At 49.9% G+C, this 115,343-nt stretch carries 104 protein-coding genes and 1 tRNA gene; 41 read left to right on the top strand and 64 right to left on the bottom strand.

Annotation, left to right across the window (positions count from 1 at the left end):
- Positions 1-138: 138 nt before the first annotated feature.
- Entirely contained in the window at positions 139-528 is a 390-nt protein-coding gene (locus G451_RS0111140) for a PilZ domain-containing protein (protein WP_027184324.1), read from the bottom strand.
- A 109-nt stretch (positions 529-637) separates the two neighbouring features.
- On the opposite strand from G451_RS0111140, the gene G451_RS0111135 reads away from it, so the two are divergent.
- The 3 genes from G451_RS0111135 to G451_RS0111125 all read left to right on the top strand — a co-directional run bounded on the left by G451_RS0111135 (position 638) and on the right by G451_RS0111125 (position 3,289).
- Positions 638-964 carry a hypothetical protein gene (locus G451_RS0111135; RefSeq protein WP_027184323.1) on the top strand — a complete coding sequence of 109 codons (327 nt, stop codon included), beginning with the start codon at positions 638-640 and terminating at the stop codon, positions 962-964.
- Positions 965-1,083: 119 nt separating this feature from the next.
- Positions 1,084-2,367: an adenylosuccinate synthase gene (locus G451_RS0111130; protein ID WP_034641859.1), complete on the top strand. Its 1,284-nt coding sequence runs from the start codon at positions 1,084-1,086 to the stop codon at positions 2,365-2,367.
- Between the two features lies 1 nt (position 2,368).
- A complete protein-coding gene (locus tag G451_RS0111125; protein WP_084448509.1) occupies positions 2,369-3,289 on the top strand; it encodes a hypothetical protein in 921 nt (306 codons plus the stop codon).
- Between the two features lie 74 nt (positions 3,290-3,363).
- Here the strand turns inward: G451_RS0111125 and G451_RS28900 are convergent, their stop codons facing one another.
- The 3 genes from G451_RS28900 to G451_RS28890 form a co-directional block, all read right to left on the bottom strand.
- A complete protein-coding gene (locus tag G451_RS28900; protein WP_051261394.1) occupies positions 3,364-4,026 on the bottom strand; it encodes a class I SAM-dependent methyltransferase in 663 nt (220 codons plus the stop codon).
- Positions 4,027-4,082: 56 nt separating this feature from the next.
- Positions 4,083-7,136 carry a response regulator gene (locus G451_RS32670; RefSeq protein ID WP_084448508.1) on the bottom strand — a complete coding sequence of 1,018 codons (3,054 nt, stop codon included), beginning with the start codon at positions 7,134-7,136 and terminating at the stop codon, positions 4,083-4,085.
- A gap of 125 nt (positions 7,137-7,261) precedes the next feature.
- The gene (locus G451_RS28890; RefSeq protein ID WP_034641788.1) at positions 7,262-7,948 is read right to left on the bottom strand and encodes an HAD family hydrolase; all 687 of its coding nucleotides are present in this window, start codon (positions 7,946-7,948) and stop codon (positions 7,262-7,264) included.
- A gap of 153 nt (positions 7,949-8,101) precedes the next feature.
- Here G451_RS28890 and G451_RS28885 point away from each other — a divergent pair, with 153 nt between their 5' ends.
- Positions 8,102-9,316, top strand: coding sequence for a geranylgeranyl reductase family protein (locus tag G451_RS28885; protein ID WP_051261392.1), 1,215 nt, complete (start codon positions 8,102-8,104; stop codon positions 9,314-9,316).
- 57 nt (positions 9,317-9,373) lie between these two features.
- On the opposite strand, the gene G451_RS0111095 is transcribed toward G451_RS28885, so the two are convergent.
- Together G451_RS0111095 and G451_RS28880 are read right to left on the bottom strand one after the other, a co-directional pair.
- Positions 9,374-10,027, bottom strand: coding sequence for a CBS and ACT domain-containing protein (locus tag G451_RS0111095; RefSeq protein WP_027184319.1), 654 nt, complete (start codon positions 10,025-10,027; stop codon positions 9,374-9,376).
- 19 nt (positions 10,028-10,046) lie between these two features.
- Positions 10,047-10,904 carry a PHP domain-containing protein gene (locus G451_RS28880; RefSeq protein ID WP_034641786.1) on the bottom strand — a complete coding sequence of 286 codons (858 nt, stop codon included), beginning with the start codon at positions 10,902-10,904 and terminating at the stop codon, positions 10,047-10,049.
- Positions 10,905-11,024: 120 nt separating this feature from the next.
- Between G451_RS28880 and G451_RS0111085 the strand changes: the two genes are divergently transcribed.
- The 4 genes from G451_RS0111085 (at position 11,025) to G451_RS0111065 (ending at position 14,276) form a co-directional block, all read left to right on the top strand.
- On the top strand, positions 11,025-11,243 hold the full coding sequence (locus G451_RS0111085; RefSeq protein WP_245587808.1) for a Trm112 family protein: 219 nt from the start codon (positions 11,025-11,027) through the stop codon (positions 11,241-11,243).
- Between the two features lie 264 nt (positions 11,244-11,507).
- Positions 11,508-11,960, top strand: a complete 453-nt coding sequence (locus G451_RS0111075; protein WP_027184316.1) for an Hsp20/alpha crystallin family protein — start codon at positions 11,508-11,510, stop codon at positions 11,958-11,960.
- Positions 11,961-12,066: 106 nt separating this feature from the next.
- Positions 12,067-12,918 carry a zinc metalloprotease HtpX gene (gene htpX, locus G451_RS0111070; RefSeq protein WP_027184315.1) on the top strand — a complete coding sequence of 284 codons (852 nt, stop codon included), beginning with the start codon at positions 12,067-12,069 and terminating at the stop codon, positions 12,916-12,918.
- Between the two features lie 5 nt (positions 12,919-12,923).
- Positions 12,924-14,276, top strand: coding sequence for a trypsin-like peptidase domain-containing protein (locus G451_RS0111065; RefSeq protein WP_027184314.1), 1,353 nt, complete (start codon positions 12,924-12,926; stop codon positions 14,274-14,276).
- A gap of 88 nt (positions 14,277-14,364) precedes the next feature.
- Here the strand turns inward: G451_RS0111065 and G451_RS0111060 are convergent, their stop codons facing one another.
- Complete coding sequence (locus tag G451_RS0111060; RefSeq protein ID WP_027184313.1) at positions 14,365-15,306, bottom strand: glycosyltransferase family 2 protein; 942 nt, start codon at positions 15,304-15,306, stop codon at positions 14,365-14,367.
- A 391-nt stretch (positions 15,307-15,697) separates the two neighbouring features.
- On the opposite strand from G451_RS0111060, the gene G451_RS0111055 reads away from it, so the two are divergent.
- From G451_RS0111055 to G451_RS0111040, 4 genes are all read left to right on the top strand, one after another.
- Positions 15,698-15,886 (top strand): ferredoxin, encoded by a 189-nt coding sequence (locus G451_RS0111055; RefSeq protein WP_027184312.1) that lies wholly within the window; start codon positions 15,698-15,700, stop codon positions 15,884-15,886.
- Between the two features lie 160 nt (positions 15,887-16,046).
- Positions 16,047-16,748 carry a YkgJ family cysteine cluster protein gene (locus G451_RS28875; RefSeq protein WP_051261390.1) on the top strand — a complete coding sequence of 234 codons (702 nt, stop codon included), beginning with the start codon at positions 16,047-16,049 and terminating at the stop codon, positions 16,746-16,748.
- A gap of 6 nt (positions 16,749-16,754) precedes the next feature.
- A complete protein-coding gene (locus G451_RS0111045) occupies positions 16,755-17,129 on the top strand; it encodes a hypothetical protein (protein WP_027184311.1) in 375 nt (124 codons plus the stop codon).
- A 5-nt stretch (positions 17,130-17,134) separates the two neighbouring features.
- The gene (locus G451_RS0111040) at positions 17,135-17,764 is read left to right on the top strand and encodes a tetratricopeptide repeat protein (protein WP_027184310.1); all 630 of its coding nucleotides are present in this window, start codon (positions 17,135-17,137) and stop codon (positions 17,762-17,764) included.
- 178 nt (positions 17,765-17,942) lie between these two features.
- Here G451_RS0111040 and G451_RS0111035 read toward each other — a convergent pair whose 3' ends face one another.
- Complete coding sequence (locus tag G451_RS0111035; protein WP_027184309.1) at positions 17,943-18,215, bottom strand: hypothetical protein; 273 nt, start codon at positions 18,213-18,215, stop codon at positions 17,943-17,945.
- Between the two features lie 166 nt (positions 18,216-18,381).
- Here G451_RS0111035 and G451_RS0111030 point away from each other — a divergent pair, with 166 nt between their 5' ends.
- On the top strand, positions 18,382-18,759 hold the full coding sequence (locus G451_RS0111030; protein ID WP_027184308.1) for a hypothetical protein: 378 nt from the start codon (positions 18,382-18,384) through the stop codon (positions 18,757-18,759).
- A 231-nt stretch (positions 18,760-18,990) separates the two neighbouring features.
- Here the strand turns inward: G451_RS0111030 and G451_RS0111020 are convergent.
- Positions 18,991-19,066: transfer RNA gene (locus G451_RS0111020), tRNA-Asn, on the bottom strand.
- Positions 19,067-19,366: 300 nt separating this feature from the next.
- Here G451_RS0111020 and lysS point away from each other — a divergent pair.
- The 11 genes from lysS to G451_RS0110960 all read left to right on the top strand — a co-directional run bounded on the left by lysS (position 19,367) and on the right by G451_RS0110960 (position 31,265).
- Positions 19,367-20,965: a lysine--tRNA ligase gene (lysS, locus tag G451_RS0111010; protein WP_027184305.1), complete on the top strand. Its 1,599-nt coding sequence runs from the start codon at positions 19,367-19,369 to the stop codon at positions 20,963-20,965.
- Complete coding sequence (locus tag G451_RS0111005; protein ID WP_027184304.1) at positions 20,962-22,191, top strand: lipoprotein-releasing ABC transporter permease subunit; 1,230 nt, start codon at positions 20,962-20,964, stop codon at positions 22,189-22,191. Before lysS ends, G451_RS0111005 begins: the two co-directional genes overlap by 4 nt.
- The gene (locus G451_RS0111000; protein ID WP_027184303.1) at positions 22,184-22,870 is read left to right on the top strand and encodes an ABC transporter ATP-binding protein; all 687 of its coding nucleotides are present in this window, start codon (positions 22,184-22,186) and stop codon (positions 22,868-22,870) included. The genes G451_RS0111005 and G451_RS0111000 overlap by 8 nt, the downstream gene beginning before the upstream one ends.
- Positions 22,857-25,517, top strand: a complete 2,661-nt coding sequence (gene bamA / locus G451_RS0110995; protein ID WP_027184302.1) for an outer membrane protein assembly factor BamA — start codon at positions 22,857-22,859, stop codon at positions 25,515-25,517. The genes G451_RS0111000 and bamA overlap by 14 nt, the downstream gene beginning before the upstream one ends.
- A gap of 98 nt (positions 25,518-25,615) precedes the next feature.
- Positions 25,616-26,116, top strand: a complete 501-nt coding sequence (locus tag G451_RS0110990) for an OmpH/Skp family outer membrane protein (RefSeq protein WP_034641779.1) — start codon at positions 25,616-25,618, stop codon at positions 26,114-26,116.
- A 155-nt stretch (positions 26,117-26,271) separates the two neighbouring features.
- Positions 26,272-26,739, top strand: a complete 468-nt coding sequence (gene fabZ / locus G451_RS0110985; RefSeq protein ID WP_027184300.1) for a 3-hydroxyacyl-ACP dehydratase FabZ — start codon at positions 26,272-26,274, stop codon at positions 26,737-26,739.
- Between the two features lie 402 nt (positions 26,740-27,141).
- The gene (locus G451_RS0110980) at positions 27,142-28,569 is read left to right on the top strand and encodes a sigma-54 interaction domain-containing protein (RefSeq protein ID WP_245587807.1); all 1,428 of its coding nucleotides are present in this window, start codon (positions 27,142-27,144) and stop codon (positions 28,567-28,569) included.
- Between the two features lie 11 nt (positions 28,570-28,580).
- A complete protein-coding gene (locus G451_RS0110975; protein ID WP_027184298.1) occupies positions 28,581-28,943 on the top strand; it encodes a NifB/NifX family molybdenum-iron cluster-binding protein in 363 nt (120 codons plus the stop codon).
- Between the two features lie 159 nt (positions 28,944-29,102).
- Entirely contained in the window at positions 29,103-29,495 is a 393-nt protein-coding gene (locus G451_RS0110970) for a response regulator (RefSeq protein ID WP_027184297.1), read from the top strand.
- A gap of 194 nt (positions 29,496-29,689) precedes the next feature.
- On the top strand, positions 29,690-30,790 hold the full coding sequence (locus tag G451_RS28870) for a sulfite exporter TauE/SafE family protein (RefSeq protein ID WP_084448522.1): 1,101 nt from the start codon (positions 29,690-29,692) through the stop codon (positions 30,788-30,790).
- A gap of 16 nt (positions 30,791-30,806) precedes the next feature.
- Positions 30,807-31,265: a hypothetical protein gene (locus tag G451_RS0110960; protein WP_027184296.1), complete on the top strand. Its 459-nt coding sequence runs from the start codon at positions 30,807-30,809 to the stop codon at positions 31,263-31,265.
- A 104-nt stretch (positions 31,266-31,369) separates the two neighbouring features.
- Here G451_RS0110960 and G451_RS0110955 read toward each other — a convergent pair whose 3' ends face one another.
- Complete coding sequence (locus G451_RS0110955) at positions 31,370-34,267, bottom strand: tetratricopeptide repeat protein (protein WP_027184295.1); 2,898 nt, start codon at positions 34,265-34,267, stop codon at positions 31,370-31,372.
- 147 nt (positions 34,268-34,414) lie between these two features.
- Here G451_RS0110955 and G451_RS0110950 point away from each other — a divergent pair, with 147 nt between their 5' ends.
- Positions 34,415-35,083: a M15 family metallopeptidase gene (locus tag G451_RS0110950; protein ID WP_027184294.1), complete on the top strand. Its 669-nt coding sequence runs from the start codon at positions 34,415-34,417 to the stop codon at positions 35,081-35,083.
- A 23-nt stretch (positions 35,084-35,106) separates the two neighbouring features.
- Here the strand turns inward: G451_RS0110950 and G451_RS28865 are convergent, their stop codons facing one another.
- Together G451_RS28865 and G451_RS0110940 are read right to left on the bottom strand one after the other, a co-directional pair.
- Positions 35,107-35,865 carry a L,D-transpeptidase family protein gene (locus G451_RS28865; RefSeq protein WP_051261387.1) on the bottom strand — a complete coding sequence of 253 codons (759 nt, stop codon included), beginning with the start codon at positions 35,863-35,865 and terminating at the stop codon, positions 35,107-35,109.
- A 3-nt stretch (positions 35,866-35,868) separates the two neighbouring features.
- The gene (locus G451_RS0110940) at positions 35,869-36,093 is read right to left on the bottom strand and encodes a hypothetical protein (protein WP_027184293.1); all 225 of its coding nucleotides are present in this window, start codon (positions 36,091-36,093) and stop codon (positions 35,869-35,871) included.
- A 272-nt stretch (positions 36,094-36,365) separates the two neighbouring features.
- Between G451_RS0110940 and G451_RS0110935 the strand changes: the two genes are divergently transcribed.
- From G451_RS0110935 to G451_RS0110920, 4 genes are all read left to right on the top strand, one after another.
- Positions 36,366-36,647, top strand: coding sequence for a hypothetical protein (locus tag G451_RS0110935; RefSeq protein ID WP_027184292.1), 282 nt, complete (start codon positions 36,366-36,368; stop codon positions 36,645-36,647).
- A 260-nt stretch (positions 36,648-36,907) separates the two neighbouring features.
- Positions 36,908-37,756 carry an amino acid kinase family protein gene (locus tag G451_RS0110930; RefSeq protein ID WP_027184291.1) on the top strand — a complete coding sequence of 283 codons (849 nt, stop codon included), beginning with the start codon at positions 36,908-36,910 and terminating at the stop codon, positions 37,754-37,756.
- Between the two features lie 74 nt (positions 37,757-37,830).
- Positions 37,831-38,160 carry an SMR family transporter gene (locus G451_RS0110925; RefSeq protein WP_027184290.1) on the top strand — a complete coding sequence of 110 codons (330 nt, stop codon included), beginning with the start codon at positions 37,831-37,833 and terminating at the stop codon, positions 38,158-38,160.
- Between the two features lie 22 nt (positions 38,161-38,182).
- Complete coding sequence (locus G451_RS0110920) at positions 38,183-38,743, top strand: dienelactone hydrolase family protein (protein ID WP_027184289.1); 561 nt, start codon at positions 38,183-38,185, stop codon at positions 38,741-38,743.
- A 56-nt stretch (positions 38,744-38,799) separates the two neighbouring features.
- Here G451_RS0110920 and G451_RS0110915 read toward each other — a convergent pair whose 3' ends face one another.
- The gene (locus tag G451_RS0110915; protein WP_027184288.1) at positions 38,800-39,012 is read right to left on the bottom strand and encodes a hypothetical protein; all 213 of its coding nucleotides are present in this window, start codon (positions 39,010-39,012) and stop codon (positions 38,800-38,802) included.
- Between the two features lie 145 nt (positions 39,013-39,157).
- Between G451_RS0110915 and G451_RS0110910 the strand changes: the two genes are divergently transcribed.
- Positions 39,158-39,535 carry a helix-turn-helix transcriptional regulator gene (locus G451_RS0110910; RefSeq protein ID WP_034641776.1) on the top strand — a complete coding sequence of 126 codons (378 nt, stop codon included), beginning with the start codon at positions 39,158-39,160 and terminating at the stop codon, positions 39,533-39,535.
- A 130-nt stretch (positions 39,536-39,665) separates the two neighbouring features.
- On the opposite strand, the gene G451_RS0110905 is transcribed toward G451_RS0110910, so the two are convergent.
- The 4 genes from G451_RS0110905 to G451_RS0110890 form a co-directional block, all read right to left on the bottom strand.
- Entirely contained in the window at positions 39,666-40,301 is a 636-nt protein-coding gene (locus G451_RS0110905) for a LysE family translocator (RefSeq protein WP_027184286.1), read from the bottom strand.
- Between the two features lie 355 nt (positions 40,302-40,656).
- Positions 40,657-41,394 carry a hypothetical protein gene (locus G451_RS0110900; RefSeq protein WP_027184285.1) on the bottom strand — a complete coding sequence of 246 codons (738 nt, stop codon included), beginning with the start codon at positions 41,392-41,394 and terminating at the stop codon, positions 40,657-40,659.
- Positions 41,395-41,504: 110 nt separating this feature from the next.
- Positions 41,505-45,416, bottom strand: coding sequence for an AsmA family protein (locus G451_RS0110895; RefSeq protein WP_027184284.1), 3,912 nt, complete (start codon positions 45,414-45,416; stop codon positions 41,505-41,507).
- 187 nt (positions 45,417-45,603) lie between these two features.
- Positions 45,604-46,149: a LysM peptidoglycan-binding domain-containing protein gene (locus G451_RS0110890; protein WP_027184283.1), complete on the bottom strand. Its 546-nt coding sequence runs from the start codon at positions 46,147-46,149 to the stop codon at positions 45,604-45,606.
- A 361-nt stretch (positions 46,150-46,510) separates the two neighbouring features.
- On the opposite strand from G451_RS0110890, the gene G451_RS0110885 reads away from it, so the two are divergent.
- Complete coding sequence (locus G451_RS0110885) at positions 46,511-46,921, top strand: Ros/MucR family transcriptional regulator (protein ID WP_027184282.1); 411 nt, start codon at positions 46,511-46,513, stop codon at positions 46,919-46,921.
- Between the two features lie 79 nt (positions 46,922-47,000).
- On the opposite strand, the gene G451_RS0110880 is transcribed toward G451_RS0110885, so the two are convergent.
- Positions 47,001-49,628, bottom strand: coding sequence for a cobyric acid synthase (locus tag G451_RS0110880; RefSeq protein ID WP_027184281.1), 2,628 nt, complete (start codon positions 49,626-49,628; stop codon positions 47,001-47,003).
- Between the two features lie 187 nt (positions 49,629-49,815).
- Between G451_RS0110880 and G451_RS0110875 the strand changes: the two genes are divergently transcribed.
- Positions 49,816-51,219, top strand: a complete 1,404-nt coding sequence (locus tag G451_RS0110875) for a tetratricopeptide repeat protein (RefSeq protein ID WP_027184280.1) — start codon at positions 49,816-49,818, stop codon at positions 51,217-51,219.
- Between the two features lie 33 nt (positions 51,220-51,252).
- Here G451_RS0110875 and G451_RS28860 read toward each other — a convergent pair whose 3' ends face one another.
- From G451_RS28860 to mraZ, 16 genes are all read right to left on the bottom strand, one after another.
- Entirely contained in the window at positions 51,253-52,932 is a 1,680-nt protein-coding gene (locus tag G451_RS28860; protein ID WP_034641774.1) for a radical SAM protein, read from the bottom strand.
- An 84-nt stretch (positions 52,933-53,016) separates the two neighbouring features.
- Entirely contained in the window at positions 53,017-54,369 is a 1,353-nt protein-coding gene (ftsZ, locus tag G451_RS0110865) for a cell division protein FtsZ (RefSeq protein WP_027184279.1), read from the bottom strand.
- 64 nt (positions 54,370-54,433) lie between these two features.
- Positions 54,434-55,660, bottom strand: coding sequence for a cell division protein FtsA (ftsA, locus tag G451_RS0110860; RefSeq protein ID WP_027184278.1), 1,227 nt, complete (start codon positions 55,658-55,660; stop codon positions 54,434-54,436).
- A 36-nt stretch (positions 55,661-55,696) separates the two neighbouring features.
- Complete coding sequence (locus G451_RS0110855) at positions 55,697-56,638, bottom strand: cell division protein FtsQ/DivIB (protein WP_027184277.1); 942 nt, start codon at positions 56,636-56,638, stop codon at positions 55,697-55,699.
- Positions 56,635-57,519, bottom strand: a complete 885-nt coding sequence (murB, locus tag G451_RS0110850) for a UDP-N-acetylmuramate dehydrogenase (protein ID WP_027184276.1) — start codon at positions 57,517-57,519, stop codon at positions 56,635-56,637. The genes G451_RS0110855 and murB overlap by 4 nt, the downstream gene beginning before the upstream one ends.
- 2 nt (positions 57,520-57,521) lie before the next feature.
- Positions 57,522-58,883, bottom strand: coding sequence for a UDP-N-acetylmuramate--L-alanine ligase (murC, locus tag G451_RS0110845; protein ID WP_027184275.1), 1,362 nt, complete (start codon positions 58,881-58,883; stop codon positions 57,522-57,524).
- Between the two features lie 59 nt (positions 58,884-58,942).
- A complete protein-coding gene (gene murG / locus G451_RS0110840; RefSeq protein ID WP_027184274.1) occupies positions 58,943-60,046 on the bottom strand; it encodes an undecaprenyldiphospho-muramoylpentapeptide beta-N-acetylglucosaminyltransferase in 1,104 nt (367 codons plus the stop codon).
- Positions 60,043-61,173 carry a putative lipid II flippase FtsW gene (gene ftsW / locus G451_RS0110835; protein ID WP_027184273.1) on the bottom strand — a complete coding sequence of 377 codons (1,131 nt, stop codon included), beginning with the start codon at positions 61,171-61,173 and terminating at the stop codon, positions 60,043-60,045. Before ftsW ends, murG begins: the two co-directional genes overlap by 4 nt.
- A complete protein-coding gene (murD, locus tag G451_RS0110830; RefSeq protein ID WP_027184272.1) occupies positions 61,170-62,483 on the bottom strand; it encodes a UDP-N-acetylmuramoyl-L-alanine--D-glutamate ligase in 1,314 nt (437 codons plus the stop codon). Before murD ends, ftsW begins: the two co-directional genes overlap by 4 nt.
- Before the next feature lie 17 nt (positions 62,484-62,500).
- On the bottom strand, positions 62,501-63,577 hold the full coding sequence (mraY, locus tag G451_RS0110825; RefSeq protein ID WP_027184271.1) for a phospho-N-acetylmuramoyl-pentapeptide-transferase: 1,077 nt from the start codon (positions 63,575-63,577) through the stop codon (positions 62,501-62,503).
- Positions 63,574-64,959: a UDP-N-acetylmuramoyl-tripeptide--D-alanyl-D-alanine ligase gene (locus G451_RS0110820; RefSeq protein ID WP_051261386.1), complete on the bottom strand. Its 1,386-nt coding sequence runs from the start codon at positions 64,957-64,959 to the stop codon at positions 63,574-63,576. Before G451_RS0110820 ends, mraY begins: the two co-directional genes overlap by 4 nt.
- A 2-nt stretch (positions 64,960-64,961) precedes the next feature.
- A complete protein-coding gene (locus G451_RS0110815; RefSeq protein ID WP_027184269.1) occupies positions 64,962-66,410 on the bottom strand; it encodes a UDP-N-acetylmuramoyl-L-alanyl-D-glutamate--2,6-diaminopimelate ligase in 1,449 nt (482 codons plus the stop codon).
- A gap of 10 nt (positions 66,411-66,420) precedes the next feature.
- Positions 66,421-68,397, bottom strand: coding sequence for a penicillin-binding transpeptidase domain-containing protein (locus G451_RS0110810; RefSeq protein ID WP_027184268.1), 1,977 nt, complete (start codon positions 68,395-68,397; stop codon positions 66,421-66,423).
- 32 nt (positions 68,398-68,429) lie between these two features.
- Positions 68,430-68,795 (bottom strand): hypothetical protein, encoded by a 366-nt coding sequence (locus G451_RS28855; RefSeq protein ID WP_211236347.1) that lies wholly within the window; start codon positions 68,793-68,795, stop codon positions 68,430-68,432.
- A 29-nt stretch (positions 68,796-68,824) separates the two neighbouring features.
- A complete protein-coding gene (rsmH, locus tag G451_RS0110800) occupies positions 68,825-69,778 on the bottom strand; it encodes a 16S rRNA (cytosine(1402)-N(4))-methyltransferase RsmH (RefSeq protein WP_027184267.1) in 954 nt (317 codons plus the stop codon).
- Between the two features lie 4 nt (positions 69,779-69,782).
- Positions 69,783-70,238 (bottom strand): division/cell wall cluster transcriptional repressor MraZ, encoded by a 456-nt coding sequence (gene mraZ, locus G451_RS0110795; protein ID WP_027184266.1) that lies wholly within the window; start codon positions 70,236-70,238, stop codon positions 69,783-69,785.
- 441 nt (positions 70,239-70,679) lie between these two features.
- On the opposite strand from mraZ, the gene G451_RS0110790 reads away from it, so the two are divergent.
- Positions 70,680-72,896, top strand: a complete 2,217-nt coding sequence (locus G451_RS0110790) for a SpoIIE family protein phosphatase (RefSeq protein ID WP_027184265.1) — start codon at positions 70,680-70,682, stop codon at positions 72,894-72,896.
- A gap of 54 nt (positions 72,897-72,950) precedes the next feature.
- Here G451_RS0110790 and G451_RS32665 read toward each other — a convergent pair whose 3' ends face one another.
- From G451_RS32665 to G451_RS0110745, 9 genes are all read right to left on the bottom strand, one after another.
- Entirely contained in the window at positions 72,951-76,394 is a 3,444-nt protein-coding gene (locus G451_RS32665) for a PAS domain S-box protein (protein ID WP_051261385.1), read from the bottom strand.
- Between the two features lie 20 nt (positions 76,395-76,414).
- A complete protein-coding gene (locus G451_RS0110780) occupies positions 76,415-77,005 on the bottom strand; it encodes a hypothetical protein (protein WP_027184264.1) in 591 nt (196 codons plus the stop codon).
- A 53-nt stretch (positions 77,006-77,058) separates the two neighbouring features.
- Positions 77,059-78,009 (bottom strand): tetratricopeptide repeat protein, encoded by a 951-nt coding sequence (locus tag G451_RS0110775; RefSeq protein ID WP_027184263.1) that lies wholly within the window; start codon positions 78,007-78,009, stop codon positions 77,059-77,061.
- Complete coding sequence (locus G451_RS0110770; protein ID WP_027184262.1) at positions 78,006-78,965, bottom strand: MlaD family protein; 960 nt, start codon at positions 78,963-78,965, stop codon at positions 78,006-78,008. Before G451_RS0110770 ends, G451_RS0110775 begins: the two co-directional genes overlap by 4 nt.
- A 78-nt stretch (positions 78,966-79,043) precedes the next feature.
- A complete protein-coding gene (locus G451_RS0110765; RefSeq protein WP_027184261.1) occupies positions 79,044-79,811 on the bottom strand; it encodes a P-loop NTPase family protein in 768 nt (255 codons plus the stop codon).
- Between the two features lie 6 nt (positions 79,812-79,817).
- Positions 79,818-80,573 carry an ABC transporter permease gene (locus G451_RS0110760; protein WP_169727866.1) on the bottom strand — a complete coding sequence of 252 codons (756 nt, stop codon included), beginning with the start codon at positions 80,571-80,573 and terminating at the stop codon, positions 79,818-79,820.
- A gap of 70 nt (positions 80,574-80,643) precedes the next feature.
- Positions 80,644-81,669: an adenylate/guanylate cyclase domain-containing response regulator gene (locus G451_RS0110755; protein ID WP_027184259.1), complete on the bottom strand. Its 1,026-nt coding sequence runs from the start codon at positions 81,667-81,669 to the stop codon at positions 80,644-80,646.
- Positions 81,666-85,049, bottom strand: coding sequence for a transporter substrate-binding domain-containing protein (locus G451_RS0110750; protein ID WP_169727865.1), 3,384 nt, complete (start codon positions 85,047-85,049; stop codon positions 81,666-81,668). The genes G451_RS0110755 and G451_RS0110750 overlap by 4 nt, the downstream gene beginning before the upstream one ends.
- Positions 85,050-85,215: 166 nt before the next feature.
- The gene (locus tag G451_RS0110745; protein WP_027184257.1) at positions 85,216-85,869 is read right to left on the bottom strand and encodes a nitrite/sulfite reductase domain-containing protein; all 654 of its coding nucleotides are present in this window, start codon (positions 85,867-85,869) and stop codon (positions 85,216-85,218) included.
- A 192-nt stretch (positions 85,870-86,061) separates the two neighbouring features.
- Here G451_RS0110745 and G451_RS0110740 point away from each other — a divergent pair, with 192 nt between their 5' ends.
- Positions 86,062-86,877 carry a potassium channel family protein gene (locus G451_RS0110740; protein ID WP_027184256.1) on the top strand — a complete coding sequence of 272 codons (816 nt, stop codon included), beginning with the start codon at positions 86,062-86,064 and terminating at the stop codon, positions 86,875-86,877.
- 57 nt (positions 86,878-86,934) lie between these two features.
- Here G451_RS0110740 and G451_RS0110735 read toward each other — a convergent pair whose 3' ends face one another.
- From G451_RS0110735 to G451_RS32660, 3 genes are all read right to left on the bottom strand, one after another.
- Positions 86,935-88,005 carry an acyltransferase family protein gene (locus tag G451_RS0110735; protein ID WP_027184255.1) on the bottom strand — a complete coding sequence of 357 codons (1,071 nt, stop codon included), beginning with the start codon at positions 88,003-88,005 and terminating at the stop codon, positions 86,935-86,937.
- Positions 88,006-88,156: 151 nt separating this feature from the next.
- A complete protein-coding gene (proX, locus tag G451_RS0110730) occupies positions 88,157-89,206 on the bottom strand; it encodes a glycine betaine/L-proline ABC transporter substrate-binding protein ProX (RefSeq protein WP_245587806.1) in 1,050 nt (349 codons plus the stop codon).
- Positions 89,207-89,407: 201 nt separating this feature from the next.
- Positions 89,408-90,397, bottom strand: a complete 990-nt coding sequence (locus G451_RS32660) for a DUF3426 domain-containing protein (protein ID WP_169727864.1) — start codon at positions 90,395-90,397, stop codon at positions 89,408-89,410.
- A 244-nt stretch (positions 90,398-90,641) separates the two neighbouring features.
- On the opposite strand from G451_RS32660, the gene G451_RS0110720 reads away from it, so the two are divergent.
- Positions 90,642-91,475, top strand: coding sequence for a sirohydrochlorin cobaltochelatase (locus G451_RS0110720; protein WP_156921597.1), 834 nt, complete (start codon positions 90,642-90,644; stop codon positions 91,473-91,475).
- A gap of 133 nt (positions 91,476-91,608) precedes the next feature.
- Here the strand turns inward: G451_RS0110720 and G451_RS0110715 are convergent, their stop codons facing one another.
- Together G451_RS0110715 and G451_RS0110710 are read right to left on the bottom strand one after the other, a co-directional pair.
- On the bottom strand, positions 91,609-92,235 hold the full coding sequence (locus tag G451_RS0110715; protein ID WP_034641770.1) for a TetR/AcrR family transcriptional regulator: 627 nt from the start codon (positions 92,233-92,235) through the stop codon (positions 91,609-91,611).
- Positions 92,236-92,311: 76 nt separating this feature from the next.
- Positions 92,312-92,776 carry a hypothetical protein gene (locus G451_RS0110710; protein ID WP_027184251.1) on the bottom strand — a complete coding sequence of 155 codons (465 nt, stop codon included), beginning with the start codon at positions 92,774-92,776 and terminating at the stop codon, positions 92,312-92,314.
- Between the two features lie 440 nt (positions 92,777-93,216).
- Here G451_RS0110710 and G451_RS0110705 point away from each other — a divergent pair, with 440 nt between their 5' ends.
- Entirely contained in the window at positions 93,217-93,939 is a 723-nt protein-coding gene (locus G451_RS0110705; RefSeq protein ID WP_027184250.1) for a hypothetical protein, read from the top strand.
- 241 nt (positions 93,940-94,180) lie between these two features.
- Here the strand turns inward: G451_RS0110705 and G451_RS0110700 are convergent, their stop codons facing one another.
- From G451_RS0110700 to G451_RS0110690, 3 genes are all read right to left on the bottom strand, one after another.
- Positions 94,181-95,266, bottom strand: a complete 1,086-nt coding sequence (locus G451_RS0110700) for a DUF4340 domain-containing protein (RefSeq protein ID WP_027184249.1) — start codon at positions 95,264-95,266, stop codon at positions 94,181-94,183.
- A 112-nt stretch (positions 95,267-95,378) separates the two neighbouring features.
- Positions 95,379-97,772: a Gldg family protein gene (locus G451_RS0110695; RefSeq protein WP_027184248.1), complete on the bottom strand. Its 2,394-nt coding sequence runs from the start codon at positions 97,770-97,772 to the stop codon at positions 95,379-95,381.
- 9 nt (positions 97,773-97,781) lie between these two features.
- Positions 97,782-98,732 carry an ATP-binding cassette domain-containing protein gene (locus G451_RS0110690; RefSeq protein ID WP_027184247.1) on the bottom strand — a complete coding sequence of 317 codons (951 nt, stop codon included), beginning with the start codon at positions 98,730-98,732 and terminating at the stop codon, positions 97,782-97,784.
- A gap of 200 nt (positions 98,733-98,932) precedes the next feature.
- On the opposite strand from G451_RS0110690, the gene G451_RS0110685 reads away from it, so the two are divergent.
- The 3 genes from G451_RS0110685 (at position 98,933) to G451_RS0110675 (ending at position 101,107) form a co-directional block, all read left to right on the top strand.
- Positions 98,933-99,700 (top strand): hypothetical protein, encoded by a 768-nt coding sequence (locus G451_RS0110685; protein WP_027184246.1) that lies wholly within the window; start codon positions 98,933-98,935, stop codon positions 99,698-99,700.
- A gap of 46 nt (positions 99,701-99,746) precedes the next feature.
- Complete coding sequence (locus G451_RS28840; protein ID WP_051261383.1) at positions 99,747-100,259, top strand: hypothetical protein; 513 nt, start codon at positions 99,747-99,749, stop codon at positions 100,257-100,259.
- A 392-nt stretch (positions 100,260-100,651) separates the two neighbouring features.
- Complete coding sequence (locus G451_RS0110675; RefSeq protein WP_027184245.1) at positions 100,652-101,107, top strand: 2-thiouracil desulfurase family protein; 456 nt, start codon at positions 100,652-100,654, stop codon at positions 101,105-101,107.
- A gap of 134 nt (positions 101,108-101,241) precedes the next feature.
- Here the strand turns inward: G451_RS0110675 and G451_RS34110 are convergent, their stop codons facing one another.
- The 10 genes from G451_RS34110 to G451_RS0110625 form a co-directional block, all read right to left on the bottom strand.
- Positions 101,242-101,379, bottom strand: coding sequence for a hypothetical protein (locus tag G451_RS34110; protein ID WP_156921595.1), 138 nt, complete (start codon positions 101,377-101,379; stop codon positions 101,242-101,244).
- Positions 101,380-101,591: 212 nt separating this feature from the next.
- Positions 101,592-101,870 (bottom strand): hypothetical protein, encoded by a 279-nt coding sequence (locus G451_RS0110665; protein ID WP_027184244.1) that lies wholly within the window; start codon positions 101,868-101,870, stop codon positions 101,592-101,594.
- 15 nt (positions 101,871-101,885) lie between these two features.
- A complete protein-coding gene (locus tag G451_RS0110660; RefSeq protein WP_051261382.1) occupies positions 101,886-103,448 on the bottom strand; it encodes a type II and III secretion system protein family protein in 1,563 nt (520 codons plus the stop codon).
- A 12-nt stretch (positions 103,449-103,460) separates the two neighbouring features.
- On the bottom strand, positions 103,461-104,321 hold the full coding sequence (cpaB, locus tag G451_RS28835; protein WP_051261381.1) for a Flp pilus assembly protein CpaB: 861 nt from the start codon (positions 104,319-104,321) through the stop codon (positions 103,461-103,463).
- 148 nt (positions 104,322-104,469) lie between these two features.
- Entirely contained in the window at positions 104,470-105,021 is a 552-nt protein-coding gene (locus G451_RS32655; RefSeq protein ID WP_051261380.1) for an A24 family peptidase, read from the bottom strand.
- 181 nt (positions 105,022-105,202) lie between these two features.
- Positions 105,203-106,162, bottom strand: a complete 960-nt coding sequence (locus G451_RS0110645) for a chemotaxis protein (protein WP_027184242.1) — start codon at positions 106,160-106,162, stop codon at positions 105,203-105,205.
- 196 nt (positions 106,163-106,358) lie between these two features.
- The gene (locus G451_RS0110640; RefSeq protein ID WP_027184241.1) at positions 106,359-107,591 is read right to left on the bottom strand and encodes an inner membrane CreD family protein; all 1,233 of its coding nucleotides are present in this window, start codon (positions 107,589-107,591) and stop codon (positions 106,359-106,361) included.
- Positions 107,592-107,607: 16 nt separating this feature from the next.
- Entirely contained in the window at positions 107,608-110,946 is a 3,339-nt protein-coding gene (locus G451_RS32650; RefSeq protein WP_084448503.1) for an ATP-binding protein, read from the bottom strand.
- A 136-nt stretch (positions 110,947-111,082) separates the two neighbouring features.
- The gene (locus G451_RS0110630; protein WP_027184239.1) at positions 111,083-111,355 is read right to left on the bottom strand and encodes an HU family DNA-binding protein; all 273 of its coding nucleotides are present in this window, start codon (positions 111,353-111,355) and stop codon (positions 111,083-111,085) included.
- A 91-nt stretch (positions 111,356-111,446) separates the two neighbouring features.
- Positions 111,447-111,935 (bottom strand): CinA family protein, encoded by a 489-nt coding sequence (locus G451_RS0110625; RefSeq protein ID WP_034641768.1) that lies wholly within the window; start codon positions 111,933-111,935, stop codon positions 111,447-111,449.
- A 251-nt stretch (positions 111,936-112,186) separates the two neighbouring features.
- Here G451_RS0110625 and serS point away from each other — a divergent pair, with 251 nt between their 5' ends.
- Positions 112,187-113,470 carry a serine--tRNA ligase gene (gene serS, locus G451_RS0110620; RefSeq protein ID WP_027184237.1) on the top strand — a complete coding sequence of 428 codons (1,284 nt, stop codon included), beginning with the start codon at positions 112,187-112,189 and terminating at the stop codon, positions 113,468-113,470.
- Positions 113,471-113,602: 132 nt separating this feature from the next.
- Here serS and G451_RS0110615 read toward each other — a convergent pair whose 3' ends face one another.
- On the bottom strand, positions 113,603-113,989 hold the full coding sequence (locus G451_RS0110615) for a VOC family protein (protein WP_027184236.1): 387 nt from the start codon (positions 113,987-113,989) through the stop codon (positions 113,603-113,605).
- A 44-nt stretch (positions 113,990-114,033) separates the two neighbouring features.
- Positions 114,034-114,345, bottom strand: a complete 312-nt coding sequence (locus G451_RS0110610; RefSeq protein WP_156921593.1) for a hypothetical protein — start codon at positions 114,343-114,345, stop codon at positions 114,034-114,036.
- Positions 114,346-114,424: 79 nt separating this feature from the next.
- Here G451_RS0110610 and G451_RS28820 point away from each other — a divergent pair, with 79 nt between their 5' ends.
- A complete protein-coding gene (locus G451_RS28820) occupies positions 114,425-115,030 on the top strand; it encodes an HD domain-containing protein (protein ID WP_027184234.1) in 606 nt (201 codons plus the stop codon).
- 28 nt (positions 115,031-115,058) lie between these two features.
- On the opposite strand, the gene G451_RS28815 is transcribed toward G451_RS28820, so the two are convergent.
- The coding region (locus G451_RS28815) for an IS5/IS1182 family transposase (RefSeq protein ID WP_034641766.1) at positions 115,059-115,343 on the bottom strand (285 nt) is incomplete at its 5' end.

Below are 115,343 nucleotides of genomic sequence, written 5' to 3'. Positions count from 1 at the left end.
CGAACGACTCACCCGTAAGCAACACTGTTATAAATCGTTGACCAATTTTCGCAACCCGCAGATTTGTTCTTATTTTCAAAAAATTCGAAATATCAGCTGGTTGTCCTAGTTCTTTTTTTTATGAAATTTTTGTGACATTTAGGAATGGGACGATTTGTCCTGGCCTTCGGGGACAGAGCCAACTAAAAGGATGAGGAGTTCAATGTCTGAACGGTCTACTGTCATTGCGAAACGAACTCCAAATTCATTATCCTCAACCCAACGGACTTCGCAGAGCATATTGTCAAATACTTTGTCGTCACGAATACTGCGACTGCGAAGGACAAGTTGGTCACCGACTGCGGGCATGGAACATGACCCTAGCGATGTGACGAGAAATCGTGCCCCATGCACCGCCAGGTCAAGTAATTGCACTTCGATACAGTTAGGAGAAAGGTCGCTGTGATGGCTTTGCGAGTTGTATGGAAACGCTTTGACATTACAGGCATATGAAAATCTTGCATTTGTCCGGCGGTCTTGTGCGTGCATGCGTCCAATATCCTTTTTTTCAACTTCGATGGTACGCGATGTCTTTCGGTGATAGAGAATCTTGCGCGAATACGCAATGATTTCTCAATGCATACGTAAGGAGAATGTAATGCAAAAACATGTTGAACCAGCATATTTGGTCGATTTGTATGAATGCACCCGCAATGTTGGAGAGAATGGGCAAATTCATGTCCAATTGCGCGCGTGGTCGTCCGAGAAATCCAACGATGTCGCCTATATTCTTTCATACGAAATCGAGTCCAAAGACAAATCGATCTGTTATCCTATGGCTCACCATCGTCTTGTACTTGATGCACTGAGCCCGGCAGCGGCAATAGACATGACACTTGAAGCTGTCAATGCGTTTAGTGCCAATCCTGCTCGTCACTTTTTGGCGTGGTTTTACGATTTCAGTACACTTGAGTGCGGATTGTAAACAATAATTGAGGAATTTCTCTCGTTCGTGGATTGACGAGCCTGATTGGCCGAGATATGGAAAACGGTCTTTTGGCTAGTGAAAATGGCTTGAATCAACATCACAACCTGGGAGGTCCGATGTCCGGACAAAGCATCGTCATCCATGGTGCACAATGGGGCGACGAAGGCAAGGGCAAAATCGTTGATTTGATGACCGAAAAGGCCGACGTCATCACCCGGTTCCAAGGCGGAAACAATGCCGGCCATACTTTGGTCGTCAACGATGAAAAGACCATTTTGCACCTGATTCCTTCGGGCATCCTGCATCCGGGCAAAGTGTGCCTTATTGGCAATGGAGTCGTACTCGACCCTGTCGTTTTTTGCCAGGAACTTGATAAACTGGAAGCGCGCGGTGTTGACGTTTCACCGCAACGCATTCGTATTAGCCGCAAAACCCAGGTCATCATGCCCTATCATCGTCGTCTTGATGCAGCTCGCGAAGCTGCCAAAGAAGGGGGCAGGATTGGGACGACAGGCCGTGGCATTGGACCATGCTACGAAGACAAAATGTCACGCATTGGCATTCGTGCCTGTGATTTTGCAGATGTCGAGTTGCTGAAGATTAAAATCGAAGCCGCGTTGGCTGAAAAAAATGTCCTGTTTACCTCGCTCTATAGTGCGCCGGCTATGACCGTTGAAACTGTATTCGAGGAAATTAAGGACGCTGCAGCCCGGCTTGTTCCCTATTTGACCGATGTCGATGAAATCCTTGATACTTCACGGAAGCAGGGAAAAACAATCCTGTTTGAAGGCGCTCAGGGAACCATGCTCGATATTGATCATGGGACATATCCGTTTGTCACGTCGTCCAATACGGTTTCAGGCAATGCCGCAGCCGGCTCCGGTTTCACCCCGCGTGGACTGACTGAAATTATCGCCGTGGTTAAAGCTTACACCACCCGTGTTGGTGCCGGACCTTTTCCTACGGAATTGGAGTGTGAGTCAGGAAACCACATGCAGAGTGTCGGCGCAGAATTCGGTGCCACCACCGGGCGCAAACGTCGTTGCGGCTGGCTCGACATTTGTGTGTTGCGTCAGGCAGTCAGACTCAATGGCCCGACAGGCATTGCGTTGACTAAGCTTGATGTGCTTGGTGGACTCAAAGAGCTGCAAATCTGCACGGCCTACGAGACGGACGGCAAGACTGTCGATTATCCGCCGCAGCAGGAAAATGGTTTAGCTCATGTCAGCCCCGTGTACGAAACCATGCCTGGTTGGGCCGAAGATATTTCCGGTGCGAAATCCTGGGATGATCTGCCTCAAGCGGCTCGGAACTATATTGAACGTATCGAAGCCCTGCTTGAAACGCCTGTGACCATCATTTCGGTCGGGCCGGGCCGCGAACAAACCATCATACGATAAAATGTCGAACGTGGCTGCTGCAGTGCAGCCGCGTTCGAATTTCCTCATGGATCATTTCGCTCTTTCATCCAGGCAACATCTCGCCAAAGCCAAAATCGAGCGCATTGCCGCGAAACCTCCTCAAGTACTCATTATTGAAGGAGGAGTCTCGGTGGAGCGGGAAAAAGCCGCACTTCGCTATACGGCCGCTTTGAATTGCCTTGCCGATGATGCTCCATGCGGGCATTGTGAAATCTGCAATCAAATTGCAGAGAAAGTGTTTATGGATCTCATCTTTCTGGATGGTCGAACAGCATCTATCAAAGTTGATGAGATTCGCGAACTCCGTCTTAAAGTCGGGGAGCCACCACGAGGATCAGGAATGCGCGTCGTTGTTATGGCTGGCGCACAAGGATTGACGGAAGAGGCTGCAAATGCGTTATTGAAATCTATGGAAGAGCCTCGGCCCGGCAATGTCTTTGTCTTGCTTGCCCCTCAGCGAGAACGACTTTTTTCGACCCTTGTTTCTCGGTCCTGGGTGCTGACATTGGCTTGGCCCGATAGGAAAGAACCGGCCTATGCGGCGCACCAAACTCCAGAAGGAGAAAATCTGGACGAATGGAAAGACGCCTTGGCCGGGTTCATTCAGAGTGCTCGCGGCTGGTTCGCTCGTACCGGAGTGAAAAAACGCGTCGACAAAACTTTGGCTCAAGCTTTTCTCTTGGCTCTCGAGCGGGACTTGGCTGACGCGCTCGTTGCAACACCAGACTCGGCATTTTCCTCTTTTTTACTCTCACGTTATGATGTTCGTGGTTTACGCCAATTCGATCTTGTGCTGAGTCATGCACAAGAGGCACTGAACGCTGGCGTGAGTCCCACGCTTGTGCTGGATTGGACGGCAACCCGCATGTTTGCCTTGGGCCGTCGCGGATTTACTGCTTAGCTACGAATTTCCTGCATTGCCGCCCTTGAGATATGCGTATTGCCGACGCCTTTCCGGGCTGGAACCTGCACTATTCAGCATTGATAACAACGGACTTCGAAAATCGCTCGTGTAAATTGTTCCCGATGCAGTGGGGTGAGCGTTCTTATGTGGGACAGGCCGTCAAGTGCTCCAGTGTGCATGAATTCTTTAAAGTTGGCATAGTGTGTTTTTCCGGCAAGCCGTTCGACCAAACCCACGAACACTCCATCAATACTGACATGGGCATGCGGACCATAATCGACCAGCACCAGCATGCCTCCCGGCGTGATGATACGAATCATCTCCGTAAGAATGCGTTGTCTTACTGGGGCGGTTTTCTCGTGTAATGCCATTGCAATAACCGCTGCATCGAAGGTGTGAGAGGAAAAGGCCATACACGTGGCATCTTGAAGGGAGAGTGTTGCGCGCGCGCCGCAAGTACGTTGTGCTTGAGACAACATGCTTGGCGAAATATCCAGCCCGGAAACCGTCATACCTGCATCAACCAACATCCGCACGAACCGCCCCGTCCCACAGCATACATCAAGCACCGACTTGGCCTTTGCCTGTGTGAGGATTTGCACAACATGACGACGCATTGGGTCGAGCCATAAGGCCGTCGCTGGATCATATATCGCAGCAAACGCTGCATAGTCATCATGCGTGAGCGATAGGGGAGGCGTTTTCGGTCTGGCAGAGCAGTGACGGAAATTCATGACGTGTTTTCGCTGGCAGCATTTACGCGTCGTGGAGTATTCGACAATGTGTCAAGCTATTCGCTGCCCGTATCGAATACAACGCGGGCAACATAACCTTTCAGGTCGGTCACGGTGGATAAGAGCCGAGTCGAGTCCGATTCCATCGCCGCTTTCTGGATTGTTGCACCCATTTCACTGACTGGAGCCAAGCCAAAGACTTTTCCTTCGCCTTTCATACGATGTCCAAGAACCCGACATGTTTCGAAGTCGTTTTGGGGCGCCGCGATCTCGATCGTCTGGGTAAACTCTTTGACTGAGTCGAGGAATTTGGGCGCTATTTCGGCAAATTCGGGATCAACCTGCACGATGATCGGGCTTTGTTCGTCGTGTGGGGCTTTTGGGAGTTCAGGCATTTGCGGCTCCGTGTCATGTGGGGAGGAGGCTTCGTTCGTATCGTGCAGAAGGTGCGGTAACGCATCGGCAATTGCACGGTAGAGTGCATCCTTCTTTATTGGCTTGGGAAGATATGAGGTGCAGCCTGCAGCCAGACACTTTTCTTTGTCCCCGGCCAAGGCATAGGCCGTCATAGCAATAATAGGAGTAGGCTGGCCTAATGTTTGAGATTCGATTTCACGAATTTTACGGATGGCGGCATACCCATCAAGGATAGGCATTTGTATATCCATAAGAAGTAAATCATAAGACCCCGCGATAAAAGCATCAACGGCTTCACGGCCGTTGGTGACCACGGTGAGCTGGCATGACGTATCTTTGAGGTAAGCTTTGATAACATATTGGTTGAATTCTGAATCTTCTGCGACAAGAAGACGCAGTGCCCCCCAGTGCGATGGTGCCAAAGTTGAAGACACAGCATCGGAGGTAGGGGAAAGCGATGCCTCCGGTTGAAGAACCGTTTCAACGGCATGGCGCAGGCGTTCTTGTTTTAAAGGCTTGGTTAAATAATGCTTGATACCTAATTCATGCGCTTTGGCGATATCGCTGGAGGTAAAGTCTGTTGATAAAAGCAGGATACATCCTTTGGGGAAGGTCCTTGATGATTTGAGCTGTTCAATCGTCGCAAAACCATCCATATCAGGCATTGTGCGATCAATGATGAGAATATCAAATGGATGACCGGTTTCCTGCCGGATATTGGAGAGCGTTATAGCGTCTTGTCCATTTGTCGCCGTGGCGACGGTTGCTCCCCACTTTGACAGGGTTTCTTCAAGGATGAGGAGATTTTCGTGAAAATCGTCAACCACAAGAACGCTTCGTCCTTCAAGTTGCGCGACGGGTTTGCTTTTTTTCAGAATTGGATCAACGTCAGCTTCGAAATCAATGACAACGGTGAAAATGCTTCCTTTGTCAGGAATGCTCGAAACAAATATCTCGCCTCCCATCAGCTCAATCAGTCGTTTGGATATATGTAATCCCAGGCCGGTTCCACCATATTTTCGGGTAATAGAAGAATCGACCTGCGTAAAGCTGTCAAAAATGGTTGAGAGCTTGTCTGTAGGAATACCGATGCCGGTATCATTGACGTCTATACGCAAGGTCGCCCGGAACCGGGCTTCTTCACTGTTGTGCGATGGGACAAGGCGTACACATTCTGCCGTCACAAGGATATGGCCTTTGTTCGTGAATTTAACGGCATTACCGACAAGGTTGACGAGAACCTGTCGAAGGCGTGCTGGGTCTCCGTATAAATGAACAGGAGTTCCGGGTTGAATATGGCAAGCGAGTTCGAGTTGTTTTTGATGGGCTCGAACAGCCAGAATCTCACACGTTTTTTCCAGCGTATTCGAGAGATTGAATGCGATATGTTCGAGTTCAAGATGCCCCGCTTCTACCTTGGAAATATCGAGAATATCGCCGATAAGTGTGATGAGGTTTTCACTGGCCGACCGGAAGATGTTGACATATTGACGCTGTTCTGAATTCAGTTCTGTTTGATCAAGCATCTCGGACATGCCGACAATGGCGTTCATCGGAGTACGAATTTCGTGACTCATACTGGCCAGAAATTCGGTTTTGGCACGGTTGGCCTCCTCTGCGCGGTCCCGAGCACGCGTAAGCTCCTCTTCCATTCGTTTGCGTCCGGTAATATCGATAAAGGACGCCAGAATCATGTCCAGCCCCGCGTCGTTGAAAATGACAGCCATGTAGTCAAGCCAGCGTACCGTTTCATTGCGTGATCGAATACGTACTTCGAAGCGACTGGCCTGGGGAGTATCCGGCGTGAGGTCGGGGGCAAGACAGATCCCGGCGTTGGCGTCGTCTTCGTGGAGAAATCGATCAATAGGCCCCTTGCAGAAACGAAGAGCGCTTTTTTCGTCATACCCAAAGAGGGCTAATCCTGAGGGGTTGATGTAAATGGGGATGCCTTTGTTCAACATGACAATACCGGCTGCTGTGGAGTCGGCCAGAGCTTTGAAACGTGCTTCGCTTTTGGCCAATGCTTGTTCGCCTTTGAAGAGGTGGTCACTGAGATCTTTATAGGCGGTGATGACGTTGTTGACCTCATCGGCGATGGGGGAGGCGAAGCGGTGTCTGCTGGGGAGGGTGTGCAAAAAACGTTTCAATGGTCGACTGACAAAGATGATATAAGCATAAAACGCACTACAGGCGGTGATGCAGCCGAGAAGGCAAAAAAAAGTCAGTCCACGCAAGATACGATTGAGAGAATTTAATTGGAAACGGTCGCCTGTGAAGGACACGATAAGGTAACCAACGAGTTGGTCCTGGCCAGATTCCGTTTGATAGGTGAGCTGTCGATTGGATTTGACGGCATTCTTTTGTGTCGGGGTGGCGTCGGATTGATGCGTTATAAGGCTCTTTTGTGCGTCAAGCACAGAAACAGTCACAACATCAGGGTCATCCACAATTGATTTGACGATGCGTTTCAGGTTTTTGATATCTTTATGCCAAAGAGGAACGGCAAGCGCAGTTTGTTGCGTCGAGAGAATTGCATCCATTTTTACGCGGAGATTACGTTCCATGGTGCTGTTGGAGAAATACCAGAGCAATACGCTGAAGACGAAAACGCTGAACAGCGTCACCGGGATGATAATAAAAAGAAATTTCGCGCGCAATGATGACGGAGGACGCAAAAAGCGTGTGGATTTCATAGGCCTACAGGGGTTGACCGATAATGGTTATGAACAATTGCTTTTGAGAGAAAACGATATACGCGTTGGTCTTTACGTGAGCATGAAGTGCGAAAAAAGTCCATGGAAGAGTGTCAGATTTCGGCTTATAAAATAGATTCTGATTGCGTATCATGCGCAACGAGGTTCTTCTTTTGAAGAACATCAACCAGAATAGAAATATTCGTTTCCGCAAAATCTGCACCGGCCTGAAAGAGCGCATGAATGGAAAAGCGTCCTGAGGCCGAGCCGGCTGTCAACGTGCCGGCGTTTTTCCCCGTCTGAATATCCATGGGGTGATCTCCTACCATGAGACCGTGTTCAACAGGAACTGCCAACCTCTCGAGAGCGTTCGTAAGGTGAGCTGGGTTCGGTTTGACGTAAGGAACATCGTCGCGAGTAAGCAGTACGTCCGTATACTCAGCCCAATCGGGAAAAACCGTGAGCACCGCGGGGCGGCAGTTGCGTGTAATGATGCCGGTCTTGATGCCAACCTGTCTGAGTTTTTTGAAAACAATGCGTGTGAATGGAAACAATCGACCACGGGTTGCGGCTTCCACTTCCATACCTTGGATAATGTTCATGGCGTCCTGTCTGAACATTTTGGCTTGAGGTTCGGGGAGAAGGCCGGCACTCCCTTCGATCCATTCCAATGCAGGACGGTCATATACACTGGGTGGGGAATCGAAATAGGCATGCCCCATTGTGAAAAGGCGTGACTTCATAATGTCGAAATCAAGGGTGAGTTCGGCAAGGGTACCGTCGAAATCAAATATAATAGCGCAAATTGGCATGGGGGAATCACGTTGTTGATGTTAACAAACATTTTGACGATTTACGGATGTATGCGAACACGGTATGGAACAGAATACATGTGGTTTGCTATGATGTGAAATTTTGCCGTTTGTCATTACGTCGAACAAGAAGACCGAACTAGGTTGAAGACCATGACACAATCATATGACGTTATTGTCATTGGAGGAGGGCCTGCTGGATCAACGGCGGCTGCAGTGCTGGCTTCCAAAGGATGCAAAACTTTACTCATCGAGAAAAAGCAATTTCCTCGCGACAAGTTGTGCGCGGGCCTTCTCACATGGAAATCCATGGAATTGCTTCGGCATGTTCATGATGAAACGGCTGAAACGCTTGCGCATTGTGGTGCGCTGACACATCATTGTTATGGATACCGGATCCGCTATCAGAATACGGTGTTATCCGAAGGACGGACACCGCAACCCTTTCATTTTGTTTCCCGTCGAGTATTTGATCTTTTGTTGTTGAATAAAGCCGTTAGCGCAGGAACAGAAGTGCGCCAAACCGAGCGAGTCAAACGTGTCGATCCCGCGACAGGAACGATCGTATTAGAAAATGGAGAAACCGTTTCGGCGACGTACATTATTGGGGCAGACGGTGCAACCAGTGTGGTTCGTCGTTCATTCCCCCTTCCTAATGATATCTGGCAACAGGATTTGGCGACAGCTCTGGAAATTTATTTTGACCGTCACGCCGCACTCAGCGTCTCTCGGCCACATGCCGACCTGATGGAATTGTTTCCCACGGTCTATGCCGGGTTTATTCGTTCCGGGTATGCGTGGGTGTTTCCTCACGGTGATCGTTTGGCTGTAGGTATTGGCGGGCTTAATCGTTCAAATAATGGTCAATTTCGCGAACGGTTCGAAGAATTTCTTCATTTCCTCGGACTTGAGCACGGATTGGGAGAAAATATACGCGGTCATGCGCTACCCTATGGCAATTTTGTGGAAAACCCTGTGTTTCGCAAGGCGCTTCTTGTCGGTGATGCAGCTGGTTTTGTTGAAACACTTTTTGGGGAAGGCATTTATTATGCCATGCGTAGTGCGGAACTGGCAGGGAACGCTGTCGCATACGCTCTGGAGACAGACACAAGTCCTGCACCAGTGTATAAAGCCGGCCTTGATATGGATATCTATCCTGAACTTGTTTATTCGAAACGGCTACGCCGGATTATTTACGGAAGTTTGCGAGCGCTTCGCATGTTGGCTCCACTGAAGTTTTTTTTGCGTGCAGGAGGACAGTGTTTGGCGGAAATGGTCCATGGCGGACGGTCATATAGATTTTTGGCCAAGCGGCCATATTATCGAAAATCGGATGCCCGCTCAGGCCGAGCGGCCCAGATGATGTGAAACGAGTGAGAGAAACTTGGCACGCCCATGGGGACGTGCCAAATTATGAGACGTCAGCTATTCTTTCCAGTAGAATACATTGAATTTAGAGTCGATATCAGCTTTAAGTTCAGCCAGTGGCGCGGGGTCCATATCGCGAATACGGATGTAGACTCGTCGTCCATTACCTCGCGTTTCATCATAGCCCGTGAGAATGGATAAAATACGGCCGCCTTTGGCAATGATGCTGCGTAAAACTTCCGGGAGGTTCCCGGGCTCGTCGGACAGATCTATGGCGAGCTGAATACCGCCGTATTTGACGCCGGTAATGCTGATGACGACTTCGTTGACGTCGGATTCGGTGAGGATACCGACAAGGAAGTTGTCTTTATCGATAACAGGCAGCCCGCCAATTTTTTTATCGAACATAATCACGGCTGCTTCTTCAACGGTATCGTCGGGAGCCACCGTGAGAGGATTCTTCGTCATGATGTCACCAACTTTTATCTCCGACAAGAGATAGTAGAGTTCGTGGACATCAAGGGTCGTCGCTTTGGAGGGGGAAGCCTCCTTGATATCGGAGTCGGTGACGATACCGACAACACGATTTTTGTCATTCACGACCGGCAGGCGACGTAATCCATTTTCCTTCATTGTTTTTGAGGCACGCATCATTGAAGTTTCGGGAGTGACGCTTGTGACGTCTGTGCTCATCCAATGTTTGACCAGCATGCTTTCCTCCTTGGGCGTATCAGACGTGATTGAATTTACGAGAATGGTAGCGAGAGAGTTCGTCTAAAACAGAATACGGTACGCGCAATCGGCCGGTTCCCGTACCGAGTCGAATTTTGGGTTTAACACCTCCGTGAAAATCCGAGCCGCCGCTGACAGGCATGTTCAAGCGCTTGGCGATTCCGAGAAATGCTTTTGTTGTGGTCGGGGTGTGTTCTGTATAATACGCTTCGATGCCATCCATGCCCATCTCATGCAGTTTGACGATGAGCGCTTCGATTTTATCCATATCCGTGCGCATGAGTCCGGGATGGGCTAAAATACTGAGGGCGTTTTCTTCGGCCAGAAGTTCTATGGCTTTGTCGGCAGAGAGAACATCTTTGGGTGCGTATGCTCGCCCTCGGGCACCGAGATAGATGTCGAAGGCTTCTGCCACGTCATGGACCACGCCTTTATCTACAAGAACTTGAGCGAAGTGTGGACGACCGACAGCTCCTTTGGCCAGAGCCGTCACCTCTTCGTATCGGATATCAATGCCCATATCGCGCAATTTTTGCACAATGACATGGTTGCGGTCATGTCGTTTTTGGCGGAGTTCATGAAGTTCTGTGGCTAGCCGACCGGGAGATGCCGGGAGAAACAGGCCAAGAAGATGAAATTTAACATCACCGAGATGGACGGAAAGCTCACAGCCCGCGATAACTTTGATCCCATAACGCGCACCCGCATCAAGGGCCTCGGGAATACCGGAGATCGTGTCGTGATCCGTCAGGGCGATGGCTGAAAGTTTGGCGTCTTTAGCCATGTGAACAAGGTCAGTTGGCGATAGGGTGCCGTCTGAAGCAGTGGAGTGGGTATGCAGGTCTATGATGGCCATATAGTATCTCTTTTTTCTACGTGCTATGGAATTGTATGACACAAGTCAATGACTGGCTTTTGGTTGAAGGACAACGCCAAGCAAGCTATAGACATGAAAAAAACGATAAGGACAATTCTTATGCTCGATCCTAAACTTCTCGAAATTTTGGCTTGCCCCAAATGTAAGGGCGATCTGACTCCCGTGACCAGTGAAACGGGTCTGTTTTGCGAAGACTGTAACGTTGTCTACCCTATACGTGAGGATATTCCCATTATGCTCGTGGATGAAGCTGTGGCGAAACCCAATTGGGATCGCGGAGAACGCTCGTCCAAATCGACCTCGGGATCCTCGTCCTGAGCATGGTCTGTTTCTAGGTGCGATGATTGACATTGTTCTACCCAAGATTATTATGAAAAGCGTATTTTCTCAAACATCGCGTCTGACAAACTGGGTTTGAGGGAGAGCTGCCATAACAGGCTGTGGGGAAATATCTGTTTGCATGGCTGTACAGAGTTCAAAATATCTGTATGTTCATTTTTGAATGCCGCGCGTCTCACCGTGAGGCGTACAAGAACAGCCTGTGATGTATGCTTTTTCAATGGTCTGATAAGGAAAAAATTCATGGGTAAACTGAATTGGACTCCCTGGATGGGGATTGAGGACGTGAAAGACGAAATGGATCGTGTCATGTCTGAAGCCCTGTCTTCATTCCGTCAAGATGTCGTGTCCCGAAAGCGTAGTTATATCTGGACTCCATGTGCCGATATCATTGAAACTCGTGATGGATATCTGGTTCGGGTGGAGCTTGCCAGCGTTGATAGGAACGACGTTATCGTCGAGGTGAGCGGCAAAGAGTTGCGCATCTATGGAGAGCGAAGATTTGAAAAAGATGCCAGTGGCGGCGTCTATCAAATGCTTGAACGGTCGTACGGACCTTTTGCCAGAAAATTTACGCTTCCCGAAGGCATTGAAGCAGACAGTATTTCGGCTGTCATGGCTGCAGGTTTGCTTGAAGTCTCAATCCCCAAAAAACGGTCGCAATCATTGCGCCGGCGCATCATTATCGCCACCTAACTCGGTGGCGTTGGGAAATTTGCTGTCATACGTCGGATGAACCGACAACATATCCTGCCCGCAGATCGCGAGCAGCAGCTTTTCTATTTTCAAAAGGAGAATTTCTATGACCAGTCAAATCAAGACAGCCTTGCTTCTTGGGCTCATGACTGCACTGATCATTTTTCTCGGCGGTGCACTTGGTGGCCGTGCTGGCCTTGTCATCGCGTTTGGTCTGGCTCTCGTTATGAATATTGGGAGCTATTGGTATTCCGACAAGATTGTCCTGTCCATGTACCGAGCCAGAGAACTCGATGCAGCCGATGCTCCGGGGCTCCATCGTATGGTTGAGGAGTTGGCACACAATGCGGGTTTACCGAAGCCTCGTATTTATCTTGTGCCCGGCGATGCTCCCAATGCGTTTGCAACGGGGCGTGATCCTCACCATGCCGCTGTTGCTGTTACCGAAGGTATTTTACATCTTGTTTCTCCTGAAGAGCTTCGCGGAGTTCTGTCTCATGAGATGGGGCATATCAAGAATAGGGACATTCTCATTCAAACCATTGCCGCCACCATGGGAGGAGCAATCATGATGATTGCCAATATGCTCCAATGGGGTGCTATTTTCGGCATGGGATCCTCCAACGACGACGAGGGCGGCATAGGCGGTTTCGGAGCCATACTGTTGGCGATTCTTGCCCCGATTGCAGCGAGCCTGATTCAAATGGCGATTTCACGATCCCGTGAATATCTGGCTGATGCAACCGGTGCCGAGCTCTCGCACACGCCGTTGGCCCTGGCTTCGGCTCTTGGTAAACTGGATAGCTATGCCCGAGGGCATCGTGTACAGGCCAATCCGGCTACAGCACACATGTTCATCGTGAATCCGTTTTCCGGTCATTCCATGGGAAATTTGTTCAGCACGCACCCCCCGACGGAAGATCGTATTCGCCGGTTGCAGCAAATGGCCGGGAGATAGCTGTTGTGTCTCGAAACTGGAGAAAATTGCAATACATAACGCTTAGTGTCTGCATGCTGGTCTGTATCGCCATGCAGGCGCTGGCGGCTGTTCCGGCGGATGAGGTTCGCATCACCCCGGTTGTTCGCGCGGTCATGGCGGCGTCTCCGGCTGTCGTCAACATCACGACAACTGTAGAGACACGCACTCCAACGTCGCCGTTTCACGGGATGTTCCCGCAGGAATTCTTTGGAGACGCCTTTGACCAGATGCGATCGCAAAAGCGGCAAAGTCTGGGGTCGGGGGTGATTATCGATGGTCAGAAAGGCTTGGTTTTAACGAATGCGCACGTTATTTCCGAAGGTGGGTATATCACGGCCAAACTTCTTGATGGCCGAGAATTTACCGCAGAACTTGTGGCTTCGGAACCTGATTTCGATCTCGCCGTACTCCACTTGGAAAATGCCAAGGGGTTACCCCAGCTGGAAATGGGAGACTCTGCTGGTTTGCTCATGGGAGAAACCGTTATCGCCATTGGGAATCCTTACGGATATTCCAATACCGTAACGACCGGTGTTGTTTCAGCCGTAAAGCGTTCTCTAGAGACCAAGGGAGGTATGTATACCGACCTTATTCAAACCGATGCGGCGATTAATCCCGGCAATAGCGGGGGACCGCTTCTTGATATTCATGGTCGATTAGTCGGCATTAACACAGCAATTCAAGCTGGAGCCGAAGGAATCGGTTTTGCCATTCCTATTGATAAAGCGAAACGTGTTGTTGCCGAACTGGTTGGAACAGGCAAAGTCAGCCCCGTCTGGCTCGGTCTGGCCGGTCAAAGTTTAGATGGCGCTATGGCGTCGTATTTTGGGCTTGCCTCAATGAATGGCTTACTCGTGACCGAAGTCTACAAAGGGACTGAAGCTGAACGTGCGGGCCTTGTGCCGGGAGATGTCATCTTATCGGTTGCGGGGGTGCCTCTTGTCGACAAGGAGCATTTCGTTAGCGTGCTGCGGAACGCGACGGCTGGCGAAACATTAACCTTGCGCGTGCATCGGAAAGGAAAGCCCTTTGATATGACAGCCCGGGCAACGCCGTTTACAACAGACGATGCCATGAGAATCATTTCGATTCGTTGGGGACTCAAAGCTCTTCCTGCGAAAAAGGGATCGGGTATCTTGGTCTCGGTTGTAGAGCCAGGATCAGCGGCTGGAAAAATTGGGTTGCGTTCCGGCGATCGCATTTTGAAAATCGGCTCAACAACATTGTCTGATATGGATGATTTCATCAAGGCGGCTTTATTGTATCGGATGCAAAATTCTTTGATATTCATTGTGTCACGTGATGGACGATTATATAGGGTACGTTTCCAGGTTTAGGCTGGTTCTTGACATAGAAACATAATAAAAAGCGATCCTGCCGAAACGGAAGGATCGCTTTTTAAATTTTTGATATTCTCTACGATGGTCAACGGACGGCTCGTCGCAACCGGAGCGCTGTGGAGGGGGGCAATTGAGGAACTCGCTTCGGAGGCGTATCAACATTGATACCGGACAAGAATCGCCAGACCGAATCCAGTGGAATATGGGTACGTAAATACTCTTCACACCGTGCATGACTATAATGGTGGACAATACTTGTATTGATGATGCCGAGCTTGAGATTGTTTTCCCATAGCGCTTTGTTAAAAGCTATATTTTCCGTGGATGCCGTATTGGGATAGCGGCGCACAGGGAGAGGAAGGACTTTCTGAATGAGACGTTGGTCGTAGATAATACAATTGACATTGAGAAAGTTGAGATAGTCATAAGGTTGAGGACCTTGTTCGAGGAATGACTCCACGAGGTTGTCGGTAAGCACTTTGTCCCAAATCCAACGATGATATACCCAGTTGTCTTCAACTGGTGGGCCTGCAAACATGGACCGTTCAGACGGGTACGCCGCATTGAGAAATGGGATGAGGCTATGACGTCCTGTCGCACTGACTGGAGTTAACGGTGAAAGTACCGGAACATCTGTTCTATGCCGGTGCAATTGGTAGGCATGCAGGAGATGTTCAAGCCAATTGGGCGTGACAAAGAGATCTTCTTCAATCTTGATAATGACGTCGTGCCCATGGCGGGCAAGAAGCGTATTTTGAGCAATATTGACCGCTGGGATAAGTCCGCGTGGTCGGCAATCAAGAACAGAAACGTTTGAATGGCGATTGCGAAACCGTTCGATGACCGCTGCATGCTCTTCGGTGACGCTGTTTGCCAACACGTATATTCTTTTGAGTCGACTAAGATCGGTAAATCGCTCAAGGCACTTGACGCACAGCATGAAACAGTCGAGCCGGTGCGACGTGAGAAGCATCAAGACCGGCTTGATACTGTTTGTGGGTGGTTTGAGAACACTGATCTTGGCCATAATAGAAACCTTAATTTGATATGGACTACGGTGGCATACTGAGTTCACCAATTAACTTGTCGGCCATGGAACAAAAAAACTTTAGGTTTGGTTTTTAATTTTTTTCTTCAGCTTCAACAATTTGAAATCGATGGAGAAAGTTCAAGCTGGCTGTGTGTGACGCTTGACACTGAGAAAAAGATGTGGCTAAGGCAACAAAGGCTTTTGACGAACCAATCAGCTTGGGATGTTAAAAGGATAAAGCGATCCCAAAATACCTAAGAAGGTTCACGGGATACATTCGTTGCCGGCGGTGTCGGGCCGCAAGTCAAAATGATGTATTCAGCGCATCCGACCCGTTCCCCACGCCGGAGATTCGGTATGCCACTTACTAAACCACTGGAGGAAAAAAATGGGTTACAAAATCACCATCGACACGGACAAGTGCACTGGCGACGGCGAATGCGTAGATGTCTGCCCCGTCGAAGTTTACGAACTGCAGGACGGCAAAGCCGTTGCTGTTAACGAAGAAGAATGCCTGGGCTGCGAATCCTGCATCGAAGTTTGTGAGCAGGATGCTCTGACCATCGAAGAAGACTAAGCTCTTTTTCTGTTATTGTTCGCATTGTTGACGGGAGCGGTCGCGCACCTTGACCGCTCCCGTTTATATTCTTTTCGTCGTATCAACGCGGCGTCCAAACATCGCTTACGTTGACGGCTCTTGCCGAAAACAGCGACCGACCGGTATCCGGAGCAAACGGATGGCATTGGATTTTTCCAAATATTTCGAAGCGTATGAAAAGCTGTGTTCCGAAGTCGATGCGGTTTTTGGCCGTGTCAAAGAGCAGTGTGGCGATGGTGTCACCTGTACGGTCAAATGCAGTGATTGTTGTCATGCAGTTTTTGATATTACGCTGGTGGAAGCAGTTTACCTCAATTATCATCTTCGCTCCAGCATCGGATCTGGAGAAGCGCTCTCCCAGCTGGAAGAACTCGCCAACAGGGCCGACCGTGAGCTGTTTCGGCTCAAACGCCAAGCTTATAAAGCACAGCAGCGCGGTATGGATGATATGGAGATTTTGGAAACTATGGGCAAAGAACGCATTCGATGCCCACTGTTGAATGACTCCGATATGTGTATTGCCTATGCGCACCGACCCATCACGTGTCGCTTGTACGGCATTCCCATGGAAATCGGGGGACAGTCCAGAACGTGCGGAAAGTCTGGATTCCAGCCTGGAGGAAATTATCCAACCGTCAAAATGGATAAAGTCCAGGAGCGTCTTTTAGCTTTGTCACAGGCGTTGATCGACGACCTGCCGACGCGGTTTAGTCATTTGTCTCGTTCTCTTGCTCCGGTCTCGCAGGCTATCCTATCGCGTTATGATGAAGAGTTTTTCGGTTTAGAGGACGGTGATGACGATGGTCAGGGGCCTGATTCGCCCGCTTCGACGAAGGAGTAGGACGGTATGAGTGACGACCCCATTGATGAATTCGAAGCGCAAAAAAAGGCGATTTATGAGAAGATTTCGCCTCGTCGACGAAAATTCATCGATAAAATCGGCTACGACCAATGGAATCCTTTTCAGAAGCCGTTCGATCCCATTGATATTCGGCAAGACCCGACCAAGCGGACAACGCAGCAGCTCATGAACGAATTTTTGGGCTCACGCAAAGGACACGTTTCTCAGGGAGAATACCTGAAGGGAGCGTGGGAAGCTTGTGTCGGACTGACAAATCATCGGGAACGCCAAATCGGCATGCGCGATTTTGTTCTGTGGTACACGGAACTCCTCGAGAAAGAAGGCCATAGCGCAAGCATGGCAGAAAACAAGGCGGACTAATCACAATGACCGATAACAAGTCTACAGACGAATACATTGTCGAGCTTGAAAAGAAGCTGGAAAAAAATGACCAGTGCGGCAATACGCATTACAATTTGGGTGTGGCCTACTTGTCGAAACGGCGCATCGAAGATGCTGAGCGCGAGTTCATGAAAGCGACGGAGTGCTCTCCGACGTTGGCCGAAGGCTTTGTACAACTTGGTGGCATCGCTTTGCATCGTGGTGACCTTGATGATTGCCTGCGGTATAATCTTATGGCGACGAAAGCTCGTCCTCGATTTGCGGTTCCGCATGGAAACATCGGGTTTGTCTTCCTCCAGAAAGGAGATGTGGATAAAGCCATTGATTCCCTGAGACGAGCTATCCGCTTTGATTCTCAGTTTGTTCAGGCTATTTCCACCCTGGGAAGCGCCTATTTTATGAGTGGTGATATTGAAGGCGGGATTGAAGAGAGTTTGAAAGCTATCCGACTTCAGCCCAAATTCGGTCCTGCACATAACAATCTGTGCTTGGCTTATATTGAAAAAGGTGAATTCGCGAAAGCCATCGAGCATTGCGACCAGGCCTTGGCGTCGGGCTATTCTGTCCCGCAGGAAGTGCTTGACGAATTAGCACCGCACCGCGCTGACGGATAATTTCAGTATCCAGTGGAGAGGGTCGGGGAAACACGGCCCATAAAAAGCCTGGGGCGCTGTCACGTCAAATACGTGACAGCGCCCCAGGCTTTTTCGTGGTTGAAACACGTCGAGCCGGCGCAGATGAAGTGTCTTTATAGCAAGGAATACAACTGGACGTGCCGACAATCGTCCTTGGCTATTCGTCGTCGAACAAGCCGATCAGTTGCGCGACACGAGCAGGATCAAGTCCACTGTGGACTTCTGAGATATCTCCGCCTGACTGGGTAACAAATGCCAGGGCATCGGCTGCTTCTTGTTGTGTCGTAATGCTAGAAAGGCGAACTTCATCATGGGGCTTCGAGGAAGAGTTGACGGCGTCGGCCGAGTCCTGACGGCGGGTCAAGCTATCAATACCCAGACCGCCTTGTTGAAAAAGACCGGAGGTCAAACCGGTGATACTGGTGGTCATTTTTGCCTCTCCTTTGGGTTTACTTGTTAATCATGCAAAATACAGGCCGTTCGTGGATCTCGTTGGAGAAGCGAGAACATTGAAAAAATTGCAAGATATCTGGTCAAAAAGACGACAATGGATTATCTTTATTCTTCAAGAAAATTCCAAGGCCCAAGGAGAAACTATGAGCAAACGTTTGTCTTTCACGAAGTATGAAAGCCCGGTCGCGTCGCAGTTTCGTCGCATGATGACGGAGGCCGAATCCACGGAAGATGTGAAGAAGTTTTTCGGACAGATTATGGATGACTTGCTCGACAATGTATTCCAGGAGGCCGGCAGAGGGCGATATGAAATTATCGCATTTGCTGAAGACAAACCATTTTATGAGGTGTCTGACGCGCTGAAGGCGAAACCCGAATTTACGGAAATCTGGGAAACCTCAGATCTTCCCGATATTGTGGGCAGGCTGGCCGAGAAAGCGCGCAATCAATATATGCATAGGCAAAAAAATCCGGAAAAAACTGAAGCCAAAATCTATCATAACAACGACATCGGAACCTAAGCATGGATGGAGCCCGGCTTTCGCATACGATACGTCACCCTGTTGGGCTGTCTCGTCATGTGGACGTCGGGCTTGATCATCCTGTCATGTGGCATGACAGGGATTTTCGATATTTTTTGTGGAGCCCGTGAAGGGGGCAAGAAAAAGATTGGTGTGTGCTCTGCTTTGACGTGGCAAAATGGCCAAAACTGAAAAAAGGGTCCAGTTTTTCAACTGGACCCTTGATTCTTCTGGCTCCCCGGGACGGACTCGAACCGCCAACCTAGTGGTTAACAGCCACCCGCTCTGCCGATTGAGCTACCAGGGATTGTGTGGCTTGCGCCGTCAGCGCGAAAAAAGCTATTAGGGGTAAGGTGGGGGTTCTGTCAACAAAAAAAATAAAAAAAGTTAAAAAAAGTTTTTTTTCGCGAAAATTGATGGGCAAACAGGCTTGCCTTGTTCGCTTGGGAGGAGCAGAAGAGGGGGGTCAAACCAATGGAAAGTGTCTTGGTCTTGTAAAATTCAGACAAGACTCGTTGACAGATTGCGGGCTTTCTTGACGCGGTCTTTAAATTCTCGTAGGCACTTTCGACTTTACAAGAATATGTATGAAGCGGAGCAGAGCGCGTTGACCCAAGATAGCCCAAAGAAAAAAAAGCAATACAAACTGCCGGTCAAGTCCGAGCATGTGGAGCGGTTTTATCCGCTGTTGGAAAGTCTGGACCGTAACGGTGAATTGAACGAAGTCTTCAAAAACCGTGTGGCCAAAGCATGCCAACTCCTCGATACCGGTGTGGATTTGTATCCCAATACGTTCCAAAAGGACACGGACGTCAAGACGATTCTTGATGAGTATGGTGATGCTGACGAAGAACAACTTGCTGCGCAAGATGTTTCCTTCAGACTTGCCGGCCGAATCATGTCTCAGCGGTCCTTTGGAAAGGTCCTGTTCTTTCACGTACGTGACCGATCCGGTCAAATGCAATGTTTTGCCTCCAAGGAAGACCTTGGAGCGGACATCTACAATTCGTTCAAAAAGCTTGATATCGGCGATATTGTTGGTGTTGCCGGAACATTGTTTCGTACAAAAACCGGTGAGCTGACACTGCGGTGTTGCGAAGTCATGTTGCTCACCAAGTCCATGCGACCCCTGCCGGAAAAATATCATGGGCTCAAAGATGTCGAAACCCGGTATCGTCAGCGATATGTCGATCTGATTGTGACGCCGAGAACATCGGAGATCTTTGCCAAGCGGACGAAGATTATCAGTGAAATGCGCCGGTTTTTTAATGATCGCGGATTCATGGAAGTGGAGACGCCGCTTATGCAGGCCATTCCTGGTGGTGCAACGGCGAAACCATTCGAGACGCACCACAATGCGTTGGACATGAAACTCTATATGCGCATTGCCCCTGAGCTTTACCTGAAGCGTTTGCTCGTTGGCGGGTTTGAGCGTGTCTATGAGATCGGGCGCAATTTTCGCAATGAAGGCATTTCGACGCAACATAACCCGGAATTCACCATGTGTGAATTTTACTGGGCCTATGCGACCATGGATAATCTCATGGACCTGACGGAAGAGTTGTTTTCCGGACTGGCTCAAGCCGTGTGTGGAGATACAACTATCGAGTACCAGGGACAGGCCATCAATTTGGCTAAAGGTGCCTGGACACGACTGACGTTCCATGAATCCCTGGAAAAAGTCGGCGGCCTTACTCCCGAACTCTACAATGATTTCGAGGCGGCTAGCGATTACGTGAAAAAGCATGGTGAGAAGGTCCTCAAAGGGGACCGACTCGGTAAAGTGCAGGCCAAGCTGTTCGACCTGTTCGTTGAACCGAAACTCATTCAACCACATTTTATTTACAGTTATCCGACGGACATTTCGCCGCTTTCCCGACGCAATGACCAGAATCCGGATGTCACGGATCGGTTCGAACTGTTTATTTGTGGTCGCGAAATGGCGAACGCTTTTTCCGAGCTTAATGATCCCGTGGACCAACGGCTTCGTTTCGAAGAACAAGTGAAGGAAAAAGAAGCCGGTGACGACGAAGCGCATCGCATGGACGAAGACTATGTCCGCGCGTTGGAATACGGCATGCCACCAGCTGCCGGGCAAGGTATCGGGATTGACCGACTTGTCATGCTGCTGACTGACTCGCCATCGATTCGCGAAGTCATCCTGTTCCCCTTACTTAGGCTTGAGGCGGGCCCCTCTTCAGCATGAGATTCGAGTTTTTTGTCGCGCTACGCTACCTATTCGCCAAACGGAAGGAAGCGTTCATTTCGGTCATCTCCATGTTCTCCATTTTGGGAGTCGGTCTGGGGGTGGCCGCGCTCATTATCGTTTTGGCAGTAATGAGCGGGTTTACCACGGATTTGCGAGACAAAATGCTCGGGTATAGCTCACACGTCATGGTTTTCGATGCTGGTATTACGATGCACGATTACCATGAAAAAGCAGCGATTGCCGCCAAAGTCCCCGGTGTTACCGGGGTTATGCCATTTGTCTATTCCGAAGCGATGCTCCGGGGAAATGGCGGGTATAAAGGCGTGGTTTTGCGGGGGATTGATCCTCAAAAAGCCAAAAAGGTCTTGAATCTCGAACGCGACATGGTTGCGGGGCAGCTCTCCGACCTGGTGCGTCCGGAAGGATTACCCGGTATTATTTTAGGCAAAGAGTTGGCCGACCGTATGGGAGTTATTGTTGGCGATACGGTCAGCCTCATGTCACCGACAGGGAGAATGAGCGCTGCCGGATTTACACCATCGGTAAAGATTTTCAAAGTTGTCGGTATGTTTCGGTCCGGCATGTTCGAATACGATTCATCTCTGGCCTATGTCGATATCCCCGCGGCTCAAAACCTCTGGGGCTTCCAGCAGGATCTGGTGACAGGACTGGATATTCGCGTAAACGATGTGTATGCTGCCGACGACATCGCCCAGGCCGTGCTGGGAGCGCTTGGCGGATACCCTCATCGGGTTCGCAACTGGATGGAAATGAACGCCAACTTATTCGCTGCGCTGAAACTCGAAAAAACGGCCATGTTCGTCATTTTGCTACTCATTGTTCTCGTGGCCTCCTTCAGCATTGTCACGGCGCTTGTCATGCTCGTTATGGAAAAGACGAAAGACATCGCCATTCTTATGTCCATGGGGTGTACCCGGTCGAGTATCCGCCGCATTTTTATGGTGCAGGGGGCTATCATCGGTATCACTGGAACGCTTCTTGGCTTCCTTGTCGGAGTCCCGGTCAGCTTGTTGTTGAAGAAATATCAATTCATCAAGCTGCCGCCCGACGTTTATCCCATGGATCATCTGCCCATTCGGCTTGAAGCGTCTGATTTGGCTCTTGTCGGCATTGTGGCTCTTGTTATCTGCTTTGTCGCCACTATATATCCGGCCCGTCAGGCCGCAAGCCTCAAACCGGCGGATGCGTTACGGCATGAATAATCCCTTTGTGTACGAATTGTCGGCCGTAACAAAACAATTTATCGGTCCCAATGAAACCATTGATGTGTTGAAAAACGTCAATCTGAACATCCATGCCGGATCCTCCCTTGCGATTTTGGGGGCTTCGGGATCGGGGAAATCAACTTTGCTCCACCTTTTGGGTGGGCTGGATGTTCCGACATCCGGAAGTGTGCTTTTTGGGGGGCGGGATCTGGCTCGGTTGGGACCACGGAAAATTGCAGCTGTTCGGAATCGGGAAATCGGGTTTGTTTTTCAATTTCATCATTTGTTGCCTGAATTTACCGCGCGGGAAAATGTTGCCATGCCTGCGCTCATTGCCGGGGAACATCGTGAGGTTGCTTTGGAATCGGCAACCACAGCCCTCGGCTTGGTTGGGCTTGGACATCGGCTCGATCACAAGGTAACAACGCTTTCCGGTGGCGAGCGACAACGTGCTGCCATTGCCAGAGCCGTTTTGCTGCACCCGCGGGTTCTTCTTGCCGATGAACCTACAGGGAATCTTGATGAAAAAACGGGTGAGGCTGCAGGCGAGCTGCTTGCCGGTCTGAATGAAGACTTGGGCACGACACTTGTGGTGGTCACTCATAATCTGCAACTGGCCCATCGGATGGGAAAACAGTTGGAACTACACGGCGGAGAACTCTATGGGCAGGCCTAACGTCCTTTCTGTTTTGGTATGTTTTTTTCTGGCGATGATTGTCGCCTTGCATTCCAACCCTGTGAGCGCGCAGGATGAAGCACCGACAAAGGTGGTCATCCTGCCTTTTGCCGTGAATGCTCCCGGTAAAACATCTGCTATCGCAAAGAGTCTGCCGGCCCTTTTGGCCGATCAATTGCGGAGCAATGGAGTGAGTGTGGTTGTGGCCGCAAACGCTCCAAACGGGACAAGCAAAGCATTGAGCCAAAACCAAGCGAGTAAGGCAGCTCGAAGCGCCGGTGCTGGAATGGCTGTATATGGCAGCTTCAACCAGGTGGGGGAGTCCATCAGCCTTGATGCCGAGGTATTGAAGCTTTCTTCCGGCAAAGCCGTTCCGATCGTTGTCACAAAAAAAGGATTGATCAATCTTCAACCGGCTGTAGCCGAGGCCGCCGACACCATTGCTGCAATGGCTTTACCCGGTGGGCGCATTGTCGAGATTGACGTTGAAGGCAACGATATTTTGGACAAAGACGTCGTGCTCCTCAAGATCAAAAGTCAGGTAGGAGATCGATACGATCCCCGCCAAGTGAATGATGATCTCAAGCGACTATACAAACTTGGATATTTTGATGACGTCCAGGTTCGCACCGAAGATATTGCCGGCGGAACCAAACTTATCTTTGTGGTGAGCGAAAAGCCGCGCATTCAGGCCATTAGTGTGATTGGCGCCGGAGATATCGATAAAGACGATATTCTGGAGGTCATGAACACGAAAACGGGCTCGGTACTTAACCTCGACGTGCTGGCCGACGATCTGAATAAGATTCGCGACCTCTACCGTAAAGAAGGCTACTACAAAGTTGACGTCACGTACGAGCTGGAAGCAGCCGACGCACGCCGGGCGCGTCTCAACATCGTGGTTCGCGATGCCAAGAAGCTCTATATTACGAACATCACCATCGAAGGTGCCAAGCAGATTGACCCCGATGATCTGAAAAGCGAGCTTTCGTTATCCGAACGTGATTTCCTCTCGTGGATTTTGGGCACGGGGGTGCTTAAAGAAGAATTACTCGAACGGGACGCCGCGGCGATTGAAGCCTATTACGCAAACCGCGGTTTTGTTGATGCCCGCGTTGGCCAACCGCGAGTGGATATTGCCGACGATGGCATTCATATTACGTTCCCTGTTCAAGAAGGAGAACGGTATCGCGTTGGTTCGGTGGCGTTTCGCGGTGATTTGCTCGAAGAAGACAAGGCCTTCATGGAGTACATTCATTTCGATGAACTCTCCGACGATGGATCCTTTTTCGATCGTTCCGTTTTGCGGGACGACATCAATATGTTGACCGAACTGTACGCTGATTACGGCTATGCTTTTGCCGACATCGATGTGGAGTTGGAGAAAAACGAAGCCGAGAAAAAGATTAACATCACCTATGTCATTGACAAGGGACGTAAGGTCTATATTCGGCGCGTGCTTATTGAGGGCAATGAAAAGACGCGTGACAACGTCATTCGACGTGAGCTTAAGCTCGCCGACGGTCAGATGTTTAGCGGCTCCAAGCTGCGTCGTTCCAATGAGCGTCTCGAAAAACTCGACTTCTTTGAAAAGATTGATATTGAACCGGTTCCGACGGATAATCCAGCCGAAGTGGATATGCTCGTCAAGGTGAAGGATAAAAATACCGGATCGATTGCGGTCGGTGCCGGTTACTCCACCTCGGACAGTGTCTTTGTCGGTGGTACCATCACCGAGCGCAACTTGTTTGGAAAAGGCTATTCCGCACGTTTCGGCGGAATGTTCAGCGGCCGGACACAACGCTTCCAGTTCAATTTTACCAACCCGCGTCTGTATGATTCGGACTTGACGGTAGGACTTGATCTCTACAACCACTATCGGAAGTTCGATGACTACAAGAAGGACACCGTTGGTGGTGCCTTGCGCTTCGCGTACCCCGTGGGTGAATACACCATGCTCGACTTGGTGTATCGACTCGATTGGTACAATATCTACGACACCAATCCCTACGCCTCATCCGTCATCGTTGAATCCAGCGGTGAACATTGGAGTAGCTCGCTTTACCTTGCCGCGACACGTGACACCACGGATAGTGCCACAAAGCCGACAAAGGGGACCATCAACGAACTGTCCTTCCAGTTTGCCGGTGGTGTTCTGGGTGGGGATGATGCGTTCATCAAACCGGGATTTACGTCGAACTTCTTCTACCCGCTGTTCTGGGATTCGGTGTTCCACTGGAAAGGGCATGCTGCTGCTATCTTTGATAACACGAGCGGTTCGATTCCTGTCTATGAGCGCTTTTATCTTGGGGGCATCAAGACCGTCCGCGGATATGAGGCTGATAAAATCTCACCGCGTGACCCGTGGACCGGTGAACGTATTGGTGGCACGCGAGAGTTTTATACGAACTTTGAATGGATTTTTAATATCAGTAAGACACACGGTGTTCAGGGCGTAACGTTCTTTGACATGGGCAGCGCCTGGGACGACAATGATGGTTTCGATCTCTACAAAGGTGTCGGTGTGGGCTTGCGTTGGTACTCGCCCATGGGCCTCTTCCGTGTCGAATATGGCTACGGCCTCGATGCTGATCGGCATAATATGGAACCACACCAGATCGGATTCACCGTCGGACAATCTTTTTAAGAGAAATATGCACATGGCCTTTACAAGGTCAGTAAAACGTGAGATGCGGGCCAGATATAATAATTGGCCCGCGACCAAACCAGTATGAAGGAGAATATATGCGAAAGTTAACCGTCGTGTTGTTGACTGCATTTTTTATGGCTGTTTCTGTTGTTCCATCTATGGCTCAGTCTAAAGTCGGTGTCATCAACCTCGACGATGCTTTGGTTAAAACCCGTCTTGGCAAGTCAGCGATGAGCCAACTCAAACGCAAGTTTCAATCCAGAGAAAAACAACTCTCAGCTCAAGAGAGCCGACTGAAAACGTTGCGTGAAGAATTGTCTAAATCCGGTATCTTGAGCGACAAAGCCAAACGTGAAAAAGCAACTCAATTTGAGTCTCAGTTGCAGCAGTTTATGAATGCACGCAATGCGTTCCAACAGGAATTCCAGGCTGAACAAAAGCGGTTGCTTGATCCTATTGTTGCGAAGATGCAGAAGGCCGTTGACGATTATGCCCGGCAGAAAGGGTTTGATCTTATCCTGGAAGCCCGGAGCGTCCCCTATTATAAAAGTGAGTTGGATATCACCGACAAGGTCATCAAGTTAGTTGACAGATAAGTCGGTACGCCGGGTTCGGCTCCAACGCATTTTTTCGCTTTATCCTGCCGGCCGGACGCTCTGAAGAGCGGTCCGGCCGGTTTTTTCGACCTCAGCGCCGTTCGACGCCGCGATTTCCCGTAGCGGACATGTCGCGTCGGTACAAGGAAATACACATGACTGTTGATACAAGCCGTATGATTAATGCGAAAGAGATTCTCACCCTTATTCCTCACCGTTATCCCTTTTTGCTCGTCGATAGAATTGTTGACTATACGCCAGGCGAATCGCTCCGGGCATATAAGAATGTGACCATCAATGAGCCCTTTTTTCAGGGACATTTTCCGGGACTCCCCGTCATGCCGGGCGTGCTCATTTTGGAAGCGCTTGCTCAGTCTGGCGCGGTACTTGTCGTGAAACAAAGTCCGGAGCCACTGGTCGACAAAGCGTTTCTTTTTGCCGGTATGGATAAGGTTAAATTTCGACGGCCGGTGGTCCCTGGGGATCGTCTCGATCTCGAATGCTTCGATATAAAGCATAAACGCAATATTTGGAAAATGTCGGCGAAAGCGACGGTTGATGGTGAAGTTGCGGCTACGGCATTGCTTACTGCGGCCATCGTTGATCGGTCCAGCATGGACTAAATTCTGATAGATCGGGAATAGCACTCTCGACAGACCGCTTTTCGACGTATCGCGACATATCAGAGATGAGGGGAGGTGACCTCCCCTTCTCGCTATCCAGTCCTTATTTTCCCCGCGCTACCAAGATGTTTCAAAAGTGCGTTTTTTTGTTCAAGACGGAGTTCCTGTTCGGGCAAAGAAAAACGCATAAATTCCAATTGTCATTGGCATCATTTTTTGGAAAAAGGTAGGATCGAAAATGTTGATCCTCTAAGTGATGCAATATGATTGGTATTTTCTTGATCGTACCTCGTCTTTTTGCGAAGGTGCATTACTCTTTTTGCGTCAATATGAAACAGTACACTGGGCTTGCCCCGGCCAGATAGATTGGCCGAGAATGAGATCGCCGGGAGATATAATATCGTGAACGCATCACCCTCCCCCTTGATCCACGGGTTGTTTTCCAATCCTGTAGATCTGATGCCGCTTTTGGATGAGGTTCCCATTCCTTTGGCGTTTTTATCCCTTACGGGTGTGGTTATCGGGTTAAACCGCGCTGCTGAGGCTCTGACTGGCTATTCCCGTCAAGAAGCGTGCGGTATTTCTTGCCGATACGTTTTTCGGTCAAATCATTGTGTGGATGCTTGTCCTCTTCAAGACGTCAATCCGCAACGCCGTTCGTTTGTCACTGAAGCCGACATTATCAATCGAGATCGTCAGCGTATTCCTGTTCGTCTCTCTTTTGCACCTATCCGGGATAGCCAGGGCCGTTTTGTCGGGTATCTCGAAGCTGTTGAAGACATGCGTCTTTTTGCCGAATTGGACGTCAAAAAACACCAAGCGTTCACTTTTGCAGAAATGGTGGGAAACAGCCCTCAAATGGAACGTATTTTTGAGATTTTGCCGGGCATCTCCCAGACCGATTCATCGGTCTTGATCACCGGTGAAACAGGAACGGGGAAAGATCTGTTGGCAGAAGCCATTCATAAATCGTCAAATCGAGCGAAGGGACCGTTTGTTAAGGTGAACTGTGGAGCTCTTCCTGAGACTTTGCTTGAGTCCGAATTATTTGGCCATACGAAAGGTGCATTTACCGGCGCCGTGGAAAATAAGCCGGGACGTTTTAAATTGGCACAAAATGGAACATTGTTTCTCACCGAGATTGGGGACTTGCCTTTGGCTTTGCAAGTGAAACTGCTCACATTTCTTGATGATAAAATTATTTATCCATTGGGGAGTACCAAAGGGGTTCCCGTTGATGTTCGGGTGGTTGCGGCAACACACCGCGATCTTGATCGTTGTGTACGCGAAGGGCGATTTCGTCAGGACTTGCTATTTCGGTTGAACGTTGTTCGTTTGCATATGCCTCCTATTCGCGAAAGAGGAGAGGATGTTCGGCTGTTGCTTGATCATTTTCTTCATTTTTTCAAAGCAAAATTCAATAATGCGGTCAAAGCATTTTCCCCCGAAGCGTTAGAGTTGCTGATGCGCTATCCATACCCCGGAAATGTCCGGGAGTTACGGAATATTGTTGAATATGCCGTCAATATTTGCGGAAATGAACGGATACGCATTTCGCATTTACCAGCCTATCTGCTTGAATCTCAGTATGAACCCATTTGTACTGAATCGTCTGAGGCGCCGATGATGATATCTGGACATTTTGAGTCAGAGCGAAAAGAAGCCAAATCTTCAAGTGAAAGTACGACTTGGAATGATGTGGAGCGCCGTATGATTCTTGATGCCCTGATCCAGGCGGGGGGGCGGCGAGGCATGGCTGCAGATATACTTGGCTGGGGGCGGAGTACTTTGTGGCGCAAAATGAAACAACACGGCATTGATGGGCAATAGAGAGGGAAGTCATGTCGAAGAAAGTGCTCATTCCGTTGCATGAAAATGATGTTGCTCCCCGGTTTGACCTGGCTGACGAAGTGTGGGTTGGGGTGGTCGATGAAGAGGCAGGGGTTTCCGAAGAACACACGGTTGTTCTTCCTCAAGCCTCTGCAGAAGGACTGTGTGCCATGATTTTGCATGAGCACATTGATATTGTCGTGTGTTGCGGGATAGAAGAGGAATATTATCAGTATCTTGTATGGAAACATGTCGACGTGTACGATTCTGTTGTTGGTACTGTTGATCAGGTTGTCTCTGCATTACTCCAAAAGAAACTCGCTGCAGGTCAAGTTCTGTTACAGCGTGACCAAGTTTCTTGTTCTGTTTCGTAATGTTTCAATATGTCGCTTGTGCATTAATTCCTTTTTAAACAAAATGAAACAAATAGAATCTTTCGATTTTTAACTCATCGAAACAACACGGTATTTTATTTGGCATGCTCCTTGCCTTATACTGTGTTGTGAAACAATTCCCGAGAGAGGATTCACGGTATGCATCATGTTCTCATCATTGAAGCAGATGAAAGGTTTCGAGGCCACTTGGCAGGTCGACTTCGTCGGCAACGGTTTCAGGTCATTGAAGCATCCGCTTTTGATGAAGCTATGGGCATTCTTGAGTCAACGCCAGTGGGGGTTGTTTTGCTTGGTTTGAACGACGGCCAACGTCATGGCTTGGATACCTTGTCGGCACTGCTGAAAGAAAATGCACATCGTAAGGTTATCCTGCTTGTTCCGGAAAAGGACGTGACGTTGTCCATGGAAGGCATGAAGCGCGGGGCGTATGACGATGTCGAATTGCCGTTCGACCTCCGGACGTTAGTCGAAAAAATCGACAAAGCGCTTGAGCCTGAGCAGGCGAATGTCGCCATGAGTGGTAGTGCGTAGCAAACCGGGCCTCAGTCTCAACCATCATGGTCTTGGTGGCTGTTCCTTTTTGCTGACGCATTATGTCGACGAATCGGAAATCAAGCGATGGGAGGAGCAATATGAAAGGGATGGGTTCCAACGCGGGCGGTCAGATGCCCCCTGGCAGTGTTATTCAGCATCCGAGCCACAGTGTGAAGATCAGGGAGGAAGGTATGAGCAAGTACCTGAAGAGCCCTTGGATCGAAATCGGCGTGATGGTCGGTGTCCTTGCTGTGACAACCATTGGAATGGGACTGGTCGGTTATGGATTGGATACACCCGCAGGCGGAATGACGGGTGGCACCATCTTTTGGATTCTGTTCGGATCATTTTTGTTGAGCTTCGGTATCGCCATGCTGGCCGTTATGGGCGGTATCGGCGGTGGAGTGTTGTTTACACCGATCATGTTGGCCTTCACCTCGGTGGACAGTTTGATCATACGTGCAACTGGACTCATCGTGGCCATGTTCAGCGGACTCATTTCAACCGGTCCATTCATGCGGCGCGGGTTGGCGAACCTCAAGCTCTGTATTCTTGCCGCAACGGCGTATGGGATTGGTGCTTTCGCTGGCGCACAGGGAGCCATCCTTGTGGCTGAGCATCTGGGAGCAACGGGGGAAGGCCTTGTGCGCATCTCCCTCGGTTTTATGATTCTCGCGTTGGCCTTCTATTTCATTATGGGTGGACAGAAGATTGAATGGCCTGTCGTCAAGAAGGTCGATCGTCTGACATCCTGGCTTAACATTACACAGCCGTATTTTGAAGAATCTGAATGTCGTGTCGTGGACTATAAAGTCACGCGTGCCTGGCAGCTCATGTCCGTGGTGATGTTCGTTGGTATGTTATCGGGATTTTTCGGTCTGGGCGCAGGATGGGCTATTGTCCCGGCGTTGAATATGGTCATGGCCGTCCCGTTGAAGGTTGCCGCAGCATGTTCGGGTGTTCTGCTCGGTATGGGGGACTGTGTGGCATTATGGCCATACCTGCTTTCCGGCGCCATTATTCCACTGTTTGCTGCACCGTGGCTTGTCGGACAAGTTCTGGGTGGCCTGGTCGGAGCGTATATTCTCATGCGCGTCAAAGCTGGTTTCATCCGTATCATTCTCATCGGCGTCATGTTCTTCACAGCCTATGGTCTTTTGACAAAGGGACTCAACGTTCTGGGTGTTATGGGACCCACGCCTCCTGCTGTGACCTTCAGTGTGTTTGGTGCCTGTGTGGCCTTTATTGTCCTGGCACTGAGTGGCCGTCTCCCCGGCTTCAGAAAGGCTTAATAGAAGGAGAACCATCATGACTACGAACAATAGCGTTGAATATACCTGCGAACGTCCCGTGATGCCGAAGGCCCAGGTGGCGTATGGTGATAGCGTATACTGGATTTGTGTTGTATCGGCCCTGCTGTGCATGATTGGACCGCTGGTAGCTTTGATTGACGTGGACAACAACGTGATCAACCCGCACTATCTGTTCGGTGCCATTTGGGAAGGGAAGAGCATTGAGGAAATCTGGATGGTCATGGGAAATCCGTTTCCCGGCGGCCATTTTTGGATCGACAACATGTTTACCGGAGACGGCCTGACTCAGTTCGGCTTGGTACTTGGCGGATCCAGTGCACTGCCAGCGCTGCTTATTGCGGCTTATTTTTACATGAAAGATAAGCCGAAGCATCCACTGTGGGCCGGTCTGGCACTGTGGGTTTCTTTTCTCATCATCTTCTCTCTCACCGGAATATTGAGTGCTGGTCATTAATTCTTCATTTCCTTCCCTCTCGTAAACGGGGCCGGCGTGGTAAGACGCCGGCCCCTCTTTGTGTTTCGAATCGCGTGACCGAAAAGGAAGCTGGGGAGAGATGTTTATTCGAGTCCGGCTTTGACGTAGCGGTGCTCTGATTTTCGTTGTCGTTCCGTATCTTGAATCTGTTTTTTGGTGAGTCGCGTATTGTCTTTAAAAAGCGTGTTCGCAGGATCGCATTTGCTGGCATGCTCAAACCAGCGGATCGATTCCTTCACATGTCCCAGTGCGTAAAGGCTGACACCTACATCATTGATGGCTTTGCAGTTCGGTGTACAGGCTGCAAGGATATTCTTGAAGACATCAATAGCTGCCAAATGTTCCCCTTTGCTTTGGAGGCCACGAGCTTGGCGAAAAAGCTCTTTGCATTGGCTTTCCGTTGCTGCATGTTTGGATGGACGAGTAGACGTCGATAACCATTTGCGTGCTCCTTCTGCATTATCACTATAGATTGTATTGCGTGGGTTGCAGGTCACTGCCTTTTCATACCACGGTAACGCATCTGCAATTTGCCCAAGCTGGTTATAACTCACCCCGATATTGTTCATGGCATCGCACAAGGTCGGGCATTGCTCGATAATGTCGGTGTATTCGGCAATCGCTTCGCTGTAGTGATTGTTTTTTTGTTCAGCATAGGCACGATGGAATCGGGTGAGGCACACACGTTCGAGAGGTGAATTCTCTCTGTTTGCCGCACGAGTGATGCCGGGTGCGTGCGCATTCGCGCTGTCGAGCTTGGATTTACCTGATTGAGCTGCCAAGAACAGCGCTTCCGCCTGTGTTTTTTGAGTATTGGTGTACAGAGAGTCTTGGTTGAGCTCTCGCAAGATGGCCAAAGCTGCTTCAAATCGATTGTTGTCGACAAGTTGTCGGGCTGATTTGAGATATCGTTCAGTTTTTGCTTCCGCTTGTTTTCGTGCAGCATCAATTCGTTTTTCCAGCTCGGCAATGGGAGGATAGTTTTCATTGATATGTCGGGCACCAGCCAGCGCCGTCTTGGCTTGATCGAATGCGTCGGCGTCTAATAACTGGTTTGCATCGTCCATGACGCGGATAATCGCTTCACGTTTATCGATGATGGATTGTTGCAGCTCGGCCGCAGTGTTCCAGTCGGGGCGCATGGCAAGGGCATTGGACGTTGCTGTCAACGCTGCGTCGATGTCACCGTTTGACCAAGCGGTTTTGGCCTCTGCCACAAGCCGTCCCAGGGTCAGCGCCTTTTCTTGTCGCTCGGCAATATCACGTCCGAGTTCTTGGAGCGGGGCAAAATTCGGGAAGGTTTTTTCGCCTTTTTCTACTATCACTTTGGCCTGTTCCAATTTTCCTTCGTCGGCCATTGCAGAGGCTTCACGCATAAGGTCTACGGCTTGCTGCCGTTTTTTAACGAGCGTGTTTCGTAAGCTCAGTGCTTCGGCGTTGCCTGGATCGATAAGCAAGGCATCGTTGATCGTTACTAATGCGGCATCCATCCGCCCTTGTTTTTGGCGACTCTGCGCTTCAGTAAGCAGGGCTACAACACGTTTGAGGTCGGATTTCCGTTGATCCATCAGGCTATAAAGACGTTGAATATCTGGTTGTGCCGGTGCGATTTTAGCGGCAGCTTCGAGATGCGGTGTCGCTTGATCGAAAGTATTTTGCTCAATGAGGTTCCGTGCCCGTTCAAGATGATCGGCAACGATGTCACGATCACTAATATACTGTTTTTTGAGCGACAACGCGGGCTCAAAAGAGGGATAGAGTTGGACCGCACGTTCGGTTGCAAGGCATGCCGCGTCGATATCGCCAGCACCCCATGCATTTTGAGCTTCGGTCAGCAACTCCTTCGTTCGTTTCATATTAACGTCCACCTGATCTATATCTCGTTGGGATATGGTGAACGAAATTGTTTCCTGTCCGTGTCCAAGAAGAATGTCACGACTGTCGCGAATTTCCACATGGGCAACAAGTGGGCCGATAGATGGTTTGGTAACGACCTTTTCGCGGGAACTCGCATTGGAATCAAGTCGACCGTCTTCTTCCAACGTCCAGACATAGCGAAGATGGGCAGAACGTGGAGTGGGCGAGACATCGGCGCGAAGACGTACGCCTTGGTTGACGGCAAGTTCACGTGACACTTCAACAGGGCCGACACCGTCTCTCCAAATGCGTGCTGGTGCAGACTCGGCGCCGATGTTTTTGATAGTCACATCGTAGGATTTCGCGTTTATATCCACTGTGGCTTCGTCAAGCGCCTCTGTCGGGACATTACCCGGATTGTCATAGCGCGGCACAACACTTACCGTCACCGGCTTATCATTCATGAGATAGAAAGAAATTTCTTTCGGTCCGACATCGACGAGTCGGGCATTCGTAGGTAACGGTTTCCACATGAGACGTAATGCATCAAGGTCGCTATCAAGAGAAAATTTCGCGGTGACTTTTTCACCCACCATAGGCTCTGACGGCGTGATACGCAGTGACACATGGGGTTTGGCGACGTTGACAGCGATCGGGGAAGAACGTCCTATATCGACCAGAGAACGACCAATACGGCGCGTACACGATACTTCCACCTGGCGTTCTCCCCATCCCATGAAGATGGCCGTGGTGGCGCTCGGGCCGTCCGGACTGATGAAACGGACATCTTTGGCGGCTGCCCAATGAAATATGAGGTCCTCATCATTGAGGCGTTTGCCACCGGCATAGACTGCCGCTTCAAAGGAAACAGCTCCTCCAACTTTGATGGTTCGACTCCGTGGAGCGGTCTTGGCCAATTCGATGGAGTAGCGGGGAGAGGGCGTAGGCAATGAATTTGTCGTAAGCGAAGTGGAGTCTGAGTCTGACGAGGGGGAAGGAGCAAATGCGGCCGTGGCGGCTGTGGAGCACGTTACAAACAAAAGCGCCAAAGCGCCGAGCCGTAAGGCGGCAAGAACGAATTGACGGAATGGGATATGGTGTCGGCGGCGTTGTATATACATCATAGCCGAGGTCCTAGGTTGGAGTTCGACAAAACACGTATTCTGTACGAAATACGGTTTTCCCTTGCATGGGGAGGCGTTTTTTGCCTGCTCTGTGTTTATACAGGTCTTATGCAAAAAATGATCCCTGAAAAAAGGAGTGATTTTTCCATGCAGCAGCGGTGCCTTCGATTATTTCTGGTCAATCTCTGTTTTCTCGGTGTTTTCCTTTTTGGCTGTTGTGTTGTTACGGCAGGCGAGAATCTCCCTCCCTACACATCGCATATTGAACCTATACCGACTGCAATGCGGCAGGCCATGATTGGTGTCTCCTGGCATCTTGGTTGCCCGGTGGCGTTGGATGATCTTCGCTGGGTCCAGGTCGGGTATGTCGACTTTGCGGGGAAAGTACAGCACGGCAGTCTCGTGGTGCATAAATCCGTTGCCAGCGATGTGGCCGATATCTTTGGTGAACTCTACGCTGCACGATTTCCTATAGAAAAAATGCAGCTCATTGAGGTCTATGGAGCTGATGATGATCAATCCATGGCGGATAACAACACGTCGGCATTTAATTGCCGTAAGGTAGCCGGAACCCGTGTCTTTTCTCAACATGCATTCGGCCGAGCTATCGATATCAATCCGGTGCAGAATCCATTCATCAAAAAGGGAGTGGTGTCGCCCTCCGAAGGCGCTGCATATACGGATAGAAGTCGGTATGTATCAGGGATGGTTTTGAAAAATGGGATGGTATGGAAGGCGTTTGTTCATCGCCAATGGAAATGGGGTGGAAGTTGGAGGTCTGTGAAAGATTATCAGCACTTTGAAAAAAAACAGTAAGCTCAGGGGGCATGCGGACAGGGTTATCGAAGGGGAAGGCCTGTCTTTTGAGCCGCTACCGATCGTGCCGATGCCGGTATTTGGACAAGAATAGGTGAGGCTTTGGGGTTCAGCCAATGGAGCAAGGTCAACATGGCATTGCTATGCAGGGCCGTACAACCGGCCGTTGCATCTCCGTCTTTTCGTTTGAGGTGGAGGTAGACACAGGATCCGCCTCCAGGAATTGGATGGGGTTGATTTTGCCCAACGTAAATAGCGTAGGTAAAAAGGCCGCTGGTCAAAAGGGTCGATTGGACCGTGTCGAGTTCAGGCGACGTTATGGCATCTCGATTGACGAGTTGATTGTAATACGGTGAGGCAGGATCTTCCACACACAGATGACGCGGCGTAATCGTTTCAACGTCATGCCGGAATCCGAGATCGTTTATGCCTTCGGGAGTGGCTAGAATATGCCCGAGAAAAAAAACACCGGCTGGTGAGCGTCCATCTCCTTCGAGCTTTTGCGGGATCGCTGAGTGTTGCGGCAAAATTTTCACGATACCGCGTCCCCACGCTAAACCATTTTTGCCGAGTTCGACTCGGGATGCGTGTCCGATCTTTTTCCACGGTGCATGAGGACGTGAGCGTGCAAATCGTTGCATCTCCCCATACGGAGTGTTCATGTCATCGGCAATAACGACGACCGCCTGCAATGATTGCGAGAGAGACGAATTCGCGAACGCTGGAGTGAATATGGCTAAGACCAGCAATAAGGTGCTGGCACAAGAATACACAGGTATCATATTCTATCCCGACGTATTGAGCACTTTCCCATTGTTGGCTTCTACAAGTTCCGGTTCCGGTCGGGCTGCCGACTGCATGCGCTGTAGCGACGAGATATTTGATGCTACATCTGCATCGATAGCGGTTCGACGTGAATCGGCGACCATTTCCAGATAGTTATTGACCGCGGTAATTTCACGAACTCCTTTGGGAGATGCAAGAGAAGCAGGTTTCAAAGGATTGGTCATAGCATTTTCCGGGTTAAGTGTTGTGTAACGATTTATATACCCACTATCCTTTTCGGCAAGGGGATAAATAAACTTTAGCAAAAGTTAAAGAGAAACCATAGACAATAGCGTGCCATCTCGTGTAACAATAAAAGTAAGCTCGATTTTTCGTTTGGCATGCGAGGGCTATGGTTTTTGAGAAAAAATGTCTCTTCTCCTGTTATCGGCCCATGCATTGCATTCATAAAACGTATGATGAGAGTCGTGTTACGATAGGAAGAAGAGAGGAAGTCATGAAAATAGTCCATCAGCCCAAAATAAAGCCCCAAGGCGTTCGTTGGATCACGGTACTGGTGTCGAGTGTTCTTGGCACTGCGTTACTGGTGTTGGCATTGGTGCAAGGTGCGCATCAGTTTGGAATTCTTGAAAAAGCTGATGTGCTAATGAAAGATATTCGGGGCTCGGAGCATGTCTATGATGGGTCAACATATCATAATTTCACGATGCCTATGCCCAAATTCAAAGAAAGCGCGAATCGGCACAACAACGTTTTAGCCCAAGCGAATTCCATGTGAAGGAGCAATATGGCTATGCCTACGGCGGTTTCACGGTGCACGACGATTCGAAATCGCCGTTGGTATTTCATTAAAATTACGCATCGTCGACGCAGACAGAAACCTATTGCAAGATGTAATGGGTACAATTTCTTGCATTGACCGTAGAGTAGGTATTTGAAATCGAAAGAGAGTAGAGAGCGCTTGACATTATTATTTGTAGTTCATATATATCCTCTGTGGATATATAAACGTTAGCCTGAAAGAAAGGGAAGATGCTTATGGCAAAGCTCGTAAGAGAACAGTCGGAAAAGGGGCGCTTACATATCGATACCTCGCTTATGGGAGAGTCTCTGGTGAGCCGGGAACTCTTGCGTCAAACTGAGGCAGGCGAATATTTTCGCATGCAGCCAGACATCAATGTGCTTAAAATCGGCGGGCAATCCATCATGGACCGCGGGGCAAGTGGAATTTTGCCCATTGTTGATGAGCTTATTCGGCTGAAAGATGAGCATAAAATTCTCCTGATGACCGGTGGAGGAACACGGGCACGCCACGTGTACAAGATCGGCATGGAATTGGGCATGCCGACCGGCGTACTGTCCAAGCTTGGTGATAAAGTTTCTTGGCAAAATGCGGAAATGCTGTCGATTCTCCTGGCCAAGCATGGAGGAGTCAAAATAGGACATAGCGACAATATCGAACAGTTAACGATGTTTTGTCGTCTCGGATATCTGCCAATTACAACAGGTATTCCTCCGTATGGCTTTTTCGAACATCCGGCCGAGGTGGGATCTATTCCTCCTCACCGGACGGATTCCGGCGCATTTCTCTTGGCAGAGAATATCGGCGCCAAGTCCGTTATCTATATGAAAGACGAAAAAGGGCTCTATAGCTCCGACCCCAAAAAGGTGGAACGTGTCGAAGACCTTGATTTTTATTCCAAGATTCATGTTGATGAATTAATTGAACTGGATTTGGATGATCTCATCGTTGAGCGACCCGTTTTGACATTTTTGAAGCATGCAAAATGCTTGAAGCAATTCCAAATTATCGATGCGCTCAATCATCCTGAGCATATCGAAGCGGCGCTTAACGGCGAAGAAGTCGGAACGATTGTCTACAAATAGCGATATCATACCGTCGACGTCCGGATACAATCCGGACGTCGACAATGTAGGGAACTCTCTCGTATAGTGTTTCCATGAAATACATTGTGTTGATTTTGGCCATTGCCTCCGAGGTCGCCGGAACGTCGGCATTGCAGGCATCCAAAGAGTTTACCCGGTTGTGGGCATCCGTTGCCGTCGTTGTGTGTTACGGACTTTCCTTTTATCTGCTCTGCTTGGCTCTTCGCTATTTCCCCGTCGGGATTGCGTATGCCATCTGGAGTGGACTTGGGATTGTTCTCATTTCCATTGTCGGACTCGTTGTTTTCAAGCAATCACTCGATCTGCCTGCCTTCATTGGGATTGGTTTGATTCTTGTCGGAGTGATTGTCATTGAGTTGTTTTCGCAAGCATCGCCACACTGACATCCCTTATGGATACCATCGCATGCACTGTGTTCTTGTCACTGACGTCTTTGGTGTAACGCCGGATGTGCATGAAATTGCCCGCCAGCTCGAAATGCCGTTGGTGATTGCCCCCTATTCTGCTGATTCGTGGTTTGAAGACGAAACCGCGGCGTATGCTTGGTTTATGGAGCAGGTCGGCATTACGGAATACGCTTCAATTATTGAGCGAGAATTGGATGGCCTTACGGGACCTCTTGTGGTGATCGGCTTCAGTGTTGGAGCAACCGCTTTGTGGACGTTACTCGATACTCCTGTGGCGGATCGTATAGCGCAGGCATTCTGCTTTTACGGATCACGTATTCGAGAGCATGTTCATTGTGAACCGACATGTCCGACAACGGTGATTTTCCCGGCAAGTGAACCCAGCTTTGATGTCCGAATTCTTGAAAGACAACTTGCACCGAAAGCGTATGTGGCCATGCGGTTCACGCGATGGGCTCATGGATTCATGAACCGATATTCAGCAGGTTTTGATTCTTCTGGGCGAGATCAGTGGATGGAGATACTTCTTCAAGCGTTGAAAAAGACAGGAGCACACTGATATTGATATACAGTGTGGACCGGATGCGGCGGGACACACATCCGGTCCGGCAAACGTTATTCCTTCTTATCACCCATGGCACCATCACCACCGGTCGGCAGGTAGACGACTTCGGCGCCAACGGTTTCGGCGATAACTTTGAGTTCCTGGCGACGAATATGCTTGCTGTACAGCTTTACGTCAGCTCCGGATACTCCAACAATACGAAAGCGAGGTTTCTTTTCACCTTGTTCAATCTTGCGACGTTCGCGGACAAAGATAGTAGCCATAATGTCCTCCTTGCCTCTCGGTAGGTTGTGTAAAGTCCTTATATCCTGTAAGGATATAAGCGGTTAAAGAAAACAGACAGGCACCGTCTGTTTGGTCGTTTTAACCTCTTGCTTCATATATATACTCTAAGGATATATTGTCAATATGGAAGAAGAAAAAACTGAAAATAAACGTGGATCACGACAGGGGAAGCCTGAACGCTATATGCAACCCAGCATATTAATGGCTCTTTTGGTAAAACCAACACATGGATATGATCTTATCCAGGAAATTCCGGAATATGGATTTATCCGTGGAGATGCTCCGCCGGGGATGGTGTATCGGCATCTGCGTCAAATGGAAGAGGATGGGCTTGTCGAGTCAGAATGGACGACCGACGGGTCTGGACCGGCTAAGAGAATTTACCGTATCACGGAGATCGGGCATGATGTCCTCGATTCCTGGATCGTGTATATGGAACGTCAACGTGACTTGTTGGATCGTTTTATCCTGAATTACAAGTCGATACAGGAGCAAGCGTGACATCGCGACGGGAAACAGCGGCGAAGCAAGTTTGCTCTGTCGAGTTTTTCAGAAACAAACATGTCGGAGTGTGGCGACCTAGCAGGTGGCTACACTCCGACATGTTTGGGTGTTGAATGAACGTTGCAGCTTACCGTTTGGTGATTGCCAGCTTTACACCAAGAGAAATGAGGACAAACCCAAGGGCTCTGTCTAACCAGACTCTGAGAGATTGGCTTTGGCGAAGTTTTTCCGTGACCTTGTCGCTCAGTAAGATGATGGGAGGCTCCACAAAAGCGGCAACGACGATGATCAAGACGCCGTGAATCATGAGTTGCGCCCATATGGGGCCAGCACCTTCCACGACAAACTGCGGGAGAAAAGCGAGAAAAAACGTGGCGACTTTCGGATTCAGCAAGTCAATTAATACTCCTTGCCGAAACACGGAGCCGATGCTTTTTCTTGTGCCTTTTCTTTCTATAAGCAGTGAATTCCCGTCAGAACGCATCGCTCGTATACCGAGCCAACCTAGATAGATGACGCCAAGCCATTTGACGACTGAAAAGGCTGTGGCCGAGCTGGCGACGATGGCTGTGAGGCCCAACGCGGCCAACACAACATGGCAAAATGCTCCCGCCCAGACACCAAGCATTGCAGCGATCCCGGCTTTCTTCCCTTCCTTGATCGTATGGCTCAAAATGAAGGCGATATCGGGGCCTGGAGAAATATTCAGAAGAAGGGCGGCACCTAAGAAAGCTGACCAGTGTGCGAGAGAATAGTCGAACATCGCAGAGTCCTCGATTGTATCTATTGCAAAAAAATCCCAAAATACCTTGGTCTGAATTTGTCAAATCAAAGAGGACATGTCGAGCGTCTCAAACCCATCTGATAGGGCTACACATGGTGTATGCCTATTCGATATTTTTCAGCGAATGCAATTCGATTGGAGAACGGTTTATAACAGTTTTAGGACAGAAGCTGAAAATGACGAAGGAGAAATGGGCGAGAGCTTATCCATTCTATAAAACGGGTTATCGTATTTGCATGGATGAGCCCGATATGGAGACATCACCGGCAGACTGTTGAACAGAAGAACCTGAGAAGGGACAACGCGGGGGGAGGCCGCGTTGTTGTGAAAGAGATTAGGCTGCATTGGATTTGGGGTGAGCTTTTTTCCGTTTGCCATGAGCCGTTACCCAGCCTCCGTTTTCAGCGGCTTTGACTTGGAGAACGGGAACACCGGCCCAGAGCGAAGGACGCAGCCAACCATTCGTAAAAACCATATCGTCGGGGAGTGGAACTGCCGGATCGCGGTCGATGGAAACGACACGAATACCGGTTTCCCAAAGCTCTTGAACGAGAACATCGGTACCAAGTGAACGTAACCGGCCATATTCAATGAAGCGGCCACACCAACCGTGAGCGGTCAAACCAACAGCAGCCGACGCACCGATAATGCCATCATTTGTGCCACCGAGCCCTTCCAGATAGACTTGTTTCGCTGCCTGCATGGCATCTGCCTGGTTAACGATTTTACCGGAACAGACCATGCCGAAGTTGATCAAGTCGGTATTGACTGCTCCAGCCGGAGCCACACATAAACCCGGATCACTTCCAAGGCTTGCATGAGCCAAAATGTGGTCCACGGCGCGTTGCTTGGTTTCGTCGAGTTCGGCAGGGTCGTTATATTCAACGACAATACAGGCCGAGCTGTTGTTTGAGGTGTAAGGCACACCTTCAAGTCGGGGAAGCTGATGTCGAATAATACCCCAGACCGACACTCCCTCAGGGAGTTGGGCGGCGAATGTCCGGGCAAGCCTACCTGTCCCCATGGCCGCACCGACCACATCCGTATCATCTAAACCAATATAGGCGAGCATTGTTGTCTCCTTGTCTTGTGTTGAGGTGGCATAGCGCAAGTTGTGAGGAGGCACAAGCTCTGCTTGTCTTGGCAGAGAATTGACACGAACTTTCAAGGGAGGATTTCTATTTAGAAAAGTTTGAAAATTCCTTTCACCGTATTCGCCGGAAGACTGAAGATACCTTTGAAGAGACGAAAGACAGTGACGCCGATCATGCGTGAGGTATCCACTTTCAAACTTGGGAAGGATAATGTGCCTTGGATATCGGCAGGAATCCGTGGAGAGCCGTCAATACTCACTTGAAGACCCAGATCGATAGCTTCGTTGACGAGGTTGAGGGTTCCTTTGCCATTCGCTTCAATCGTCGGTCCATGAATAAGAAAATTATCGGTGGTTGCAATGCCGTTTTGGGCTGTGAACGAGGCGCTGAAGACATCAAAGTCGACTTCTTCGCGTCCTGCATTGGGATCGCTTTTGTCATCTGAACCGGAGGAGGGACGAACGCTGATGAGTCCGTCTGTCAAACGGAAACGTGCGTCTCCGGAAAGATTTTGACGCAATGTGAGTTCAGAAGCGCCCTGACCACGGGCCGAAAGGACGAAATAGCCCTTGCCTTTGCTGATGGCTTGTCCATCAGCGAAGTCGGCGAGGAGAGGGGCTGCCTGTATTCCATCGAGTGAGAGATTGACCTCGGCACGTACAGTTTGCTTTTCTGCTTTGATATCAATTTTGGCAGAATACGTGCCGCCATAGAACATGTCGGCTTGGTGCGACGCATTGAGCACCCCGTTTTGGCAGGTCAGGTTCAGTCGGGATTTTTTCCACAGCATGTTCCCTTTCTTCATAGAACCGATACGAATTTTGGTTTTAAAAGCGAGTTTGCGTAATGTCGTCGTGTCAAATGGAGTGGTATCTGGCAGCGGTGGGCCGGACTCCTCGGTTGGAAATGGCTGGGGGGGGAAGTAGTGGTCGATATCAATAGAATCCACATCGAGTTCGAGAAGTGGGAGCGCGTTGGCAAAATCGGGAATGATAAAGGCCCCCGTTGCAGTGGTCTTATCGAGCTTGATAGTGAGTTTAGAAAGCGTCAGTCCTTTTGTATCTGCTGTGAGATTAAACCGAGCTGATGCCGTATTCAGTACGGTCGGGGAAGCTTTCGGATCGATGGATAGACCATAGGTCGGTAACGATCTGCGTGGAGAGAACGGTTCGATTTCAAACTGACCATGAATGAAGTCATTTTTCTTGTCGAGATCAATCTGTACCTCGCCTTTTCCTGCAAGGCCGGGAGTTTGGATGAGAAGCTTGGAGATGATGATTCGCTTCTGGGAAGCATCATAGTTACATCCCATACGCCACGAGACAGGGAGAGGATTTTTTTGTTTGCCTGATAAGGGCTTGAGGCTCAATTCTCCACGAGCTGTAGACGTGACGAGTGACAGCGGCGTATTGTTCTTATCGATCTCGAGACGGGCTGTGAATTGGCCGAGTCCTTTTGTTACGGTGCCTTGGGTTGCAAATTGAACCGTACTTGTTATGTCGAAACTGGCGGTTCCGTTTGGTGCTGCGACATCGTGTCCGTGAAATGTAAGCTTGGCGTTGGTCCGATTCAGTTTCCAGCCTGGTGTCTTCGGTGTCGGTTTGAATACGCCATGAGGGATGGATACATTGAGTGTTCCGTTTAAACTGGAAACGATATCTTCTCGTCGATTTCCAGTAAATTGAGCGTCCACGTTCGCATCCATGGCGCCCCGAAGGGGCCATCCTCGTGCAATGGTCTCGTGTGGCTTGATGTTATCGAATGTGAGGGAGATACTGGACGTGCCATGTGTCGCGGTGTCGTCCAACAATCCAAGGAGCTTGGCTTCACCATCGAGTTTGCCGCCAAGTACTTGCGCCTTTATTGATGTAAGACTGAGCGTCGATCCATCGAATGTTCCGCGAATTGACACGTCATTGATGGGCGTTCCCATCCCCTGCAGCGTTTTGATGCGAGTTGTTCCCACAACCTTCATGGTGTTTGGCCATGACATGGGCGCTGGCGATTCTGAGCCGCTGTGGCTGAGGTCAAGGGTGTCGAGATCGACATCAATGGTCAAAAGCGGGTTCGGGATGGGGACAAAGTCGACGGAACCTTTCAAAGAAAGATCATTATACCGTAATGTACCATCCGTGGCCTTGATATGTTGTATTGTTTGGCCATCCAATTGTTCGAAACCAATGCCTATCTTTGTATCGAAGGCAAGAGGGGAAGCGGAACTCTTGGGGACAGAAGATAAGTTGAAAAATGTAGCGATATCATTTGGATAAAGTTCAGGTGACGCGACATGTCCTTGAAATTGGTTGGCTGTCATGTGCCCGGTGAATTTCAGCTCTGAAGTACGTATTACATTTGGGGAGGAGGTCGTTTTCGAGAAAAAAAGCCGAGCCGAACCGTCAAGTTGTGTTCCGGTCGTGCTTCCCTGGAGCTTCAAATCGGCGGCAATGGATTGATTCTGCGTACTGAGCGAAACCGGGTACAGGCGATATTTTCCTTCGTTTGCTGTAACGGCAAGAAAAGCATGATCATACCGTTGACCTCGCAAAGAGACATTACGCCCGCGAATTGATCCGCGCATGCTGAGTGCTTGCGGAAGGTGAAACGACTGTCCGGTCGATGCCGGAATGATGGGGCGGAGTAAATCGATATCAAGACCGCGGACGTCTGCATCGAATGTGAGCTGGGGAGATGACGCGTTATGGAAAGAAAGGACGGCAGAGAGCGAGCCTGCCTCTTTGGCGTCGATATCCAGCTTTTTTATATCCAACCGTTCTGTTCCGGCTTCGAATACGATTTCTGTTTTCGCGGTGAGCGGTTTTGTCGCTACAAGACGAGGAGTATCGTTTAATGACGCGGAGGCCTTGGACGGTGTCGAAGAAAGAAGCCCTGCTTTGATCAATCCGTCGAGCGACAGAGGAGCGGTGAGTGTCAGTGCGCCTTGAAAAAGCGGATCGCCGAGCACGTCTTTGCCTATGACGTGGCCAATGGCTTCAGCGCCAAGTCCTTTGGCGTGGAAATTGTCCAGTTCGATGATGCCGGTCGCGGTGTTCAGAGTGAACCGGGTGCCGAGTGTGGCCAACGGGGGGGCTGTACGCTTTTGGAGTACGGCGAGGGTAAAAGGTTCCTTCGGGCGAGTTCCGGAAAGAATACCTATAGCGAGTTCTCCTGCCTCTATTGTCCAATCGTCGGTTTCGGGCAGGAAATGGGCTGTGCCTTTGGCATGGATTGTTGCATAGACATCGGTCGATTTCGGGGTGATGTCGAAGGATAAAGAAAAACCGAAGGTGTCGCCTTGTCCCGTTGATAAGTTGAGCCTGTCCATGACTGCCGACAAGCCATTCTTTTTATCGATCCAAATGACTGTGGTGTCGAGCATGCGAATGCCTTGGAAACGAGGAATAACATTCCAGTGCGATTCCGGGGAATCAACAGGCGTATTGGCTGGAATGGTGTCGGATGAAATTGTCGGAGAGCGGCCGGAGCGAGTTTGAAATGTCGGGGTGTCTTGCCGTGTTGCCTGGTTTCCATTTGAAGAGGACGCCAACTTTGCTGGAGGAAGCATTTTTGTGAGGAACGACGGGAGAAAGGGGAGCGACGACCAGTTGCCTTGTCCACTTGGGTTCTTGATAAGACGGAGAGTGACATTGCGTAACGAAACAATGGACGGGATGATGTCTCGCGAAAGAAGTGGCAAAAGTTGAACCGTTATGGCGGCTTTTCCCACGTCGAGCATAGGGGTGTCGTCAAAACCCTCAGGGTTGGCGATATGCAGAGGTCCAGCGACAAAGCCGGGAGCAGGCAAGAGCGTTAGCTTGACCGGCCCGGTGACTTCGACATGTCGATTTGTAACCCCCTCCAGCGTTTGTGCGACTTGGGATTTAAGTGTGTCTTGTCCGATGAGGGCCGTCAAAACGGCTGGAGCCGCAAAGACAAGACATGTACTGATGGCGAGAAGCCAAAGCACAGCAAACATCACACGTCGACGAAGGCGTGAGGTCATTGAAATTGCTTGTGATGAATGTTCAGGCTGTTGGGACGTTCGTATTTCCATAAGGGAGAGATGGCGTCATATACTGTGTTTGCCGCGCAATACTTTTTGCCAAAGCGGCGGCTCTTTCTTTACAGCAAACCGGGTCGCAATGAAAGGATTGCAACCCGGATTTTTGGAAGAAAAAAGCAGAACAGCGTTAAAATGGGATTTGCAAGCCGACGCCGCCAACCGGTCCGGAGCCATTGCTTGAGCTTTGCCAGGCACGGTTTTTGGGAGTAAGTGCGTCCGAACCAAATCCGAAGACACCGGTCACTTGCGCACCGGAAGGTGTGGTGATGGCCGCTTTGATGCCGGCTTCTTTGGATTGAGCGTTGGATTCAAACGCCAATGTTCCGTCTTTGGGAGTTTTGGGGTGGATGTCCGACAGATCTTGAGAGACATGATCAAAGGCTGGCGAAAGTCTCACGTTCTGGGATGCCGCGTAGGGACCGATAGAATGGGGAGATGCTTCAGCGGTTACGGGGGGATTGGGAATGAGGATCGTTTGACCGGCGCGAAGATCGGTTTCATATTTGAAATTGTTAGTGTACATGATGCGCGCTTTGTTCACCCCGAAGGCTTGACTGAGGCTTTCAAGCGTTTCTCCCGGTTTGACCGTGTGCGTTACAGTATAGGCGTTCGCCGGCGTGACACAGAACACAGCGAAAAGCAGAAGAGACAAGAGAAAACGGTATAGCGTCATTTTTTCGACTCCTGAAATGCCTCGGATTGTATGGGGATTTACATGCAATCGCGCGTGGAGGCGGTTTCGGCACGATATCAATAATAAAAATGCAAAAAATGAGCCTGAAGCAAGACTCTTGACTTGATACCGTAAAGTGGGGTTTACGATACATATTTCGTGTAGTTTAAACGTATCGTAATGAATTGTCATTATGTGAACGTGGTACTGGCCATTTATAAGAGAGTATACGGTCTTGAATTCTCTCGGATATGAGGAAATGCATGGTTTAGTGACGGGATGCAGAGGTGATTCGGAGAAAAAATTTGACTTAATTCATTTATGCATTACAACCTCACGAAAGTTTCATCTGGAGGAAAGTATGGAAGAACATGTTCAGCAAGCTTTAGAAATAGTCAAGGCGCAAGCAAGCGTCCGAAATATGACCGAGGATGAAATTACATCCATGGTTAAAAAGCTTGCTCAAGGTATTCAGGCAATCAATGATGGTGTAGAATTACAGGAACAGAAGTTGAATAATGAACCTCCTGTTGATCCTAAGAAAGCCATTCGAGAAAAAAGCATTGTTTGCCTTGAGTCTGGAAAGTCATTTAAGATTCTCACCAAGCGGCATCTGGCCAAATTCGGTCTCACTCCGGAAGAATATCGCGAAAAGTGGGGCTATGCCAAAAAAATGCCCTTGGTGTGCAAAGAGCTGCAACGCGAACGCCGCAAAAAAATGAAAGATATGAAACTCTGGGAAAAGCGGGCAAAAGCACGCGAACAGAAATAGTCGGCTAGTGTCGTCTCGTAAAAAAAGCCGAGGGAGTGCTCCCTCGGCTTTTTTTACGCAGGAATTGTATTGATTTCATCTATAACCCAATGCTTTGATAGAGCGCATTGATGTCAATATGGGTGCGTACGATATCGGCGAGGCGGTTGAGAGCTGGCTCAACGTCGTATGGTGCCGTTGTTTTCCCAAGCGCAGGAATTCCTTTTCGCTCGCGTAAGTTGTCCAACCACCACCGGCGAAAGCTGTCGTCATCAAACAGGCCGTGAAGATAAGAGCCCCAGACAAGACCGTCATGTCGGGCAAAACCGATTGCTTTGCCATTGACCCGAGTCATAACCACCACAGCTTCATCAAGAAGTGCTTCCGTTCGTCCATGGTGAATTTCATAGCCTGTCACTTCGATATTTGAGGGAATATGTCGAGCGTTGGTGCGCTCCAGGGTTTTGACGGGATCAAGAACCGTGTTGACCGGGAGCAATGCCAAGCCTGGATCAGATACACGTGATGATTCCAGGCCCCCAGGATCGGCAAGAGAGATGCCGAGCATTTGCATCCCTGCGCAAATTCCCACAATCTCGGCCTTTGCATTCGAGGCGATATCGGTGAGTGCTGTGGCGAGACCGTTTCGCCGTAGAATATCAAGATCGGAGAGCGTATTTTTACTTCCGGGAATGATAATGGCATCGGGAGTGCCAAGATTGTCGGCATGTCGCACCAAGCGGAGTTTGACATCAGACTCGGCCGCAATCGGATCAACGTCCGTGAAATTGGAGATGTGGTCGAGGTCGATAACCACAATATCTAAATCGTAGTCACCACTTTGACGATCGCGATAGCAGACGTGACCAGCTTTCCAGGATACCGAGTCTTCTTCCGGTAAGTCCAATCGATCGATATTGGGAATGACACCGAGTACTGGTTTGCCTGTGCGTTGCAACAGAACATCGTTGGCTGGGCTGAGAAGGCTTGCATCGCCGCGGAAACGATTGAGAAGGTATCCGGAGACAAACGATCGTTCATATTCGGTCAAGAGTTCCATCACCCCTGCCAACGCGGCATAGGCCCCACCTCGATCGATATCGGCCACAAGGAGAACGCGTGCATTTGCGTATTCAGCCATGGCCATATTGACGATATCGTGATGTTTGAGATTGACTTCCGCCGGGCAGCCGGCACCCTCGATGACCATGACACCGTATTGTGACGACAGGCTGTCATACGCAGCTTTGGCGGCTTCAAAGGCTTTGGGCTTATATGCGATATACTGGGCAACACGCATATTGCCGACAGGGATACCGTTGACAATGACTTGGGAGCCCGTGTCGCTTGAGGGTTTGAGGAGTACCGGGTTCATACGGCTATCGGGATCAAGACGACAGGCTAAGGCCTGCAGAACCTGCGCTCGCCCCATTTCTCGGGCAAAGCGGTCCACATGGGAATTGAGCGACATGTTTTGCGCTTTGAATGGCGCAACACGCAGGCCGTCTTGAAGAAAAATACGGCATAATGCCGCACACAGGACGCTCTTACCAGCATTGGATGAGGCGCCTTGAATCATGATTGCCGGGGTATGACGTCGCCGAGTCGGACCGGGAGGAAGACGTTTTCCTATCGGTTTGGGAATAGAGGCGAGAATGGCATGGACTAACCGAACATTGTCCTCGTGGCGTCGGACGGCAACACGGAAAAATGTGGAATCCAGACCTTCGACATTGTCACAAACACGGATAGCAATTCGATGTTTCTGCAAAAGACGTTGGAAGAGGGCGCTGGCATCCATCTTGTCAGACTGGATTTGAATGAGAAGATAATTGGCAGAGGATGGATATACTGTCAGTCCCGGGAGTACGTCGAGATTAGCCTGGAGGTCTGCACGCAAGCGGGCAATTTTTGTGCGGGACTGTGTGATAAAGTCGGTATCGGCGAAAGCATGTTTTCCGACTGCTTGGGCAATGACATTGACCGACCATGGAGGCAGCGCTTCACGAAGGATCTGTGCCCGGTCGGGACTTGTGGCGATTCCACCGAGTCGAAGACCGGGAATGGCGAACATTTTCGTCAGTGAGAGCAGTACACTGACATTCTCAGGTCGAGATCCTACCAAGCTTGTCGTCGTATCGACAAAATCAAGAAAGGCTTCATCCACGAGAAAATGGCTATCAGGATGACGCGCAGCAATATCAAGAATTTCGGCCTCGTCGACCATACGGCCGGTCGGGTTATTCGGGCGGCCAAATACGACAAGACTCGGTGTCGCCAAATGCGTCGCCAATGCCTTCCAATCAAGCATAAAGGCGTTGTCTGCTCGCAGTCGCGGGGAGATGACGCGAAGTCCGGCCTTGTGGCAGGCATCGGTGTAATCATGATATGAGGGGCAAGGGACAATGGCCTGTGAAAAGCCGAGAATACGTGGCAACGTATAAAGTAGTTCGGTTGAGCCATTGCCGAAAACAAAAGAATTTGAGGGAACGCCGAAATGTTCTGCCGCCGCTCGACACAGATCTGCGCAGTCCGGGTCTGGATAGTGTACAGCCTCGGATAAGGTTGCGCTCGTCACGTCACGCAACCATGGCGGAGGACCAAAAGGATTGATACTGGCCGAAAAGTCGAGAAGTTCATGGGGAGCACAGCCTGCTTGAGCAGACAATGCGCGAAGGTGGCCGCCATGAGGAAATGCCGGATGAGGAGCATGCAACATATCGGACATGAAATGTTCCTGAGTATAAAAGTGAAGATGGTTGAATCAGTAAGATGAGGCGCACTATGGCGTACAATGTGGCGCTGAGCAAGCCGTAAGGCGGATATGGTGGTACTTGTTTGGACAGATCAGCTTGCCTCAAGGCAAGAGGAATATTATGTCGTATGCAGGGGATTTCACAACGAAGGAGAACGCCATGTGGAAACGTATTGGAGTCGTGTTGACGCTGCTGGCTGTCGTGATGACCGCACACGATGCATTTGCAGAGAGCACGGCCGAAGATTTGTTTCAGCAAGGGCTCGTTGCTGTTGAGCATCATGACGAGCAGACGGCTCTTGTGGATTTCACATCGGCTTTGGAAATCGATCCGACATTGCTCGCCGCCTACGTTGAGCGAGGTAAAATCTATCTCAGTCTTGGCGTGGCAGCGTCTGCTGAAGCCGATTTTACTGCAGCTTTGGACATTGACCCAAGCCTGACAATTGCTTTGGGATTGCGTGGTCGGGCGCGTCTTATGCTCGAAAATTACGAAGATGCTTTGAGTGATCTCAATGCGGCTTTGGAAGCCGATCCGAATTGGGCGCAAGCACTACAGGATCGCGCACTTGCCGAGCTTGCGTTGGGGGATGCCGAACAGGCACTCGCTGATGCCGACGAAGTTGTGGCTCTGTACGCATTTGATACTTTATGTGGAGAAATAACCCCGTATAATGCCGACGACGTGGATTCGACGTCGATCGTTTCATCGACTGGCACGATCTCAAGTATGTTGTCTGCATATGCACCGACAAGTACTTTCTCTGATATAATCAGCCGAATTGAATCGTTGGCCCAAACTGAAGGCACAACGTCCAACGTCTATCTGTCAACCTCCGATAACTCCTCATACTATGACGATTCATCGAGTTCCTCGACGCCTGTAGGCAAGGTTATTTCGACATCCGACGAGCGCAAAGCCGAGATGGTTGAACTCAATCAACTTCTCGTCAATGAAATCACGCTCTACAATATCTGCGCGGTTCTCCAGTCCCAGAATATCGATTCGCTTGATGATGCGTGGTATTTACGCGGATTGGCTGAAATCGATACTGGGGATTACGATGCGGCGATAGACGATTTTACAAGTATTCTCGATGTACAACCGGACAATGTAGAGGCTTTGGCGGGGAGGGCCAAAGCGTATCTTGAAAATGATGAAGCCTCATTGGCGTTGACGGATATCAATCGCGCCATTGCCTTGGCGCCGACGAACGCTGAATTGTATGTTACGCGTGGACTTGTCTGGCTGGCGATGGATAATTTGACGCGAGCCGGAAATAACTTCGATACGGCGTTGTCGTATGATGCGACATCGTCAAATGCTTACGCCGGCAATGGCTATTTGGCTATTGAAGATAAGGACTATGTGACCGCCATAGCCTGGTTCGATACGGCGTTGACGTATGATACAAAAAATGGATGGGCGTACGCCGGACGCGCGGATGCTCGGTATGGTTATGCCGATGAGCTTGATGACGCTGGACAGACTGAAGCAGCCGAAGCACAACGTGCCGCCGCCGCAGAGGATGATGCCAAAGCCGAAGAACTCGGGTATGCATAGATGAGGCGCTGAAACACGCCGGCGCAAGTATTGTCAATCATTTGAACCGATATCAAAGTGACAGCGGCGGCATGACGCGCAACCATCATCGGGACATGGCGTACCCGGCTGGCCGTTTTTGTAGGCTTGCCAGCCGGCATAAAGCAATGCTTTGGGGACGCCGACGTCAATAACGTCCCAAGGAAAAATTTCATCTTTATCGCGTTCACGATCAAGGAACTGATGACCTTCTCCCGGCCAGTCAGCTAATGCCTTTTTCAACCGGCCTCCGTTCTTGGCTGCCAACTCGACAAATTCAGCGAGTGAGGCGTCTCCTCGTGCAAGAAGTCCCTGAATACGAGCTCGTGACGGATTATCGAGATCGACGCGGACCCCGCGAAATGGTTTGACCATATCGCGCAATCGTCCCAGTACAGCTTCAAGATCATCTTGTGATGCCATGGGAGCGTATTGCATGGGAGTAAAGGGCTTGGGAACCAGGCAACTTACGGCAAGCGTCATATGGGCGATACATTTTTTCTTGGACTTGGCAATGCGGCCCGCAGCGTGAATCTGTTCAAGAAATTCGGCGAGTTCATCGTAATCGTCTGACGTTTCTCCTGGCCAACCAGCGATGAGATAGACTTTGAGGTGGTTGATGCCGTGGTCGGCAGCCAAGGAAACGGCATGTAGGAAATCTGCTTCGTCAAGGTTTTTTCCGGCTGCCACGCGGAGACGATGGCTTGGTCCTTCCAAAGCCAACGTCAGAGTGCGTGAACCGCTTTTGCGAAGTAACGTGAGCAACGAGTCGGTTATGCCGTCGGCACGGACCGAGGACAGGGAAAATTTGATTTTTTCGTCCAAAAGTCGTTTGAGTAAGCTTTCCAGCGGTGGCCAATCGGTCAACGCTGTGCCCACAAGTCCTACTTTTTTGGGGTGGTCGCGTTCGATGATTGCCCAGACATCATCGAAATTCGCTTGACGCGGAGGGCGATAGACATGCCCCGCGGCACAGAATCGGCAAGCATACGGACAACCGCGGTTGATCTCGATGAGAAGCATGTCCTTGAATTCGGACTTATTGCTGATGAAGACCGAGGACGCCGGATCGTGGAGGCGACGAGAATCCTGCGCTGCGACGACACGTTTGACCGGAGTGGTGGATTGCCCGGGTACATAGATACCTGGAGCGTTTTTTTCTGCAGTGAGAACATCGTGTTTACCGATACCGCTCAAGAGCGCTGTGTGGAGTCGAGAAAAGACATCAAGGAGGCCTGCTTCGGCTTCTCCAACGAAAAACATATCGAAGAAAGGGGCAAGTGGAGCTGGGTTGATAAAGGCCGGCGGCCCGCCTCCAATAACGATTGGATAATCGGGCCGCTGGTTCGTAAAGGGGGGGATCCCTGCGTCGGAAAGCATGGATACAACGCGTGGATAGTCTTCTTCAAAGCACAGCGAAAAGGCGACAACGGCAAACTGAGACAGCGGTCTGTTTGTCTCTTCGGAAACAGGCGAAGTCACACCGTCTTTTTTCGGATCGAAAAAGACTCGTTCTGGTGCAAAACGGTCATCGGTCGCAAGTATGCGATAGACAGCCTGCCAACCCAGGGCTGACAGTCCGGCACGGGCCTCCTGCGTGAAAACGAGTGCCACGGGTAACCGGCCGCCGATATCTCGTGGTTCGTAATCATTGAGGCCAACAAAGGACCGAAGCCCGCTTACATCACGGGGCATGCATGCATCTCATCTGCCACTATGGACTGTCCTGTTTCGTCAGCCGTGTCTGCGCAGTCGTTTTAGACTGCGCAGACACAGGCATTAATCTGCCTGCATACGGATGAAGGAAGGAATTTCAAATTCTTCTTCATCGAAGACAAAGTCTTCTTCTCCGGGAGAAGAGCCTTTGGCTTGCTGCATCATGTCGTAATTGACATCAGGACCTTTTTTCCCGCTTCGGCGTAAATACGCCGGGACATTGAGATCATTTTGCTGTGTTGCGTTTTGAAAGCGTTTCGAGCGAGGGCTTTGAACGCACGAATTGTTGCCTTGCTGCCGCGGCTGTTGAATTAAGCGCACGTTGGGATCGGGCCGACGAAGCTGAGGAGCTTGCTCGGTTTTATTCTCAACGGGCTGGCTGATGGGCTGCGGCTGTGGTTGCGGTTGAGATTGCGGCTGTGGCTGTTGCTGCGTCTCAACGAGTTCCGCATGAGGCGGCATGGCGTCGATGCCCGTGGCAATAACGGTGATGTGCATTTCATCGCCTGCATCGTGGTCGAAAACGGTACCAAAGAAGACCTTGGCTTCCTCGTGAACAGCTTCGGTGATGGTGCGAGCCGCTTCGTCCACTTCTTCGATCGTCAGATCAGGGCCACAGGTGATGTTCATGAGAACGCCTTTGGCACCTTCGATGTTAACGTCGTCGAGTAACGGGCTGGTAATGGCTTTCTGTGCAGCTTCTTGGGCACGGTGTTCGCCGCGGGCCGAACCAAATCCCATAAGGGCCTTGCCCATTTCCGACATAACCGCTTTAACGTCGGCAAAGTCGAGGTTGATCAAGCCAGGCACCATAATGAGGTCGGAGATGCCTTTGACCGCGAAGTAGAGTACCTCGTCCGCCTTTTTGAGCATATCGAGGAAGCTGGCTTTTTTCGAAGCAAGCTGCAACAGGCGGTCGTTGGGAATGGTAACAATGGAGTCGACCACTTCGCGCAATGCTTCAATCCCGCGTTCGGCTGATTGAATGCGTTTTTTGCCTTCGAAATAGAATGGCTTGGTCACAACGCCAACAGTGAGTGCGCCGGACTCTTTCGCGACCTTGGCAACGACAGGAGCGGCTCCGGTACCCGTGCCGCCGCCCATGCCGGCGGTAACAAAGACAAGATCTGGTTCTCCAAGAATGGATTTGATCTGATCAATGCTTTCCATGGCGGCTTCCCGACCAACTTCGGGATTGGCGCCGGCTCCAAGGCCTTTGGTCAGTTTTTCACCAAGTTGAATTTTGTATTCAGCCTTGGAGAAGTTGAGCGCCTGCAAGTCGGTGTTCGCCGAAATGAATGTGACGCCTTTCAAGGCAGAATCAATCATGTTGTTGACGGCATTGGAACCACCACCACCGCAACCTACGACTTTGATTTGGGCGTTAGAATCGCCTTCGATTTCCCATAATTCCATGGTTTCCTCCCCCTTGAGTCCTTCCTTGGTTAGCCTTTGTCATCCTACGAATGGAAGCGCTGCCTTATTTAACGTCGACAAACCATTTTTTCATGCGGCCGAGAATACGGTTGAAGACGTTTTCATCGCGGATACGGAAGCGTTTTTCCACTCCTTCCTTTTCTGCTCCATAGAGCAAAAGACCCACGGCTGTGGCATACATCGGGCTATTTACAACATCTCGCAATCCGCCTACGCGCGTTGGATATCCAATACGTGTTGGTAAATTGAAGATTTGTTCGGCCAACTCCTGCATTCCTTCAATAAGCGAGGTGCCACCAGTCAGAACGACACCTGCACCAATCATGTTTTTCAATCCGGAGCGAATGAGTTCCTGGTCGACGAGGGCCAGCATTTCTTCAATACGTGGCTCACAGATTTCAGCCAGAATGTGTCGAGAGAGCCGTCGAGGTTCGCGTCCACCAACACTCATGACTTCGATAATTTCTTCTTCGCGTATAAGATCCGATAAGGCACAACCGAATCGAATCTTAATCTTTTCAGCCGAAAGCATCGGTGTACGCAAGCCGAAAGCAATATCGTTGGTCAGGTTTGTTCCACCAAGCGCCAAGACAGACGTGTGTTTGATGGAATCATTGGAAAAAATGGCAAGATCGGTGGTGCCTCCGCCCAGATCGACTAAAGCGACACCGATTTCGCGTTCTTCTTCCGTCAAAATAGCCTTGGACGATGCCAATGCTTCAAGAACGATGTCTGAGACGTCAAGTCCGGCTCGGTGACAGGAGCGCACAATGTTTTGTGCACTGGTCACAGCACCGGTGACGATGTGGACTTTGACTTCGAGACGCACCCCCGCCATACCGAGCGGGTCGGCGATGCCGCGTTGATCATCCACAATAAATTCCTGAGGCAGGATGTGGATGACTTCTCGATCCATGGGGATGGCAACAGCTTTAGCCGCATCAATGACGCGCTCCACATCGCGTTGACCAACTTCACCGCCTTTGACGGCGATTACCCCATGAGAATTGAAGCCTTTAATGTGGCTGCCGGCAATACCAGCGTACACCGAGCGAATTTCACAGCCGGCCATCAATTCTGCCTCTTCCAAGGCTTTTTTGATCGACTGTACGGTTTGCTCGATATTGACGACCACTCCTCGTCGTAGGCCTGTGGACGGAGACGTGCCGATGCCGACGACGTCCACGCCTTCAGGGGAAAGCTCCCCCACGACCACACAGGTTTTGGTGGTGCCGAGGTCAAGTCCGACAATAAGTTCCGATTTGGCCATATCCCGCCCCCAGTCCTCGTCTTGCGTTAGTTGGTGCTACGTGCGGCTTTGGACGAAAACTTTGTCGTCCTGCGAGGCAATAACAGCCGCTCGCTCGATTTCGCCACGCCGCATCAAGTCCGCCCAGACCAGGGTCAGGCGGCGAAGATTGTCGCGCCAGTTATCGAGACCGAGGCACAACATGGTATTGCGATCCAAAAGCATGATTTCGATTCCGTGTCTCCAGGACAATCGCACCCAGGCAACATTATCCTTTGAGAACGGGGCGCCGGTCGCCTTAGCGGCCTCCCAGAAATGATTCAGCATGTCCAGGTGTTTTTCCATACCGGCTTCAATCTCAAGCTGTGGTAACGATTCAAAATTGTCCGGTTCTACCACGTCGATGATGCGGCCTGCTTCGTCGGCGTAGTAAAGTTTATTTTGGTATTGCATCCAATACGCTGGAACACGTTCAGTAACCACCAAATTGATGGTGTCCGGAAAGACACGCTTGATGGCAACGGTATCCACCCATGGCTCTGTTTCCACTGCAGTCTCGACAGCACCAAGTTTGATGGCCATGAGATTGTCCCCTGGTGCGAGGCCGGACAGGGAAATGATGTCTTTGTTTGAAAGACGATGAAGCCCTTGGACATCAATGCTATCCAGGCTGAAATATTGGATGGTTGTCAACCATCGGTATCCCGCCAGTAAGCCGACGCTGACTCCGGCCAATACAGTGGCGGCAACAATGAGAACAGCCAGCTTCGTAAAAAAGCCGGCAACGAAACGCGGAGAAGGTAAAATACCCACGCCAATGGCAGATGCATTACCAGGAGAAGCTACGTGCACTCGTGGCGATCGGCTGCGATTCTTGGAGCTTCCGGTCAAGGACAGGCGTGACGGTTTGTCATTCTTGCCCTTGTGGTACTGCTTTGAATAAGAATTCTTTTTCGCTCCCGAAGGCTTGCCCCCAGATGCGTTGGCGCGGATGCTCATGGCAGAGTCTTTACCTCCATGTGGAGTGCCACTCCGAATTGGTCCAAAACCGTATTTTGGGCCATCTCAATCAGCTCCATAGCCTGGGCTGCTGTTCCGTTCCCTTTGTTGACAAGAAAATTGGCGTGCTTATCCGAAAACGCCATATCTCCGTGATTTTTCCCGCGAAATCCGGCCACATCAAGCAACCGGCCGGCGCTGTCTCCTTCGGGGTTCTTGAAAACGCACCCTGCTGAATGCGTATCGAGAGGTTGCGTTTTTCGTTTGTTATCCATGGCCATTGTCATGGCGTCCCGTACCATCGTTGCGGGCTTACGAACAAATTTCAATCGTGCCGATGCGACGAGAGAGAACCCTGTCATGCGACGTGGCTTGAAAAAGCGATACCCCATGTCGATATCGTCCGATGCGTAACGGACAAGTCCGGTCTCTTCGGACCACATAACAACCGATTCAAGAACATCTTTTATCTGGCATCCAAACGATCCTGCGTTCATGGCGACTGCACCACCCACGGTGCCTGGGACGCCGGCTAAACCGGATAATCCCCAGAGGCCGTTTTTTGCCAGCCAGGTCAACAAAACGGGGAGGCGCAATCCTGCATCGACATCAATCGTGATTGTGTCGTCGGTTTCGGCCACAACTGTGGGACCGGCTGCTTTGCCGAAACGCACGAGCACAAGGGGCAACTCTCCGTCCTTGGCAAGGATATTGCTTCCCCAACCAAAGACGTACGGCGTTGCACCAAGCCGTGACAAAGCGCCGGGCAGGGCGTCGAAATCGGCCGGCTCGTCTACGACGAGTTCAGCCAATGCACGTCCTCCAAGGCGCAGTGTGGTGCGCTCGGCGAGAACCGGTTCGGGCAGTTCGCGCAATGCCACGTTTAACCCTCCAAAAATCCTTGTCCGACACGCCAGATAGACCCAGCCCCGAGCGTAATAAACACGTCGTTTGACTGCAACATATCCGGCAGCGCTTCTTCCATCGCTGTGAAGTCCGGATAAAAGTGAACGCGTGCATTTCCGACTTGACGAATGCCTTGTGCTAAGGATTCTCCTGAGACGCCGGGAATGGGGGTTTCCGAAGCCGGATAGATTTCCGTTAAAAGCAACTCGTCAACCTCGTCGAAACTTTTACAAAATTGGCCGAACAGCGCTTGAGTTCGAGTAAAACGATGGGGTTGGAAGGCAACCACAATACGTCGTCCCGGATAGCATGCTTTGGCGGTGCTGATTGTCGCCGCAATTTCAGCCGGGTGGTGACCATAATCATCAATGACAGTGATGCCATTCCGTTCACCTTTAATTTCAAAACGTCGGCCGACTCCTCCGAATTTAGAAAGAGCGGTGACGATATCTTCTTTTTTGATCCCGGCCTCAAGTGCGACGCCGATAGCGCCAAGTGCATTCAGTATATTGTGTTGGCCTGGATGCGGCAAAACTATGTCGGCAAAGTGTACGCCGTCTACAAGTACTGTAAAGCGATTTACGGGGCCGCCACTCGTAATTATTCCACGAATACGAGCCGTCTCGCCAAGACCGTAGGTAATGGTCGGTCGCTTCACATGTGGCAAAAGACGCGCGACTCCGGGGTCGTCACTGCAGACGACATTGAGCCCGTAAAAGGGCAGACTATTCATAAAAGTTGTAAATGCCGAATCAATGTCGTCTTGGTTAGTATAATAGTCAAGGTGGTCGGCGTCTACATTGGTGACGATGGTCATAATGGGTAAAAGACACAAGAAAGAACCATCGGACTCGTCGGCTTCGGCAATAAGGTATTCCCCTTCACCGAGCCGAGCTCCTGAGCCATATGTATTGAGCCGTCCTCCGATGATGACCGTTGGATCTTTTTTTGCTTCCGTGAAAATTGTCGCCAGAAGTGATGTTGTTGTTGTTTTACCGTGGGTACCGGCAACAGCAATCCCTGTGCGAAGTCGCATGAGCTCCGCCAACATTTCAGCGCGAGGAATAACGGGAATCCTGCGGCTGAGCGCTTCGACCAGTTCTGGATTATCGGCGTTTATCGCCGTGGATTTGACGACGACGTCGGCATTACCCACATTTTTTCGCCCATGGCCGATGTAAATTTCTGCACCGAGGTCGCGCAATCGTTTGACAGGCGCTCCCGAAGCCATGTCGGAGCCGCTCACTTCGTAACCGAGGTTGAGCAGAACTTCAGCAATACCGCTCATACCGGAACCGCCGATACCAATCATGTGAATACGGCGTACTTTGTGTTGCATGCCCCCGCGTTGGGCACCGTTAGTATGTATTTTTTGTATTTCCATCTGTCTCATCTCGCTTATGCCGTCCGAAGGGCCAGGGCTTCCACATTGTCGGCAATTGTGTCGGCTGCATGGGGTGCGGCCAAGGTCAAGGCGTTTTCGGTCATGGTCATGAGCGTTGCATTGTCGTTTAAAAGATCGGCAGCAAGGGCTCCGAGATTCACATCGGCCAAAAGGCTGGGAGCTTTTTCTCCCTTTTCAGCCACCACGCGAGCAGCTCCACCTGCGGAAAGTACGAGTGCGTTTTCCATTTGGTGATCGTGTGTCGCATGCGGAAACGGTATAAGAATAGCCGGCTTCCCTGCGGCCGTAATTTCAGCCAGGCTGCTTGCACCGGCTCGGGCAATGACAACATCGGCAAAATCATACGCAGCAGCCATGTCTTCGATAAAAGCACTGACGGTGTGTCGGTCTGCCGAACCCGTAGCGGTATAGTCGGCATACACCGTGTCGAAATCTGTTTTGCCCGTCTGATGCCATAAGGTAATCCCAGCCTTTTCAAACTCAGGGAGCGCGCGAACAACAGCGCGGTTGATGGCTCTGGCACCTTGACTGCCACCAAGAACAAGAACGTTCCGTCCAAATGTCCTGTTTCGGGCCTTTTCACCCAAGGCAGCAATCGTTGCTCGGACCGGATTGCCGGTGAGAACACATTTTTTTGGGGGAAAAAGTCTTGTTGTGTCACGGCTACCAAGAAAAATACGATCGACCAGACGGCTCAATACTCGGTTGGCCATACCAGGGATACTGTTTTGTTCCTGAATAGCCGTTGGAATGCGAAAAAGTTTCGCAACGAATACCGGAATGAAACCAGCATAGCCCCCAAAACCGATAACGACTTGGGGAGAAAATTGTCGAATGCGACGTATAGCTTGCAGAAAACCAACTCCAAGCCCGTATGCGGCACGAATTTTTGCCATGAGCCCTTTTCCCAGGATTCCCTGTACGGGCAATGAGACAAATTCGAGTCCACTGGCTTCGGCCATGGTTTTTTCCGGACCGGAAGCACCGATAAACAGGATACGCAGGTCGGGGTGGCGTTCCTTGAGTGTGCGGGCGACAGCCAGGGCAGGAAAAATATGTCCCCCCGTGCCGCCTGTTGTTACGACGACACGCTTCATGTAGGCCTCTTGCGTGAGAGGTTCAGGAGGATGCCAAGGCAAAGGAAGCAGGCGACCATGTTTGAACCTCCATAGGACAGGAAAGGCATCGCCACGCCTTTGGGAGGGATACAGCCAAGAACAACAGCCATATTCAGCAAGAATCCCAAGCCTAAAATCATGGTCATGCCGTATGCCGTGAATCGATCCCGGAGGTCATCTTGAGCAAGCGCCACGGAAAAAGCCCGCCACAATAATATACCGACACAAATAAAAACAAGTGAGACGCCGACAAAACCGAGTTCTTCCCCAACGACAGCCATGATGAAGTCGTTGTGGGCTTCGGGGAGATAAAATAACTTTTGTTTTCCTGCGCCAAATCCAACTCCGCCGATACCACCTGATCCAAATGCAAGAAAAGACTGAACGAGCTGGTATCCGATATCAGCAGAATGTTTAAAGGGATCGAGAAACGCCAGAAAACGTTTCACCCGGTATTCAGAACTCATAATGAGCAATCCCATCGCGGCCACGCCGATCATGCTGGAGCCGAGGAGATAAAAGATGCGCGTGCCGCCGACAAGGCTCATGAAGAAAAAGAGCATCCCAAGAAAAACGGCGCCTCCCATGTCAGGTTGGAGTAAAAGAATAAAACAGAACACAAGCGTAATAAAAATTGGTGGCAGGAACCCAATGGTGAACGAACGCACAAGGTCCTGCTTTCGCGAAAAGAAATAAGCCAAATAGAACACGAGCGCGGCTTTGGCAAATTCTAAAGGTTGAATCGAGATCGGACCCACAGCCAACCAGCGTCGAGCTCCACCAGCTTTGACGGACAGTTGAGGTATAAGGGTCATGGCACACATGATAAGCACCCCGAATAAGACCGGGTAGACGGGCCCATGCAAGATTGAACGGGGCACTTTGGCCATGACAACCATAACCACAAGACCAATCAACGCGAAAATGCACTGCTTTTTAAAAAAGTAATATTTATCCGAAACCATACGTTCGGCCATGACACCACTTGCCGAAAGAACCATGACGAGCCCCAAACCGGCAAGGACAAGCCCTGCGCCCAAAAGCAGGGGGTCGATAGTCGGTTTTGTGGCCAACTCGGAGCTTGGTTTGAGTAAAAATCGGCTCATGAGTTCTCCTGCTCGGCCTGTAGTTCCTGTACAACACGCACGAAGTCTTTTCCTCGCTCGGCGTATCCGGAATACTGGTCAAAACTCGCTGTTCCCGGCGATAAGACTATTGTGTCACCGGGTTCCGCCAATGCAAAAAGTCGTCGGGTCGCTTCACCCAGTGTTGGATCGTAGCTTGTCGGACAAATACTGGAGAATGTGGGCTCAAAATCGTTCCGTGAGTCCCCGAAAAGTCCAACAGCTTTGAGGCGTTCTTTGAAAAGCGGCGTCAGGGAATCCAAGTCCCCACCCTTGAAAACACCACCGGCAAGCAGCAGGGTGGGCGTATCGACGCTTTCAAGAGCAGCGCGCATGGAATCAATGGTGGTCGATTTTGAATCGTTGATGAATGTTACATTGTTGACCATACCGACGTGTTCAATGCGATGGGGAAGGCCAGGAAAAGCGTTCAGGGTTGACTGAACCTGTTCCTGACTCAGGCCGAATGCTTTGACGGCCAACCACGCGGCTTCAAGGTTGGCTTGATTATGCCGGCCAGGCAGTGTCGGAGCTTGAAACCGGTTCGTCGCTGTAAAATATACTCGTTTACAGGCCAGTTCGATCTTGTTCTCCAATATTTCTTTGAGATCGAATGGCAAAATGGCCAAATCGGTTTTGTCCATGCGGGAGAAGATGTTAAGCTTGGCCGCAAAGTACTCGGCGATATCTTCATGCCAATCAAGATGGTCAGGCGTGAAGTTGAGCAATATAGAAACCTTGGGATGAAATGACGAAACGTTTTGCAATTGAAAACTGCTGACTTCCAAAACAATGACGTCCGCAGGCTGGTCGCTCAAAATATAGTCGGACAGCGGCGTACCAATATTGCCTCCGACAAAAACAGACTTCCCGGCATCGCGCAGGAATTCCCCCACCAGAGTGGTGACGGTGGTTTTGCCGTTGGTCCCGGTGATGGCGATAATTGGGGCATCGGCGAACCAGGAGGCAAGTTCGAGTTCTGCCAGGACTTGCGGTGGTCTTGCCGGATCGAAGAACGGCATTAAACTGGCAGATCGAACTCCAGGGCTCAACACAACCATGTCGGCTCCGGCAAAGTCTTCACTGGCATGTTCGCCCAAACGAATGACGACATGCCGCTCTTCCAGTTCAATTCGATCCGTATCGTCCAGTGCGTCGGTTCGCTTATCGAGCAGACGGACCGTGGCCCCGAGAGCAAGAAGAAGGCGTACCGCGGCCAGACCGGATCGGCCGGCACCGACGACAACGGCCTTGTGGCCGGTCAGTTGCATGGTGTGCAGAAGTTCACGCATTAAGTAGCCTCTTCGTCCTATCGCAGCTTGAGTGTTCCAAGCGCGACGAGCGCCAGCAAAATGGACAGAATCCAAAATCGGATAATAATTTTGGATTCGGGGATCCCCTTGAGTTCAAAATGGTGGTGGAGTGGAGCCATTCGAAAAATACGTTTGCCACCACTGAATTTAAAATATCCGACCTGCAAAATGACGGACAACGTTTCAGCGACAAACAGACCGCCCACAATCATAAGAAGCAGTTCCTGTTTGACAAGAACGGCGATGAAGCCGAGCGCTCCCCCCAAACTCAGAGAACCGACATCTCCCATGAATACTTGAGCCGGATACGCGTTGAACCATAGAAAACCGAGTCCGGCGCCAGCCATGGACGCGCAAAATATCGTGACTTCACCGACACCGGGAACACTCGTCACCTGCAGATATTTGGCGATTTGGGTATGTCCGGCCACGTACACAAACAATGCGAACATGGCTGCGGCGACAACCGTCGGGCCAATGGCCAGCCCGTCGAGCCCGTCGGTCAAATTGACGGCATTGCTCGCTCCAACCACGACAAGCATTGCAAAGGGTAAATAGAAAAATCCCAGATCGGGTTGAAAATTTTTGAAAAAGGGAACGGACAAGCTGGTTGTATATTCAGGATTGATCAGCAGGATGCCCGTGGCGACAAAGGAAACGGCGGTTTGAATAAGAAATTTATCCTTCGCTGAAAGTCCTTTGTTCTTCTTTTTTACCACTTTGAGGTAGTCGTCATAAAATCCGACAGCGCCAAAGCCCAAAAAGACAAATAACGTGAGCCATACATAGCCGTTCGTCAGGTCTGACCACAATAACGTAGCGAGACACAATGCCAGGGCGATGAGGAGGCCTCCCATCGTCGGTGTTCCGGCTTTGCATTGGTGTGCCGTGACGTCTTCATGAATGTATTGTCCACATTTGAGTTCCGTCAAATAGCGGATAACACGCGGTCCGAACAAAATGGAGATGACCAAAGCCGTAATAAAGGCCGCAATGGAGCGAAACGTGATGTACCGAAAAACGTTGAAGAGCCCGAATTGGGTCGAAAGAGGAACAAGGATATGATAAATCACGTCGTGCTCCTGGGGGAAATCTCACGCAGAGGCTGAATATAGGTTTCCATAGCCATGGAGCGTGAGCCCTTGACCAGGATGGTTCCGTGGGTAAACGAGTTGTCTTGCAACACGGCCGTCAAATCGGTCGCATCGGAAGTCGGGAAAAATCGGCCATGAAAGTGGGCTTGAGCAAGACCAGTCTGCACATGTTCCGCACTTTCGCCTTTAAAAAGGACGATGGCAGGGTTGACGCCAGCCGCCACAACGCCAAGGGTTGTATGCTCTGCTTGGCGCGCCGTACCGAGTTCACGCATTTCGCCAAGAACAAGACACAACGGCCCATCTCCGGCCACGTCGCGGGCTGCTTCGATTGATCGGCGCATAGAGAGAGGATTGGCATTGTACGAATCGTCAATGACGATATAATCGCCAAGATTTTCAACGACGAACCGCTGATCCGGATTATCAAATTGACGCAGGCCCTCTTCAATACGTTCCAGGCCTATTTTGTAGTGTTGGCAAACCGCGCATACTGCGGCGATATTTTCGGCGTAATGTGCACCGGCAATGCCAAGCGTCATGGTGCGGGTCTCGGATTTTGTCGTCACGACAAAGACGCCCTGGTCGTTTTGTGATCCGACGTACTGGCATAATACATCGGCGTCGGGATTGGCCGTGGAGATCGTGATAACCGCTGCCGTTTGTGTGCGGGCGCGGTCGAAAAGGCCCGGGTAATCCAGGGAAACAATGGCTACCCCATTGGGTTTAAGAAACTCAAACAGTGTGGCTTTGGCATGGAGAACGCCATCAATGTTGCCCAGGCCTTCGAGGTGTGCAGGGCCGATGTTATGCAAAACTGCGACATCCGGCGCGGCAATAGCCCCTAAGGCTTCCATGTCTCCCTCTCGACTGATGCCGAGTTCCATTACCCAAAAGTCGTCACGTTCGGACGCCGCGAGCATCGATAACGGCAATCCAAGCTGGTTGTTGAAATTTTTGTGATTTTTGGATGTCGAGCCCATCTGGGACAACACGGTCGACAGCATTTCCTTCACCGTGGTTTTTCCACAGGAACCCGTGATGGCGATAACTTGCGCCGCGGATTGTTCCCTCCAGGCCCGAGCGAGTTGCCCCAATGCGAACAGAGGATCTTCGACAACAAGCACGATGGCATCGGTAATATCTGCTAAAGGACGAGCGGCTAAAATAACTGCTGCACCTTGGCTGGCGGCTTGCGCGGCAAATGCATGACCGTCGACCCGTTCTCCTGGGAGACAGGCAAACAGACTCCCCGGGCAGGCTTTACGGCTGTCGGAGCATACCGATTCGACGACCGTGTCCGGTCGAACCGATTCGGGAAGCTGGGCTCCAATAACCCGAGCTATTTCGTCCACATACATTCTCACGCCAAATGCTCCCAAACAATTTCAGCATCATTGAAGTGATGCTTGGTGTCACCAATTTGTTGGTAGGTTTCATGCCCTTTACCCGCGATGAGCAGGACGTCATTGTCGTGCATCATGTCCAGAGCGGTGATGATTGCTTTTTTTCGATCAACTTGTTCCATCACGCGTGTGCATCCACCGAGACCGGGCCTGATATCGTCGATAATAGCTTGTGGATCTTCGTGTCGTGGGTTGTCAGACGTAACGACGGCCACATCGGCATATTGGCATACGGCTTCACCCATTCTTGGGCGTTTGGTTTTGTCTCGGTCGCCTCCGCATCCAAAAACGACAATCAGCCGGTCGTAGGGAAGTTCTCGCAGAGAACGGCAGACATTCACCAATGCATCTGGTGTATGGGCGTAATCAACGAACACGGTCTTGCCCTTGTCGTTGGCAATACGTTCCAGCCGTCCCGGAGCGCCGTGAAAATGGTTGAACACGGCCATCTGATTCGGAGACAGTCCGAGGCTCAAGCCAACGGCCTGAGCGGCGAGTAAATTTTGGGCGTTATGTCTTCCAGCCATGGGGGAGCGGATTTCCCAGGTTTTGCCTTCATAGTCAACTACCATTGTGATGCCCGTGTCATCGATGTCGATAATTCGTCCACGCAGGGCACGACGTATTCCATGGGGGACATCATCGAGACCGTAAGCAAGAGCCTGATCGAGTTTTGTCAGCAGGCGTTGTCCAAACGGATCATTGTAATTAATGCAGGCGTTTTGTGGAAATTTGAGCAATTCGGTGAAGAGTTTAGCCTTGGTCTGAAAATAGGATTCCATGTCACCGTGATAGTCCAGGTGGTCTTGCGTGATATTGGTTAACACAGCGGCATCATAGGATATACCAGCAATCCGCTTCTGGTCTATCGCATGACTCGATACTTCCATGAACGCAACATCGACCGATGCTTTATTCATGTTGCCGAGCAATTCGTGCAACTGGAGGCATCCCGGAGTTGTGAGGTTCGCTTCAAGTCGAAATCCTGGCCAACGGTAGTCGATCGTCCCGAGAATGCCTGCTTTGGCGGTATTTGAAGAAAAAAGATGTTCGAGTAAATAGCAGATGGACGTTTTCCCGTTGGTTCCGGTCACGCCGGTCACACGCATGGCCATATTGTCCGTTCCGTTGGCTACAGCGGCCAACTCACCCAAAGCTTGGGCTGGGTCGGGGTGAACAATACGTTGGGCATGCATACCATCGGGCCATGGTGCGTCATTCCGTGTGACGATAAAACCGGCACCGGCAAGATCTGCTTGGGGAATGAAATCTGCTCCATCGCGCACAGGGCCAGGAACGGCAACAAAAATGCCGCCAGGTTGGATTTTTCCCGAGTGATCGGTGATTTGCAATCCACCTCGAACGTGGCTTATGAGGTCGTCAAAAGGCGAAAGTGTCATACTCATGCATTTTTCCTTACGTCGATCGCGCGAGCCAAAGAGTAAAAACACGGTTTTCTCCTTTGGGCCAACCTTCACCTGCCTGTGGAGCCTGTTTGGATATGATCAAACCATCGCCTTCAAGGGAGGGAATAATTCCCTTGGATGCGAGGATTTCTACCGCTCGGCGTAAAGGCATGCCGAGAAGGTCAGGGACGGTATCGCCAATGACGACATGTTCCTTTTCAATAGAGCGGTGGAAAGTCGCGGCGCGTTGTCCGACTGATGAGGCTGAAACCAAAGAGGGGTTGGGTTTTTGAACAACAAAAGCAGCATCAGGCATTTGTCCGAAATAGGACATCGTACGAAGTGCCACATCGCGTACGGCCGGTGCTGAAACTACCCCCCCATAATGCGACGGTTCCGGTTCATCAACCATGATGTAAACTATGTATTGGGGATCATATGCCGGATAAAATCCAATGAACGATGCGATATACTTATTGCCGTACCCACCACTCGGTGCGGCTTTTTGGGCGGTCCCGGTTTTTCCACCGATATGCATGCCCTTAATACCGGCTCTGGAGCCGGTTCCATGATCTTCTTCGACCACTTCACGCATCATATCTTGAACGGCTCGTGCCACACGCTCATCAAACAGGCGATAAGATGTGCGTTCGCGTGTTTCGTCAGCTGGGTCAAGAACGAGTCGAAGCGGCCGCATAATGCCACCGCTTGCCAGTGTGTAAAAGGCTTGTACGAGCTGTATCGGAGTTATCGCGACACCTTGGCCAAACGCTGCGGTCGCAAGTCCAATATCCCCCCATGCCCCTGGAGGGCGAATCATACCTCCTGATTCACCGGGGAGAGGGAGGCCTGTCGGGTCTGTAAATCCCATTTTTTTGAAATAGCTGTACAGACGGTCACTTCCCAATTCCATGGCGATTTTCGCGGCGCCGATGTTGCTGGACCATCTGATGATTTTATTCACCGGGATAAGTCCGTATGAGTGCGTATCGCGAATAGCGTGTCGACCTATACGCCAGCGTCCATTCTCACAATTGAAAACCGAATCAGGTCGTACGACACCTTCTTGTAAAGCTGCGGCGACGAGAAGTGGCTTCATGGTCGAACCGGGTTCCATCAAATCAAGAGCCAATCGATTGCGCCTGGAAGCGGGGCGCCCCCGTTTGTAGGTATTGGGGTTGAAAAACGGGTAGTTTGCCCAAGCAAGAATCTCTGCTGTTGGAACATCTACCACGATACACACTCCGGCGGTCCCGTGATTATCAGTCACCGCTTTTTCAAGCGCGTCTTCGGCAAAGAACTGAACCTGCGCGTCGATGGTCAGGCGCAAGTTGTCTCCGTCCGTATTTTCCATCGCTTTGCCTTGGGCATCCAAATAAAGGCGTCTGCCCGCAGCATCACGCTGTACTGCATATTTTGCTTTTTTTCCGGCAAGAATCGAGTTGAACGATTTTTCCAGGCCATCAAGACCGGTATCGTCGATTCCCACAAATCCAAGGAGCTGACCAGCAAGGTGTTTGTGAGGATAGGAACGGCCGTATTCTGTGGTTAAATACACACCGCGGAGATTCACATCTTCAAGCTGGGCTGCGGTTTTGTCATCAATTTGCCGTGCCAGGAAAATAAACGATTTGCTTGAAGAGAGGCGTTGTTTCAGCTTTGCCGGATTTTGTTTGAGAATCGGTGCAAGTTTGGAAACGGTATAGTCCAGATCGGAAATCTGCGCAGGGCGTGCGTGCACGGAGGTAAATGCCACGCTTTTGGCGAGGAGTTGGCCGCTTCGGTCCAGAATCTGCCCACGGCTGCCGCGATCGGATTCCAAGGCAAGATGTTGCCGAAGTGCGCGTTCGGCCAGTTCCGGCCCACGCACAATCTGCAATTGGCCGGCGCGAATCCACAGTGCGGCCCACAGCACAAAGACAAGAACCATGACGACAGTCACCTTGGTTCTGCTGAAATCATGCATTGGGGTCTGTTTTCCCGACATAGCGTCTCGCCGTACGTTCAGAGTTTTTACTATTAATTGCGTGAGTCGACAGATTTTCGAACTTGTGGGCCTGATGAAGCATTGAGATCATTTTCACTCAGTGCTCCCGCAGAAATAGGCGTATCGCGAAGTTGGCGAATCTGGCCGGGCATGGCTGGACCCAAACCGTAGTTCTCGGCCATTCGGCGAAGACGTGAAGGAGTCGACAACGTGTCTCGTTCCACTTCGAGCTTGGCGGCAAGCCCTTCGGCCCACTCAATCTCGTTTCGCGTCTTTTTCAACCGGTAGGCCAAGTCTACACGTTCGATATTGAGCCAGACCAGGCCAAGCCCAAGCGTGAGAACCATAAGTAAACCCAGAGCCGTGGAAACGGCCCATCCGGTGGAAACGTTTTTCATGATACGTTCCTGTTCCTTTTGGTTCGGGCTCAACCGATCCGTCTGGCGGCGCGGAGCTTGGCGCTTCGTGCCCGTGGGTTAGCCGCTATTTCAGCTTCGCCTGCCATGATCGGCTTCTTCGTGAGGATTTCCAGCCGTTTGACTTTTCCGCATGTGCAGAAGGGTTGTCGTGGTGGACATATACAATCACGCGCTTCGTCGCGAAACGTGTGCTTGACGATGCGATCTTCGAGCGAATGGAACGAAATGATCGCCAGACGCCCGCCCGGACGCACATACCCGACAATCTTGGCTAAAAACTCCCTCAACTCTTCCAGTTCCTTGTTCACCGTCATACGTAACGCCTGAAAAGTCCGTGTCGCCGGGTGTTGCCGGGCCGTTGCCCGCCATTTTGCGGGATAGGCCGCAGATACGATTTCTGCCAAGTCCGTTGTACTGGTCAGGGTTCCCTCTTCCCTGGCCCGCACAATGGCAGAAGCAATACGACCGGCTTGGGGATCTTCCCCCAGACGTGCAATCATCAGCTTGATATCTCGTCTGGATGCCTTTTCGAGAAGCCGCATAGCGGTCATTTCGTTTCCACTGGCGTCCATACGCATATCAAGCGGCCCGTCATGGCGATGGCCGAAACCGCGAGTCGGGTCGTCAAGCTGGAGAGACGACACTCCGATATCGGCAAGCACCGCATCGACCATGTCCACATCGAGGGCTGCCAACACCTCGTCGAACTGGCTGAACGGGCTGTGCGCCAATTTGACGCTGGGAAAATCGCTGAGGCGTTTTTCGGCCAGCGCCAGGGCGGACTCGTCTCGATCAATACCGATGAGTTCGAGATCTCCGCCAGCGCGTTCAATCATTGCCCGGCTATGCCCACCGAGACCCAACGTTGCGTCGAGTACCCGCATACCCGGGCGAATATCCAATATATCAAGCGTCTCTTCTAAAAGAACAGAGACGTGATGAGCGGTATTTTCGCAGTTCATGTCACTACAGCCTGAGTTCGAATCCTTCGTCAGCCAAAGAGGCCATATCGTCATCGAAATTTTCTTCGGTCAGACGGCGGCGTTCTTCGAACCGCGTCATGTCCCAAATTTCGAACTTCTGGATTACTCCGGCCAGGACCACGTCCTTTTCAAGTTTTGCGTAATTGCGAAGATGCGGCGGAATAAGTATTCGTCCCTGCTTATCCAATGTGATTTCGACGGCACCCGAGATGATAAAACGTTGCAGGTTGCGCACCTTGGCATTCAAAATATTGATACGTTCGAAGCTTTCTTCGATTCGTTGCCATTCTGGCATGGGATATCCGGCGACGGCACCATCGAAATTGGTCAGCATGAGTTTTCCTTCGGGCGAATGCTCAAACACTGTCTCCCGAAACTCGGGAGGAAGCATCAGACGCCCTTTGGCATCGAGGTTTCTGTACGAGTGCCCTCGAAACATATCTTATTCTCACACTGTTCACCACTTTTTCCCACTCTTTCCCACTCTCCCTCACCCAATTGCAACACCTTGTCAAGGGGAAACAGGGTAAACCATCGGGGGAGAAATATTGTGCTCGGTGGGAATTTATACCGTTGAATCGGGTGATTTTCCCGAGTGTATTCCATTTCTATTGGAAAATGGTGTGATATTGAAGGTATAGGTTTGGTGAGGAAGAAAGGCAGGGAACAAGAGAAAAATGGATATATCAAATTGTAAATTATTTGCCTGAGAAACATTTCGTGACAAACGATATTTGAATAGGACTGCATATTATTCTTTGTGATGAGCATTGTATGACCCGTTGCACCACTGCCAGGAATATCTTATTGTTTAACCTGCTTAAATCCGTAACAATGCCTTCGAATTTTATATCCTTCCAACCGTGTCAGAGGATGCCTCATGTCTATTCGCTGGAAATTTCTTGCCGCTTTACTGTGTATTTCGATCCTCCCTATGATCATTATGCGGGTGCATGGGCAAGCCTCAATGGAGGACTTGGGAGAAGACTTGGCAACCCAGTCGGCAAATTTACTTGTGCATCGTACAAGCCAGGAACTGGAAAGAATGATTGAAGACCATGCTCGCATGCTCGGTCTTGAGCATGAACTCATGGAAATGACGCTACGCACGCAATCAGCCAGTGCTGAGCGTTCTTTATCAAGTCCAGCTCCTGAGGACACAGATCTCTATATCGTACCACAGGGTATGGGAATGATGATGGGGCGTGGCCAAGGTTGGGGTAACAGCATGGGGAACATGAGCAACATGAGAAGCATGAAAGAGAGTGCCGCTGATGTACCCTCTCCCCCCGGAGCGGAATCATCTACTTGGCTTTGTCTGGCGATGGGGCAAAGTTGCTTTCCTCAAAAAGTGTCAATGAAAACCCAAGCGTTTCACTTTTATTCGGAAACGGATGACGCTCGCGACCAGGCACGTCGACTGACGCGTATGGTTGAATATACCATGGAGCTTGCGGATAGTGAAAATGAACCAGACACATGGCAAGTCATTTGGCTGAACTCCGGAGTACTGTCCGTATATCCGGCAACTGCCACAGTGCTTCCTCGTCATCTTGACCCTCGTCATCTTGTCTCCATGAATGAATTGAGACGTGCTGGTCGGGATTTGGTATGGAAGATTCCAATGGTTGATCCGTTTACCCGTCGGTCTGCCATGGGAGTATTCATGGCTCTGCACAATAAAGAGCGAGAAGTTATTGGTGGGATTGGGCTTATTGTTCCGGTCGGAACGGTCATGCGGAAATCTGAACATGTTCAAATGCTGTCAAGCGAAGCTGAGTCCTTTCTCGTCAAGCCGGATAAAAATGAGACTTCCGGCAAACAAGGCTTACGCATTTTAGCTCGTGAACAAGGCTCCGAAAGACAGGTGCATCATTGGAGAGGGATACCTGAAATTTCGTGGTTCGACGCCGGACCGGAAGCTTCTATTTCCGTTATGCTTGAAGACGTTCAGCACGGTCGTTCAGGAGTCCGTCTTGTCGAATTTAACGGCAAGAAAGAACTTGTTGCCTATGGGGTGCTGGAACGGACGGACAATGTTGCGCTCTTGCTCATGATTCCGCTGTCCGATGTGACAGCGGAGGCTGAATCGGCCAAAGCAGCTGTGATCAACAGTGTAGAGACACTCATTACGCGAACATCCTTGCTTCTTGTGGTCGTGCTGGCTGCTATTTTGGTCACGGCGATTTTAGGGTCACGAAAAATTACAGCTGATCTTGGTCGAGTGGTAAGAGCCTCCCGTGCCTTGGCACGAGGAGACTTTACGGCACGGGCTCATGTCCGTTCCAATGACGAAATCGGTGAACTTGGCCGAGCTTTCGATAACATGATTCCCGAATTGGCCGAGCGTATCCGTATGAAAGAAGCTTTGGGACTGGCTATGGATATCCAAACCCATCTGTTGCCCCATGCTCCTCCACATACCGACGGTTTTGAAATTCGAGGACAGTGTGTGTATTGCGATGAGACCGGTGGTGATTTTTTCGACTACATCCCACTTGGTGAAGAATCGGCGTCGGGAGTTCTCGTGGCCGTTGGCGATGTTTCCGGGCATGGTGTACCTGCAGCGTTGTTCATGGCTTCGGCTCGGGCTTTCTTACGATCACGAGTTGGTTTGGGCGGGGATTTGGACAAGATTATGAGCGATGTCAATAATGCGGTATCGCATGACACGTTTGGCACAGGACATTTTTTGACGCTTTTTGCGTGCCTTGTGCATTCGGGGAGCGCCGAGATTGAATTTGTTCGAGCCGGACACGAACCGGGGCTGCTTTATGATCCGGAAACGTGTACGGTCATGGAATTGTCGGGAAAAGGAACATCGCTTGGGGCTATGCCCGATATGAAGTATTCGGTTTCACATCAATCCTTGACACCAGGGATGATCTTATTGCTCGGAACCGATGGAATTACCGAAACAATGGATGAAGACAACGCAATGTATGGTCGAGATCGTCTCAAAGCCTGCTTGCGCGACAACGCTAAACGGTCAACACAGGAAATCATCGACGCAGTCCTTGATGATATTGAATCGTTTGGCGGAGCATTGGCCAAAGAGGATGATGTGACCGTCGTCGTGATGAAATATACAGGCTAGACTCGATTCGACTTGCAATGAATAACACAGCGATAGTGCCGTATCACAGCATTCTCAGGTCGATTTCTCTCCGCAGATATTTTGGATAGTCAAGCATACATCAAGTGCTTTGCCAAGGTCTGACAGATGTGTCGAAGCCAGTTGGAAATCAAAATTGTCTACTGCTTGTTCCAAAAGGTCGAGATTGTTTTCAAGCTCAGGGCGACCAAGACGCGCTTTGAGTTCTGAGACCGTATCGACGGCATCAAGACGATTTTCTTCCAACTCTCTATGAAGTTGACCCAGTAGTGCACTGATTGTTTGGATGTCCAAGGGGGAAGACGACGACGGTTCGGCTTTGGAGGGCATGTTGGTCAGGTATGTTGCAATGTCATCACACGCCTGTGGAATGCTGGACTCTAAACGGACTATCGCGTTTTCCGCCCCGACAAGATTGTTTTCGTTGAGAGTTCGTTCCAAATCTGCAGCATCGCGGTGAACGTCTTTGATGCCGAGATTGCCGGCCACTCCTTTGAGACTATGGGCCAAGGCGGTTGCGTGGCTTAAGTTCTTGTCGTCACCTATTGTAATGTAGGCACGGAGTTTCGTTGTCGCGGTATCGAATTGCCGGGAGAATTCCGTGAGCAACTTGGCGTAGAGCTCGGTGTTATTACCGGTTCGATTCAAGGCTCCTTCGATATCTAAGTTGGGAAGTGGCAGGCTCATCTGTGAAACCGGCGTTTCTGCCTGCTGCTCTTTCGATTGTCTGACAAATCCTGGCGGAATAAGACGCTGACCCGGTGCAATAAACTGAATAAGAATCTTTTCCAATGCGTTGCGGTCTATGGGTTTGGCTAAATGACCATTCATTCCGGCTTCGCGGCTTTGTTCTTGGTCGTGTTTCAAATTATGGGCGGTCATGGCGACAATGGGGAGCTCTCGTCTTTCCGGTATTGCTCTGATGGCTCGTGTCGCTTCGAGGCCATCCATGATTGGCATTTGGATGTCCATAAGTACAAGGTCGTACGCCTTGTTTTGCGTAGCAGAAACCGCTTCTTCTCCATTCGATGCTGTATCGACAAGAAGTCCAGTGCGAGACAAGAGTTCTTTGGCAATCTGGAGGTTGATGGCGTTGTCTTCTACAAGAAGGACTCGTGCTCCAATAATAGCGTCCAATTGGTCTTGGCTGATATTCTGATGCTGGTCTTCTCCTTGTTGTGCGACTTCCAACGTGACGACAACCGTGAATGCGCTCCCTGCTTCCTGTGTCGAAACGGCATGAATGTCCCCATTCATCATCCGGGCTAGGTCACGACTGAGGGGAAGTCCAAGCCCAACACCGCCATAGGTCCGTGTGAACGATGCGTCAGCCTGGACAAACGGCGAGAAGAGACTCTCCAGAGTTTTGGCATCGAACCCAATTCCTGTGTCTGTGATGCTGAAACGGAGCCTGATGGATTCTTTTCGCTGTTCCTCCAGTTGTACATTGATGTGGACTTCTCCTTTGGCAGTAAATTTGATGGCGTTGTCTATGATGTTTGACAGTATTTGAAAAAGGCGTGATCGATCTCCGCGTAAACGATTCGGGATGTTATTCCCGACGTCGATAATAAAATTTAATCCCTTGGCTTGGGCTGTAGTTCCGAAGCGTTGCTGAATGCCCGTTAGTATCTCATCAAGATTAAAATCAATGATATCAAGATGCAAAGAGTCTGTTTCTATACGGGAGAAATCAAGAACATCGTTAATGATTTGGAGAAGGTTGGATCCGGCAGACTCGATTTTTTTGAGATAATCATGTTGATTTGCGTCTGCAGTGGCTGCACTGGCGAGATGGCTGAGTCCAAGAATGGCATTCAAAGGGGTGCGGATTTCATGGCTCATGTGGGCAAGAAATTGGCTTTTCGCCGCATTGGCGCGCTCTGCTTCTTCTTTGGCGCGTTTCAACTCGTTTTGCATGCGTTTGCGTTCGGTGATGACCTCTGTAAACATAATGATCCCACCGATTTGTCCGTCTTCATCTCGCCATGGTCGTACATCCCACCGCAACCATTCTAAACTGCCATCAAGTCGCTCAAAACTGTCTTCATTGGCTCTGAGTGGCTCCCCTCCGAGAACGCGTTGATGGATCCGCTTCCATCGTGTTGGAATTTCAGGGAAAATTTCGTAATGGCTTTTGCCGAGAATATCTTCTCCTTCTAAACCATAGTCGATGTACCAACGTTGACTGGCCGCGAGATAACAGATGTTGGTGTCAAACATGGCTACAGCTGCGGGGGTATATTCCACAAACATGCGAAATAAATGCTCGGAATGGCGAAGGGATTTTTCAATTTGTATCTTGTCTGAGATATCAATTGCCATACCGAGATAGCCGATTATCTCATTGTAGGTGTTACGGATTCCCGTCACCGTCAGACTCACCGTGCGGCGGCCTCCGGTTTTTGTGATATACGTCCATTCTTTGGTTTCATGTCCGCCTTGTCGGGCTTTTGCAACAAACACATCGAAACCGTTGGTGATGTGTCCTGTTTCGGTTGTTAATATATGACTGTGTTCCATGACTTCGGTTGGATCGTGAAAGACTTGCGGTGTCTTTTGGCCGACCATCTCTTGGGCCGAATATCCTAAAATCGCTTCGGCACCTCGGTTGAACACTTGTATGATGCCGTCCATATCTGTTGTAATGATGGCCACTTTTGTGGATGCGTTCAGCACGCTCACCAAATAAGCATTGTTTTGCCGTTGGTCTTGCTCCGAATGTTTTCGGAGCTCAATTTCCGTAGAAAGTCGGGAATGCGACACTTCAAGTTCTTGGGTTCTCTTTTGAAGCTCTCCAGCTTGGGACAGGATTTCTTCTCTGAACGCCGCGATGTTGTTGACCATAGGCCGAAAGAGGAAAAAACCTTCTCCGGCAAGTAACAAGAGGATGGTTGCTAACGCAATGATGTTGAGTCTTTCGGTCAGTATCGTAATATGCTTGGAGGATTGCTCGTATATGTAAACAATATTATCCAATACGGGCAGTAGCGTTTCGGTCTGTGCCTCAAGTCGTTTGCGGAGAGATTGCTGGGCGGGAGTATCTATGGGGGAAACCAAGCTGATGGCATGAACAAGTTCAAGAAGCTGCTTTATCTTTGTATCAATATAGTCAGGAGCCGATGTATAAAGTTCTGTGTTCGATTGGTCTTGCAACAAGAAAAGCATCTCTGCTTTTGGAGTTGTCATGAGTAAGCGATGCGTGGACATGATCTTGTCCGCTGCATCAGTCAATTGTTGTTCAGCTTGGATGCGTTGTTCTCGGTCACCGTCGAGCATGCGAAGACCATAGGCGTGAATACGCTGTGTCAGCATGCGTTGTCGTCCGCTGAGGTTAATGATCTCGGATGCGGCCCTATTGATACGGACAATGGTCAAACCGGCAAAAAAGACGAAAGTAGCCAACAGTCCGGTGAGACAGAGCGCTGTAATATACGTTCGAGTTAATCGTGGAGTATCGGGCCAGGATGGAATAGGCATGGCGTACTCATTTCAAGGGGTTACAGTTCCAGCGAAAATTTTTCGAACACTTGGTGCCTGTCATCAATCGTTTGCGGTTGTGCCGTTGTAATATGCTTCTGCTCCTCTGGGAGAAGTGTCTCCATGTGGGCTTCCAACTGTATCACGCGTTCTCGTAATGCGTGCAGTTCTTTTTCCAGAGTCTTTCGAAGCGTCTGTTCCTCATGTAATGCTTGGCGGATTTGTGTTAAATGAGTCTGAAGATTATCAATATCGTTTTTTTGTTCAAGGAGTTTCGGTAATACTGCCAAAGATTGTGCAAGTGATTCCGCCAGTGGGGACGGTGCTATAGTTGATGTCGCCATGTCGGGCATGCTGTATTGAGGCGCCGCATCTATGGTTGTTGCTTCAGCTTTATGAAGGAGCTGTGCGATATCATCTCGATCTTTTCCGCGTTTGAACGCTTCAGCTATAGATCGGAGGAGCGGAACTCCGGATGATGCAAAAAGCTTTCGCGCTCCGGCTTTTTGTATGATGAAAAATTCATTGAATTGTTCGACATAGCGTCGTGCTGAAGTCTCTGGAACATTGGCTTGTCTGGCCATTTCCGACATGGTTATTAAATCTATCATGGTGTGCTCGTCATGGTTTCTCCGAGGGTATCCGAGGTTGAGTGAGAGCGCTTCTAGTCTGCATGGAGAAATGATTGAAGAAGCGAGATATAATCGGTTCGCTCGATGAGCCTCGCTTGTTCCAATCCCAGCGTGGCATATTGAGTCGTTTCTTGGGGCAATTGATTGGCCGAGGCGGTGCGGGCTGCTCGATAAAATCGATCAAGAGCTGCCTGATGGTTTCCGGCCTTGGCATACGCCTTCCCCGCACGAGCAAGAGAGGCTGGAAGTCCCGAATAGACATTTTGATCGCGCAACAACGTGGTCTCCTCATCAAAATAGAGAGCGGCTGTTGCCGGGGCATTGTCCAGGTTTGCCAAACATCCGGCTAATTGTTTGGCTGACGGAATAGTCGTTTCTTTCTGCATGCCGTGTCCGGCCGCAACAAGCCATTGCCGAGCTTCTTTGCTTTGACCGGCTTCACAGTCAAGGAGACCAAGCTGAAGTCGTGCTTCAGTGGCGATTTCATCGTGTCCGGTTGCAAGAGCAGCGTTAAGAGCTTGATGTGCCGTATCGCGAGCCTCTTCCGTTTGGCCGGTGTAACGCAGGGTTCGGGTCTTGAGAAGAAGACTGTCGGCGGGACGATCACCCGTCAAAATGGCCTCATCCAGAAGTGGTAACGCTGCATCCCAGTCATGCAATACAATGTGACACGCAGCCAGATTGTACGCAGAATCGGCTATTTTACTTGTCGAATCCATGGTTCGAGCCCGTGTCAAAGCTTGGTTGTACATTTGTTGCGCAGCTTTGATCTGCCCTGCTTGCCAGGATTTCATCCCCAGTAACATGGACTGGGCATAGAGCCGGTCTTCAGTGTTTTCATTCTCTTGTGGTGAGGAAAGCAATAGTGAACACCCCGTTGCCGAGAGTGTCAAGGCAACACAGACGAATACGAGCCAGTACACAAGTGTTGTGTGTCGCGGGGCGTGAAAAAACGGTGGGGTGTACAATTGCTGTGTGCTCATGGTTGAACTCGACGTGCCGGAATACGAGTCGGCGGAGTGGGCTTGGGGATATTGTCTCTGAGAAACCATGAGTTTTCAATACCGCGGACAAGATTCTCCAATTCAAGAAGGAGACTTTGCGTCTGAAGCATGAGAGCGGGGAGCAATGTAATATCATCCTGTACATTTTGACCGACATGGCGAAATGTTGCGAGAGTTTTCTGCATGTCTTCAAGAGTTCGTTTTACTTGCGTGAGGGCTTGGCCAGTCGCATCAAGCACAGGGGGGACTGCAGCGGCAATCGTGTTTGTTTTTTCGGCTGTGGTGAGAAGAGAGTCTCCAAAAGCGGCTGTGGTTTTCAGAATGGCCTGTGTTTGTTCAATGGTGGCTTTGACCGCGGCAAGAATGCCATCTACTTGGCCAAGGGCCGTTGTGACATCGTCGGCCATTGTTTCATCCACCACTATTTTACCAAGTAATCCTTTTCCCTTTTCAATATCAGCAATAAGCGCAGCAACCCGGCGAACGGTATCATGTACCGTCTGCATGAGATCGGGTTCAACGACACACGGGATTTGCGCTCCCGTTGAGGGCAAAGGGGCAGCTTGTCCTCGCGTAATGTCAACGATTACTTTTTCCAGCAAGAGCGAACCACGTCGAATGACGGCCACGGAGTCGCGACGGACAAACCGGGCAAACTCCGGAGAAATGGAGAGATTGGCCTTGATGACGCCATCTTCCGTAATGTCCACAGTCGTAACGGAGCCTGCTTGAAGATGAAGAATGTGGACTTCGTCGTCACGACTGACACCGAACGTTCCTTCTTTAGGCAAGATGATTGTAATATCGAAATCTTTTTCAAAGAGTCGCTTGGCTTTTGTTACTAATGCAAGCGCCGCGACAAGAACAATAACGACGAGCAGGACAAAGAAACCGGCCGTTCGGTTTACATTCACTATGGCTTGTGTTTGATCCATGCCATCTCCAAGGGCGTCCGGCGTAGGTGCGGTGTTTGAGGGAAGACAGGTTAAAAAAGAGTGTAGAACAATTTTCTCTCAGGAGGAAGTGTTGGGTGTTTGAAGTTCTATGAGAAATTGAGATGATTCTTCCGTGGCGGTCATTGTTGGCCGTATCGCATGAACGACATGTTCATTATAGTGGCTGGTCATCCAGAGAATGGCAGCGCCTTTTACACGCATGGAAGCGATCATGTTGACCAGTGGGGCGAAAATTTCTTCTCCAAGCTGTTCCAATGGACGCTCTAAGATGACAAGTTGCGGTGAACCGAGGACGGCTCGAATCAGTGAAGCCAAACCAAGATCATGAGGTGTTGCATTGGTGACGGTGATCATGGGGATGCCGGGAAGGCCGAAATACAGAGCGAGTTTTGCAACGTCGTCTTCCAGGTCTTGGCGACGTCGTTTCGTATGATACAGAGCAGGGAGAAGAATGTTGTCGAGAAGAGTGCGATCGTGGAGTAAAGAATATCCATCAAAAAAACGACCGATATGTCCTCGAAGCCGAGAGATACTCTTGGGAGGGAGCTCAGCCCAGTTTTTTCCAAGAAATTCGATTGACCCTCGAAGTGGTGAAAGAAAACCGCTGGCGAGATCGGCCAAAGGTAATTTGTTCGCGTGCGTACTTTGAACAAGCAGCAGGTCGCCTGGAGCAAGCGTGAAATCAATGTCTCTGAGCGGGATACGTTCATTTCTATTGGTGTGGGTGAAAGCGACGCGCTGAAAACGTAGAATATACGGGATATCTATCCACTTGGAAAAGGTCGTTGTCCCTGAACGCAGTCGTGGAGGTTCAATATACTTCATAGAATCTCACAAGTAGGCCAGAAGTGAAATAACGGTAGAAATGAGGAACACATTCCAGACCGACTTCACGAGAGCTGATTTTGTTGCGTCCGCGGCATCCGTTGCCGTTTGTCCATAACGCAGTCCTTCAATACAACAGATTGCACCTGTCACCATGCCAGGGATAATGGTTTTGAGAAAGAAGCCAAGAAGATCAAGCCCTGAAAGGGGAGATAGGACATTGAACGCAAATTGGAGAGGCGGAACGGAGTGGACACTGAACAAGACCCCGGCGATATATCCACAGAACAGGCTTGCGACGAGAAACAAAACCGATAAGCCAAATACGGATACACTCATAGCGAGAATGCGGGGCATGATGAGGAAACACAAAACATCAATTCCCTGACAATCGAGTGCTCGGATATCGCCTTTGCTTCGGATATGCCAGAGAAAGGCCGTCATGGGGATGCCGCTTTGCCCTACAACGAGAAGGTTGACAACGACAGGCAACGTTTCTCGCATGAACCCTTTGATAACAAGGGTGCCGAACAGCGTGGGATCGTTGACGGTGGAGAGCAATTTTTGCACTTGTGGAACCAGTGAAATTCCAAGAACAGCTGCAATTTTGAGAACAAACCCCATCCCCTGACCACCACAGAATGCGATTTGCCGTATAAATTCGTTTGATACAGCACGATTCCAGGTGGATGGCGTACAGGCAACAACCGCGGCAGCCCAAATGGTCGCTGACAAGGTGATGGTTTCCGTCAGTGCGGACACAAAAGAAGCTCCCATTCGATCAATCAACTTGAAAATTGATGATGACGAACGTGGGATACCGTATTTTTTTTCAGTCAACGCGTCGTCCCGTCAGGAAAAATGTCATGATCGTTCCTGTGCTTTCATTGAAAAATGGACCGCGATCTTCAAATTGATATTGCCCTTCCAATATGTGTTGCATCCGGTGTGAGATTTGAATTTGTCCTTGAATACCTGTTGTTGCCAGAAGGTTCGCGAGTGAAAACGCAGCCCCATAGACAAGGGGAGCTGGCCGTGTTGGTTTCGCGCTTTCAAAAACGACAGATCCTAAATCCATTCCTATACGGAGTGTGAGAGGAGCCTGTGTACGTGATTGTAAGGCGGCTGTACGTTGTAAAAGCGTCAAAGCCGCTTCAGCGGCCCCATGTGCAGAACCGGGCTTGTCCGTACTTCCAAAGGAAATTGCTACAAGAGTGTTTTCATATATCGTGGCTATAGTCAGATCGTGTTGTGTTATGATGCTCGTCATCTCATCAAATACACGATCAAGCCGTAGCGCTCCTTCCAATGGATCATTGGTTTCCGTGCGGTCATGGAATGTTACTTCGATGCAGAGAACAGCCGCTGTCAGTCCGACGCGCCAATTTCCGGAAGACGGTTGCGGATGATCATGGTTTTGCATTGTAACATCGGTATGGGGATGCGCCTCGGGAGTCCGGGGGATGTCGAAACGACGTCGACACAATGATTGGACACGGGCGCGGACAAGTGTTTGCTGAAAAGGCCGTGTCACCACATCGACAACACCGGACTCAAGCGCGCGATCGATCATATTTTGCTGTGTCTCCGGAACAACCATGAGTATTTCTGTGCGCGTGTGGCGCAGTGGTGAAGCTAGTTCTCGTGCCAAGGAGCAACCATCACCCTGTGTGAAAACATCGAGGATTGCGAGCGATGGAGTGACACCGGAATCCAGGAGAGACCGGACAATATCGCGGCGAGTTGCAATATGCAGATGATATTGGAGCGGGGTGAGCACACGGGCCACGTCATGAAGGCGTTCCGGGTCGTCATCGAAGAGAAGAAGCGCTGGCGTTGCTGTGTTGGAAAGCGTCATTGAGGACTCTCCGGAGGAATCTTGTCACCGGGCTCTCGTTGTGGAGCCTCAAGGCCAATGGCGACAAGGATGACACGGAGTGTTTGGCGGGCATCATCAAATGCAAATCCCTTGACTTGCCGCATGAGGCGGTGCGCTGCTTCGCTTTGTCCATGTTCCGTCATGATGGAGACAAAACGACGTGTTTGCTCCATAGCATCATAACGAAAGGTATCAAGTGAGTGGTTGAGTTCTTGGGCAAGAGATTGGACTTGTGTTGTTTGTTGCGGGGTTAACGAAATCATCTCTTCGGGTTCGAAAGAAGAGGAGGCGGACTCGGGAGCGTCCTGACATGGCTGGCAGGGGGCTGACTCCACTGCGATATAATGCCTTGCTGTTTCGTGTTCATTCGAAACGAGTGCAATCGCAAGTTCCGTTTCGTAGACCTGTCCATCTTTTCGTTGATTGAGAAGACGTCCTTGCCAGATTTTGCCTGGCTCCACGTTGGCGCATAACCGTAGAAATCGATGTTTCGATGTCTGCCCGGAAGCAAGAATATCAGGGCTTTTTCCTATAATGTCGTCGTGTTCATAGCCCGTTGTGGAGCAGAACATAGCATTGATATATTCAAAATGACCGCTTTCATCGGTGACAAAGACCGCGATCGGGAGATTCTGTAATACAGCAACGAGATGGGCGCGCTGCATGTCGGCATGTTTTCGGGATGTAATGTCTGTATGGGTGCCCACGGCCCGAAGCGGAGTGCCCGATGCAGAACGGGTGACGACATGGCCTCGTTGTTCTATCCATAAGAATGTTCCTCTTCGATCTTTCAAGCGAAACTCCAGTACCCAGGCTGGGCCATGGAATTCGAGAAGTGATTCTATACGGCTGATGACGGCGTTTTTGTCCTCGGGATGGAGTCGTTGTATGAAGCCTGTATCGAGGTCGAGTTCTGTATCGTCATCATAACCGAGCATACGTTTGTATCCTGGGTCGAAATAAATAGCATTGGTTGTGATATCCCAATCCCATAACCCGTCGGCCGCAACGCGTATGGCCAAGGCAAATCGTTCTTCGCTTTGTAGTAAGGCTTCTCGGGCAGCATCGCGTAAACGTATGGCGCGGGCTAGCCGTCGATTCCAAATGCCGATGATGATAATGATACCAAGTGTTGCTGCTATCGAGATGATCAATTCACGGCTCGGGTTCCATATCGGCATTTCAAGGCGAACCCATTTATTGAAAATGGCTTGACGTTGCTTGAGTGTGATGCTGTCCAGACTCCGCTGTAAAATGGCATTCAGTAACGGTGTGTCTCGGCGGGATCCCATGGCCAAAGCTAAATCGAAGTCTGTGGAGCCTGCGACTTTGAGTCCGGTCAGGGCGTCGTGTTCAATAACCCATGACGCCGTAGCCAAGTTGATGATCATGGCATCGGTCTGACCCAAGGCTGTCATTTGCAACCCTTGGGCAGGACTTGCGACCTGGACAAACTTGATTTCCGGCCGACGATTCATGAAATATTCAGCCGAAGCATACCCTTTGACGACGGCTACGGTTTTGCCCGCGAGATCGTCAATATGTGCGATATCCTTCTGAGTCGTTTGTATTATGATGACGGTGGGAATGCGAATGTACGGTTCGGTAAAAAAGAGATCGTTTTCTCGGTCCGGAGTAGCCATGAGTGCCGGAGAAAAGTCGGCCTTCCCTGCCTTGAGGGCGTCTTGTGACTCGGCCCAGGTTTGTGTGGGAAGAATTTCAAAGGATATACCAAGCTTTTCCGCAAAGATTGTCAGGTAGTCGGCACTGATGCCTTGATGCGCTCCCTCTGGAGAACGAAAATCGACAGGAGGAAACGAGGGGTCCACAACAAGGCGTAGCGTGGGATGTGCATCGAGCCATTCACGTTCTTCCTCTGTTAACGGGATTTCATGGGAAAGCGGTTTGTAATATCGATCAATGGGATTATCGAGCCATCGCCGTTCAAGTTCCATGCGTTCTGTTTGCGTCAGTGTGGAAAGACCACTATTGAGGAGATCGACAAGGCTTTTGCGGTCTTTGGACACACAAGCATGTACCGTGCTTCGGGAAAGTGGCGGACCGTTGGCCATGATGAGACCAGACAGACCGAGTTGGAGAAGAAGATGTTTCGTTGAGGTCGTGTCGGCGAGTACCGCGTCTATCTCTCCTGCGGCGAGATTTCGTAAAAGTGCAACAAGGTTTGGAAACGGGACAAGGACAAGGTTGGCGAATTGCTTTTGCAATTCTTCTGGGCTGAACATGCTTTCCACAATGCCGACACGTTTGCCGTTAAGATCGCGAAGACCATTGCTGAGGATTGTTCCGGTCCGCGTGAACAAGCCAATGCCGAGTTCGTGTATGGGCTTGCTATAATATAATGAAGGCGTGTCGTCCGAACGTTGAAAAAGGCCGGAATGCATGTCGACCTTCCCTGTTATTACCGCATCAATGGATTCTGGCCACGACATTGGAAAAAAAATTGGCGTGAGACCGAGTGCACCAAGGATCGTCGTCCAAATATCAACATAGAGTCCTGAGGGCTTCTTTTTAGGGTCAAGAAATGTCAGCGGGGGGGCGTTGGCTGGCATAGCAATCGTAACGGTGGAGTCACCTAACCCGGCAATACCGTTCCAGCGTCTCTGGATTACGTTTTTTTGAGAAGCATTGAGACTTTGAAATCCTGCACTAACGGTATGCTCTATTTTCGTATTTCCCTGTTGAACCGTTGCATACATGGTATTTTTATACAGTGGAGTCTCTTCGTGGGTAAAGGCGGTGAGAAGTCCGAAGCGACGTAAAAAAAAGCGGGCGGTCAAGCCTTCGCTGACAAAAACCTGAATTTCCCCTGAGGCGACGGCTTGAAAGAGACGGGTATTGTCCGAGAAGAAAATGCGTTTTGCTTTGGGGAAGGCGTTGTCGAGTGCATCTTCAGCGACATCGCCGGATACTATGCCTATAGGAAGACCGGCAAGTTGACGCATATTTTGGCGGAGGTGGTGTTCTTTGGAAAAAAACAGCCAACTTTGGGTCGGGAAGAGTGGTGATATATAATCGAAAAAACGGGTGCGAGATTCATTGAAGACCATACCGGCGTGTGCATCGACTTGCCCAGTTTTGACCATGTCGAGCGTTTCTTCCCAGGTTCCAGGAACAAACGTCACAGGAATATTGGTTTGTTGCGACCATTTACGCCAGATATCCACGGCCATGCCAGAAGGGTTTCCCGTATCGTCAAGGAAATCGTAGGGAGCAGAGTCTGTGCTCATAGCGATACGAAATGTGGCACGTGATATTTCAGGGAGGGCTTGAATGTCCTGCCCGGCAACACAACGTGCTGGAATGGCCAAAAGGCCGCTAAGAATGACAATGTGTAGCACGAACTGGAGCATGTCTTTATGGGGCTGCAGGTCGTTGAAAGAGAGAATATTGTTTTCTTTACGTGAAACGCGTCATTGTCACAACTCGTAGAGGCTCAAATGGTAACAAAAAAAAACGGGAAGACGTTGCCGTCTTCCCGTTCTGTTTTCAGTATGTCAAAAAGGGTTACAATACAGCGGCTTTGATTGCATCAATGCCGACACGCTGGGCAAATTTCCAGGTACGTTCTTTCTTCTTGGCGTTGTCGCGATAGTATTCAATGAGTTTTTTGACCAAGGTCAGAGCGTCTTCTTTGCTCAGGTCTTCGGCGATGATGTCGCCGACTCGGGCGAACTGACCAGCATTGCCACCGAAGCTCACCGCCCAGCCGCTTTTCTTGCCGGTAATGCCAAGGTCACGAACCAATCCTTCAGCGCAGGCAAAGGGGCAACCGGAAATGCCGAATTTAAACTTGGCGGGCATTTCATACTCTTGGTACAGCTTTTCCACTTCGATCCCAAGGCCCAAAGAGTCTTGGATGCCGAATTTACAGACACTCGTTCCGGGGCAAGCTTGGACATAATGAACACACAGTTCGGTTGCGCGACCGATGTCGGTTCCCAGATCTTTCCAGATATCAGCCAGTTGATCTTCGGACATGCCGACGAGAGCAATACGCTGTCCGGAGGTGATTTTAACAATGGGAATCTTGTATTTTTTCACGACCGTGTTCAAAGCATCGAGCACTTCCGGTGTGATAAGGCCAACCGGGGTGCGGGGGACAATGGCATAGCTTTGTTTGTCACGCTGTAAAATTGCGCCGTCGAGATGATTTGTCATGGTAGTATTCCTTATGTGTTGAGTGTGTTGCCTATTGTATCGACAGGAAAGATTCTTCTGTCGGAAGAAGGCATTATTGTCAGAATGATTCTTATAGGGAAAACCTGGATTATGATCAACCCTGTTTGAAGAATCAATATAGTCTTTTTGCTTTTTAGTGAAAATTTACTGCGGAGAGAAGAAGGAGGTAACATGAAGCAGGTATCGTTTGGGAGGATTTTTCGTCGGCATTATATTCCAGGGCTTGTCCTTGGCGTGATCACACTCGCGATGACTGACGCGCTGCTCGCACCCGAAGTCATCAGTGGGTTTGAAACATTGTCGCAATATGCCCTGGCGGGATTGCTCTCAGGGGGAACAGCGTCAATGATCACGGTTCTTTTTCATATCTCTCGTAATCGCAGGGTATTAAAAAAGCGTACGATTCTCTTTCATCATGTTTCTTCTTCCCGCGAGATTATGCTGGCTGCAATCAGCACCTTTATTTCGGGTGGCGCATGTATTTTGCTCTTTTTATCTCCCTATTTATCCATGGGGCTGTGCATCGTGACGCTGACACTTGTTATCTTCGAGTTACGTCTCTTTGCGAAGGAATTGTTAGCCTTGTTGACGCCGGGAACCTATCCGACGTGGGAAAACGTCGGGCAGATTGTTGACGCATATATCACGATGATTGCCGCGTTTACCATTACGAATATTAACCTTGCCGCTTTTCATCGGCTTGTCACAAGCACCCCCGAAGCGTTTTCTCTCGGCGGAGCTCCGACGTTGGCCGATTTTATTTATTTTAGCGTTGTCGTTATTACGACATTGGGATTTGGCGATATTCATCCTGTGACATCAGATGCCAAGTTGCTTGTCTCTTTCGAGTGCCTGGTTGGGTATGTCATGTTTGCGCTGATTGTTGGTGTCATTACGCGTGGCATTGTGAGTGGGACAAAGACAGATACGCAGGTTTCTGTGTCAGTGGAAAACGATGATGCTGACACCAATGGCGAGGTCAATTGAATTGTTTTGATGATCCCAAAGAGGAGTTTATTTCTACCAAGACTGCGGAAGACCGTCTTACCGGATAAAACGTCGCAACGGAGTGATGTTCATGAGCCAGAGAAGGAGGATCGAAAGGAGGAAGCCTGCCAGAGCGACAATGATAAAGGATGCGGCAAGACGCACACCGGTCATCGGTATTGGGATAAGTATGGGGTTTAGCTGGATAAACAAAGCACGAAAAGGATAGACAGCCAATTTATGTACGGCAAAAAGGCCAAGGCTGAATCGTGCTATAAGGGAAAATATGCGTTCTCCTTTGGGAGGCAACTCGATTGCCAGGAATGTCATGAAGTAGAGAGCGCCAATGACCGTGCTTGGACGGCAGTAATTGTAGTATATTCCCAATTCCCACAGGATATTGATCATGTCGAAAAGGCAGGTAAAGGCGAAGAGTACTGCGAGAAGTCGGCGATATGTCAATACAAACCCAGGGTTTTGAGCCAAGAAATAAGCCAAAGGGATGAAGACGAAAAAGTTTGCCGGGGATGTCGTTGAAGGAGCATAAGCTGGGAAATATGGAACTATACTAAATGTGAAGAGCGATGTTGCAACCACAATCACTCCGATGACGATACGCCCACGCTCACTGCATTGAAGAAATAGTCCCGCAGCAAGTGTTAATATTATAAGGTCGAAGAGAAAGTAGAAGACAGAGCCTCCCACCAGTGGGATAGGTGGACCTCCTGAAGCAATGAAATGCCAATCAATGACGAGAGGCTCGGGCGAGACAACACTGGCGAAGATTGTTTGAACGGAAATCCAAAATCCATAGAGAATAAGAAGTCGTGTGAGTCGCTTACGGAGATAGTGAGGCCGGTTGGGAGCATGTTTGAAAAAGATAATTAGAGAGACAAGAAAAAAGAGCGGTACAGCGATAAGGCAAACTTGTCGAATTCCAGCAAAAAAAACTTCACAGATGAGTGTCGAGAGCTGGGTTTGTCCCAGGTTGATGAGATGCAGTGGTTGATAGTGCCAAAATATAACAAAGAGGATTGCCCACGCTTTGATGCGATCAAGTCCCTTCTCTCGCGTTGCTTGCGATGAAGACAAGTCATTGTGAGTGGATTGAAGAATCTCGTGTTTCATCTCAATGTTTCCTTGCCGGGAGACGACGGTGATGTCATATGCGCTCCCTTCTTCCGAAGACTTGGCGTACGATGACTTGAAATCTCTATGTGTTGGAAGACTGCTTTCGTGAACAAAGCCTTCGCAAAGGCAAAGAATGAAAGCAACGAGATCAATGCGTAGCGGCAGCTGCCTTTTTCGCTGCGTGAATCCAGCTATCCCATTTCTTTTTGTTTCTCGCGATCCATGTATTGACGTGACGGTCAATATCTTCAGGAGAGGATTCTCCCTCAAACATTTTTGCATTTTGTGCTGCAACGTCTGCAAGCGGGATCGTCATCACTTCAAAAAGTGCTCGTGCAGCCGGGTTTTCAGAAAGAAATTGTTTGTTTGCAACTACTTGGATGTCGTTGGCAATAAAGCCCAGATTGATGGGGTCAGTCACTGCACCGGGGAGATGTTGCACGACAAGTTTGTCTTCAAGTTCTTTTTGCGATGTCTCCGGGGACGTTTGCGGGACGTTGATCCATACAACATCTTTTCCCGGTTTCAGTTTGGCAATGGTCCAGTTCGGGGTCCAGGTGTAGAAAAAAACAGGTTGTCCACTATGAGCACGGGAAACAGTGTTCGCCATGTTTGCGGTGTAGGATGTCGTCATTGCATTAATGTCGTCATTGAGGTCGAGAGTATCTAAATGATGCGCGATGATTTTTTCACATGCCCAGCCATGGGGACAGGCAACAAGATCGGCTTTTCCATCCCCATTGATATCAAAAGCGGCTTTCACGTCCGGACGTTTGAAATCTTCAAGGGAGTGTATGCCGAATTTATCTGCAGCTTTTCTGGAAACGAGATAGCCGGCAATCCCTCCTCCTTGGACGACATGGCCAAGAACTTCAGCTTTTTCTCTGAAATCTCGAGGCACAAGTGCATTATGGAGAGGGAACCATCCATTGACCCAAAAATCGACATCTCCTCGGCTGATCGCTTGGTAGAATGAAGAATTACTCAGTTCTTTGGGCTTTTTTACGGTATATCCAAGTTCTTCCAACGCACGATTATACAACGCGTCTTGGAATAGGCCTGTTGACCAACTGGGAGATGCTGGTTGGACTTCTTTCCCGTTGCCGGGCAATTCGTCGGCAGCTAAAGCCGAAGAGGCCAAGCAGAGCATCAAGAGCATACAAGCCAGCTTGCGACCGGCTCGCAGTGATATATTCATTGAGAATCCTTATTCAGTTTTCTTTGGTATATGGCGTCTACATGGTGCCCGTAGACAGCACCGCATTGTCACGTGCTGCAGGGGAAAAAACAGGAGCTTTTGTTGTGCTGTTAAAAACGCTAAACATAACTCTCGTATTTCTCATGGGAGCACAAAGATGTCGAGCATGGGAGATCCGAGAGACAACGAAGACCGTATTGCTTATGATTGCGCGATATTAACCGCCACCACACGGACTTCGAATTCAGCCGCCGATTCAGGGACGTCATAAAAAATGAACATGAACTTAACCTGTCCTCCGGGAGCAATTGTCTGAGACATCGGGCCGTCAGGCTTGTCCAAGCTTTGATTCAGTTTTGCACGGTCAAACACGCGTAACTGATATAATCCAAGGACATTGTTGGCTGTAATGGTTTTTTCAGCCATTCGCGATTCGGCCTGGTTGAAAATGACGGCGCGCAGTCTGATATGCGAGACCGGGGCGGCACCTTGATTTTCGGCGATACCTTCAATAACGAAAATTTTTCCTTCTTTGATATTTTCAACATAATATTGTCGGACGCCGCTCAAAATGACATTGCGAACGGCCTCAACGGCATCCAGACTAGGTAAAGGCGTGATGGAGGGCAGCAGATCGGGGAGGTTGGCAATTTCCATAATGCGCCACCCAGACTTGAGCTTTTCCAAAGCAAGATCGGCCTGAATCGTCGGCGTCGTCTGGTCATTGCCGGTTGATGGTGTTGCCAAGCGCAGACTCACGGCGCCATCGGTATTGCTTATCGCCCCCTTGTATGCAATGGCGAAATTTCGAAAAGCCGGCTGATTATCTGTCGTACCAGTTTTCCCGGTCCGTACGGCGGCTTCAATCCGTTCTGCCAAATCTTGTCCGGGGTCAAGTTCATCAACTGCCGTCAAATCAAGACCGATATATTGGCCAATGGCAGAGAGCACGGACTGCATCTCGAGGCCTGGATTCGCATCGACATAGGCGCGAATGTCATCAGCTGCTTTGTTGGTCAGGTTGCGCACGTCAACAACTTTGGAAAAGGCAACCACATCATGGTGGGCCACGGCCTGAGCTGCCAGATCAAGACTGTGTTCTGGGGTATTCGATGATTCGTTGCGAAGTGCAAACCACAGAATAGCAACGAAAAATATGACAGCGGCAGCAATGGCGAGCAATCGTTTCATGGTTTCCTCTGTCGAGATGCGCCAGCGGCGGGTTTCCAAAAAAGAAAGTAGTATGGGGACGATACGAGGCAGCGCAAAAATGGTCAATGCGAAAGGAAGAAGAAGTCGCATTTCGTTATGTAAAATTGGTAACGCGACCGGGGCAAATGTCGAAGATGGTTTGAGCCGTCATGTTCGAAGGAGGAACCCCTAAAAAAACGTTTTGGCCCCGGGTCCATTATTTGATAACGACATCGACTTCGTTATGACAACACATCAATTATCCACTCCTCGCGCTGTCATTTTAACGGCGCATGTCTCCAGGCACCCTGGCTCCGACCAGGGATTGAAGCGGCTGGCCGATGAGGTTCGTCAATTGTACCCTGATGCTCCTGTCTCCGTTGCGCATATCGCGTCGGGAGATTTTGTTGCAGCACAGTCGGTCCCGGCTCCAGCTCCAGCACCGAAAGAGGTTTTGGTCAACCTCATTCAAGAAGGTATACGTCAGGTCGTTGTTCAATCGCTGCACGTTATACCGGGGCGTGAATTTCACGAGATGCTCGTGCAGATTGATGACGCCTGTCATGAAACTGGGATTTCCATCCGAACCTCCGTCGGCGATCCGCTCCTTGGTGTTGGAACCGATATTGAGCGTGTTGCTGACGCGGTGTTTTCGTTGGTTCCACCAGAACGGAAATCTGACCAAGCTGTTGTGTTGGTTGGGCACGGATCTTCCCATCCTGGGCATACGCGCTATTCAGATTTGGCTGCCGAATGTGCTCGCCGAGATGAACTTTTTTATATTGGATCGTTAGGGCATGGAAAGCAGGATGGTGTCATGCGTCGGAGCGCATTGCACGAAATGCTCATTGCGAAGAACGTCTCCACCGTATGGCTTATTCCGTTCTTTTCTTCTGCCGGTCGGCACGCTCATAAGGATTTGTTCGGAGACAGCCCTGATTCATGGCAAACGCAATTTGAAAAAGCGAATATTGCCTGCCACCCTGTCCTGACAGCCGCACTTGATCATCCACCCTTAGCCGCGCTATGGCTGAACCATGTCCAAAATGCCTGGCGGCGGCTCGATGGCTTAGTATAACGAGAAGAAAAACGGGTCTATCCCGTGACGTATGTGCATGATTCTCCATGCTCACGTCATGTTCTTCTCTTTGGGGGGCCTGTGTTCGTTTTCCTTGCCTTAAGCAGAGGGGAGCGCTCTTTAACAGAGCGTACTATCGCCATGTAGAGGGGAGCGTTCCCTGCAAAAGAAGATCAATGGTATCGTCGATGCGCTGTTGACCAAGAGGAGATGCCAAGTCGATGCCACCAAAGTGCGGTGTGGTACGTGAACGAACCAGGAGAAAAAAGGCCGCAGCAGCGATAACGGCTACAATGGCTCCAAGGTCGACGTCGTCGTCGATATCAGGCAGAACACTTTCAAAGAATTCGAGCGAGCTTTTGACGCGCGAATTTTCCATTATCGTCGTCAATCGGTTGCGTTGACGACACTCCCAGCACAATAACTCGATTGTATGCGGTCGTTTACGCAGTTCGTGGAGGAGCCGTTTAAAAAATTCGGCGACACGTGCTGCTGAGGGAAGGGTTTTGAGCATCGCGAGATCGCTGTCAACGAGATCTCCACTTGATGGCCAAAAACGGTTTGTCCGGGAGTACTCGAAAACGAGCCCGGACAAACCGCCATAGTACCGAAAAACAACCGGACGCGATACACGAGCCGCACGAGCCACCATGTCTATAGTGATGGCTTCAAAACCATGACACACTAACGTCTCTTCGACCGCCTGCAAAAGGCGTTCGCGAATCGTTGTGCCTCCTTGGATCGGGATGACCTTGCTCATGGGGGAAAGCAGGAGCCCGTGACCATTCGTGCGACAATTCTATCGGAACGCTGCTCCATGTCGCCTCGCTACCGCATCAGGAGGATTGCAAATTACATCGCAACAGTTTGATGCCGTCGCGAAAAAGAATTTCCATTTTATCGGGCACAATGACTTGACTCACGATCCCCATGCCGAACTTTTTGTGATCCACCAAATCGCCTTCTTCGAACGCGCTGTTCATTGAGTAGGGTTTGGCTTGTGTTGGATCGGCAGCGGCCACAGCATCTTCCCACTCTCGCAGAATTGCTGCCGAGGCTTGTGCCGCCTTGGTCGCTTTTTTGCCACCTGTGGCCTTTTTGGGACCACTGGCTGTTTTACGGGCCCTGGCCGCCTGGTTACCCGCTGAATCCTTTGGCTTGAATTTATGACGGGAACCGCAAAACGTGCATTGGACCTGCATGGCTTCGCCACGTTCGACAACTACGACGGCATGTCGGGTGACACCCTTACATTTTCCGCATTGCGCCTCGACCGAATCACCAGGTTGAAACATAGACATCCATTGCTCTTTGAAAAAAGTTGAACAGTTACACTTTATGCTCTACGCGCATTGCCTTTAAGGACACGAAAAAACAACCAGATCGAGCAAACCCATACGGCGTTTGGTGCATGGCCCTGAACGATCTCGAAAGTATGGCGTGCAGAGGCTGCCTCGGCGGTTTGTGTTTTCATCCGCCCAAGGGAAAAGATATTACTGCTTTCCCAAGCTTGTGACAAGGCCGCTTTCACCTGAGACATATCGTTGATTATCGTATCAGGAACGATGCGTGAACGATACTTGTCGTTGACGACATCATACCATAAAATATGAACATCGATGAAAATGATACATATTGGGGGTCCAGTGCGTTTTGAGCAAGTGATTAAACACCGTGCTATGAAGTGTTGTATCATAATAAAAACATCGCAACGCTGTCGAGTCTTCTATGGTGCTGGATTATGAACGTGGTCTTGGGTTTGGTTTTTATCGGGCTTGTTTTTGGGCTTGCAATCTGGTTTCTGCGCATGTTCGGGATCATCGGTCCCGTCCGCGTGACGATAACGTCAATGGGGCCGTTTTCCCTCGTGGGCCGCGAAGTTTTTGGTCCGACTATGGAGCTATGGGCAGCCGCTCGAGCGCTTCAAAAAGAAGTATTTGAAACAGTCGGCGTGGTGTCGACAGCATGTTTTATTGTATATTATCAATTTGATGAAAATGGGAATGCGAGTAAAGCACTCGCTGGCTGCATCGTTCGTCCAAGCGATGTAGACTTTATTCAGCTTGCTCCCCACCCGCTCCCTGTCCATGAAGCACCTCAAGGACTTTTTTTTCAGACACGTCTTGCTGGGCGGTTTCCGATATTGGAACACGCCTTGTGGGAAATACCGTTTTTCGGAGCGCGATATGTTCGACGTTGTCGTCAAGCGTTGATCGAACAGGCCAAGGCTTCTGGATATATTCCTTTGCCTCTTATCGAAGTTCTCAATGATGATGGCTCCCTTCTTATCGCCATGAGCCGGTATGAGGACCGTCCCGATCCCAGTCAAATTGAAATAACATGGGAAGAGCTTGAAGCGGCGTATGGAGGAAATGTTCCACCGATCGAGGTGTTTGAACGGATTGATCCTAAAACACTCCCGATCATTGAACGGTTATATTTTCGATTTTTTCAGAAGAAATAAGAATTTTGACCATTCGTTTTCGCGTCATAAATTTCGAAAAGTATGCTTTGCAAAGGAGTTGATGCGGGGAGCGTTCAACATCGTAAGTGAACAGCTTTATTTCGTTACCTGGAATAATCCTATCTATTGATCTCCGTCCGTACTCTGAGATGAGTTGCTATAAAGAAAAGGTGAAGAACAAATAAGGCCCCTCAACACAATGTTCAGGGGCCTTGTGTATTATACGAAGATCACGAATAGGTTATTGACCCTGCTGCGGCATCATAGGAATGATATTGGGCATGGTCATGGGAGCGTTGGGGACGGGGGCCTCTGTCTGGTTTTCGTTTTGTGGTTGGAGAAAGAGTGTCGTGAATTCCGATGTCGGCATGACATAAACCAACGGGTCATCATCTATTTTGAGATATACTTTCGACTCCGTTGATTGATCTTTCGCATTCATCCCGACGGGCAATGCCGTGATCGTATGCGAGACTTTTCCGGTCGTGGTAATGGAATACGGTGCCGTAGAAAAGTCGAGGGACGTGGCGTCTTTCGCCGGAACAATATCGACAATGCGTACAGCCAACAGACCGCCAATAAGCTCTTTCACGGCCTGTTGTGAATCGGAAAGCCATGAACCTCCTTGTGCCTGCCATGAGACGGACTCGGGGTTTTCGGCCTCGCCTTCTTGTTTTGCTGTGGTAGCTTCCGTTTTTTTCGTGAAGGTGGCTGTGCCTTCCGGGGTTGTCACCGTGATGGTGTCAATCATTTCTTCGGGAAGACGTAAGGCGACTTTGTCGAGCCATTTCGTTGGGTCAAGAGCGTTTCCAACGTACCCGGCACGACCACGGACATTGTCTTCGACTGCGTAAACCACATCCGCGTTATTGGGTCTGACAAACGAGGATTTCCAGTCTCCTTTCCCCGCGAGAATATTCGCCAGTTCTTTTCCATCTTTGTCTTTGAGAATGATATGCACGGCAGAGGCGTCATCAACCGCGAAGTCGGGATGCAAGCTGGCATCGTCAGCGCGGGCCTCACCCTTCATTTTGGCAATACATCCGAGGAGACCGGCCACTTGGCCGATATCTGCCTTCGCATTTTGCATGGAAACAAGTCGCCAAGTTTCTCCATCGCGTTTCAGCGTAATCGGTGCATCGGGTTTCGCCCCGTCGAAAAGAGTGATTTCCGCAACATCGGCCGTAGTGGCGTTGTCAGGAAAAAAGGTGAACAGGTCATTATAGGAAAGAATATCCTTCGGAGCGAACAAGGTTTTTTTTGCCAGCAGAGCCGCGGCCAACAGCACGATGATGATGCCGAGAACGGCGACGCTTTTGTTCTTCATGATGTTCTCCTAGTGTATAGAAGAGGGGGAGATGGCTCCAGCCGCCAACTCCTCCCTCAAAAACTTTTAACGGGGATAGCTCCGAACGGGACGTATCGTTTGGTCCGTGAGCTTAAACTTTACACATATCCTCGGCATATCGAGCACGACGGCGTCGTCGGGACATGGTGCGCAGAATCCCAATGATGGCAATACAGAGAGGAACAAGTCCGTAGTTGATGATTTTCCACAATGCGGCCGCTTCAGGCGATACATTCGGAATCATACGATTGATGGCTTTCTTACCGCGAATAGTAATGAGATCGGGACCAAGGGCCATCGAGTCGACGATATTGAGGACAAGATCGAGACTGGCAGCAAGAAAATCATCGCTGAACAGCTCGGAACAACCGACAAGATAGAGTTCCCCCGGTGCTGGCGTGATGGGTTGAACGGTTTCAGGCTCAGATGCCCCCTCTTGTATCTGAGGATCATTCCAGGCGGGAGGCGTCTGGTCTTTGGTTACATCGGGGAATTGTCCGGTAATGCGTGCTAAAACGGGGTACGCTTTGCGTTTGGAAGCTGCAGGAGGCGTGATGTCTTCCTGAGTCAGGCGTTGTTGTGGAGTGACGGTCCAGGCATTGGGGCTTGTGGATGCAAGGATCGTTGCCGTCAAAGCGTTTTTCTCGAGTTCTTCCTGGTTGATTGTGAGAGCGGATCCCCACATATAAAGAAATTGTGAAAGTCGGGCTGTGATGGGATCGGTTTTGTTCATGGATTCGCGATCAATGAGGATTTGGATCGGCAATTTCAGATCAAGCCCCCCACCGAAAAGCTGCTCGATTTGGTTTCGAGCCATACGGATACCGGTGTTGCTTTCGTCCATGAGCACGTTTTGATCAATACCAAGACCGTAGTGAGCAAGAAGGGGATTCACATTGGGTGTCACGGGGATGCGAGTGATATTCAGTGCCCCTTGCATGATATTATAGTCCCAGACGTTATCCTGCACGGCCATGAGTATTTTACGTCCCGATGCAAGAGCCCGGGCCAATTCGTATTGCTGGCGATCGCTCAGGCTCCGTGGTTCGAGAACAAGCAGCGCATCGGCATCGGCCGGAATAGGGCTGCTTTTGGTGATTCCGAACGGGACGACCTCATATTTTTCATGGGCAAGATAATTGTTGAGCAATTGAAATGGTTTTGAAGAGAAAACACCGATTTTTGCGGGTTTGTCCCGTTCGAGACGGTAGATGGTACTGATCAGATTATATTCGAGTTGCCCCACATTTTGAGGAACGATTTGTGGAAGAATTTCCTCATCGTTGTCTTTGTACGCAATACCGAGAGAGGAATAGACGAGGTTGGTGACTGCACCGGTTTCGCGCATGGCTTGGACAGAAAACGGTTCGACGCCTTTTTGCAGCATGCGCTGTTCGAGTGGGTCGGCATCCGGTTTGTCAGCCGGATTTTGTCTGAGCACATTCGCGGCTTGCATGTGAACGCGTTTGAACTGGAAACGGTTCCCTGAGGCGACACGCAACTCTTGCAGGATGTCGAGAACATCGCGTTCGAGGTTCTGCATTTCCGTCGGCATGTCCTCGGAGGGAGTGACGTAATACGTCACTTGGACCGGAGCTTTGAGATTGGCCAAAATACGTTTGGATGCCGGGCTTATGGTGTGAATGGCACCTTCGGTCATATCGATTCGGCCAAGAGAAGCGTCGGTGACCAAGGCATTGAACAACACGCCGATGACGAGGCATAGCAGGCAGGCAACGGAAAAGGTCATGGTCGCAGTTTTTCGGTTACGACCTTCGATAAAGAGTCCGTTCAGGAAGAGAAACAAGCCGGTCCAGACAAGAAAGTAGAGGAGATCAGCCGTTTCGAAGACACCTTTGGTGAAGACGAGATAGTGTCCGGTTGCCCCGACAAGATCACGCAAAAAGCCGCCGAAACCAGCGACCCAGGCATCAAGAGCTGCAGCGATAAAATCGGTCCCCAGCAGATAGAATCCGAAGCAAGCGAGCAAGCTTACGACAAATGCAACAATTTGATCACGGGAAAAGCCGGAGATAAGCAGGCCGAGACTGATGAAGAAGGCACCAAGTAAGCTGGCTCCGAGATAAGAGCACAAGATTTGTCCTACGTCCGGATGCCCCAGGGCGAGAAGCATGATGGGAATCATGCCGGTACCGACTAAGGCAAGCAGATAGAAAATAAAGCCTGCCATAAATTTTCCCAGAACAATGGACAACGGCCGCATGGGAAAGGTGAGAAGCATTTCTACCGTGTTCTCAGAACGTTCTTCGGCCCAGAGACGCATGGTGACGGCCGGGATAAAAACACAGAGGGTGACGGGCAAAATGGCAAAAAACGGGCGCATTTCTGCCAGCGGAAACTGAAAGAATCCGGTGACGAAAATGCCAGCGTTGATAATAAGAAAAACAATGAGGAAGATATATCCGACGGCCGAGTTGAAATACGCACTGAGTTCGCGTTTGAAAATCGTCCACATGTCGTGCATGAGGTACTCCTAGGCTTCGAGAAGAGGGTTTTCAGCCTTGGTCAGGGCAAGAAAGATCGCTTCAAGAGACGGTGTGTTCTGTGCCAGTTCGGCAAGCTCCCAGTTTTGGGCGACGGCAAGACTGTAAATAGAGGCTGTTTGAGCCATGGCATTGTCGCATGACAGAATGAATCGAGAAAAGCCTTGTGGAGCGTGCTCCTGGCGGATTTTGGTCACTCCGTCGAGTGCAGAGAGGCTCGGTTCGAAATGTTGTGGTGGACCAAGTAAAAGGACATTGACCTCTTCCTGAACTTCTGCTTTGGCCGCAAGTTCTTCGATAGGACCGTCAGCCTTGATGCGGCCATCGGCAATGATGACAACGCGTTCAGCAATGGCTTCCACTTCTTGGAGAATATGGGTGGAAAAAATAACGGTTTTATCCTTGGCCAGCTCGGAAATGAGACGCCGGATATCCAAAATTTGATGTGGATCGAGCCCGGTTGTCGGTTCATCGAGAATGACGACTTCAGGATCGTGCACCAATGCCTGGGCAAGGGCCGTACGTTGTCTGTAGCCTTTTGATAATTCGATAATCGGTCGGTGCAGCATGGGACCAAGACCCGTGTGGTCTAACACCCAACGAATGCGCAGGCGTTTATCGGCTCCGCGGAGTCCACGTGCTTCGGCCACGAAGTCAAGATATTCCCCGACCTCCATACCGAGATAGAGAGGAAGGTTCTCTGGCAGGTAACCGATGCGTTTGCGGACCTCAAGAGGGTTTTTCAGAATATCGAATCCGCAGATTCGAGCTGTCCCTTTGGTTGGATGCAAATACGTGGTCAAGATCTTCATGATGGTCGATTTTCCGGCGCCGTTGGGGCCGAGAAGACCGAGGATTTGCCCCTTTTGAACGACGAACCCGGCATCATCCAATGCGTTGACCGGACCGTAGTTCATGCTCAAATGTTCGGCTTCAATCATGTGACTCTCCCTTTTTGGAAACGTATGGGGCGTTTCAAATCATACTTCGCAACATGCTGCAAGATGACATGACAACAATGTCGTTGCAAAACATAAAAGACTGGACAACGTTGTATAACGCCTCTAATACTCAATGGGGCGCATTGGATAACACCTGCGACCAGCCCCGTCGTCGAACCCTATTTCTGGAGAACGGCGCCATGACAAGCCGCGACGGGTCTTTTGATGCCATGAAACAGGAACTCCACTTCAAATACGATACGTTGTCCAAGAAAACCGCTTCAGACACGGATTTTCTTCCTCCCATTGATGTGGAAGGTGAAGACGCAGACCGGCAAGGACAGATCGTCCGGCAGCTTACTGGCGTTCTCGATACAATGACCGGGCTGTTGGATGACCAAAATCGTTTGAGCCTCGATATTGACGAGCTTCGCAACGAGGTTGGTGTGCTGAAGCGTCAAAAACGGGAACTCGAATTCGCGTATAAACAAAAAATTCACCATTTCGAAGTCACTCTGCGCGAACTTCAAAACGATCGTGATGCGCTGACGCGCATGTTTATGGATTATGTGAATTCTCAGTCGGGCTCACCGACAACGCCGCCTGATTACATCATGTGCCTGCCTCTTGTCATCCGGTCAGAAAAAAATGAATTCCTCGGTGTTGCTGATAAGAATAAGCATTTTAATCTTAAAGAATTCATGCGCGGCATTGAAAGAAACCGCGATGGTAAGAAAACGTTTTCCCTGCAATGGGAAAGACGTGATATCCGGTGGATTCTTCGATTGAATACCGTAGAAAATCATATCGGCAGACGACACTGTCATATTCTTGAGATTCGGCCGACGTTGACGCCGAAAAAGAATATGGTGGCGCGACTTGTCAATTTGACCATAGACGGTAATGCTGTACCAGAATCCCTTCTGCTTTTACTGTTCAAAAAAATTAAAGATACCTTCATGTCTTGAGCCCCGGCTTGTCTGATGCTGGGAAACAGCTGCTTTGGAGAATGCCATGAAAGGACCGATATGTCTCATGCTCGCGGTGGCCTTGTTCTTGTGTGGTACGTTGGCTTTTGCCACGCCGCCAAGCAAGGAGGAGATGGAAATTCTACAGAATGACTTCATCAAGGTTACTGCAATTAAAGAAACAGAACAAAGCGAAGAAAAATTTGTGAACGATGGTTCACAGGCTGTCTTAAAGCAAGTGCCGTATAAAAGTGTCAAAATTGTTGCTGAACTCTTGAAGAAACCGCCTATGGGCCTTGATGCCGTTTTTTCCAGCCAGAAGAAAATTCCTGAATTACGAGTATGTATTTATGAAAAAGATGAGCTTGGAAACCTTGCACGTGATGGCCAGTGTGAAATGTTTCTTTTTGATGCGCTCGTTCCGGGAAATATTGGCACGGCAACGTTTCGTCTTCCGCTCGAAATGAATAGCTATGGAATTAAAGTTGCCGACAAGCAACCGAACAAATCGTCTACGTTCAAGCTTTGGACGCCAGACAAAAGTACAGAACGAAAATAATATCAATCGTATTCAATATCGTGTGTCGTGACGAATGAAGTTTTTTTCTTGTTCTGTGTATACGCAGATAAATACTTTTGTAGCCATGATAATCTACTTGTCGTGCATAATAAGGTCAATCATGCATATTGTGCATTGCATTTGGTTTTAGCTTGATCTGTTTTTGATAAAGATTGCATGGATTGCTGATGAGCATGTGTTTATTATTGGTGCACGAATATTTTGCTATGCGTTCTCATTGTCATTTCTTGTGTCATAGAAATGTCACATCTATTGTGTTTTGAATATTGATATTATTTAATTATGCCAACACATTGTGAGAGCGTGCTGAATAGAGTTTTTGTTGTTTGCTGTTATGATGTCCTACGAGCTTTATCATAAGGATCACCAGGATGGAAAAAACTATGTATGTCGTCAGTGCCTGCCTTATTGGAGAGGCATGTCGCTACAACGGAGAAGCGAGCCTACATCCTTTGGTCAAGGAGCTTGTCGACAAAGGGCAAGTGTTGGCCGTATGCCCCGAGGTATTAGGTGGCCTGTCCATTCCCAGACCAGCCTGCGAAATTTCTGGCGATCGTGTTATAACGCATGATGGACTAGATCTGACCGATGCGTACAAAGAGGGAGCGAAAAAAGCTTTGGATATGGCCTTGGACGCCGGTTGTTCCCGGGCAGTGGTCAAATCACGGTCCCCTTCATGCGGAAAAGGCGTCGTGTACGACGGATCATTTTCCGGTCGACTTATACCGGGAAATGGTGTGTTTGCTGAGATGCTTGTAGAATTTGGTATTGAAACCATCACCGAAGATGATTTGGAAGTCATATGGGGATGGGATGAAGATGCGTGATATTGTGTTGAATTCTTGTAGCGCATTTATGCTGATGAAATGCATACAAAAAAAACGGGAGTATACGAACTCCCGTTTTTTTGTATGCATGTATTGCGAAGCCTGTGCAAGGATTGATGTCGCGGACGGGAAAATTACGTTATAAAGATGGAGAGGATTTGTGCGAGCATGGCGCGAGTCGTATACGGTTCGAACAGAAACCACTTGATTATGAGATAGATAAGCGCCAATGAGCTGCAAAAACTCCACGCAAACTTGATAAATTCATACATGGCGCCCTCCTGCGTCTCGTCTTGCAAAGAGAGTATCAGGAAGTGTGCCAAATTATTTTTAGCTACAAAATAGAGGGGTTGGAGTATGTCTTTCGTTTTGTAGACGTTTGATTATTGTTGATGACGCAGTATCTTGCTGAAATGTCGTGAGCCCCAAAAAACACGCGTACCGATAGCCGGTACGCGTGCTGATATTTCAATTGGTTTGAAGGCTATTCCTTCCGTTTGCTCATGAGTTCCACCATGGACTCAAGAACACCGTCTTTCTTTTTTTCCTCGCCAAACTGATACTTCTTGACGGCGTTCATCCCTTTCACACCATCCATCCCGTTCACTTGGGCATACATGGCCGATGGAGCTGGATTGACGATTTGGGATGTAAAGGCCTCGTGGTAAGCCTCTCCGGCTCGCCAATGGAGGCGTTGTTCATCAGCGCAACCGGCAGTCATAACAAGCAGAGCAAGAGAGCAGAGAATAAGCGTTGTTTTCATGACAGATCCTCGTGGCTAGAAATTGCGGGGCATGGTAGGGACGGCATGACCGAATTCTCCGGACATCCCTGCTTTTTTGCCACCCAGGCCGGCCGTCTTCAATGTTTCGGCCAGAATCGTCGGCTCTTCCGTCGGAATACCAAGGTAAAATTCAAGATCATTCGGTGTTCTGAAGTCATCCGTTGGAAGTTTGATATCTTTTTTATAGCCAGGCTGAACCAGATGAACCGTTGCAACAATGACAAGCTCGGTTTCGTTTTCCTGGAATTCGTTACTCTTGAAGAGCATACCAAGGACGGGGACATCACCGAGTACGGGAAAACGGCTGGCCGCATCACGACCGGTTTCCTTGATGAGCCCAGCCAGTGCGAACGTTTGCCCGTCGTTCATTTCGACAACGCTTGACGCACGCCGTGTATTAAGACCGGGAATGATATTTCCATTCAATGTGATGGTGTTGTTGTAATCCAGTTCCGAGACTTCAGGACTGATTTTCATGGAAATACGTGAATCCGTCAGGACAGTCGGGGTAAATTGCAGGCCGACGCCAAACGGTTTGTACTCGATGGAAATTGTGCCAAATCCTTGCGGAATGGGAACAGGAATTTCACCACCTGCCAGAAACTTGGCCGTCTCACCACTCAGGCAAACGAGCGTTGGCTTTGCCAGAATTTTGACCAGTCCGTTTTCTTTGAGGATGTCAATAAAACCCGTCCATGTTCCATTGTTGGTATTGCCGTAGTTCGTATTGACTCGAAAGGCGGCATTGGCACTTTGCGCTGAGATACTCGGATTAATGGAGTTCGGAGTAACCTGCCCGGCCTGGTATTGTTGCAAGGGCAGAAGGGTATTTCCTGAACTGTCTTCAGCATAGAAATAGTTGGGAACGGCCGAGACGATGTCGAAGACTTCCGTTGCTGGTGTGGTCAGGCCACCGAGCATGGATAACAGAAAGTCTCCTTCCGAAAAGTAGTTGAAGTTCATCTTCATACGCTTGAGAAGGTTGCGTTGCATTTCGGCAACACGAACTTCAAGCATGACTTGCTGGACACCACCGACACTGAGCAAATTGATAACTTTTTTGGGAGCGTAAACTTCAGCCAAAGACGCGAGTTTGGTCAAATTGTTGGAATTGCGTACCGTTCCGGACAACGCAATGGCATCATTGGTCGCAATGACTTTGACCCCATCTTCTTCAGGCAGTGCTTGCTGGATAATGCGTTCAAGTCGTGCGACGTCCGGTGCGACAACAAGGTCGAAAATTTGCGTGATGCGGTCGTTTTTATCCCACAAAGTCAAATTCGTGACACCAGGAGCTTTGCCCGTAACATACACTTGTGTTGGGGAAAGCAGTACAAAGTCGGCGATCTCCGGTTGGGCAACAGAAACTCGGCCCAGGGTCTTTCGTGACTTGAGGATGATTGATTTCCCCATGGAAATATCGAGAGACGGCGGGTTCTGAATGGAATGAACGGCTTTTTGCGCATGGGCCGGTGTGGCTGATACAAACAAAAGCAGCGTGCAGACGAGAATCCATGCCGGTCGGGGTCTTTGGTTCGAGTATGTATGTATGCTCATGACAGCTCCCCACTATTGTAACGTGATGGTTTCGACTTCCGTTCCACGGATCGACTGTGCCTCGAATGACGGTGCCTCGACCTTAACGTTGGTTGCTTCCTCAGGAGTTTCTTTCTGGGCGATTTTTACGTCACCCCGATAGGCGCCGAGTGTTTTTGCAATGTCTGCGCCTTCCGTTGTAACTTGTTGGAGATCCTGAGGGTTTCTGAGCGCAAAATGGATCGTTCCTTCTGTTGCGGCCAGAGCGAGTTGTTCTGATTCCTCGGGGGTGAGTTCCAGGGTATATGTATCAACGGAAGAAACTTGACCGGACTCGCTTTTTTCAAGTTCCTGCCCGGTGGCAATGACGAGGATGTTTTCCAACACCGTTTTTGTGATGCGGCTGTTGGGGTCTTCCGGATTATTGACGGTCATAAGAACGTCAACAGTGTTGCCTGGAGCGACCAAACCGGAAAGTCCGAGAACTTTATTGCCCTTGACGGCCATGGCCCGTTTTCCTGGTGTGATGAATGCATCCAGACTGCCCGCTTTGATGCCTTCCGGGAGGAGTTTATTCTCCGTGACAGGGTCAAGTGGAGACAGACCGATTCCAGCGACACGACCAATGGCGTCTTTGATGTCGGTAAAACCGCCTTCGGGAACACTTTGAGGAAAATACGGCGCAACCGTGAGGAATTGTTCTGTCAGTTTTTCGCCCCGTTTAATCGGTGCGGCAGCCACAACAACATCGATCGCTTTTTCTGTCGGTGCGGCCTGTTCTACCTCGACTTTCTTTTGTCCGGCGTTCTTGAGCCATGACAATGTCACGACTCCCGCTCCAAGAGCCAGAACGAGCGCCAGGACAAGATGCAAGACTGCACGTGATTTAGCCACGAACCACCCTCCTTGGCGATCCCGGCGTCGTCTATAACGCCGAAACAACGAGATGAAGTGTCAACCCAGTATAACGCAGGACATAGCGTCGGATGTTCGACACAAAGTCCGTTGGATGGGGAGTTTGCAAGGAGTGTGCAAAAGAGTGCTAAAAAAAGGTGGAAAGCTCCATAGGGGCTTTTCCCCAATATTGCCACGCCATGGTTGCAACGGCGCCAAGACCGATGGCCGGCCCATAGCAAAAACGACCGAACCATGTGTCGACGCGACTTTGGGACGGAGCAAGATGAGGAAAAAACAAAGGAAGCTTTTCGCGTTTGGCAGACAACATACGCAATATAAGAAAAATTATTGCAATGACGCCACCGGCCAAACTGGTGAAGATAAAGACGGTCAAAAGCCAAGACGTTCCCAACGCTGCCCCAACAACGCCCATAAGTTTGACGTCTCCAGCGCCCATGACGTGGAGCAGGTAGGGAAAAAACAAGACCGTCATCCCGGCAACCAGTCCAATCGCCGATGTTTTCAATCCGAATACGCCAGCAAAAATGAAATGCACAAGAAGAAAGACAAGCATGGAGGGGTAGGTCAATAGATTGGGAATCCGGCGTGATGTGATATCCGAATATGATGCCGTCATCGCGACGAGAAAGAGAAGGCCAAAAACACATGCACGATGAATCGGATCAATGAAAAGCATGAGGTCATCCTTGTTGCAGAGAGGAAAACGTATATTGTTACGGAAGTGTACGGTCTTTCCTGGTTTCTGCCAAGAGGAGGGCACATTGTCAGTGCAATCCGTTTTCTGTGGATTGGCAGGACACGCAATATGGATTTGACCTCAAGGCTTCATGAGGGAAGCCTTGAGGAAAATAGTGAGGTTAGGTTGGCCAATGTTTATCAGCCAACATTTTGGCACGTATAGCGACTTCTGCAAGTTCTGGTTTGGATATCTGGTCGTCGGCTCCTACTGATTCACCTTTGTGGCGCAAACCTTCAGTGATGAGCGACGAAAAAAGAATGACCGGAATATTGGAGAGAAAGGGATCGTCCTTGATCTTCTTGGTTAAGGTATGCCCATCCATGGCAGGCATTTCAATGTCTGAAACAACAAGGTGGACATAGTCGGAGATCGGGCGGTTGTTTTGGACTGCGCGTTCTTTCCACTCCATGAGTTTATCCCATGCCATCTTGCCGTTGATCGTTCGTTCCACTTCAAAGCCGGCTGTTTCCAGGGAATGGCCAATCATGTGACGAATTGTCGAAGAGTCGTCGGCAATCAGCGTTTTATAATGGACTTCGGCTTCCGAGGACGTTTCCGGAGAGGGAGGGATCGTTCCAACAGCAAGATTGGGATTGAGGTCAGCGATAATTTTTTCCATGTCCAGAATAAAAAGAATCCGGTCCTCCATACGAACCACACCGGTGATACATCCCTCGGCGTAGGTTTGCATATTGATGTCCGGTGGCTCGATACGTTCCCAACTCAAGCGGTAGATGCGCGTCACTCCGGAAACGAGAAACGCGTTCACTACACGGTTGAACTCCGTGACAATGACTTTGGGAGTATCGGTTTCCACCGGCGTTTTTCCCAACCAGGCGCATAAGTCGATAAGCGCAATGATGTTATTGCGCATATTGAACGTACCCATAACGGCTGGATGAAAATGCCCTGGCAAGGCTGTGACACGGGGGAGTCGAATGATTTCGAGAACTTTGGCGACATTGACGCCGTAATGGCCTGTGTGTTCTTTTCCCTCGTCATCGATTTCTTTGATGAGAAATTCGATGATTTCCAGCTCATTCGTTCCTGATTCTAAAAGAATATCGCTCGGAGTCATACATCTTCTCGCATTCCGTTCGAGGTTATGCTGGTCGTCGCCGGCTTGTAAGACGCTCTCATAGCCTGTTTTCGGGAAAACAGGCTAAATATGACAAGAAAAAGCTTAAATGTCACATTCTGTCATAGCGTTGACGTATCGTGCTCTTTGTGGCGCGACAATAGAAAAAACGATTGATTTCAAATACAATGCAACACTACATCGCTTGTCGTTTTGTCGGTGAAAAAATTTCGTCCCAATTCATTTTTGCCGTGACCTGCATGACCACAAAGAGACTTACAATGGCAAGTATCGTGATGATGAGGCCTGTATACCCTTTGTAAAAGAAGGAGTAGGAAAAGAAAATGAGATACACGAGCTGGGCAAGTCCAATTTCCATGAGTCCTCGGGGGGTGCTGACAAGAAGCCGTGTGTAAGACATAACAAGCAGCATGGATACCGCCGAGGAAATGGCGAAAGCGGTATGGATGCTCATGTGATCGACAAGGTAAGCTAATAAGAGGTGGAAACTGAAGAATGAACATCCGATAAAGAAGTAATGCATGGGATGTAGCGACCAATTTTGTACCAGACTGAGAATAAACAGTATAAAGAAGAAAAAGAACAGCGAGATAGGCGCAGCAAAACTGACTTTGGCCACCCAGGGGCCGGGATCAAGTTTGGTGGGCATGACAAGCCCCATGTTGGAGCCGGTCAAGAGATTGGAAAAACCCCACGTTAAACGCCAGCCGTGATCGAGAGATTCCTTCTTCGTTGGAGACATTCCCGTATCAGGAAAATCGACAGCATTGAAATCCGTGGTCATTGTCAGGATGAAGTCACGAACTTGTGTTACGCCGTTTCCGGGAATGTAGGTCCATGATTCGAGGCCGCGTGAAGCAAAGTCGATGCCGACCGTCATGCTGTCTCCAGGTTCAAGCCGTTGCTCCACGCGAAAGTACCCATTTTGTACTTTGACGCTTTCCTGAATTTTTCCATTCAGATTCACCTGAAAATCATCAAAGATTCCTTCGCTATCCGGAAAATTAAAGTCAAAGAGCAGCCTGTGCTCAGCATCTGTTGTATTGATGACCGCATATTCGGCTGCAAATTTTGTTGTGTATGTGGCGTACCATTTTAAACCTTTTCGCCGTGGTGTCAGTTGGATGTCGATGTTGATACGTGACCTGCTCAACATGAGATCCACTTCGCGCTCTGTCTCATGGATAATCGTTGTTCCATCGGAGTTCGTCGTTTCTGTTGCAACTGGTTCCGTATAGAAAACGTGCGGTGCATATTGTCGTTGCGGTGCTCCCCAAAGCGAATCAACCGCCGAACGCAATCCGTTTTCGACATCGTCGGCACGAAACGATGCTCCTATGCCGAGTGCAATCCATGCCAAGCTGATGCCAGCGTAGATAATAAAAATAGCAATGATGCGACGGATCATATCGTTTCTCGTTGGGCTACTGTGTTGTTGCGGAGTGCGACATAATTCCAAAATCGAGAATCGCTGTAAACGTACTTCCTTTACCCAAAGCACTTGTAATGGTTAAACGCCCTTGCATGAGTTCTACAAGTCGGGCGGCTATTGAAAGAGTTAAACCTGTCCCGTCGTATTTGCGGGTTTTGACGTCATCGGCCTGAACAAATGGTTCTAAAATACGTTGTTGATCGGTCTCGCTGATCCCTATGCCCGTGTCTGTGACTGAGAACGCAAGGCGAACATGCCGTGGTGCAAGGGGCAGGGGATCTCTCTCATCAGGGGGGATGCGTTGGATGTGAATATGCAGTGTTCCTTCTTCGGTGAATTTGACAGCATTCTCTACCAAATGAGACAGAATTTGATGGAGTTTACCGACATCGCCAACAACAGATTCGGGGACATCGGGGTCAACATCTGTCGTCAGCTCAAGCCCTTTTTGTTCAATGGCAGCACTGAGTGTCGTTGCAATGGTTTGAACGACGAAGGCTGGCGAAAAGGAGATGGATTCGAGTTCTTCCTTTAGAGAAGACATCCTCGAAAATTCAAGAATACGATTGATGAGATTGAGTAAGAGTTTGCTCGACGACCTCAGGGAGTCCACATATTCACTCTGCTCGTCACTGAGCGCTGTCGTCTCAAGAAGTTCCACCATGCCGAGAACGCCGTTCATTGGGGTGCGGAGTTCATGACTCATCGTGGCGAGAAATGTTGTTTTGGCTTTATCTGACAGTTCGGCTTGCTGCTTGGCTTGGGTGAGCTCTTCTTCAGCAAGGCGGCTTTCGAGAAATGCTGAGACCATTTCCGCCGCTGTTGTGAGGAATCGTTGACGGCTTTCAGCCCAAGTCGTTGTGCGTTGATCATCGAAAAAACAGAGAATCCCATACCATTGGGAACGTACAAATAAAGGGCATAATACACCGCTTCCAGTATTTCCTAAAAGGTGTCCAACGGTGCTGTTGTGGGCACGAGTCAAAACGACACGGTGGCCGGAAGAGAGGTCGCGACGTATAACGGGGTCGAGATTGGCATAGGAGAAGTCGATTGCTTCATTGAACTCGTTGGAATGTCTGAGTCCGCGGTTCGATCGAAGTTGAATAAATATTTTGGCTGTTGGAATGCTATGGTCGGACTCTTCATTATAATAGAGCACCGTCCTATCGAGTTCGGCTGCGTCGAGAATGAGAGAGAGTGTTTGAGGTAAGGTGGTCTTTGTTTCCATAGACGATGTGGAAAGTAGATTGGTCGCGCAGGCGAGTAACGTCACTTCATACCGAAGGCGTAGCCCCAAATCGGCTTCCATATTTTTACGTACGGTAATGTCTCGGGTGACTCCCAAGAAGACCGGAGAGGCGGTGTCTTCCGAAATCAACGGGGTGAGGAGTGTTTCCGTCCAGACGGGCAGCATACCGGGGCCGGGGACCTCAAGCTCTAATCGATGCCCTGAATGTGAGGAAGTGGGGGCGTCTGGGAGAGGTATACGCATTTGTGTCAGGACATTCCGAAATATGGGACGTGACTGCGGCATTAACAATTCTTCAAAGGAATGTCCGGTCATGCTTGAGACGGATTGCGTGGTCTGACCGAAAAGTCGATCAGCTGAAGGGCTGATATACTGGATATGACCAGATGCATCGATACTCCAAATGACATCGTCTGCATTTTCAGCCAACAATCGGTAGTTTCGTTCGCTTTCACGGAGTGCCGTTTCCACTGCATGCCGTTTACGTTCTGCTCGATAGTTTTCCAGGTGCAAGGCAAGAATCGGGGCAATGTATCCGGCGATAACTTCAAAAAGTTCTACATCCTCTTGGTCGTACCCGTTGTACTTATTAGCTACGGCAAGTTGTCCAACAAGTCTTTCCTGATGAATGATCGGTGCCACCAGGGCATTATCGAGGTGGATATGTCCGTTGGGCAGACGTGCTCGGGCTATCTCCGTGTAAACCTGTGGAGATATTCTTTGCTCTTGCCAGTGCGTGCAACACATTGTGTTCGGTGTGATGTCTGGTGCCGTATGGCAGGCAGGCTTTTGCTGTTTATCCAATGTCGGGCATTCAAGGTCGCCGTGCTCATTGATATATCCGAAATATCCATGTTTGCTTTGGAGCGCATGAAGGACAACAGCCAAGACTTGCACGTAGATTTCATCAGTTTTTGTTGCCAAAAAAGCATTGGCTATGCGTCTGGTGATACTCAAATGACGACGGGAGCGGAGCAGGGAGGCTTCATTCTTCAAAATGGAGCGGGAAAAAAGCCAAGCAAGAGGAACACCAAGAACAAAAGTCACAACACCGAAAAGGAGAATCAGGACAAAAGCCGAGCGGCTCGCCGTTTTTGTCGCAACCAGCTCTTGATTGATGTTTTGATCCAGGACAACACTCAATTTTCGGTCTATCATCGTGTCGAGCCGTGTTCTCTTTTCATCGAATTTTTCAAATAGTCGGTGAATGTCCAGCGTTTGAGATATAATCGTCCTGCCTTTATCGACAGCGTCGTTTTTGAGTGCGAGCAGCGACATGAATTGGCGATATGTCTTTGGTGTCGCCAAGTTGAGACGGAGGGGAGGGGTAATTTGCTCGATAGCCTTGACTCGTTCATAAAATTCCATGCGTGCAGTGTTGTGCGAGATATCTATGGTTGCATGGAGGGCAAGAAACATGTCGTCTATTGCATGGAGTACTTCATCGATATGTAATTGTGTTTGGCGTGCTTCATCCTGAGATGCGCCTATAGTTTTCTTCAGGCTTTGAGCTTTTTCGTATAATGCGGCACGGACTTCTTGAAGAGACTTGAGGTCTTTGTTGCGATTGTCAACGAGTTGTATGATTTTACTTGCTGTTCTAACAAAAGATTGAAATTCTGTTTGGATATCTTTAGCAATATTTTGAAGTGAAGTTGATCGACTTATAGAGATGATACACTCTATATTTTGTGCGTATTCTACAGATGATGAGTGTATCTTGTTCCAATCTTTTTTGTTGTGACTTCGTATATAGTTCGATGTTGATGACGTGACTTGTTCTGCATTGAATTTTAATTCATATATGCTTTTTTCTACAGGGATATCAGAGTGGATAAATGTGTCAAACTGGTCGTTGAATAATACTATGCGTTGGCTCGTTGCAACAAGAATAAAAAATATGACAGTAAATATAAGGCCAAACCCAAGAAAAAGCCGATGCTTTATCGATGAACGCATTATGCGCCGAGCTGACGTCGTACTTCTTTCTCGGGAATCTTCAGACACAGTGGGAGCCGTCTTGTTTTGGGTTGTGATATTGCATCGTTTCTTCAGAGATGATGCCTTGTCGTATAGCATGGTCTTGCGTACAAGAAAACAAAAAGGCCGGTTGGATAAACCGGCCTTTTTTCAAGGGAAGAACCCTTGGCATTGTGCGAGGATAAACGTGGTGTCGCTACGTCGTTCTCGTGGCGCTATCGCGGGGCAGTCATTATTATTTGACGGCTTCTTTGAGGTCTTTTCCCGGCGCGAATTTGACGGATTTGCGAGCTGCAATTTGAATTGGTTCGCCTGTGCGAGGATTGCGGCCGGTGCGAGCGGCTTGCTCTTTGCTTGAGAACGTGCCGAACCCTGTCAGGGTGACTTTTCCGCCAGCGACAAGTTCATCTTCAATGGCCTGCAAGAGGGCATCGAGACCGCGGCCGGCTTCAGCTTTGCTCAACTGAGCGCTTTGAGCCATTTTCGTAACGAGATCATCTTTTGTCATGGAACGTATCCTCCAGAAGTAATGTGAACAGGCCGTTAGCACCGCTTTGGCAATCTGTAAAGACGAGATGCGGGCTATCCTCTTTCTTGGTTTATTCGAGCAACTCGGCCAGACGTGTGATGGCATGAGCTGCGCTTTGAAATTTTATCTCCTGCCGATCTCCCCCCAAATGATATACATCGCTGATGTGTCGCTCTCCAATATCCCAGGCTATCCAAACGGTGCCGACTGGTTTTTCCGGAGTTCCCCCGGTTGGGCCGGCAACGCCCGATAGAGCAAAGCTCACATCCGCTTGCATTGTACGACGCACACCAGCAGCCATTGCCAGAACCGTCTCACTGCTGACAGCTCCATGTTCTATCAGAATCGATTCGGCAACGCCAAGGATGTTAGTCTTTATTTGGTTGGCGTAGGCAACAATACCTCCGACAAACCAACGGGACGAGCCCGAAATGTCGGTCAGAAGACTCGCAGCCAGACCGCCTGTACAAGATTCAGCACACGACAGAGTAAGGCCTCGTTCGACAAGTCGATCACCGAGGAGACCAATAGTGTATTCAAGTTCGCGTTGTGTTATCATAACTAGCATCGTAAATGGTTAGCTTTTTCGGAACGGAGTTCGTATTGCCTGCATTCGTCTTCGGGATCAAGGGGAAAACATCGCATTTTCTTCTGTTTTTCCTGTCAAGACGTTGAAAATGGTTGTGTTGAACGCTTCATCATACCGTGTTCACTCTCTTGACGCATGCTTGAAAACGCGAGTAAGACCGCGCCGAACACACGTTGAATTGCAGCAGCAAGCGACTCTATACTACAACAAGGAGACACGTCGTGCTCGACGTCAAATTCGTCAGAAACAATATTGAGGCGGTCAAAGACGCCCTGGCCCGGCGAGGAGGCGCAGGCGTCAATATGGACGAATTCGCCCAAATCGATGCCAAACGGCGCGCTCTTTTGACCGAGGTGGAAACCCTCAAAAGCGAACGTAACGCCGCATCCGCCGAAGTTGCTAAAAAAAAGCGGGCCAAGGAAGACGCTTCCGATATCATCGCGAGTATGGGGGATTTGTCTGCGCGAATCAAGGCTCTTGATGAAGAACTCAAGGGCGTTGACGAGGCCGTCTCCCAGTTGCTGATGGCCATTCCAAATATGCCCCACGCGAGTGTTCCCGATGGGACCGATGAAAATGACAACCCCGTTGTTCGTGTTGTCGGCGAAATTCCGGAGGCGCAGGACGATGCCCCCAATCACTGGGAGGTGGGAGAACGCCTTGCCGGTCTTGATTTCGAGCGTGCAGCAAAAATTACAGGCAGCCGTTTTTGTGTGTCTCGGGGCTGGGCCGCAGCAATGGAACGTGCTCTGGCCAACTTTATGCTCGATATGCAAACGGTCGAACACGGCTACACGGAAGTATTGCCCCCTGCTATCGTCAACAGCGATAGCCTTTATGGCACAGGGCAACTTCCTAAGTTTGCAGAAGATCTTTTTCGTCTCGATTTCAAAGATTTTTATCTCATACCCACAGCCGAAGTTCCACTCACCAATCTGCATCGTGATGAAACGCTTGACGAAGCGGATCTTCCCATTACGTATTGCGCGCATACACCCTGTTTTCGATCCGAAGCCGGTTCCTATGGAAAAGATACGCGCGGTCTGATTCGGCAACATCAATTCAACAAGGTCGAGCTTGTCCGGTTTGTCCATCCGGATACATCGTATGATGAGCTTGAGCGGCTTACCGGCCACGCCGAAGCCATTCTTCAACGACTTGACTTGCCGTACCGGGTTGTTGCCTTGTGCGCCGGTGATATCGGCTTTTCCGCTGCAAAGACATACGATCTCGAAGTCTATTTGCCCGGTCAGAAGAAATATCGTGAAATTTCGTCTTGTTCCAACTTCGAGGATTTTCAGGCTCGTCGAGCCGGCATCCGTTTTCGTCCTTCTGGTTCCAAGAAAACGAGCCTTGTCCACACTCTGAATGGATCAGGTTTGGCCGTTGGCAGAACGCTTGTCGCGGTTATTGAAAACTATGTGCAAAAAGACGGTTCTCTGGTCATTCCAGAAGTGCTTCGTCCCTATATGCATGGTCGCGAAGTCATCGAACCCCAAGGGTAGTCGTCAGATATATGGGGTAGGCGGTCAGAACCAGGACGGGAGAATGTTTTCCCGCGCTGCTTCTGGCCGTCTCCTTTTGGTTGGCAGAAGAGGGGGCCTTTGGTCGCTTCTTAGAGGAAAAGAGAGCAAATATTATGAGGCAATAAGCGTCGCGGCTTCGAGGAGGTTGCCATCAGGGTCGCGGAAATAGATGCTGAGCATAGGGCCATTTGCTCCGTTTCGTTGGACCGGGCCTTCGATGATGTCGATATATTCTTTTGCAAGGCGAGATGTCAGGTCATCAATGGTCTCATCAATGAGAAAACACAGATCGGCCGAACCCGGGAGAGGATATTGGGCTTTGGGCTCGAATTCGGCTCTGTGTTGATGAAGATTGATTTTCTGATTTCCGAAATGGAGCGAGACGCGTCCCGATGACGTCTTTCGGACTTCAAGCCCAAGTAGGGTATTATAAAATTGGGCGGTGCGATTGATATCGGCAACCGTTAGAACAAGATGGTCAAGATGTATTGCTGGCATAGAACATACCTTTCCAGAGCCGTTTTTTATAACTCCTTAAGTGGTTATGGTGTTTTAGGAGGACGTGCCTGTTTGTCTTTTTGGGGCACGGACTTATATTTGTTGACTATTGACTCTCTGTATTGCGAGAAATCGGCGTCATTTTGATGATGAAGAGCCTCAAAATAGGCCCGCATTTTTTGTTCCTCGGCGCTCAACGTCTCGCTAGGCCGCGTGTCGGCTGTCGGAGTGAGGGGAGTGGCTTCACCTGTGACAGCTGGCGGAGGCGGAGGAGTGGATTGCATGGATTGTCCAGACGACATGCAGGGCATGCCAAGCAGTGTAAGCAGGGCAAAGAGTAGGTATTTTTTTCGCATGGCCGCTTCTAACGTTAAGTTTGGGGAAAAAGCCAGCGAGATTTTTTTCTAATTATATTAAGAGATTCGAGAGAGAAAAATGCTTCACAATGAAATGGTGGACGAGTATCTGCCAGAAACGGTTCGTGCAGCCCTGATTCGCGGGCAATCCCTGTTGGATATTCACAATCCGGGCAAAGAACGCACCTTGCATTGTCGGGCCGTCGCTCGGCTCGCCGTTGCCATGGCACTGGCCTTGAGTGATGCCGGCGCCGGTATTGATGTTGAATTGGTTGCCGAATCCGCCGTGGTGCATGATATCGCCAAAGGGAAACCGAATCATGCCGCGTCCGGTGCAGCACTTTTGCGTTCTTTAGGACGATCCGATTTGGCACATATCGTGGCGGACCATGTTGATTTCACATCATTTACCGGCCCTATAACCGAAGCCGAAATTGTTTGTTTGGCTGATAAACTCGTTGCATCGGATGAATACGTTGGTTTGGAAAAGCGGTTTTCGCAAAAGCTCGCTCGATTTGGCGATACGCCTGAAGCCCGTGAGGCCGTAGCGGGGCGGCGTGATCGTGCCGAGATCGCACTCTCTCGCTTTGAGAATGCTGCAGCAATGCGTATTGATTCGCTTGTTACCCGTACGGCCATTCATGGTGATCGGTTCCATGAATTCGTTCTTGTCTCGACGCGATAAATCGGTTCTGCTAGGGCGTGTTTCTAAATTACCGCAACCAGATGAGACATGAGGCGATAGTAACCATTGCCAAGAAAGTCATCTGCAATTTTTCGTAACGAGTAGCGATTCGTCTAAACTCTTTGAGCTTGCAAAAAAAGCACTCTACGAGATGTCGTTCTTTGTAAATGTGCTTGTCGTATTTCCGCTGGTTGCGACGATTCTTTTTGGGCGGAATAACAGGCTTGGCATTCTGTCCGATAATGAGACTTATGAAGCTGTTGCAGTCATAAGCCTTGTCGGCGGCTACAAATTCAGCCTGAAGTCCCTGAAT

The organism is Desulfovibrio inopinatus DSM 10711 (genome assembly GCF_000429305.1).
Classification (GTDB): Bacteria; Desulfobacterota; Desulfovibrionia; order Desulfovibrionales; family Desulfovibrionaceae; genus Alteridesulfovibrio; species Alteridesulfovibrio inopinatus.
The sequence above is the reverse complement of the archived record's forward strand: the minus strand, read 5'-3'. Positions and strand labels throughout refer to the sequence as shown.

Bases quoted from the DNA above. Each gene is read 5' to 3' on its own strand.
- G451_RS0110715 (WP_034641770.1), bottom strand. From the start codon at position 92,235: ATGAGCAAGGTCATCCCGATCCAAGGAGGCACAACGATTCGCGAACGC.
- G451_RS0111075 (WP_027184316.1), top strand. From the start codon at position 11,508: ATGGGTAAACTGAATTGGACTCCCTGGATGGGGATTGAGGACGTGAAA.
- G451_RS0110780 (WP_027184264.1), bottom strand. From the start codon at position 77,005: ATGATAGATTTAATAACCATGTCGGAAATGGCCAGACAAGCCAATGTT.
- murG (WP_027184274.1), bottom strand. From the start codon at position 60,046: ATGAAGCGTGTCGTCGTAACAACAGGCGGCACGGGGGGACATATTTTT.
- G451_RS0110765 (WP_027184261.1), bottom strand. From the start codon at position 79,811: ATGAAGTATATTGAACCTCCACGACTGCGTTCAGGGACAACGACCTTT.
- G451_RS0110820 (WP_051261386.1), bottom strand. From the start codon at position 64,959: ATGTATGTGGACGAAATAGCTCGGGTTATTGGAGCCCAGCTTCCCGAA.
- G451_RS0110610 (WP_156921593.1), bottom strand. From the start codon at position 114,345: ATGCGAAAAAAATACCTACTCTTTGCCCTGCTTACACTGCTTGGCATG.
- G451_RS28860 (WP_034641774.1), bottom strand. From the start codon at position 52,932: ATGCCCCGTGATGTAAGCGGGCTTCGGTCCTTTGTTGGCCTCAATGAT.
- G451_RS0110640 (WP_027184241.1), bottom strand. From the start codon at position 107,591: ATGATCCGTCGCATCATTGCTATTTTTATTATCTACGCTGGCATCAGC.
- G451_RS0110925 (WP_027184290.1), top strand. From the start codon at position 37,831: ATGAAATACATTGTGTTGATTTTGGCCATTGCCTCCGAGGTCGCCGGA.
- G451_RS0110665 (WP_027184244.1), bottom strand. From the start codon at position 101,870: ATGAAAACAACGCTTATTCTCTGCTCTCTTGCTCTGCTTGTTATGACT.
- G451_RS0111005 (WP_027184304.1), top strand. From the start codon at position 20,962: ATGAGATTCGAGTTTTTTGTCGCGCTACGCTACCTATTCGCCAAACGG.
- G451_RS0111040 (WP_027184310.1), top strand. From the start codon at position 17,135: ATGACCGATAACAAGTCTACAGACGAATACATTGTCGAGCTTGAAAAG.
- htpX (WP_027184315.1), top strand. From the start codon at position 12,067: ATGACCAGTCAAATCAAGACAGCCTTGCTTCTTGGGCTCATGACTGCA.
- G451_RS32655 (WP_051261380.1), bottom strand. From the start codon at position 105,021: ATGCTTTTCATTGATCCGATTCATCGTGCATGTGTTTTTGGCCTTCTC.
- G451_RS0110815 (WP_027184269.1), bottom strand. From the start codon at position 66,410: ATGAGTATGACACTTTCGCCTTTTGACGACCTCATAAGCCACGTTCGA.
- G451_RS0111140 (WP_027184324.1), bottom strand. From the start codon at position 528: ATGCACGCACAAGACCGCCGGACAAATGCAAGATTTTCATATGCCTGT.
- G451_RS0110890 (WP_027184283.1), bottom strand. From the start codon at position 46,149: ATGACGCTATACCGTTTTCTCTTGTCTCTTCTGCTTTTCGCTGTGTTC.
- G451_RS0110955 (WP_027184295.1), bottom strand. From the start codon at position 34,267: ATGATGTATATACAACGCCGCCGACACCATATCCCATTCCGTCAATTC.
- G451_RS0110885 (WP_027184282.1), top strand. From the start codon at position 46,511: ATGGAAGAACATGTTCAGCAAGCTTTAGAAATAGTCAAGGCGCAAGCA.
- G451_RS0111000 (WP_027184303.1), top strand. From the start codon at position 22,184: ATGAATAATCCCTTTGTGTACGAATTGTCGGCCGTAACAAAACAATTT.
- G451_RS0110990 (WP_034641779.1), top strand. From the start codon at position 25,616: ATGCGAAAGTTAACCGTCGTGTTGTTGACTGCATTTTTTATGGCTGTT.
- G451_RS0110895 (WP_027184284.1), bottom strand. From the start codon at position 45,416: ATGACCTCACGCCTTCGTCGACGTGTGATGTTTGCTGTGCTTTGGCTT.
- G451_RS0110775 (WP_027184263.1), bottom strand. From the start codon at position 78,009: ATGAGCACACAGCAATTGTACACCCCACCGTTTTTTCACGCCCCGCGA.
- G451_RS0110790 (WP_027184265.1), top strand. From the start codon at position 70,680: ATGTCTATTCGCTGGAAATTTCTTGCCGCTTTACTGTGTATTTCGATC.
- G451_RS0111045 (WP_027184311.1), top strand. From the start codon at position 16,755: ATGAGTGACGACCCCATTGATGAATTCGAAGCGCAAAAAAAGGCGATT.
- G451_RS0110630 (WP_027184239.1), bottom strand. From the start codon at position 111,355: ATGACAAAAGATGATCTCGTTACGAAAATGGCTCAAAGCGCTCAGTTG.
- G451_RS0110755 (WP_027184259.1), bottom strand. From the start codon at position 81,669: ATGACGCTTTCCAACACAGCAACGCCAGCGCTTCTTCTCTTCGATGAC.
- G451_RS0110690 (WP_027184247.1), bottom strand. From the start codon at position 98,732: ATGATTGAAGCCGAACATTTGAGCATGAACTACGGTCCGGTCAACGCA.
- G451_RS0110905 (WP_027184286.1), bottom strand. From the start codon at position 40,301: ATGTTCGACTATTCTCTCGCACACTGGTCAGCTTTCTTAGGTGCCGCC.
- G451_RS28875 (WP_051261390.1), top strand. From the start codon at position 16,047: ATGGCATTGGATTTTTCCAAATATTTCGAAGCGTATGAAAAGCTGTGT.
- G451_RS28900 (WP_051261394.1), bottom strand. From the start codon at position 4,026: ATGAATTTCCGTCACTGCTCTGCCAGACCGAAAACGCCTCCCCTATCG.
- rsmH (WP_027184267.1), bottom strand. From the start codon at position 69,778: ATGAACTGCGAAAATACCGCTCATCACGTCTCTGTTCTTTTAGAAGAG.
- G451_RS0111095 (WP_027184319.1), bottom strand. From the start codon at position 10,027: ATGCTGGTCAAACATTGGATGAGCACAGACGTCACAAGCGTCACTCCC.
- G451_RS0110960 (WP_027184296.1), top strand. From the start codon at position 30,807: ATGACTACGAACAATAGCGTTGAATATACCTGCGAACGTCCCGTGATG.
- G451_RS0110930 (WP_027184291.1), top strand. From the start codon at position 36,908: ATGGCAAAGCTCGTAAGAGAACAGTCGGAAAAGGGGCGCTTACATATC.
- G451_RS28840 (WP_051261383.1), top strand. From the start codon at position 99,747: ATGAAAGGACCGATATGTCTCATGCTCGCGGTGGCCTTGTTCTTGTGT.
- G451_RS28885 (WP_051261392.1), top strand. From the start codon at position 8,102: ATGACACAATCATATGACGTTATTGTCATTGGAGGAGGGCCTGCTGGA.
- mraZ (WP_027184266.1), bottom strand. From the start codon at position 70,238: ATGTTTCGAGGGCACTCGTACAGAAACCTCGATGCCAAAGGGCGTCTG.
- G451_RS0110910 (WP_034641776.1), top strand. From the start codon at position 39,158: ATGGAAGAAGAAAAAACTGAAAATAAACGTGGATCACGACAGGGGAAG.
- G451_RS28865 (WP_051261387.1), bottom strand. From the start codon at position 35,865: ATGATACCTGTGTATTCTTGTGCCAGCACCTTATTGCTGGTCTTAGCC.
- G451_RS0110975 (WP_027184298.1), top strand. From the start codon at position 28,581: ATGTCGAAGAAAGTGCTCATTCCGTTGCATGAAAATGATGTTGCTCCC.
- G451_RS0110740 (WP_027184256.1), top strand. From the start codon at position 86,062: ATGAAGCAGGTATCGTTTGGGAGGATTTTTCGTCGGCATTATATTCCA.
- G451_RS28880 (WP_034641786.1), bottom strand. From the start codon at position 10,904: ATGGCCATCATAGACCTGCATACCCACTCCACTGCTTCAGACGGCACC.
- G451_RS0110735 (WP_027184255.1), bottom strand. From the start codon at position 88,005: ATGAAACACGAGATTCTTCAATCCACTCACAATGACTTGTCTTCATCG.
- G451_RS0111035 (WP_027184309.1), bottom strand. From the start codon at position 18,215: ATGACCACCAGTATCACCGGTTTGACCTCCGGTCTTTTTCAACAAGGC.
- G451_RS0110940 (WP_027184293.1), bottom strand. From the start codon at position 36,093: ATGACCAATCCTTTGAAACCTGCTTCTCTTGCATCTCCCAAAGGAGTT.
- G451_RS0110695 (WP_027184248.1), bottom strand. From the start codon at position 97,772: ATGCACGACATGTGGACGATTTTCAAACGCGAACTCAGTGCGTATTTC.
- G451_RS32650 (WP_084448503.1), bottom strand. From the start codon at position 110,946: ATGCTATACGACAAGGCATCATCTCTGAAGAAACGATGCAATATCACA.
- G451_RS0111030 (WP_027184308.1), top strand. From the start codon at position 18,382: ATGAGCAAACGTTTGTCTTTCACGAAGTATGAAAGCCCGGTCGCGTCG.
- G451_RS28820 (WP_027184234.1), top strand. From the start codon at position 114,425: ATGCTTCACAATGAAATGGTGGACGAGTATCTGCCAGAAACGGTTCGT.
- G451_RS0110935 (WP_027184292.1), top strand. From the start codon at position 36,366: ATGAAAATAGTCCATCAGCCCAAAATAAAGCCCCAAGGCGTTCGTTGG.
- G451_RS0110705 (WP_027184250.1), top strand. From the start codon at position 93,217: ATGAACGTGGTCTTGGGTTTGGTTTTTATCGGGCTTGTTTTTGGGCTT.
- G451_RS0111085 (WP_245587808.1), top strand. From the start codon at position 11,025: ATGCTCGATCCTAAACTTCTCGAAATTTTGGCTTGCCCCAAATGTAAG.
- ftsA (WP_027184278.1), bottom strand. From the start codon at position 55,660: ATGGCCAAATCGGAACTTATTGTCGGACTTGACCTCGGCACCACCAAA.
- G451_RS0110625 (WP_034641768.1), bottom strand. From the start codon at position 111,935: ATGATAACACAACGCGAACTTGAATACACTATTGGTCTCCTCGGTGAT.
- G451_RS0110685 (WP_027184246.1), top strand. From the start codon at position 98,933: ATGACAAGCCGCGACGGGTCTTTTGATGCCATGAAACAGGAACTCCAC.
- proX (WP_245587806.1), bottom strand. From the start codon at position 89,206: ATGAATATATCACTGCGAGCCGGTCGCAAGCTGGCTTGTATGCTCTTG.
- bamA (WP_027184302.1), top strand. From the start codon at position 22,857: ATGGGCAGGCCTAACGTCCTTTCTGTTTTGGTATGTTTTTTTCTGGCG.
- G451_RS0110915 (WP_027184288.1), bottom strand. From the start codon at position 39,012: ATGGCTACTATCTTTGTCCGCGAACGTCGCAAGATTGAACAAGGTGAA.
- murC (WP_027184275.1), bottom strand. From the start codon at position 58,883: ATGCAACACAAAGTACGCCGTATTCACATGATTGGTATCGGCGGTTCC.
- G451_RS0110920 (WP_027184289.1), top strand. From the start codon at position 38,183: ATGCACTGTGTTCTTGTCACTGACGTCTTTGGTGTAACGCCGGATGTG.
- G451_RS0110710 (WP_027184251.1), bottom strand. From the start codon at position 92,776: ATGTCTATGTTTCAACCTGGTGATTCGGTCGAGGCGCAATGCGGAAAA.
- G451_RS0110675 (WP_027184245.1), top strand. From the start codon at position 100,652: ATGGAAAAAACTATGTATGTCGTCAGTGCCTGCCTTATTGGAGAGGCA.
- G451_RS28870 (WP_084448522.1), top strand. From the start codon at position 29,690: ATGAGCAAGTACCTGAAGAGCCCTTGGATCGAAATCGGCGTGATGGTC.
- G451_RS0110970 (WP_027184297.1), top strand. From the start codon at position 29,103: ATGCATCATGTTCTCATCATTGAAGCAGATGAAAGGTTTCGAGGCCAC.
- G451_RS0110700 (WP_027184249.1), bottom strand. From the start codon at position 95,266: ATGAAGAACAAAAGCGTCGCCGTTCTCGGCATCATCATCGTGCTGTTG.
- G451_RS0110875 (WP_027184280.1), top strand. From the start codon at position 49,816: ATGTGGAAACGTATTGGAGTCGTGTTGACGCTGCTGGCTGTCGTGATG.
- G451_RS0110660 (WP_051261382.1), bottom strand. From the start codon at position 103,448: ATGAGCATACATACATACTCGAACCAAAGACCCCGACCGGCATGGATT.
- G451_RS0110745 (WP_027184257.1), bottom strand. From the start codon at position 85,869: ATGACAAATCATCTCGACGGCGCAATTTTACAGCGTGACAAACAAAGC.
- G451_RS0110645 (WP_027184242.1), bottom strand. From the start codon at position 106,162: ATGACTCCGAGCGATATTCTTTTAGAATCAGGAACGAATGAGCTGGAA.
- ftsZ (WP_027184279.1), bottom strand. From the start codon at position 54,369: ATGGAATTATGGGAAATCGAAGGCGATTCTAACGCCCAAATCAAAGTC.
- G451_RS0110855 (WP_027184277.1), bottom strand. From the start codon at position 56,638: ATGAGCATCCGCGCCAACGCATCTGGGGGCAAGCCTTCGGGAGCGAAA.
- G451_RS34110 (WP_156921595.1), bottom strand. From the start codon at position 101,379: ATGTATGAATTTATCAAGTTTGCGTGGAGTTTTTGCAGCTCATTGGCG.
- G451_RS0110720 (WP_156921597.1), top strand. From the start codon at position 90,642: ATGACAACACATCAATTATCCACTCCTCGCGCTGTCATTTTAACGGCG.
- ftsW (WP_027184273.1), bottom strand. From the start codon at position 61,173: ATGAGCCGATTTTTACTCAAACCAAGCTCCGAGTTGGCCACAAAACCG.
- G451_RS0110615 (WP_027184236.1), bottom strand. From the start codon at position 113,989: ATGCCAGCAATACATCTTGACCATCTTGTTCTAACGGTTGCCGATATC.
- G451_RS0110880 (WP_027184281.1), bottom strand. From the start codon at position 49,628: ATGTCCGATATGTTGCATGCTCCTCATCCGGCATTTCCTCATGGCGGC.
- G451_RS32665 (WP_051261385.1), bottom strand. From the start codon at position 76,394: ATGCCTATTCCATCCTGGCCCGATACTCCACGATTAACTCGAACGTAT.
- G451_RS0111060 (WP_027184313.1), bottom strand. From the start codon at position 15,306: ATGGCCAAGATCAGTGTTCTCAAACCACCCACAAACAGTATCAAGCCG.
- G451_RS28855 (WP_211236347.1), bottom strand. From the start codon at position 68,795: ATGAAAAACGTTTCCACCGGATGGGCCGTTTCCACGGCTCTGGGTTTA.
- G451_RS0111125 (WP_084448509.1), top strand. From the start codon at position 2,369: ATGTCGAACGTGGCTGCTGCAGTGCAGCCGCGTTCGAATTTCCTCATG.
- fabZ (WP_027184300.1), top strand. From the start codon at position 26,272: ATGACTGTTGATACAAGCCGTATGATTAATGCGAAAGAGATTCTCACC.
- G451_RS0110900 (WP_027184285.1), bottom strand. From the start codon at position 41,394: ATGCTCGCCTATATTGGTTTAGATGATACGGATGTGGTCGGTGCGGCC.
- G451_RS28890 (WP_034641788.1), bottom strand. From the start codon at position 7,948: ATGCCAATTTGCGCTATTATATTTGATTTCGACGGTACCCTTGCCGAA.
- G451_RS0110950 (WP_027184294.1), top strand. From the start codon at position 34,415: ATGCAGCAGCGGTGCCTTCGATTATTTCTGGTCAATCTCTGTTTTCTC.
- murD (WP_027184272.1), bottom strand. From the start codon at position 62,483: ATGCGTGAACTTCTGCACACCATGCAACTGACCGGCCACAAGGCCGTT.
- G451_RS0111135 (WP_027184323.1), top strand. From the start codon at position 638: ATGCAAAAACATGTTGAACCAGCATATTTGGTCGATTTGTATGAATGC.
- G451_RS0111130 (WP_034641859.1), top strand. From the start codon at position 1,084: ATGTCCGGACAAAGCATCGTCATCCATGGTGCACAATGGGGCGACGAA.
- G451_RS0110810 (WP_027184268.1), bottom strand. From the start codon at position 68,397: ATGTCGGGAAAACAGACCCCAATGCATGATTTCAGCAGAACCAAGGTG.
- G451_RS0110770 (WP_027184262.1), bottom strand. From the start codon at position 78,965: ATGGATCAAACACAAGCCATAGTGAATGTAAACCGAACGGCCGGTTTC.
- G451_RS32670 (WP_084448508.1), bottom strand. From the start codon at position 7,136: ATGAAATCCACACGCTTTTTGCGTCCTCCGTCATCATTGCGCGCGAAA.
- G451_RS32660 (WP_169727864.1), bottom strand. From the start codon at position 90,397: ATGAAACGATTGCTCGCCATTGCTGCCGCTGTCATATTTTTCGTTGCT.
- G451_RS0111055 (WP_027184312.1), top strand. From the start codon at position 15,698: ATGGGTTACAAAATCACCATCGACACGGACAAGTGCACTGGCGACGGC.